At 72.6% G+C, this 88407-nt stretch carries 69 protein-coding genes, 1 pseudogene and 1 riboswitch; of the genes and pseudogenes, 28 read left to right on the forward strand and 42 right to left on the reverse strand.

Going from position 1 to position 88407, the window contains the following annotated elements; genetic code table 11:
• Positions 1 to 1085 precede the first annotated feature (1085 nt).
• The 20 genes and pseudogenes from Afe05nite_RS30655 to Afe05nite_RS30750 all read right to left on the reverse strand — a co-directional run.
• A pseudogene (locus tag Afe05nite_RS30655) lies at positions 1086 to 1266 on the reverse strand (hypothetical protein); the annotation flags it as partial.
• 37 nt (positions 1267 to 1303) lie between these two features.
• On the reverse strand, positions 1304 to 2122 hold the full coding sequence (locus Afe05nite_RS30660; protein WP_203820738.1) for a DivIVA domain-containing protein: 819 nt from the start codon (positions 2120 to 2122) through the stop codon (positions 1304 to 1306).
• A 43-nt stretch (positions 2123 to 2165) separates the two neighbouring features.
• Positions 2166 to 2471, reverse strand: a complete 306-nt coding sequence (locus Afe05nite_RS30665; protein WP_203820739.1) for a YggT family protein — start codon at positions 2469 to 2471, stop codon at positions 2166 to 2168.
• Positions 2472 to 2506: 35 nt separating this feature from the next.
• Positions 2507 to 3211, reverse strand: coding sequence for a cell division protein SepF (locus Afe05nite_RS30670; protein ID WP_203820740.1), 705 nt, complete (start codon positions 3209 to 3211; stop codon positions 2507 to 2509).
• A 249-nt stretch (positions 3212 to 3460) separates the two neighbouring features.
• Positions 3461 to 4213: a YggS family pyridoxal phosphate-dependent enzyme gene (locus tag Afe05nite_RS30675; protein ID WP_203820741.1), complete on the reverse strand. Its 753-nt coding sequence runs from the start codon at positions 4211 to 4213 to the stop codon at positions 3461 to 3463.
• Positions 4176 to 5294, reverse strand: coding sequence for a cell division protein FtsZ (ftsZ, locus tag Afe05nite_RS30680; protein WP_203820742.1), 1119 nt, complete (start codon positions 5292 to 5294; stop codon positions 4176 to 4178). The genes Afe05nite_RS30675 and ftsZ overlap by 38 nt, the downstream gene beginning before the upstream one ends.
• Before the next feature lie 284 nt (positions 5295 to 5578).
• Positions 5579 to 6346: a cell division protein FtsQ/DivIB gene (locus Afe05nite_RS30685; protein WP_239118307.1), complete on the reverse strand. Its 768-nt coding sequence runs from the start codon at positions 6344 to 6346 to the stop codon at positions 5579 to 5581.
• A gap of 6 nt (positions 6347 to 6352) precedes the next feature.
• Entirely contained in the window at positions 6353 to 7774 is a 1422-nt protein-coding gene (murC, locus tag Afe05nite_RS30690; RefSeq protein ID WP_203820743.1) for a UDP-N-acetylmuramate--L-alanine ligase, read from the reverse strand.
• Between the two features lie 49 nt (positions 7775 to 7823).
• Positions 7824 to 8930 (reverse strand): undecaprenyldiphospho-muramoylpentapeptide beta-N-acetylglucosaminyltransferase, encoded by a 1107-nt coding sequence (gene murG, locus Afe05nite_RS30695; protein ID WP_203820744.1) that lies wholly within the window; start codon positions 8928 to 8930, stop codon positions 7824 to 7826.
• Entirely contained in the window at positions 8930 to 10312 is a 1383-nt protein-coding gene (locus Afe05nite_RS30700) for an FtsW/RodA/SpoVE family cell cycle protein (protein WP_203820745.1), read from the reverse strand. Before Afe05nite_RS30700 ends, murG begins: the two co-directional genes overlap by 1 nt.
• A 66-nt stretch (positions 10313 to 10378) precedes the next feature.
• Entirely contained in the window at positions 10379 to 11482 is a 1104-nt protein-coding gene (gene mraY, locus Afe05nite_RS30705; RefSeq protein ID WP_203820746.1) for a phospho-N-acetylmuramoyl-pentapeptide-transferase, read from the reverse strand.
• Positions 11479 to 12927, reverse strand: coding sequence for a UDP-N-acetylmuramoyl-tripeptide--D-alanyl-D-alanine ligase (locus Afe05nite_RS30710; RefSeq protein WP_203820747.1), 1449 nt, complete (start codon positions 12925 to 12927; stop codon positions 11479 to 11481). Before Afe05nite_RS30710 ends, mraY begins: the two co-directional genes overlap by 4 nt.
• The gene (locus tag Afe05nite_RS30715; protein ID WP_203820748.1) at positions 12924 to 14441 is read right to left on the reverse strand and encodes a UDP-N-acetylmuramoyl-L-alanyl-D-glutamate--2,6-diaminopimelate ligase; all 1518 of its coding nucleotides are present in this window, start codon (positions 14439 to 14441) and stop codon (positions 12924 to 12926) included. Before Afe05nite_RS30715 ends, Afe05nite_RS30710 begins: the two co-directional genes overlap by 4 nt.
• Positions 14442 to 14490: 49 nt before the next feature.
• The gene (locus Afe05nite_RS30720) at positions 14491 to 16827 is read right to left on the reverse strand and encodes a peptidoglycan D,D-transpeptidase FtsI family protein (protein ID WP_203820749.1); all 2337 of its coding nucleotides are present in this window, start codon (positions 16825 to 16827) and stop codon (positions 14491 to 14493) included.
• 5 nt (positions 16828 to 16832) lie between these two features.
• A complete protein-coding gene (gene ftsL / locus Afe05nite_RS30725) occupies positions 16833 to 17834 on the reverse strand; it encodes a cell division protein FtsL (RefSeq protein WP_203820750.1) in 1002 nt (333 codons plus the stop codon).
• A complete protein-coding gene (gene rsmH, locus Afe05nite_RS30730; protein ID WP_203820751.1) occupies positions 17831 to 18883 on the reverse strand; it encodes a 16S rRNA (cytosine(1402)-N(4))-methyltransferase RsmH in 1053 nt (350 codons plus the stop codon). Before rsmH ends, ftsL begins: the two co-directional genes overlap by 4 nt.
• 241 nt (positions 18884 to 19124) lie before the next feature.
• Positions 19125 to 19556, reverse strand: coding sequence for a division/cell wall cluster transcriptional repressor MraZ (mraZ, locus tag Afe05nite_RS30735; RefSeq protein ID WP_203820752.1), 432 nt, complete (start codon positions 19554 to 19556; stop codon positions 19125 to 19127).
• Positions 19557 to 20413: 857 nt separating this feature from the next.
• A complete protein-coding gene (locus tag Afe05nite_RS30740; protein ID WP_203820753.1) occupies positions 20414 to 21127 on the reverse strand; it encodes a TVP38/TMEM64 family protein in 714 nt (237 codons plus the stop codon).
• A gap of 55 nt (positions 21128 to 21182) precedes the next feature.
• Positions 21183 to 21893, reverse strand: a complete 711-nt coding sequence (locus Afe05nite_RS30745; protein ID WP_203820754.1) for a type 1 glutamine amidotransferase — start codon at positions 21891 to 21893, stop codon at positions 21183 to 21185.
• A 33-nt stretch (positions 21894 to 21926) separates the two neighbouring features.
• Positions 21927 to 23147 (reverse strand): MurT ligase domain-containing protein, encoded by a 1221-nt coding sequence (locus Afe05nite_RS30750; protein WP_203820799.1) that lies wholly within the window; start codon positions 23145 to 23147, stop codon positions 21927 to 21929.
• Positions 23148 to 23555: 408 nt separating this feature from the next.
• Positions 23556 to 23691: riboswitch (cyclic di-AMP (ydaO/yuaA leader) on the forward strand.
• 6 nt (positions 23692 to 23697) lie between these two features.
• On the opposite strand from Afe05nite_RS30750, the gene Afe05nite_RS30755 reads away from it, so the two are divergent.
• Positions 23698 to 24552: a C40 family peptidase gene (locus Afe05nite_RS30755; protein ID WP_239118308.1), complete on the forward strand. Its 855-nt coding sequence runs from the start codon at positions 23698 to 23700 to the stop codon at positions 24550 to 24552.
• A 53-nt stretch (positions 24553 to 24605) separates the two neighbouring features.
• Here Afe05nite_RS30755 and leuS read toward each other — a convergent pair whose 3' ends face one another.
• On the reverse strand, positions 24606 to 27413 hold the full coding sequence (gene leuS / locus Afe05nite_RS30760) for a leucine--tRNA ligase (protein WP_203820755.1): 2808 nt from the start codon (positions 27411 to 27413) through the stop codon (positions 24606 to 24608).
• A gap of 347 nt (positions 27414 to 27760) precedes the next feature.
• On the reverse strand, positions 27761 to 30613 hold the full coding sequence (locus Afe05nite_RS30765; RefSeq protein ID WP_239118309.1) for a M36 family metallopeptidase: 2853 nt from the start codon (positions 30611 to 30613) through the stop codon (positions 27761 to 27763).
• A gap of 298 nt (positions 30614 to 30911) precedes the next feature.
• Between Afe05nite_RS30765 and Afe05nite_RS30770 the strand changes: the two genes are divergently transcribed.
• Genes Afe05nite_RS30770 through Afe05nite_RS30780 form a run of 3 tightly spaced genes read left to right on the forward strand, consistent with a single transcriptional unit; the run spans position 30912 to position 35709 of the window.
• Positions 30912 to 31961 (forward strand): AAA family ATPase, encoded by a 1050-nt coding sequence (locus tag Afe05nite_RS30770; protein ID WP_203820756.1) that lies wholly within the window; start codon positions 30912 to 30914, stop codon positions 31959 to 31961.
• A gap of 2 nt (positions 31962 to 31963) precedes the next feature.
• Positions 31964 to 33262 (forward strand): DUF58 domain-containing protein, encoded by a 1299-nt coding sequence (locus tag Afe05nite_RS30775; protein ID WP_203820757.1) that lies wholly within the window; start codon positions 31964 to 31966, stop codon positions 33260 to 33262.
• Positions 33259 to 35709, forward strand: coding sequence for a transglutaminase TgpA family protein (locus Afe05nite_RS30780; RefSeq protein ID WP_203820758.1), 2451 nt, complete (start codon positions 33259 to 33261; stop codon positions 35707 to 35709). The genes Afe05nite_RS30775 and Afe05nite_RS30780 overlap by 4 nt, the downstream gene beginning before the upstream one ends.
• Positions 35710 to 35841: 132 nt before the next feature.
• Here Afe05nite_RS30780 and Afe05nite_RS30785 read toward each other — a convergent pair whose 3' ends face one another.
• From Afe05nite_RS30785 to Afe05nite_RS30835, 11 genes are all read right to left on the reverse strand, one after another.
• The gene (locus Afe05nite_RS30785) at positions 35842 to 36342 is read right to left on the reverse strand and encodes a DUF402 domain-containing protein (protein ID WP_203820759.1); all 501 of its coding nucleotides are present in this window, start codon (positions 36340 to 36342) and stop codon (positions 35842 to 35844) included.
• 1166 nt (positions 36343 to 37508) lie between these two features.
• Positions 37509 to 37895 carry an SCO2097 family morphological protein gene (locus Afe05nite_RS30790; RefSeq protein ID WP_203820760.1) on the reverse strand — a complete coding sequence of 129 codons (387 nt, stop codon included), beginning with the start codon at positions 37893 to 37895 and terminating at the stop codon, positions 37509 to 37511.
• Between the two features lie 96 nt (positions 37896 to 37991).
• On the reverse strand, positions 37992 to 39287 hold the full coding sequence (gene dinB / locus Afe05nite_RS30795; protein WP_203820761.1) for a DNA polymerase IV: 1296 nt from the start codon (positions 39285 to 39287) through the stop codon (positions 37992 to 37994).
• A gap of 47 nt (positions 39288 to 39334) precedes the next feature.
• The gene (locus Afe05nite_RS30800; RefSeq protein ID WP_239118310.1) at positions 39335 to 40465 is read right to left on the reverse strand and encodes an alkaline phosphatase family protein; all 1131 of its coding nucleotides are present in this window, start codon (positions 40463 to 40465) and stop codon (positions 39335 to 39337) included.
• Positions 40462 to 41214: a methyltransferase domain-containing protein gene (locus Afe05nite_RS30805; protein ID WP_203820762.1), complete on the reverse strand. Its 753-nt coding sequence runs from the start codon at positions 41212 to 41214 to the stop codon at positions 40462 to 40464. The genes Afe05nite_RS30800 and Afe05nite_RS30805 overlap by 4 nt, the downstream gene beginning before the upstream one ends.
• Positions 41215 to 41264: 50 nt before the next feature.
• On the reverse strand, positions 41265 to 41645 hold the full coding sequence (locus tag Afe05nite_RS30810) for an SSI family serine proteinase inhibitor (RefSeq protein WP_203820763.1): 381 nt from the start codon (positions 41643 to 41645) through the stop codon (positions 41265 to 41267).
• Between the two features lie 49 nt (positions 41646 to 41694).
• Positions 41695 to 45093, reverse strand: coding sequence for an error-prone DNA polymerase (locus Afe05nite_RS30815; RefSeq protein WP_203820764.1), 3399 nt, complete (start codon positions 45091 to 45093; stop codon positions 41695 to 41697).
• A 154-nt stretch (positions 45094 to 45247) separates the two neighbouring features.
• The gene (locus Afe05nite_RS30820) at positions 45248 to 47254 is read right to left on the reverse strand and encodes a Y-family DNA polymerase (protein ID WP_203820765.1); all 2007 of its coding nucleotides are present in this window, start codon (positions 47252 to 47254) and stop codon (positions 45248 to 45250) included.
• 1 nt (position 47255) lies between these two features.
• Positions 47256 to 48095 carry a DnaE2-dependent mutagenesis accessory factor ImuA' gene (gene imuA', locus Afe05nite_RS30825; RefSeq protein ID WP_438869177.1) on the reverse strand — a complete coding sequence of 280 codons (840 nt, stop codon included), beginning with the start codon at positions 48093 to 48095 and terminating at the stop codon, positions 47256 to 47258.
• A 118-nt stretch (positions 48096 to 48213) separates the two neighbouring features.
• Positions 48214 to 48714, reverse strand: coding sequence for an SAV_6107 family HEPN domain-containing protein (locus Afe05nite_RS30830; RefSeq protein ID WP_203820766.1), 501 nt, complete (start codon positions 48712 to 48714; stop codon positions 48214 to 48216).
• Between the two features lie 442 nt (positions 48715 to 49156).
• Positions 49157 to 51103, reverse strand: coding sequence for an APC family permease (locus tag Afe05nite_RS30835; RefSeq protein ID WP_203820767.1), 1947 nt, complete (start codon positions 51101 to 51103; stop codon positions 49157 to 49159).
• A 39-nt stretch (positions 51104 to 51142) separates the two neighbouring features.
• Between Afe05nite_RS30835 and Afe05nite_RS30840 the strand changes: the two genes are divergently transcribed.
• From Afe05nite_RS30840 to Afe05nite_RS30880, 9 genes are read left to right on the forward strand one after another with little or no spacing between them, the layout of a single operon-like run.
• Complete coding sequence (locus tag Afe05nite_RS30840; protein WP_203820768.1) at positions 51143 to 51952, forward strand: SDR family NAD(P)-dependent oxidoreductase; 810 nt, start codon at positions 51143 to 51145, stop codon at positions 51950 to 51952.
• Between the two features lie 7 nt (positions 51953 to 51959).
• Positions 51960 to 52982 carry an aldo/keto reductase gene (locus tag Afe05nite_RS30845; protein ID WP_203820769.1) on the forward strand — a complete coding sequence of 341 codons (1023 nt, stop codon included), beginning with the start codon at positions 51960 to 51962 and terminating at the stop codon, positions 52980 to 52982.
• Between the two features lie 4 nt (positions 52983 to 52986).
• Positions 52987 to 53655 (forward strand): monooxygenase, encoded by a 669-nt coding sequence (locus Afe05nite_RS30850; RefSeq protein ID WP_203820770.1) that lies wholly within the window; start codon positions 52987 to 52989, stop codon positions 53653 to 53655.
• Complete coding sequence (locus Afe05nite_RS30855; RefSeq protein ID WP_203820771.1) at positions 53652 to 54230, forward strand: GNAT family N-acetyltransferase; 579 nt, start codon at positions 53652 to 53654, stop codon at positions 54228 to 54230. Before Afe05nite_RS30850 ends, Afe05nite_RS30855 begins: the two co-directional genes overlap by 4 nt.
• Before the next feature lie 7 nt (positions 54231 to 54237).
• Positions 54238 to 55056 (forward strand): carotenoid biosynthesis protein, encoded by an 819-nt coding sequence (locus Afe05nite_RS30860; RefSeq protein ID WP_203820772.1) that lies wholly within the window; start codon positions 54238 to 54240, stop codon positions 55054 to 55056.
• Positions 55053 to 56306 carry a glycosyltransferase family 2 protein gene (locus Afe05nite_RS30865; protein ID WP_438869180.1) on the forward strand — a complete coding sequence of 418 codons (1254 nt, stop codon included), beginning with the start codon at positions 55053 to 55055 and terminating at the stop codon, positions 56304 to 56306. The genes Afe05nite_RS30860 and Afe05nite_RS30865 overlap by 4 nt, the downstream gene beginning before the upstream one ends.
• 10 nt (positions 56307 to 56316) lie before the next feature.
• Positions 56317 to 57846: a phytoene desaturase family protein gene (locus Afe05nite_RS30870; protein ID WP_203820773.1), complete on the forward strand. Its 1530-nt coding sequence runs from the start codon at positions 56317 to 56319 to the stop codon at positions 57844 to 57846.
• A gap of 23 nt (positions 57847 to 57869) precedes the next feature.
• Positions 57870 to 59588, forward strand: coding sequence for an ABC transporter ATP-binding protein (locus Afe05nite_RS30875; RefSeq protein WP_239118311.1), 1719 nt, complete (start codon positions 57870 to 57872; stop codon positions 59586 to 59588).
• Positions 59581 to 60990 carry an aminotransferase class V-fold PLP-dependent enzyme gene (locus tag Afe05nite_RS30880; protein WP_203820774.1) on the forward strand — a complete coding sequence of 470 codons (1410 nt, stop codon included), beginning with the start codon at positions 59581 to 59583 and terminating at the stop codon, positions 60988 to 60990. Before Afe05nite_RS30875 ends, Afe05nite_RS30880 begins: the two co-directional genes overlap by 8 nt.
• 695 nt (positions 60991 to 61685) lie before the next feature.
• On the opposite strand, the gene Afe05nite_RS30885 is transcribed toward Afe05nite_RS30880, so the two are convergent.
• Positions 61686 to 63413 carry a substrate-binding domain-containing protein gene (locus tag Afe05nite_RS30885; RefSeq protein WP_203820775.1) on the reverse strand — a complete coding sequence of 576 codons (1728 nt, stop codon included), beginning with the start codon at positions 63411 to 63413 and terminating at the stop codon, positions 61686 to 61688.
• A gap of 408 nt (positions 63414 to 63821) precedes the next feature.
• Between Afe05nite_RS30885 and Afe05nite_RS30890 the strand changes: the two genes are divergently transcribed.
• Positions 63822 to 68969, forward strand: coding sequence for a HEAT repeat domain-containing protein (locus tag Afe05nite_RS30890; RefSeq protein WP_203820776.1), 5148 nt, complete (start codon positions 63822 to 63824; stop codon positions 68967 to 68969).
• On the opposite strand, the gene Afe05nite_RS30895 is transcribed toward Afe05nite_RS30890, so the two are convergent.
• The gene (locus tag Afe05nite_RS30895) at positions 68966 to 69889 is read right to left on the reverse strand and encodes a LysR family transcriptional regulator (protein ID WP_203820804.1); all 924 of its coding nucleotides are present in this window, start codon (positions 69887 to 69889) and stop codon (positions 68966 to 68968) included. The genes Afe05nite_RS30890 and Afe05nite_RS30895 overlap by 4 nt on opposite strands.
• Before the next feature lie 72 nt (positions 69890 to 69961).
• On the opposite strand from Afe05nite_RS30895, the gene Afe05nite_RS30900 reads away from it, so the two are divergent.
• The 4 genes from Afe05nite_RS30900 (at position 69962) to Afe05nite_RS30915 (ending at position 74688) form a co-directional block, all read left to right on the forward strand.
• The gene (locus Afe05nite_RS30900; protein WP_275407525.1) at positions 69962 to 70690 is read left to right on the forward strand and encodes a succinate dehydrogenase cytochrome b subunit; all 729 of its coding nucleotides are present in this window, start codon (positions 69962 to 69964) and stop codon (positions 70688 to 70690) included.
• A gap of 5 nt (positions 70691 to 70695) precedes the next feature.
• Complete coding sequence (locus Afe05nite_RS30905; RefSeq protein ID WP_203820778.1) at positions 70696 to 72636, forward strand: fumarate reductase/succinate dehydrogenase flavoprotein subunit; 1941 nt, start codon at positions 70696 to 70698, stop codon at positions 72634 to 72636.
• Positions 72636 to 73385 (forward strand): succinate dehydrogenase/fumarate reductase iron-sulfur subunit, encoded by a 750-nt coding sequence (locus tag Afe05nite_RS30910; protein ID WP_203820779.1) that lies wholly within the window; start codon positions 72636 to 72638, stop codon positions 73383 to 73385. The genes Afe05nite_RS30905 and Afe05nite_RS30910 overlap by 1 nt, the downstream gene beginning before the upstream one ends.
• 433 nt (positions 73386 to 73818) lie before the next feature.
• Positions 73819 to 74688: an SGNH/GDSL hydrolase family protein gene (locus Afe05nite_RS30915; protein ID WP_203820780.1), complete on the forward strand. Its 870-nt coding sequence runs from the start codon at positions 73819 to 73821 to the stop codon at positions 74686 to 74688.
• A gap of 103 nt (positions 74689 to 74791) precedes the next feature.
• Here Afe05nite_RS30915 and Afe05nite_RS30920 read toward each other — a convergent pair whose 3' ends face one another.
• The 3 genes from Afe05nite_RS30920 to Afe05nite_RS30930 form a co-directional block, all read right to left on the reverse strand.
• Entirely contained in the window at positions 74792 to 76072 is a 1281-nt protein-coding gene (locus Afe05nite_RS30920) for an MFS transporter (protein ID WP_203820781.1), read from the reverse strand.
• A gap of 61 nt (positions 76073 to 76133) precedes the next feature.
• Positions 76134 to 76700: a hypothetical protein gene (locus tag Afe05nite_RS30925; RefSeq protein ID WP_203820782.1), complete on the reverse strand. Its 567-nt coding sequence runs from the start codon at positions 76698 to 76700 to the stop codon at positions 76134 to 76136.
• A 19-nt stretch (positions 76701 to 76719) separates the two neighbouring features.
• The gene (locus tag Afe05nite_RS30930) at positions 76720 to 77280 is read right to left on the reverse strand and encodes a CGNR zinc finger domain-containing protein (protein ID WP_203820783.1); all 561 of its coding nucleotides are present in this window, start codon (positions 77278 to 77280) and stop codon (positions 76720 to 76722) included.
• 26 nt (positions 77281 to 77306) lie between these two features.
• Between Afe05nite_RS30930 and Afe05nite_RS30935 the strand changes: the two genes are divergently transcribed.
• Positions 77307 to 78698, forward strand: a complete 1392-nt coding sequence (locus Afe05nite_RS30935; protein ID WP_203820784.1) for an MFS transporter — start codon at positions 77307 to 77309, stop codon at positions 78696 to 78698.
• On the opposite strand, the gene Afe05nite_RS30940 is transcribed toward Afe05nite_RS30935, so the two are convergent.
• From Afe05nite_RS30940 to pknB, 3 genes are read right to left on the reverse strand one after another with little or no spacing between them, the layout of a single operon-like run.
• On the reverse strand, positions 78667 to 79215 hold the full coding sequence (locus Afe05nite_RS30940) for a hypothetical protein (protein ID WP_203820785.1): 549 nt from the start codon (positions 79213 to 79215) through the stop codon (positions 78667 to 78669). The genes Afe05nite_RS30935 and Afe05nite_RS30940 overlap by 32 nt on opposite strands.
• Before the next feature lie 53 nt (positions 79216 to 79268).
• Positions 79269 to 80132, reverse strand: coding sequence for a deoxyribonuclease IV (locus Afe05nite_RS30945; protein WP_203820786.1), 864 nt, complete (start codon positions 80130 to 80132; stop codon positions 79269 to 79271).
• Positions 80123 to 82075 carry a Stk1 family PASTA domain-containing Ser/Thr kinase gene (pknB, locus tag Afe05nite_RS30950; RefSeq protein ID WP_203820787.1) on the reverse strand — a complete coding sequence of 651 codons (1953 nt, stop codon included), beginning with the start codon at positions 82073 to 82075 and terminating at the stop codon, positions 80123 to 80125. Before pknB ends, Afe05nite_RS30945 begins: the two co-directional genes overlap by 10 nt.
• A gap of 175 nt (positions 82076 to 82250) precedes the next feature.
• Between pknB and Afe05nite_RS30955 the strand changes: the two genes are divergently transcribed.
• The 5 genes from Afe05nite_RS30955 to Afe05nite_RS30975 all read left to right on the forward strand — a co-directional run bounded on the left by Afe05nite_RS30955 (position 82251) and on the right by Afe05nite_RS30975 (position 84082).
• The gene (locus Afe05nite_RS30955; RefSeq protein WP_203820788.1) at positions 82251 to 82646 is read left to right on the forward strand and encodes a hypothetical protein; all 396 of its coding nucleotides are present in this window, start codon (positions 82251 to 82253) and stop codon (positions 82644 to 82646) included.
• 21 nt (positions 82647 to 82667) lie between these two features.
• The gene (locus tag Afe05nite_RS30960) at positions 82668 to 82865 is read left to right on the forward strand and encodes a hypothetical protein (RefSeq protein ID WP_203820789.1); all 198 of its coding nucleotides are present in this window, start codon (positions 82668 to 82670) and stop codon (positions 82863 to 82865) included.
• A gap of 89 nt (positions 82866 to 82954) precedes the next feature.
• Positions 82955 to 83305, forward strand: coding sequence for an Rv2175c family DNA-binding protein (locus Afe05nite_RS30965; RefSeq protein ID WP_203820790.1), 351 nt, complete (start codon positions 82955 to 82957; stop codon positions 83303 to 83305).
• 13 nt (positions 83306 to 83318) lie between these two features.
• Positions 83319 to 83675 (forward strand): lycopene cyclase domain-containing protein, encoded by a 357-nt coding sequence (locus tag Afe05nite_RS30970; RefSeq protein WP_203820791.1) that lies wholly within the window; start codon positions 83319 to 83321, stop codon positions 83673 to 83675.
• On the forward strand, positions 83672 to 84082 hold the full coding sequence (locus tag Afe05nite_RS30975; RefSeq protein ID WP_203820792.1) for a lycopene cyclase domain-containing protein: 411 nt from the start codon (positions 83672 to 83674) through the stop codon (positions 84080 to 84082). Before Afe05nite_RS30970 ends, Afe05nite_RS30975 begins: the two co-directional genes overlap by 4 nt.
• On the opposite strand, the gene Afe05nite_RS30980 is transcribed toward Afe05nite_RS30975, so the two are convergent.
• On the reverse strand, positions 84079 to 85146 hold the full coding sequence (locus Afe05nite_RS30980; protein ID WP_203820793.1) for a polyprenyl synthetase family protein: 1068 nt from the start codon (positions 85144 to 85146) through the stop codon (positions 84079 to 84081). The genes Afe05nite_RS30975 and Afe05nite_RS30980 overlap by 4 nt on opposite strands.
• Positions 85147 to 85187: 41 nt before the next feature.
• Between Afe05nite_RS30980 and metF the strand changes: the two genes are divergently transcribed.
• The 4 genes from metF to Afe05nite_RS31000 form a co-directional block, all read left to right on the forward strand.
• A complete protein-coding gene (gene metF / locus Afe05nite_RS30985) occupies positions 85188 to 86126 on the forward strand; it encodes a methylenetetrahydrofolate reductase [NAD(P)H] (protein WP_203820794.1) in 939 nt (312 codons plus the stop codon).
• A 20-nt stretch (positions 86127 to 86146) separates the two neighbouring features.
• Positions 86147 to 86794 (forward strand): CDP-alcohol phosphatidyltransferase family protein, encoded by a 648-nt coding sequence (locus Afe05nite_RS30990; protein WP_203820795.1) that lies wholly within the window; start codon positions 86147 to 86149, stop codon positions 86792 to 86794.
• 68 nt (positions 86795 to 86862) lie between these two features.
• On the forward strand, positions 86863 to 87300 hold the full coding sequence (locus tag Afe05nite_RS30995; protein WP_203820796.1) for an HNH endonuclease: 438 nt from the start codon (positions 86863 to 86865) through the stop codon (positions 87298 to 87300).
• 229 nt (positions 87301 to 87529) lie between these two features.
• A partial coding sequence (locus Afe05nite_RS31000) for a DUF222 domain-containing protein (protein ID WP_203820797.1) occupies positions 87530 to 88407 on the forward strand: 878 nt, incomplete at its 3' end.

Raw genomic sequence — 88407 nt, forward strand, 5'->3', positions numbered from 1 at the left:
AGGCCGGGCCGGTCAAGGCCGGGCCGGTCAAGGCCGGGCCGGTCAAGGCCGGGCCGGTCAAGGCCGGGCCGGTCAAGGCCGGGCCGCGGCCGCCACCAGACGATCGACCGGACGGCACAGGCCGCACGGGCTGAAGCCGAGCTCGACGGCCTCGTTGATCGGGATCGGCTCGCTCAGCTTGCCGACCAGGTGCTGACATTCCGGCACGTGGTAGCGCGGGCGACCGTCGACCACCAGCACCTCGGCATCCATCCGAGCCACCCGGACGGCGTCGCTCGGGCTGACCGTCTGCGGCAGCGGCTCGTCAGCCGGGTCGTCCTCGGCGGGCTCCGCCAGCCCGTCGTCACCCAGCCCGGCGCCGCCCAGCCCGGCGCCGCCCAGCCCGGCGCCGGCCGGGCCGGAGTCGCCCGGACCCGTGTTGCCCGGACCCGTGTTGCCCGGACCCGTGTTGCCCGGTCCGGTGCCGGCCGGGCCCGGGTCGGCGAGCCTCTCGCCGGGCCGGCCCGCGCCGGGGAGGTCGGTCGCGGCCGGTTCGGCGTGCCGCCAGGCGTTCGCACCGGGGTTGTCGCTGCGGGCCGAACCGATCAGGCCGGAGGCCAGGTCGTAGTCGGGCTCGGCACGCTGCTCCGCCCGCCCGTGGCCGGGCTCGGCGCTCACACCGGCGGGACCCGGGTCTCCGGGGGTGCGGCCGAACGCCCGGTCGGCGGGGGTGTGCAGGTCGTCGACGTCGGTGTCGCGGCGGGCATCCGCGGGGCCGGCGGTCATGCCGGCGACGGCGTCGCGGCGCCCGGCGTCGTAGGCCTCGTCGAGATCGTCGGCGTCGAACTGGACGGTTTCGCGCCGGTCCTGCGCCGCGGCGGGGCCGCGGCCGCGCCGTTCGGCCAGGAACTCGGGCTCGGCGGCGAAGACCGGGCCGGCCGGATCGTCGGCGTAAGCGGGATCGGCGGCGAACGGCGGCTCGGCGGCATAGGCGGGATCACCGGCGTAAGCGGGACCGGCGGCGTACGGCGGCTCGGCGGTCGCGGGCCCGGCGGGGAAGGAATCGGCCGGCGCTGCGAACTCGTCCTGGCGAGGAGCGGCCGGCTGGGGTGTCGTCTCGGCGGCGCGGCGGGCGGTGGCGTTCTGGCGCGCGCCGATCACCAGGGCGACCGCGGCCAGCAGACTGGCCACGATCGAACTGATGAGGAAGGTGCTCGATCCGCCGATGAGGCCCAGGACGAGCAACGCCACCGCGACGAGGATGAGCAACAGGCTGGCAACGATCATGGCTCATCCCTCGTCGTGGTAACCGGGGGTGGAAAGGTCAGCGCCCGGACTCGATGGCACCGGTGCGGGTGCCGCCGTAGGAGCCGGCGAGGCCCGCCGCGGCGAGACCGCCGGAGCCGCCGACCGCGCGGGCGGAGTCGGCACGCGTCATCTCGGCCTCGAGACCCTGGCCGCGACCGTCGAGGTCACGCAGCTGGCTCTCCAGGTAGGCCTTGAGTCGAGTGCGGTACTCCCGCTCGAACTGCTTGAGCTCCTCGATGTGCTTCTGCAGCGCCGACCGCTTGGCGTCCAGGCCGCCCATGGCTTCCTGGTGGCGCTGACGGGCGTCACGCTCGAGGGCGTCGGCCTTGGCCCGCGCCTCGCGGGTGACCTCCTCGGCCTTGGAGCGGGCGTCGGAGAGGAGCTTGTCGGCCTCGCGGCGAGCGTCGGACACGTGGTCGTCGGCCGTGCGCTGGGCCATCATCAGCACCCGCAGGGCCTGCTGCTCGCCGTCACCGGTGCCACCACCGGCGGGAGCGCCGACCGGGCCCTGGGCCCGGACCTGCTCCAGCTCGGCCTGCATCTGGCGCGCGGCCTGCTCGGCCTGCGCCTTGTCCCGCTGCACGCGGTCCAGCTGGGCCTTGACGTCGTTGAGCTCGGCGGCGAGACGGGGGTCGGCACCCGAGACGGCTGGCGCGCCACCCCGGCCACCGCGCTCCACCTGGGCGCGCAGCTCGTTGTTCTCCTCGATCAGACGGGCGAGCTCGCGCTCGACCTCGTCAAGGAAGGCGTCGACCTCCTCCTCGTCGTACCCCCGCTTGCCGATCGGGGGTTTCTTGAAGGCCACGTTGTGCACGTCGGCCGGAGTCAGCGGCATCGAAACTCCTCGGGTCAGTTGCGGCCGCGGTGGGGGCTGCTTTCTAGCTGTACGCGTTGATCAGTTTCACGAGCACGAACTCCATGAGCACGAACAGGATAACCAGCAGCACGATGGAAGCCAGGTCCAAGCTCACGTTACCAATGCGCAGCGGTGGGATCACACGCCTCAACGCCTTCAGAGGCGGGTCAGTGACGCTCCACACCGTTTCGAGTGCCGCCGACGCGCCCCTGCCGGGCTGCCACCGCCGTCCGTACTGGAGGACCGCGGACAGGACGAACCTGGCCAGCAGGACCAGGACGAAAAGATAGACCACAAGGTAGAGGATTTGGAACAGGATCGACAGCACGTCTGAGGGTCCCCCAGTCGGGTGAGCTGTGCGGGTCAGCTCTGGTTGAAGAACCCACCCTCAGCGATCTTGGCCTTGTCCTCAGCGGTGACCTGGACATTTGCCGGAGAGAGCAGGAAAACCCGGTTGGTCACGCGCTCGATCGTACCGCGAAGACCGAACGCCAGACCGGCCGCGAAGTCGACCAGACGGCGGGCGTCCCCCTCATCCATCTCGGTGAGATTGATGATGACCGGCACACCGTCGCGGAAGTGCTCACCGATGGTGCGGGCCTCGCGGTAGGTGGTGGGGTGCAGCGTGGTGATCTGGTAACGCTGCTCCTCCTCGACCGGACGGGCCTGCGGCTGCGGCATCGGCGCGGCCGGCTGGGCCAGGGCGAGGTTGTCGCGGGTGGCGTAGCCCATCTGGGCGCCCTCGGCCGACGACGGGCGGGTGATCGAGCGCACCCGGGCGCGATCGGTGGAATCCACCCGATCGTGGTCGTCGAGGTCGGCCCGGGACAGCCGCTCGGAGACCCGGCTGCGCTCGTTGCGGGCGCGCGGAACGGCGCGCTCCTCCTCGTCGGCCTCGTCGTCCTCGTCGATGTCGGCGTAGCGGGAGCTCGAGTAGCGGTCACGGTCGCGGTCACGATCCCGGCCGCCCCGGTAGGACGGCTCGCGGTAGTCGTGGTCGGCGTAGTCGCGGTCGTCCTCCTCCTCGACCAGGCCCAGCCAGACGCCCGCCTTCCGAATCGCGCTCATGCCCCCACCCCATTCCGCATCCGGAAAGTGTCCCGACCTGCCATGTCCCCCACCTTGTCCGCCACTGCCCTGTCCGCCGCCGCGCTGTCCGACATCGCGTTGTCCGACATCACGCTGTCCCCCATTGCCCTGACCGCCACTGCGGCCGCGCCCCCACGGCGCACCGCATCCCCCTGGCGAGCGCCGACCGTCCGATCCGGACCGGCTACGTCAGAACAACACCCATGTAGTTTGCTGCCCGCCGCAAGGCTACCGCAGCGTGTTTCGCATTCCGAGCAAAGAAGTGCCGATCCGGACGTGTGTCGCGCCGTGCCGGACGGCCGCCTCGAGGTCGCCGCTCATGCCCGCGGAGATCGTGGTGGCACCGGGGTGCCGCTCGGCCAGCCCGGCCGAGAGCACGGCCAGCCGCTCGAACGCCCGGTCGGGCTCCCAGTCCCGGGGCGCGACCGCCATCAGACCGCCGAGCAGCAGGGCCGGCGCGGCGGCCACCACGTCGGAGATCCGCCAGAGCTCGTCACCGGCCGCCCCGCCGCGGGCCGGATCGTCGTCGATGCTCACCTGGATCAGCACCTCGAGCGGCGCCGGCCGGTCCACGGCGGCCCGCTCCAGCGCCGTGGCCAGGCGCACCGAGTCCACCGACTCGACCACATCGGCGTACCCGGCGACTGATCTCGCCTTGTTCCGTTGAAGTTGCCCGATGAAGTGCCAGCGCGGGGCGGCCCCGGCCGCGCGCGCCGCCGCGGCCTTGGGCTCCGCCTCCTGGTCGCGGCTCTCCCCGACGTCGGTGACGCCCAGCCCGGCCAGCAGGATGACGTCGCTCGCCGGGTAGGTCTTGGTGACCGCGGTCAGCCGGGCGGCGTCCACCGGCCGGCCGGCCGCCACGCAGGCGCGCGCTATCCGCTCGCGCACCTCGGCGAGGGAGGCGGCGAGCTGATCGCGCCGCGCGACGTCGGTCACCGCGTCCTCAGGAGCCGTTCTTGAGGAAGTCCGGCACGTCCACATCGTCGAAGAGCACCCGGCGCGGCGTCTGCGCCGGCGGGGCCTGCGGCGTGCTGACCACCGGGTTGCTGGCCGGCGGCGGGGTCTGCACCGGCGGGACGACCTTGCGGGCCGGCTCGCTCGGCTTGTAGGACGGGGTGCCGCCGTCGAAGCCGGCCGCGATCACCGTGACCCGGACCTCGTCGCCGAGCGCGTCGTCGATGACCGCGCCGAAGATGATGTTCGCGTCGGGGTGCGCCGCGTCGGTGACCAGCTGCGCCGCGTCGTTGATCTCGAACAGGCCCAGGTCGGAGCCGCCGGCGATGGAGAGCAGCACGCCGCGCGCGCCGTCCATGCTCTGCTCCAGCAGCGGGCTGGAGATGGCCCGCTCGGCCGCCTCGACCGCGCGGTTGTCGCCGCGGGCGCTGCCGATGCCCATCAGGGCGCTGCCGGCGTTGCTCATGACGCTCTTGACGTCGGCGAAGTCCAGGTTGATCAGACCGGGCGTGGTGATCAGGTCGGTGATGCCCTGGACACCGGAGAGCAGCACCTGGTCGGCCTGGCGGAACGCGTCCATCATGCTGATGCCGCGGTCACCGAGGGCGAGGAGCCGGTCGTTCGGGATGACGATCAGGGTGTCGCACTGGTTGCGCAGCTCGTCGATGCCCGTCTCGGCCTGCACCTGGCGGCGCTTGCCCTCGAACGAGAACGGCCGGGTGACCACGCCGATGGTGAGCGCGCCCAGCTTGCGGGCGATGTTGGCGACCACGGGCGCGCCGCCGGTGCCGGTGCCGCCGCCCTCGCCGCACGTCACGAAGACCATGTCGGCGCCCTTGAGCACCTCTTCGATCTCGTCCCGGTGGTCCTCGGCGGCGTTCTTGCCGACCTCGGGCTGGGCACCGGCGCCGAGGCCGCGGGTGAGCTCCCGGCCGACGTCGAGCTTGACGTCGGCGTCACTCATCAGCAGCGCCTGCGCGTCGGTGTTGATCGCGATGAACTCGACTCCCTTGAGCCCCACCTCGATCATGCGGTTCACGGCGTTGACGCCGCCGCCGCCGATACCGACCACCTTGATGACGGCCAGGTAGTTGTGTGGAGGTGTCATCGGGCTCTCAGCCTTCCCTTCGGGGTTGGCGGATGTCGTGGGCCCATGCGGCTCCGGCCCGGAACCGCAGTCGACATCCGCTGCCGTACAAGGGAGGGCGAGGAAACCCTCACCCTCTACTAGAGGCTCAGGGTTATGTCAACCATGCAACCTCTGGAGGCAACGTAAGCGGCGGGCACGCGTCAGCCAAGGACCGGCGCGGCGTGTCGGGGCCCGCTTACGTGGCGAATATCCGACGCGGCCGTAACCTCACGCAAAATACGCTGTTCGTGCCCAGATGTCCGCTATCGAATCGTCGGTACGGTCGGCGCGCTGACGTCGATCTGCTTGTCCGCCTTCGTCAGCAGCACCGTGGCCACCTGACTCTTCAGCGAGCTCTCGGTGTCGTCGCCCCAGAGCACCACGCGGTCCTTGGTGAGCTCCAGCTTGATCTGCGCGGGGGCCGCCGCCGAGACCGCCACCAGTTGCTCGCGCAGGTCGGTGCTGAGCGCGCCGAGCACGGCCAGCGCCGACCTGGTGTTGATGTCGGCCGGGCCGGGCGCCGGGGTGTTCAGCAGCGGCAGGCCGTCCGGCTGCCGGGTCACCTCGCGGAACGGCACGCCGGTCGCGTCGATCAGGGTCAGCTTGCCCGCGGCGGCCGGCACCGCCGCCACCGCGGTGCGCTCGACCACCTCGACGACGAGCGTGGACGGCCAGCTCCGCTTGATCATGACGTGGTCGACCGCGGGCAGGCCGCGCACCCGGCCCTTGACCGCGTCGAGGTCGAGCCGGGCCAGGGGCTCGCGCATCGGCACCGCCGCCGCCTGCTCGACCTGCAGCGGGGTCAGGAACTGGGTGCCGACGACGCGGACCTCGCGGACGCCGAGCACCGGCGTGGCGTACACGATCCAGGCCAGACCGCCGAGCACCAGCGCCACCCCGGCCGCGATCGCCCACGGCAGCAGCGCACGCAGCCGCCGCTGGCGGGCGCGCGCCATGAAACGCCGGGCCGAGGGCGGCACCGCGTCGGTGCCGGCCCGCACCAGCCGCCAGTTACGCCCGCCCCCGCTCACCGCCGGTTACTCCGGCGCTTCCGACGACAACACGGCCAGCAGCTCGTCGCCCATCAGCGAGATCGGCGGCGCGCCCATCGTCACCACCACGTCGCCGGGCCGGCTGCGCCGCAGCACCTCGGCCGGCACGTCCTGCCAGTCGGGCACGAACACCTTGTGCCCGGCCGGCAGGTCGATGGCCGCGGTCAGCGCCACCCCACCCTCGCCCGGCCCGCGCATCTCGCCCGGCCCGAAGACCTCCATGACGATCGTCTCGTCGGCGATCGCCAGCGCCTCGGCCAGCTCGGCCTGCAGGTCGCGGGTGCGGTAGACCCGGTACGGCTGGAAGACCACCAGCAGGCGGCCGTCGCCGGCCACCTCGCGCAGGGTCAGCAGCGCCGCCTTGACGGAGGTGGGGTGGTACGCGTACTCGTCGTAGACCCGCACCCCGGCGGCGATGCCCTTGCGCTCGAAGCGGCGGCGCACCCCCGGGAACGACGCGAGCGCCTCGGCGATCTTGTCGAGCGGCAGGCCCAGGCGCAGGCCGGTGAGCACCGCGGCGGCGCTGTTGAGGCCCATGTGCTTGCCGGGCAGGGCCAGCTTGATCTCACCGAGCGGCTGGCCGTCCAGCTCGGCCGCGTAGCGGACCCCGCTGGTCGACGAGGTGACGTCGGATATCCGCAGGTCGGCGCCCTCGGCCTCGCCGTACGTCCAGACCGTCTTGCCCGCGGCCCGCAGGCCGGCGATGAGCTCGCCGGTGCCGGGGCCGTCCGCGCAGGTCACCACGAAGCCGTCGGCCAGCGAGCCGAACTCCAGGAAGCCGGCCTTGAGACCGTCGAGGTCACCCCAGTTGTTGAGGTGGTCCTCCTCGATGTTCGTGATGATCGCGACGTGCGGCCGGTAGATCAGGAAGGACCGGTCGGACTCGTCGGCCTCGGCCACGAAGTGCGGCCCGGTGCCGTGGTGGCCGTTGGAACCGGCCTCGGAGATCTCCCCGCCGATCACGAACGACGGGTCCTGCCCGGCATGCTGCAGGATCACCGTCATGATCGAGGTGGTGGTGGTCTTGCCGTGGGTGCCGGCCACCGCGATGGTCTGCCGGCCGGTCATCGCCGCGGCCAGGGCCTCGGAGCGGTGCAGGATGCGCAGGCCGAGCCGGCGCGCCTCGACCAGCTCCAGGTGGTCCTGCGGGATGGCGGTGGAGAAGACGACCGTGTCGACACCCTCCAGGTTGGACGCCACGTGCGACATGTGCACGGTGCCGCCGAGCGCGCGCAGCGCCGCCAGGGCGGGCCATTCGCGCAGCTCGCTGCCGGAGACCGGCACGCCGCGGGTGAGCAGCAACCGGGCCAGGCCGGCCATGCCGACCCCGCCGATGCCGATCAGATGAACACTGCCCAGTTCCTCGGCGGTCAGCTTGCCGGCGGGGGTCAACTCCGCGGTGTTCACTGTCCAGTCCCCTTCATCGCGCCGGTGCTCTCCATCGCGCCCATGCCCTTCATCGACTCTGCGCCACCGCTTCCAGGACGAACTCCAGAAGCGCCTCGTCGCCGTCGCGCCGACCGTACTGCGAGGCGGCGTGCCCCATCATCGCGAGCCGGTGGCGGTCACGCGCCAACGGGATGATGTGCTGCTCGATCCACTCGGGGGTCAGCTCGGCGTTGTCGACCAATATGCCGCCACCGGCCTGCACCACCGGTAGGGCATTTCGCTTCTGTTCCTGGTTGCTGTGCGGGTAGGGCACGTAGACGGCCGGGACGCCGAGCGCGGTCGTCTCGGCCACGGTGATCGCGCCGCCGCGGCAGAGCATGAGGTCGGCGGCGGCGTAGCCGAGCTGCATGTCCGACAGGTAGGGCACCACCACGTATGGCACCGGGAGGTCGGTGGGCACGTCGAACGGCTCGTTGCGGCCGCCCTGCACGTGCAGCACCTGGATGCCGGCGTGGGCCAGGCGCTTGGCCGCCGCGGCCACCGCCAGGTTGATCGTGCGGGCCCCGGAGGAACCGCCGGAGACGAACAGCACCGGCAGGTCGGGCCGCAGGCCGAACTGGTAGAGCGCCTGCGGGCGCAGCGCGGCCCGGTCGAGGTGGGTGAGCGCGGTGCGCAGCGGCACGCCGACGACCCGGGCGTCGCGCAGCGACTCGGCCGCCTGCGGCTGGTTGGGGAAGCCGACCGCGATGTTCTTGGTGAACTTCATGCCCATCCGGTTGGCGACGCCCGGCGGCACGTTCACCTCGTGGATGACGATCGGCACGTCCCGGCGCCAGGCCGCGAGGTAGGCCGGGACCGAGACGTAGCCGCCGAAGCCGACGACGACCTCGGCCTGCACCTCCTCGAGGATCTTGCCGGCCGCGTGCGACGACTTGTACATCCGGTCCGGGGTGCGCAGCAGGTTCATGTTCACCGAGCGGGGCAGCTGGAAGGCCGGGATGACCCGCAGGTCGTAACCGGCCGCCGGGATCAGCTCGTTCTCCATGCCCTTGGGGCTGCCCAGGGTGGTGATCCGCACCTGGGGGAAGTGCCTGGTCACGGCGTCCGCGAAGGCGAGCAGCGGATAGATGTGACCGCCGGTGCCTCCTCCGGCGAGCACTACTGACCGCAGCATCACCGTCTCCTTCCGACCCCGCTGCCGGCCGTCGCCCGGCCATCCTTCGGGGCCGGCTGCCGGTGCGGGGGGAGCGGCGGCAGCGGGGCCCATAGTAGGCGTACCCATCTCGACGGCGGACGGGCGTTCAGGGCCTTGGCCGCGTCGGGCTCGGCCCGGGCGAACGAGGCGAGCATGCCGATCGCCGCGAGGATCACCACGAGGGCACTGCCACCAGCGGAGATGAACGGCAGCGGAAGGCCGGTGATGGGCAGCATGCCGGTCACCCCGCCGATGTTGATCACGGCCTGGGCGACCAGCCAGGTGGTGATCGCGGTGGCCGCGAGGCGGCGGAACGGGTCCTGCGAGCGGCGGGCGATCCGGAAACCGGTGTAGGCGAGCACCGAGAACAGGGCCAGCACCACCGCGCAGCCGACCACCCCCAGTTCCTCGGCGACCACCCCGAAGATGAAGTCGTTGTCGGCGTGCGGCAGCCAGTCCCACTTCAGCGCGCCCTTGCCCAGCCCGACCCCGAACCAGCCGCCCTCGAAGATCGCCGAGCGGGCCTGGATGAGCTGGTAGCAGGGGCCGTTGAGGTCGCAGTTCTCGATCGGCTGGAGGAAGTTGGTCAGGCGGGCCAGCCGGTAGTTGTCGGCGTCGGCCGAGCCGGAACCGGCACCGCCGGAGGCGGCGGCGATGAGCAGACCGACACCCGCCAGGCCGAGTACGCCCAGGGCGGCGAACACCCGCAACCGGATCCCGGCCGCCCACAGCAGGCCGACGATCAGGGCCAGCAGCACCAGCATGGTGCCCAGGTCGTTGTAGCCGACCAGCACGAACAACAGGCCGATCACCGGGAACAACGGGCGGGACAGCTCCCGCCAGTGGCCCAGCGCCGGGCCCTTGCGGGCGATCAGGTCGGCACCCCACAGCACCATGCCGAGCTTGGCCAGTTCGGCCGGCTGCAGGACGATCGGGCCCAGGTAGAGCCAGAGCAGTTCGGCGTGGACCGGGCCGAGCCGGGGCTTGTCGAGCACCCCGACCGAGGCCAGCGCGCCGAGCAGGTCGAGGATGCCGAGCAGCACGACCGCGGTGCCGAGGACGTACTTGCCGACGTCGCGCAACGTGCTGGTGGGCAACCGCTGGCAGACCCAGAACGCGAGGAAGCCGAGGACCGCGTACATCGCCTGGTGGGTGACGGCGGTGAAGGCGTTGCCGTTCTTCGCGTACGCCTGCACGCTGGTCGCCGAGAACACCATGGTGAGCCCGATCAGCAGCAGCAGGCCGGAGCTAGCGATCAGCAGGTAGTACGAGGAGAGCGGCCGGGCGAGCAGCCCGTGCACCGCGGGCAGCAGCTGCCGGCTCAAGGACGGGCGTGCCGTCTGTGTTCGGTCGTCCGCCATGGACACATCATCTGCTCCGCGACACGCGAGTCCCCGTCATGACTGTGGCGTGTCGCGGAGAGATCTCTATCCCATTACCGTCAGGAAGTCGGAATAGAACAGTCCCAGCCCGATCGCCACGCAGATGCCGGAGACGATCCAGAACCGGACCACGATGTTGACCTCGCTCCAGCCGGCCAACTCGAAGTGGTGGTGCAACGGCACCATCCGGAAGACACGCCGGCCGGTGGTCCGGAACGACACGATCTGGATCACCCAGGTCACCGTGATGATGACGAAGAGCCCGCCGATGATGATCGCCAGCAGCGTGGTGCGGGTCGCCACCGCGAGGCCGCCGATCAGGCCGCCGAGCCCGAGCGAGCCCGCGTCACCCATGAAGATCCGCGCCGGGGACGTGTTCCACCACAGGAAGCCCACACAGGCGGCGGCCGCCGCGGCCGCGATCATCGAGATCTCCAGCGGATCGCGCACCTGGTAGCAGTAGTCGTTGACCCGGGCGTAGTCGGTGTCGGCGCACCAGTGGCGGTACTGCCAGAAGCCGATCAGCGCGTACGCGCCGAGCACCAGGATCGACGCGCCGGTGGCGAGGCCGTCGAGGCCGTCGGTGAGGTTCACGCCGTTCGACATGGCCGTGACGACGAAGACGAACATCATGACCGAGCCGACCTTGCCGACGTCGAGCCAGTCGATGTCGCGGATGAACGAGATGTGCTCGCTCGCCACGGTCTGGCCGTTGGTGCTGGCCACGTAGAGAGCGGCGACCCCGAACCCGCCGCCGACCAGCGCCTGGCCGAGCAGCTTGCCCTTGGCCGACAGGCCGTCGGAGTTGCGCCGGCGCACCTTCAGGAAGTCGTCGATGAAGCCGACCCCGCCGCAGAAGACGAACAGGCCGAGCAGGACCAGGGCGGTCATGGTCGGCCCCTCCTGCGCGATCTGCCGTTCGGGCAGCGTGGTCAGCGCCACGTGCCCGGCGACGTACGCGAAGACGGTCGCCACGATGAACGCGACGCCGCCCATCGTGGGGGTGCCCTTCTTGCCCAGGTGGGAGGCGGGCCCGATGGTCCGGATCGGCTGACCGGCCTTGAGCGCGGTGAAGACGCGGATCGCCACCGGTGTGCCGAACAGGGAGATGATGAACGCGACCGCGGCCGCGACGATGACTGCCCTCACGGGCGACCCTCACCCTTCTGGGGGCTGAACCGACCGAGTCCGCGACTGCGGGGCTCGCTTCGCTCACCGGTCGCACCGGGACGCAGTCCGTCGACCACGTCCCAGGTGCGGTACCTGGAGCCCTTCACGAGCACGACGTCGCCGGCCCGCAGATCCCCCGTGACGAGGCCGAGGGCGGTGGCCTGGTCCTCGGCGAGGATCGCCGCACCCGTCCAGCCCTCGATCTCGCTCGCCCCGTCCAGGATCGGACGGGCGTTGTCGGCCACCGCGACGAGCCGGTCGACACCGAGCTCGGCCGCGAGCCGGCCGACCTCCACGTGCCCGGACACCTCGTGGTCGCCCAGTTCGGCCATGTAGCCGAGCACCGCGATCCGGCGGCCCGGGGCCGCCATCGCCGCGAGCGCGTGCAGCGCCGCCGCCGTCGAGGACGGGTTGGCGTTGTAGGAGTCGTCGATCACCGTGACACCGTCGGGCCGGGTGAAGACGTCCATCCGGCGCGCCGAGGCGATCCCGACCTCGCCGAGCGCCCCGGCGACATCATCGAGTTCGCGCCCGAGCGAGAGCGCGACAGCCGCCGCGGCGAGGGTGTTCGCGACCTGATGACGCCCCGCCACCTTGAGCCGGACCTCGGCCGCGGAACCGTCGAACCGGATGGTGTACGCCGCCCGCCCGCCCGCGTCCACCACGACGTCCGTGGCGCGGACCGTCGCGCGGTCCGACTCCCCGGTCGTCCAGAGCTGGGCCGTCGTGCGCGAGGCCATCGCCGCCACCAGCGGATCGTCGGCGTTCAGGACCGCGGTGCCGGCCGGCGTCAGCGCCTCGACCAGTTCACCCTTGGCCCGCGCGGTTCCCTCGACCGAACCGAACTCGCCGATGTGCGCGGCCCCGACGTTGAGCACCACGCCGACGTCCGGCCGGGCGATCTCGCACAGGTAGCGGATGTGGCCGACACCTCGCGCGCCCATCTCCAGCACCAGGAACCGGGTCTGCTCGGTCGCCTGCAGCACGGTGTAGGGGAACCCGAGCTCGTTGTTGAGCGACCCGGCCGGCGCGATGGTCGGCCCGAGTCCCGCGAGCAACTGCCCGATGTAGTCCTTGGTGGTGGTCTTGCCGGAGGACCCGGTGAGGCCGACCACGGTCAGGCCGTCGAGCCGCGCGACGACCTCGCGGGCCAGCGCCGCCAGCGCCGCCAGCGGGTCCTCGACGACCACGCCCGGTTCGCCGGTGTCGCGGGTGCTCAGCACCGCGGCGGCCCCGGCCGCGACGGCCCGGCCGGCGAACTCGTGGCCGTCGACGTTCTCCCCTTCGAAGGCGACGAACAGCCCGCCCGGCCCGATGCGCCGCGAGTCGTACTCGACCGGCCCGGACACGACGACCGACAGCGTCGCGTTGACGAGCCGCCCTCCCGTGATCCCGGCGATCTCGTCAAGTGTCATGCGGATCAAGAATGTCCCCCCGCAGCGGCGAGCAGCGCCTCGGCCAGCTCGATCCGGTCGTCGAACGGCAGCATCTCCCCGTTGACCTCCTGACCCCGTTCGTGCCCCTTGCCCAGCAGCGCGATGACGTCACCGGCCCCGGCGAGACGGACCGCCTCGTCGATGGCGGTCCGGCGGCCGGGCATCTCGATGATCTTCGTGGCCGAGCCGGCCTCCTCGGCGCCCGCCCGCACGGCGGCCCGGATCACGGCCGGGTCCTCGGTGCGCGGGTTGTCGTCGGTGACGATCACCAGGTCGGCCCCGCGCGCGGCGGCGGCCCCCATCAGCGGCCGCTTGCCCTTGTCCCGGTCGCCGCCGGCCCCGATCAGGCAGATCACCCGGCCACCGCGGGCGGTAGCCAGTTCGTGCAGGGCGGTGAGGGCGGCGACGATCGCGTCCGGCTTGTGGGCGTAGTCGACCACGCCGAGCACGTCGCCGGGCGCCTCGACCCGCTCCAGCCGGCCCGGCACGCCCGGGCAGGCGGCGATGCCGCGGGCGGCGGTCACCGGGTCGATCCCGGCCGCGGTCAGCGCGGCCAGCGCCAGCAGCGCGTTGGCCACGTTGTGCCGGCCGGGCAGCGACACCCCGGCCTCGACCCGCAGGCCGGCCGGGCCGTGGGCCAGGAACCGCTGCCCGAACGCGGACGGCCGCACCGCCGAGGCCCACCAGGTGGCCTCGGTGTCGCCGGCCGCCGAATAACTGATCGTGGCCGGCTTGAACAGCGGCCGCAGCGCCGGGTCGTCGTGGTTGAGCACCTCGACCCGGCAGCGCCCGTCGAACAGCTTGGCCTTGGCCGCGAAGTAGTCGTCGGCGTCGGTGTGGAAGTCGAGGTGGTCGAGACCGAAGTTGGTGTAGCCGCCGACGGCGAACCCGATCCCGTTGACCCGGCCGACCGCGAGCGCGTGGCTGGAGACCTCCATGACCACGGCGGTCACGTCCTTCTCCGCCGCCGCGGCCAGGATCGCCTGCAGGTCGGTCGCCTCCGGGGTGGTGCGCACGCTGGGCACCACCAGGTCGCCGAGACGCGTCTCGACGGTGCCGACCAGGCCGGTGGTCAGGCCGGCGGCGCGCAGCCCGGACTCGACGAGATAGGCCGTGGAGGTCTTGCCCGCCGTACCCGTGATGCCGATCATCAGCAGCCGGGCCGAGGGATCGCCGTAGACCGCCGCGGAAGCGGCGCCGAGCGCCGCCCGCGGGTCGTCGGTCACCAGGACCGGCAGGCCGGTCGCGAGCGCCGCGTCGCGGCCCGCGGCGTCGGTGAGGACCGCCACCGCCCCCGCCGCCGCGGCGTCCGCCGCGAACTCCGCGCCGTGCCGGTTCGCACCGGCCAGCGCCGCGTAAAGATCACCTTGAAGCACCTCGCGACTGCTGTGCGTGATGCCGGTGACCTCGATGTCTTCACCGCTGAGCGAGGCCGGCAGAAGTGCCGCCAGGCGCGTCAGCCGCAGCGGTGCGACTGTCTCGGGACGTGGAACTGCGGGCACGGCGTCAGACCCTACCCCGTAGTCCGTGGCACACGAAAAACGCCACGGGCTACGGATGGATACGGAATTTCGGAGGCTTCGTCACCGACGGTGGCACCTGGTAGTGGAGCAGGGCAAACGACATCATCTTGCTGAACGCCGGGGCGGCCACGTCACCACCGGTGCCGTGCTGGACCTCGGCCGAGACGGCGATCACGAACCGCGGGTTCTCGGCCGGCGCCATGCCGATGAACGACCCGTAGTTGCTGCTCGTGTACTGACCGTCGATGAGACGCTTGCCGGTGCCGGTCTTACCCGCCACCCGGTAGCCGGCGACGGCCGCCTGGGTGCCGGTGGCGTCCTTGGTGTCGACCACGGCCTCCATCATGGTGCGCAGCTCGGCGGCCACGTTCGGGTCGAGGACCTTGTGCGTCGCCGGGGCGGCGGCCGGGGTGACCTTGCCGCCCTTGCCCGAGATCATCGCCTCGACCAGGTGCGGCTGCACGTAGACGCCGTCGTTGGCGATCGCCGAGTAGCCGGCCGCCATCTGGATCAGCGTGGCGTCCACACTCATCCCGATCGGCACCGAGCCGGACGCCGAACCGCTCCACTCGTCCGGCGTGAGGATCTTGCCGGGCGCCTCGAACAGCACACCCTCGTCGGTGGACTTGCCCAGCCCGAACTTCTGCTGGTAGTCGTACACCTTCTGCTTGCCGAGCTTGTCGGCGATCAGGATGGTGCCCACGTTGGACGACAGCGCGAGGATCCCCGGGATCGTCATCTTGGTGCCCTTGGGCTGGACGTGGCTGTCCTGGAACCGGTAGCCACCACGTTCCAGCGCCGGCCCCACCGTCACCGACGAGTCCGGCGTGATCAGCCCCTCCTGCAGGGCCGCGCCGATCATGAACGCCTTGTGCACCGAACCCGGGTCGGCGACGATCGCGCTGGGCACGTCCTCCCGGTCGGTCGGCGAGTAGTCCTCGGCCTTCGCCGCGTTGTACGTCGGGCAGCTGGCCTGGGCGAGCACCTCACCGGTCTTGACGTCGAGCACCACCGCGCCGGCGATGCTCGCCTTCCACGACGTGGCCTGCTCGCAGAGGATGCGCTGCACCTCGTACTGCAGGTCGGCGTCGATGGTGAGCTGCACCGACGTGCCCGGCTGCGGCTCCACGTACTTCTGGTAACCGCCCGGGATCGGCTTGTTCAGGTCGCCCTTGCCGATCTCGAACTCCTGCTTGCCGGCGGTGCCGCGCAGCAGCGAGTCGTAGCGCGCCTCCAGGCCCTCCAGGCCCGAGTTGTCGGCGCCGGTGAAGCCGATCAGGTTGGCCGCCAGGTCGGCGCCCGGCACGTCCCGCCGCTCGTCCTGCTTGACCACGATGCCGCTGAGGTCCATCGCGGCGATCTTCTCGCCGATCGAGATGTCGACACCCTGCGCCAGGAACTCGAAGCGGGACTGGCCACCACCCGGCCGGGTGTGCTTGGTCATCTTCGGGATCAGCTTCGACTGCGGCACGCCGAGCAGCGGCGACAGGATCGCCGCGGTCTTCGCCGGGTCCTTGACCAGCACCGGGTCGGCGCCCACGTAACGGGCCTCGACGCTGTGCGCGAGCACGGTGCCGTCCCGGTCGAGGATGCTGCCGCGCGGCGCGGGCAGCGTGACCTCGGTGATCCGCTGCTCGCGCAGCTTGATCAGCCGCGCCGCGTCGCCCGGCGACGAGGCCACCTGCAGCACGACCAGGCGCACGCCGATCATCACGAACAGGGAGAGCGCGAGCACGGTGCCGAGCCGCAGGCGGCGTACCGGATTGGCGAGCTTCGGCGGCTCGGCGGCCACCGCACGCACGGCGCGGCTCACCCCGGGCGTTTTTTTCGTACGGGCTTGTTTGGTACGCACGGACAGGGGCGTCCGCGGCGACCGCGCCGGTTTGGCCGGTCCCGCCGCCCGCGACCGCTCACCACCGCGGGTCGTGGTCCGCTCGCGCCGCTGCCGAAGCTCGTCGCGCTCCTCGGCCTCCGGCCGGCGGGCCCGCGGCGGCTCCCTGCGGGCCGGTTCCTTGCGAGCCGGCTCCTTGCCGGTGGGCTCCTTCGTGCGCGGCTCGTCCTTGGGCTCGGCCGGCTCGACGGTGGGCCGGCGCCCCCGCTGCGGGCGACCGCCGTCCAGCACCTGCAGAGCCGGCCGGAACGGGTCGGTGTTACGGCCCGCCCGCGGTGAGCGGGTGCGCTGGTCGCGCTCGGCCATGGTGCGCCCGCGCGGGGTGTACGCCCGCGCGTCGCCGATGCCGAAGCCGCGGCCCCGGGCCTTCTCCCCGGTCTCCTCCGGGCCGGTGTCCCCGGCCGGAAGGTCACGAGACGTACCGCGCCGGGGCTGGTTGCCCCGGCGCGGTGTGTCGTCCTCTCGCGGCGACATGTGGCCTACTGCCCCGTGCCGCTCTGCGTCTGGCCGTTACCCACCGATGCCCCGTTCGCCGTGCCGTCCGCGCCCTGAACCGCCCCGCCCTGAACCGCCCCGGTCTGGCCCGCGCCGGTCTGGCCGTTGGTCGCGCCGTTCGCCTCGCCGTTCTGTGTGGTCGAACCGTTCACCGGCGCCACCTTGCCCGCGCCCGCGTCGCCCACCGGGTTGCCGCCACCCGGCGTCGCGGCGTCCTGCGCGGTGATCGCCGGGCGTCCGTTGGCCGGCGTCAGCACGCCGATGATCTTGCCGTCGGGCAGCCGGAGCTTGGCCGGGTTCTCCGCCTTGACCAGGCCGAGCCGGCGGGCCGCCGCGTCGAGGTTGCCCACCTGGGACGCCTCGATCAACTGGTTCTGCACGTCGGCCTGCTGGTTGTCCAGGATCGCGCCCTGCTTCTGCAGGTCGGCGATCCGGAACGAGTTCTCGTTGGTCTTGGTGTTGATCAGCAGGACGCCGAGCACCCCGACCACCACCACGCCGATCACCGAGGCCACGAACGGCGCCCGCGGTGCGCTGACCGGCACCGGCGGAGCGACCCGCAGCCGGGGCGGCGCCGGCACCTCACCGGTCCGGCGGACCGGATCCACCACCGGCGCGTCGACCCGCAGGGCGGCGGTGCCGTCCACCGGAGCGTCCGGCACCGGGCGCCGACCGGCCGCCGGCACACCCTTGCCCCGGTCGCGGGCGGCCCGCTCCTCGAGGACCTCCTCACGGCGGGTCTTGATGGCCGGCTCCGGGCGACGGCCCTTGCCGCGAACCAGTTCGGCCCGCTCACCGCGTACCTCATCGGCCTTGGTGTCGGCCTTGATGCCGGCCTTCTTGCCGGCCGCCTTGCCGGCGATCCCTGACCGGCGCGTGTCGTCTTTCGCACCGGCCTGGCGACGCGCCCCCCGGGCGTCACCTGCCAGGGCGTCCGCATGATCCGTGACCCGGCCCCCCGGCCGCGGCGCAATGCGCTCGCTCATGCTTTCCCCTCCCCCTCATCGCGTTCCCCCGGGCGTAACCGCCCTTGTCCCCCGTGCGTCGACAGACGGGGCCGTTCGCGTTCGGCACCCGTCGTGTCCCGGTCGATCCGCTCGACCGCGCGTAGCTTCACCGAGGCCGCTCTCGGATTGGCCGCTACTTCCTCGTCCGTCGGCGGCTCCGACCCCCTTGTCAGCAGACGCAGGGTCGGACCGGTTCCCGGCAGTTCGACCGGCAGGTCGATCGGCCCGGTGCTGCGCGTCCTCGCCGTGAGGGCACGCTTGACGATCCGGTCCTCCAAAGATTGGTAGCTCATCACCACAAGGCGGCCTTTCGGCGCCAAGGCGTCCAAAGCGGCCGGTACGGCCGACTCGAGCGCGGCGAGTTCCCCATTTACCTCAATACGTAACGCTTGAAACGTTCTTTTCGCGGGATTTCCACCCGTTCGTCGCGCGGCGGCCGGGATCGACTCCTTGACCAGCTCGGCCAGCCGGGTCGTGGAGGTGATCCGCCCCTTCGCCCGCTCCCGCACGACCGCCGAGACGATCCGGGGGGCGAACTTCTCCTCGCCGTACTGCCGCAGGATCCGGACCAGCTGACCGGGCTCGTAGGAGTTGACGACCTCCTCGGCCGTCATCCCCGACGTCTGGTCCATCCGCATGTCCAGCGGCGCGTCCTGGGCGTACGCGAACCCGCGGTCCGCCTCGTCCAGTTGCAGCGAGGAGACCCCGAGGTCGAACAGGCCACTGTGGAACAGGTCGTATTCCAGGTCGGCGAGCACCTGCGGGAGCTCGTCGTAGACCGCGTGCACGAGATGGGTGCGGGCGCGGAACCTGGCCAGGCGGTGCCGGGCGTGGGCGAGAGCCTCGGTGTCCCGGTCGAGTCCGATGAGGACGGCGTCCGGAAAGCGCTCGAGGACCGCCTCCGCGTGCCCGCCCAGGCCGAGGGTGAAGTCGACGTGCACGGCGCCGGGCCGGTCGAGGGCGGGGGCGAGCAGCTCGAGGCAGCGCTCGAGCAGCACGGGCACATGTGTGCCCCGCAGCTCCCCCATGTCGACCCCCCTACGCACCCCGGCCGTTCCCCAAGTCGTCGCACCGGCCCATCCGGGCGTCCTGCCCGCGTCCGTACCGCCAGATCCCCATCCGCTCGTGCCTGGTGCCGCGGCCCGTTGCCAGCGGACACGCTTCACCGGGCGGGCGCCTGGCACCGGGGAAGAGGTGCCAGGAGCCGGAGCGGCTGGAGATCTCGCGTTACGGCGGCGGCGCCGGCCGGGACCGGTCGGGTGCCACGCCTTACAGCCCGCCGGGCAGCACCCCCTCCTCGATGTCGGCGAACTCGTCTTCGCTCGCCGCGAGGTAGTCGTCCCAGGACTGCTTGTCCCAGATCTCCACCCGGGTGCTCGCCCCGATCACCACGAGCTCGCGGCCGAGAGCCGCGTATTCCCGCAGGTGCGCCGGGATGGTCACCCGTCCTTGCTTGTCCGGGACCTCGTCGTGGGCGCTGGCGAAGAACACCCGGCTGTAGGCACGGGCGGCCTTGTTGGTCACCGGAGCCTCCCGGAGCTGCCCCGCGATGCGCTGGAACTCGGGCATCGGGAACCCGTACAAGCAGCGCTCCTGCCCCTTGGTGATCACGACACCTCCCGCCAGCTCATCTCGGAACTTGGCCGGAAGGATCAGCCGCCCCTTGTCATCGAGGCGTGGGGTATGCGTGCCGAGAAACATCGGCCTTGCACCCCCTGCCCCAGCGGTTCGCGGGCCGCTTGTCAACTCGGGCCGACAGGCCTCCCCGGTCGAGCTCCCCCTTCGGCCCTGCTACTGCGCTCCACTCTACTCCACTTCCCTCCACCCGCAAGCCGATTGAGCACGTCGTTGATTGATCGTCAAGCCCAAAACCCCTGGTCATCGACTTGTCCCCCGAGTGGAGGACATCCCCAAGATCAACGTCGTCCGGTACCCGACATCCCCCGTCCGCCCAGGTACATACCACCGCAAAATGCCCTATTTCTTTCGCGCCGACACCGTGTCAAGCCCGCTTGGGGAGGAAAGTGGAGCCCGTCCGGTGGAGCGAAGTGGGGCCTTTCGTGGGGTCTTTCGCGGGTCTTCGGTGGGGCCGTTCGTGGCCCGGACCGGAGCCGCCCGATCGCCGTTCCACCCCTGACGTGGCCGGCCGGCCGGCCACGAGTCGACTCCGGAGTGGGCGCTCGGACCCCGGCCGCGGCCTTGCGCGAAGGCGTAGATCGGCGCCCGCGCACGGTGCTTTCCAGGCGGGACACCGGGGTTTGCTTGAGGCCGCTTTCCTCGCCGGCCGCCGCACCTACTCCCCCGACGGGGCTGCACCGCTCCAGACGATCTGTCCGCCGTTTTGCCGGAATCAGGGTTTTCGCGGCTGTCAAGGCTGGGGATCGGGCCGGCCGCCGACCCACGCGACAGGCCGCGAGCGGGGCCACGAGCGGGGCGGGGTGGCGGTCAGCGAAATCGGCCTGCTCGAGGATCAGTCACTCGAGATCGCCGGGGTGCGGCCCGGCTCGGGGCCAAGCGGCGGGCGGCCCGCTCGGGGCCGGCGGAAGACGACCCGGGGGTCAGGCCGGGTTCAGGGCGGCCTCGCGCCGGGCGGTGCGCTTCCAGCGCCAGACGATGCCTGTCGTCAGGGTGAAGCCGATCAGGGCGGGGGCCAGGCTCATCGGGTTGAGGCCGTGCGGGTTGGCGACGGCGGCGCCGATCACCGCGTAGCTCACCGCGGACGGGATCGAGGCCAGGGTGGTGCCGAGCAGGTAGCGCTTGCGGCAGACCGAGGTCGTCCCGTACGCGTAGCCGATCAGGCCGAACGGCGCCAGCGGGAGGAAACGCACCAGCAGGACCGCGGACAGGCCCCGGCGGTTGAGCCAGCCGTCGAGGCGGGCGAGGCGGCCGCCGGCGCGGGCGTGCAGGGCACCCCGGCCGGCCCAGCGGCCCGCGTAGTAGGTGGCGACGGCGGCGATCACGGCGGCGGCCAGCGCGGTCAAGGCGCCGGTGGCGGCGCCCAGGAGGGCACCGCAGGCGAGCGTGATGGCGGTACGCGGGACGAGGACCGACAGGAGCAGGCCGCCGACCACGGCGATCGCCACCGGCGCCCCGTGTCCCAGGGCCAGGATCGCGTCACCGATGTCACGCAGCGGGAGCAGCGCCGCGGCGGCGGCCAGGCCGCCCACGACCAGCGCCAGCACTCCCACGCGGACCATGCGGCGCTTCCAGCTCATCGAGGCCGGCAGCGCCGGGGCGGTGCGGGCCGGGACAGCGATCAGGGTGTCGGTCATGCAGGCGTACCGCCCCAACTCATCGTCGGTTCATGATCTGGAAACGTGCGGACCGTCAGGTGCTCGCCGCGGCGAGCCGTTCGCCCCGGAGCCGGTCGGCCCAGGTGTCGTCAACGGGAGAAAGGCTATCCGCGCCGATCGCCCAACGCAGTAGCAGATCGGCTATAGCTGGGTTGCGAGCGAGCGCCGGCCCGTGCGAGTACGTACCGAGGATCTTGCCGTGCCAGGCGCCCTCGGTCTGGTTGTCGTTGCCGATGCCGGCGGTCACCCGGGCCAGCGCGGACACCCCGGGGCCGAGGTGGGTGCGGCCGCCGTGGTTCTCGAAGCCGGTCAGCGGCGGCAGGCCCAGCCGGGGGTCGATGTCGCCGCGCAGTTCCCCGACCGCGCGGGTCTCGCCCCGGTCCGAGTGCAGGTCGAGCAGGCCCAGGCCGGAGCACTTGGCGCCCTTCGCGAAGAAGGAGTGACCGAACAACTGGTAACCGGCGCAGATGGCCAGCACGGCGGCGCCCTGGTTGACGGCGCGGTGCAGGCCGCCGTCGGTGATCAGGCGCTGCGCGGCGAGAGCCTGCGGGCCGTCCTCACCGCCGCCGATCAGGTAGATGTCGGCGCTGGAGGGCATCGGCTGGTCGGAGCGGATCTCGTAGGCCTCGACCGGAATGCCCCGCATCGCGGCCCGCCGGGCCAGGATGAGCATGTTGCCCCGGTCACCGTAGGTGGAGAGCAGGTCGGGGTAGATCCAGACGATGCGCAGGGTGCTTTCACTCATGGTTCGACCTTCTGTTTTCCGCCGCGGGAAGGCTCAGAGGACACGGTCCAACTCCGCTCGGATGTCCTGGAACGCCGTGTAGTTGGCGATCACTTCGAGGCGGCCGGCTGGTACGGCCTGGATCGCCTCGTCGAAACTCATTACGTGCCGGAACGGCACAGCGTTCACTTCGAGACGAACTGCCAGGTCGTAGGCCCGGTCCCCGGTGATCAGCACCGGCCGGTCGCGCAGTGGGGCGAAGTCGACGTCGTACAGCCAGGAGGTGTCCAGGCCGTCGGGGTCGCGGGCGTTGACCGACAGCAGGGTGGGTGCCTGCTCGGCCATGTCGAACGCCTCGAGCCAGCTTGCCGGATTCTTGGCGAGGAGAAGCCGGACATTTCGTCCGTCCCGGTCAACCTGCGCGTAACGGCCGGCCACCGACGCCACCGTGGCGAGCCGCGGGAGGGCCTCTATCGGGCGAACCCCGAACTCGGCCGCGACCGCGAGCGCCGTGGCCGCGTTGCCGAGGTTGACCTGACCGGGCAGCTGCAGCTTGACCAGGTGCCAGTCGCCGCGCGGGTCGAGCACGCCCTCGTCCTCGACGCGCCACTGCGGCGCCGGGCGGCGCAGCGGGCAGCCCGCGCACCACCAGTCGCCGCCGGCGCGCTCGATCGGGTGGCCGCTCTGCGGGCAGACGAACGAGTCGTCGTGCCAGCGCTGGCCGGCACTGAACCAGGTGACGTGGGTGGTGCCCTGGGCGGCCCAGACGACCATCGGGTCGTCGGCGTTGGCGACCACGCGCACGTCCGGGTGCCCGGCGAGGGCGTCGCGCCAGAGCTGCGCCATCATGGCGACCTCCTTGGCCCGGTCGAGCTGGTCGCGGGAGAGGTTGAGCAGGGCGACCACCCGGGGGTTGGTGGCGTCGATCACCCGGGCCAGGTAGTGCTCGTCGACCTCGAGGACCGCGAACGGGGTGCTCCCGGCCCGGGCGAGCGCCGAGGTGTGCCCGGTGGGCATGTTGGCGCCGAAGGAGTTGGTGGCGACCTGGCCCATCACCTCCAGCGCCGCGGCGGCGAGCCGCGTCGTGGTGGTCTTGCCGTTGGTCCCCGACACGAGGGCGACCGCACGACCGTTGGCCAGGTGCGCCAGCAGGTCGGGGTCGATCTTGAGGCCGATCCATCCGCCGATGACCGAGCCGTCGCCGCGTCCCGCGGCCCTGGAGAGCGCTGCTGCGGTCTTCGACACGGAGGTCGCGACCTTGGCCCGCAAGGGCATCTTGCCGTCCGTCACGCCAGCGAGGGTACCGGACTCGGCGATTACGTCGAGTTGCGGAGGGCGGGGAGTCTACTTAACCGTTTCTTACCTGCGAACGGCGGGTTACCGGCATTTTTTGTGTGTTCTAGTTCACCCGTAACCTTCCACTCGGCGTGATCACGGAAGCACGACCGGTGATGGCATTTGTCTAGTGGAGATAACAAAATGGACACCCACCTCCATGTCAAACACGGAGAGTGACGAATTGGCGTCCGGCGACGGATAAAAAATTCGGGTAGCAAGGTTGGGCCGGCTCACGACGAGCCGGCCCGCGAAGATCCGGTTCACGCCGAGCCCTGCCCCGGGCCGATCAACGCGGCCACGAGCACCGCACAAAACTTGGCAAGAGGGGGCAGGGACGGGGGACCCATTTCTGGTCCGCCCCGCCACCACCCGCTCCGGTGGTGGGTAACGGGGCACCTCGGGGTGAAGTCGCGAGAGCGACCGGGCACACCTTCCCGCCCGAACCCGACAGCTAACCTCGCAGGCGTGCCGGAGGGAAAACTTTACCGTGCACGAGAACACCTCGAGCCGGCGTCGACGGCTGTCCGTCGCCACCGGCACTGCCGCGCTCTCCCTGGGTCTCTGCCTCTGCGCAGGGCAGCTCATGGCGCCCACCGCGGCAGCGGCCGCCACCCCCGTGGTGGCGGCGGCCCAGGCCTCCGCCAAGGTCACCCCCGCCGTCAAGACCTCTTCGAGCAGCCTCGGCTTCAAGAAGGGCACCCGGACCCGGGTCACCGCCTACTTCTACAACCCTCGGACGGGCACCCCGGTCACCACCGGCTGGGTCCGCCTGGAGGGCAACCGGGGCGGGAAGTGGACGGCCTGGACGGCCACCAAGATCAGCAGCAAGGGCATCGCCACGCTGTACGCCAAGCCCCTGGCGAACGTCTCGTTCCGTGCGGTCTACCTGGGTGCGGGCAACTACAACGTCAAGTACTCGCAGACCTACCGCTTCACGGTCAAGAAGGCCGGCAGCGGGGGTAGCGCCGGCAGTGCGGTCACCAGCGGCAGCGGCGCGAAGGTCCTCGCCGAGGCCAAGAAGCACACGGGCGCGCTGTACAAGTTCGCCGCGGCGGGGCCGAGCCGTTTCGACTGCTCCGGCTTCACCCAGTACGTGTACAAGAAGGCCGCCGGCAAGAAGCTGCCGCACAAGGCCGACGGTCAGCAGGACTACGGCAAGTCCGTCGCCAAGAGCCAGGCCAGGGTCGGTGACCTGGTCGTGTTCCGGTCCGGTTCGTACGGCTACCACGCCGGCATCTACGCCGGCGGCGGCTACATGTACGACTCGCCGCACACCGGCGCCCGGGTCGGCAAGCACAAGATGTACGGCAGCAACTACGTCGTACGCCGGCTCGTCGCTTAAGCAGAACGGTCGGAAAGGGCGCCGCGCGATCAAGCGCGGCGCCCTTTCGGCGTCTACAGGACCACGCTGACCAGACGCCCGACGACCACGATCACCTTCTTGGGCGTACGCCCCTCGACGACCTCGGCCACCGCGGCCAGCGCGGCCTCGCGTACCGAATCCTCGGAGGCGTCCGGTGCCACCGAGACCCGCCCCCGGACCTTGCCGTTGACCTGCACCGGGTAGGTGACCGACTCGGCCTTCAGCTGCTCCGGGTCGGCGACCGGGAAGGCCGTGTACGCCAGCGAGCCGCTGTGGCCCAGCTTGGCCCACAGCTCCTCGGCCAGGTGCGGCGCGAACGGGGCCGTCATCAGCACCAGCGGCTCGATCGCCTCCCGCGACGCGACCGGCAGCGGGGTCAGCGCGTTCGTCAGCTCGATCAGCTTGGCGATCGCGGTGTTGAACCGCAGCTCGTCCATGTCCTCCCGGACCCCGGCGATGGTGCGGTGCAGGTGTTTGCGGGTCTTCTCGTCGACCGGCGAGTCGACCACCCGGACCGCGCCGCTCTCCTCGTCGACGACCAGGCGCCACACCCGCTGCAGGAAACGCTGCGAGCCGACCACGGCGCGGGTCTCCCACGGCCGCGAGACGTCCAGCGGTCCCATCGCCATCTCGTACACCCGGAACGTGTCGGCGCCGTACTGCTCGCACATCTCGTCCGGGGTGACGACGTTCTTCAGCGACTTGCCCATCTTGCCGTACTCGCGGACGACCCGTTCCTCGCCGTGGTACCACTGGCCGTCGCGCTCCACGACCTCCTCGGCGGGCACGATGACGCCGCGGGTGTCGCGGAACGCGTACGCCTGGATGTAGCCCTGGTTGAACAGCTTGCGGAACGGCTCGAACGAGGAGACGTGACCCAGGTCGTACAGGACCTTGTGCCAGAACCGGGCGTACAGCAGGTGCAGCACGGCGTGCTCGACGCCGCCGACGTACAGGTCGACGCCGCCGGAATCGCCGTCCTTCGCCGGGCCCATCCAGTAGGCCTCGTTCTCCGGGTCGACCAGTTTCGCGGTGTTACGGGGGTCCAGGTAGCGCAGCTCGTACCAGCAGGAGCCGGCCCACTGCGGCATCGTGTTGGTCTCCCGGGTGTACGACTTCCGGCCGTCTCCCAGGTCCAGCTCGACGTTCACCCAGTCCTTCTTGCGCGACAGCGGGGTCTCCGGTTCGCTGTCGGCGTCGTCCGGGTCGAAGGTGCGCGGCGAGAAGTCGTCGACCTCCGGCAGGACGACCGGCAGCATCGAGTCCGGCAGCGCGATCGGCAGGCCGGTCTCGTCGTAGACGATCGGGAACGGCTCACCCCAGTACCGCTGGCGGCTGAACAGCCAGTCGCGCAGCCGGTAGGTGGTGGCGCCCCGGCCGTGGCCGTGCTGCTCCAGCCAGGCGATCATCGCGGCCTTGGCCTCGGCGACCTCCTTGCCGTCCAGCCAGTCGCTGTTGATCGCCGGGCCGTCGCCGGTGAAGGCGCCCTCGAAACCGTCCGGGGCCCGCACCGTACGGATGATCGGCAGCTCGAAGACCTCGGCGAAGGCCCAGTCGCGTTCGTCCTGGGCGGGCACCGCCATGATCGCGCCGGTACCGTAGCCGGCCAGCACGTAGTCGGCGACGAAGACCGGGATGCGCGCGCCGTTCACCGGGTTGGTCGCGTACGCGCCGGTGAAGACGCCGGTCTTCACCTTCGACTCGGTGCGCTCCTCGTCGGTCTTCGCCGCGGCCTCCGTCCGATATGTCCGGACAGCGTCGGCGGGCGTGGCGGCGCCGGCCGTCCACACCGGCCTGGTGCCGTCCGGCCAGGCGTCCGGGACGATCCGGTCGACCAGCTCGTGCTCCGGCGCCAGCACCATGTAGGTCGCGCCGAACAGGGTGTCGGGCCGGGTGGTGAAGACGGTGATCCGCTCGTCGCCGACCGGGAAGTCGACGTGCGCGCCCCGGGAACGGCCGATCCAGTTGCGCTGCATCAGCTTGACCGGTTCCGGCCAGTCCAGGGTGTCCAGGTCCTCGATCAGCCGGTCGCCGTACGCGGTGATCCGCATCATCCACTGCTTCAGGCTGCGCTTGAAGACCGGATAGTTGCCGCGCTCGCTGCGCCCGTCCGGGGTGACCTCCTCGTTGGCCAGCACCGTGCCCAGGCCGGGGCACCAGTTGACCGGGGCCTCGCTCACGTAGGCCAGCCGGTGGTCGTCGATCAGGGCACGCCGCTCGACCGGCGACATCTCGGCCCACGGCTTGACCGGCGTCGGCCGGGTGCCGGCCTCGAACTCGGCGACCAGCGCCGGGATCGGCCGGGCCTTGCGGATCTCCTCGTCGTACCAGGAATCGAAGACCTGCAGGAAGATCCACTGCGTCCAGCGGTAGTACTCCGGGTCGGTGGTGGAGAACGAGCGCCGGTCGTCGTAGGCCAGGCCCAGGCGGGCCAGCTGCTTCTTGTACCGCTCGACGTTGGCGGCCGTCGTCACCGCCGGGTGGGTGCCGGTCTGCACCGCGTACTGCTCGGCGGGCAGGCCGAAGGCGTCGAAGCCCATCGGGTGCAGCACGTTGAAGCCGGCCATCCGCTTGTAGCGGGTGTAACTGTCGGTGCCGATGTACCCGAGCGGGTGACCGACGTGCAGACCCGAACCCGACGGGTACGGGAACATGTCCTGCACGTGCAGCTTGGGCGCGCCGGCCCGGGGGTGCGCCGGGTCGGCCAGCTCGCCCGCCGGGTTGGGCGCGTGGAACGTCCCGTGCTCGGCCCACCACGCCTGCCAGCGCAGCTCGATCTCGTTGGCCAGCGCGGCCGTGTAACGGAAGCGCGGAGTCTCTTGCTCGCTCATGGTCGGCATCACAATCTCAACGGGGTCACTCGGTTTTTTCCCGTTGCGGGTCGGCTCAGATGGGCACAAAAAAGCCCCTCACGCAGGAGGGGTTCGCCGTGCTGTGCCCGGCTCGAAACGGCGTCGGGGCCTTCTAGAGGCAGGGGCAGCACGGCCGGCTAAGAAGCAGGAACTGCCGGACCATGCCAAGCATGATACCGGTCGCCGCGCAAGAGCGGCGACCGGTATCCGCGGAGCCGGCCGGCTCCGCGGGCGATTGCCTTTTGCTCCGATCAGATGACTCGCGGCTCCCAGCACCCGCAAACCGCGCGGGCGAGGGAGCCGCGTGCCGTCCGACCGGCGGCAATCGCTGCTGCTTAGGCAGCGCCTCCGTAGACCGCGAGCTCGGTCGAGTCCTGGAAGACACAACCGGAGGCCGCGGGCGGCTGGCCGGCCGGGCAGAGCCCGGCGTTCTGGCCCTGCGTGGTGAGCATCGTGTAGCGGACGAAAGCGACCCCGGTACCGGTGCCGGCGTTCAGCGCGACCACGGTCGGCGTGACCGTCCCGTTCGGGAACGCGCCGGTGGCCGCCACCGTCCAGGTGGTGCCGTCGGCCGACGTCTCCACCCGGAAGTTACCGGTCGAGGCGGTGGGGTCGTCGCCACAGGTGGCGGACGGGTTGATCACCAGCTGGCTGACGTCGACCTTGCCGGACAGCTTGACGATGGCGTACTGGCCACCGGCGGCGACGTCCGAGCCCCAGCCGGAGAGCTGCGACTGGTCGATCAGCTTGACCGGGCCGCACGCGTACGGCGTGTAGTCCGGGCCGCTGAAGCTGACGATCGAGGCGCCGCCGCTCGACGCCGCCCAGTCCTTGCGGACCGTCCAGTCCTTACGGACCGTGTGCGACGGGATCGACAGCGTGGCGACCTGCTGGTCGTACCCGGCACCGCGGGCGAAGACCTTGGCGTACGTCCCCGGAATGATCCCGGAGATGGTGTACGTGCCGTCCGCGGCCGTGGTGGCCTCGAGGTCACCGGCGAAGCCGGAGGCGTGGCCGCCGAAGCCGACGGTGAGGCCGGAGACCGGGCCGCCCGTGTCGGTGTCGGTGACCTTGCCGGTGAGCGCGCCCTTCGGGGTGTTCGCCGACGGCGGCACCGAGAAGTCCTCGACCGGCTGGGCGTCGTTGCCGTCCAGGGCGGCGGCGAAGTAGCCCATGCCGCGACCGGCGAACACCTTCCAGATGGTCTTGGCCAGCTTGCCGTCGTTGACCACCAGGTCGGCCGCGAGGATCGAGTTGCGCTGGTCCAGGAAGGACGGGTTCTCCGGGGACAGCTCCATCGCCCGGGTCACCAGCGACTCGGCCTGCTTGCTGCCGATCGCCTTGCGCAGGTCCCACAGGGTCTGCGCCCAGATCTCGCCGTCGGCGTGCACCTCCGGGCCACCCCGGTAGATCCGGCCGAAGTCGCCGTAGGTGTAGCCGCCGGGGCCGCTGTTGGCGGTGCCGGGGCAGACCGTGGCGGGCGCGCCGACGGTGCAGTCGAGCGGTTCGCTGCGGATCGTGGTGCCGGCCGTGACGTACTTGCCGACCAGGACGTCGCCGATCGCCGCGGTGTCCTTCTCCAGACCCTCGTTGATCAGGTAGTCCATCGCGTACCAGTCGCTCCAGGCCTCGCCCATCGAGCCGGCCTGGACGTCGCCCAGCGTGGAGTTGCCGTTCGCGTCGACCACGAGCCGGTTGGACAGGCCGTGGGTGTACTCGTGGTAGACGATGTCCGACTCGTCGCCCGAGTTGCCCGCGATGAACAGGTCGTCCGGCAGGAAGAGGTACATCTGCATGACCGGCGGGGTGCCGTCGGGCGGGGTGTTCATGTTGGCGTTGTCGACGTGGTCGGCGTCGGGCAGACCGTCCGCGGTGTTCGCGCCGTCGTCCGACTGGCCCTGCACCGCGTCACCGTCGACGGCCTCGAAGTTGCCGGCCGTCCGGGTGAAGCCGATCGGCTTGGCGAGCAGGTGGTCGTGCCAGGTGCCCAGGAAGTCGTACATCTGGACCGCGTTCTGCTCGCGGTTGACCTGCCACGAGTTCGGCGTGTTCGGGTCCCACGAGCACTTGTACTGCGCCGAGCACTTGCCGCCGACGGTCGCCGAGAAATCGGTGAACGGGTAGGCGAAGCTCTTCTTCGCGGACGGCTTGACCTCTTCGGTGGGGTTCGCCACGTTGTCGTCGTTGACGTCCGAGTAGACGTGCGCGACGTTACCGGCGAGCCACGGCGAGTTGTTCGGCAGCCACTTGCTGAGGTCGACCTTCTTCTGCACGCCGCCCTTGGGCGCGCCCGGGTAGTTCGACCAGGCCAGGCCGGCGTCCGCGTCGACGGTGTTCTGCCGGTAGAGGATCTCGCCGCTGGCCGCGTCGACGACGTGCACGTAGCCCTCGTCGACCGCGACCGTCTGCCAGGCCAGGCGGGGACCGCCGGCGGCCTGGAAGTAGACCAGCTTGGCGTTGCCGCCGTCGGAGAACGTGGTCTTCTTGACGGCACCCGCCTCGGTCTTGGTGACCTTGGCGGCGGAGTTGCCGAACACGTCCTTGACCGCGGCCGCCCGCGCACCGGTCGCGGTGATCTTCGCGGTGCCGGCCGCCGCCGGAACGGTCTGCAGCGGCGAACCGTCGACCTGGACGAGCCGGCCGTCCTTGGTGACGTGCGCCTTCAGTCCGTTGCCGAACACCGGGACGCCCCCGACGGTCTGCACGAAGCTGAGGTGGTGCGTGCCCTCGACGTCGACGTAGTCCTGGCGCAGGGTGAGGTTCGCGAGCGTCGTGGCGTCGAGGCCGAAGACGTCGGAGTGGGCGGCCAGGTAGTCGCGAGCGACCTTCTCGGGCTTCTGCTTGCTCTTGGCGGTCAGGAAACCGTCGAGCCGGGCGACGCGGCGCGGCGTCCCGGTGGACTTGTCCATGTCGACGATGCCCTGGATGCCGAGCGAGTCACGCAGCTTGCTCACCGCGGCGGTGGACGCCTGCGGAACGATCGAGCGGGCCAGTGCGGCGGTCGGCTGGGCGGCCGCGGCGGCGCCGAGGCTCTCCCGGCTGTCGTAGTCGGCGCGCCGCTGGTCCTTCTGCCGTCCGGTCGCCTCGGCGGCGCCCTTGCCCTGGTCCGGTGCCGCCTGGGCGGTGGCCGGCAGCAGGCCGGCGAGCAACAGCACGCCTGCGGTCGCCGCCCCTACCCGCCGGGTCACGGACGGTACGGATAACGGTCTCAAATTCTGCCCCTCTCGGCCGGGCCGCACTGGTGCGGCCCGTCGAGGGCTGACTCTTCATGAAGATCGGGAAATGTAACTAGGCCGATGTCTGATTCTTTACCCATCCGATATGCGTGTCCGGTTGACGATCATCGAACAAGGGCTGCCGACCGCCCTCGGCGGTTTGCTGTGATCGGGCTAACCTGTGGGGACGGGCGCGTGCTGCTCTCTCTTCAGCGGCACTTTCAGCGGCACCGCAGCCGCACCCGCGGCGAGAACGACTTGGAGGAGGCCCGTGACAACCCCGACCTGGGACGAGCCCGGTGGACCGATGACCGGCGAGGACTTCCGCATCGCCACGCAGGCCATCATGCAGAACATCGAGCAGGTCATCGAGGGCAAGAGCGCAACGGTCCGGCTGGCGCTGGCCGTGCTGCTCGCCGAGGGCCATCTGCTGATCGAGGACGTGCCGGGCGTCGGCAAGACCAAGCTTGCCAAGGCGCTCGCCCGCTCCATCGACTGTTCCGTGCGCCGCATCCAGTTCACCCCCGACCTGCTGCCCAGCGACGTGACCGGGGTCAGCGTCTACAACCAGGAGACGCGCGACTTCGAGTTCAAGCCGGGCGCGGTCTTCGCCAACCTGGTGGTCGGTGACGAGATCAACCGGGCCTCGCCCAAGACCCAGTCCGCTCTCCTGGAGTGCATGGAGGAGCGGCAGGTCACGGTCGACGGCACGACCTACGAGCTGCAGGCGCCGTTCATGGTGATCGCGACGCAGAACCCGATCGAGATGGAGGGCACCTACCCGCTGCCCGAGGCGCAGCGCGACCGGTTCACCGCCCGCATCGCGATGGGCTACCCCGACCCGCGCGCCGAGCTCGCCATGCTGACCGGCCACGGCGCCCACGACCCGCTGAACGACCTGCGCGCGGTCGCCGACGCCGCGATCATCCGCCGGTTGATCGCCACGGCCCGTGACGTGCACGCCGCCGAGGCCGTCCAGCAGTACGCGATCGCGCTGGTCACCGCGACCCGGGAGGCCCCGGAGATCCGGCTCGGCGCGTCGCCCCGGTCGACCCTGCAGCTGATCCGCACCGCCAAGGCCGTCGCCGCGCTCGAGGGCCGCGACTACGTCCTGCCCGACGACCTGCAGGCGCTCGCCGTGCCGGTGCTCGCGCACCGCATCATCCCGACCGCCGACGCCCAGCTGAACCGGCGCACCACCGACGCGATCGTGTCCGAGATCGTGCACCGGCTGCCGTTGCCGCACGAGCGCAGCCGCTCCCCGTACGACACCCGACCGTCCGCCGGCGGGGGCACCCAGTACGAGTCGCGGGGGCGCTGATCATGCGAGAGGCCCTGCGGGGACTCACCACGCGCGGCCGATCCTTCCTCGCCGCGGCGGCCGCGGCGGGCATCTCGGCGATCGTCCTGGGCGAGCGCGACCTGCTGCGGGTGGCGGTGCTGCTGGCGGCCCTGCCGCTGCTCGCCGCGGCGTACGTCGGGCGCAGCCGCTACAAGCTGGCCTGCACCCGCTCGCTCGAGCCCGGCCGCGCCCCGGTCGGGTCCAGCGCCCGGGTCGTCCTGCGCCTGCAGAACATGTCCCGGCTGCCCACCGGCACCCTGCTGCTCGAGGACAAGCTGCCGTACGCGCTGGGCAGCCGCCCCCGCGTCGTCCTGGAACGGCTCGGCGCCCACCAGGCCAGCTCCGTCGCCTACACGGTGCGGGCCGACGTGCGGGGCCGCTACCCGATCGGCCCGCTGGTGATCCGGCTGACCGACCCGTTCGGCCTGTGCGAGCTGACCCGCTCCTTCCCGAGCGTCGACCGGCTCACCGTCATCCCGCAGGTGGTCGCGCTGCCCACGGTGCGCCTCGCGGGTGAGTACGCCGGAACCGGCGACAGCCGCGCCCGCTCGGTCGCGGTGCACGGCGAGGACGACGCGGCGACCCGCGAGTACCGCCGCGGCGACGACCTGCGCCGGGTGCACTGGCGCTCGACGGCCCGCACCGGTGAGCTGATGGTGCGCCGCGAGGAGCAGCCCTGGGAGAGCCGGGCCACCGTGGTGCTCGACACCCGGGTCTACGCCCACCGCGGCGAGGGCCCGACGGCCAGCTTCGAGTGGGCGGTGTCGGCCACCGCCAGCATCGCCATGCACCTGCGGCACGCCGGTTACAAGTTGCGCCTGGTCACCGGCTCCGGCATCGACATCGACGCCGCCGAGACCGCCGGTGAGGGCGCCATCCTCGACACCCTCGCCGACGTCAAGCTCTCCCAGAGCGGCGACATCTCGGTGCTCGTCGAGCAGGTCCGCCGCCGCTCCGACGGCGGCCTGGTCATCGGCATCTTCGGCGCGCTGACCGTGGCCGAGGCCGAGCTGCTGACCGGTCTGCGGGGCAACGGCGCCACCTGCATCGGCTTCGCCATCGACAGCACCACCTGGGTGGCGATGGCACCCGGCGAGCGACAGGAGTCCGACCGCGAGCACGCGGCCGCGGCCCTTGCCCTGGTGCACGCCGGCTGGCGGTCGGTGCCGGTCACGCACGGCTCGACCCTGCCCGACCTGTGGCCGGCCGCGGCCCGCGGATCCAGCGGGTTCGCCTGGCGGGCCGCCATGGCCGAGACCGTCGGCGGGGTGATCCGATGACCGGGCGCCGGCGCCTCGGGGTCATCGCGGCCGGGGCCACGCTGCTCGCGGCCGCACCGATCTCGTCCATCTTCGACTCGTGGAACTGGCTGCTGCGCTGCATCCTGGCCGTCGGCCTGGTCGCCGGGGCCGCCCTGCTGTCGCGCACGCTGCGCTTCCCGGTGTGGGCCCAGGCGGTCGTCCAGGTCGTGGTCCTGCTGCTCGTGCTGACCTGGATGTTCCCCAGCGGGCACGAGGTCCTGATCCCGCAGCCGGCCACGTTCACCCACTTCGCCGAGCTGTTCCAGCAGGCCGGGCAGGACGCCCGGTCCTACGGCGTACCGGTGCCCGACCGTGACGGCCTGCTGTTCATCACGGTGCTCGGCGTCGGCTCGGTGGCGATCGTGGTCGACATGCTGACCGTGGTCGCCCGCCGCCCGGCGCTGGCCGGCCTGCCGATGCTGGCGATCTACTCGGTGCCGGTGGCGGTCTACGTCGACAGCGTCCCGGTGCTGCCGTTCATCATCGGCTCGATCGGCTTCATGTGGCTGCTGGTCTCCGACAACGTCGACCGGGTCCGCCGGTTCGGCCGCCGCTTCACCGGCGACGGCCGCGACGTCGACGTCTGGGAGCCGTCCCCGCTCGCCGCGGCCGGTCGCCGGCTCGGGGTGGTCGGGGTGGCCGCGGCGGTGCTGCTGCCGCTCATCGTGCCGACCGTCAGCGGCGGCCTGCTGTCCCAGATCACCCAGAGCGGCAGCGGGCTGGGCCAGGGCGCCGGGGGCAGCGGCGGCGGGGGCCGCATCAACCTGTTCGCCTCGCTGTCCGGCAAGCTCCAGCAGAGCGACACGGAGCAGCTGCTCAAGCTGACCACCACCGAGAAGCAGCCGTTCTACCTGCGCTTCGGGGTGGCCGATCAGCTCACCGCCCAGGGTTTCGGCAACCGCACGCCGGCCGGCAACTCGGTCAACCGCGGCCTGCCCGACCCGCGCGGCGGCACCGCGGGCGGCGACTTCCAGCAGTACCGCGCCCAGATCGAGGTCACCGACGCGCTGCGGCAGAACATGCTGCCGATGTACTCCAACACGGTGCGCATCAGCGACCTCGGCAGCGGCTGGTCCTTCGACCCCAACCAGCAGGTGATCTTCTCCGGCCGCAACACGACAAAGGGCAAGAAATACGACTTCGATTACGTACGGGCGTCCTACACGCCCACCGAGCTGCGCACGGCCGACCCGCTCGGCAAGGACAACCCGGTGCGTACGCAGTTCACCAACACCCCGCCCGACGACGAGGTCAACGCGCTGGTGGACGGCCTGGTCAAGGGCAAGACCACCGAGTACGACAAGATGCGCGCGCTCTACGACTACTTCTCCAAGGACAACGGCTTCAGCTACAGCCTGTCCACCCAGTCGGTGGGCAACGCGTCCGACATCGCCGCCTTCCTGCGTACCAAGGTCGGCTACTGCCAGCAGTACGCCGCCGCGCTCGCCTGGATGGCGCGGGCCGCCGGGATCCCGGCGCGGGTGGCGTTCGGCTTCACCCGCGGCACCCCCGACAACGGCTCGTGGTCGATCACCAACCGCAACGCGCACGCCTGGACCGAGGTCTACTTCCAGGGCTTCGGCTGGATCCCGTTCGACGCCACCCCGGCGGCGAACGTACTCGGCGCGGCCCGCTCCGACTACGCGCCGGACATCGACGCCCCGGTCCCGACGGCCTCGTCGTCGACGGCCACGACGGCGCCCGGTGCGGGTTCCTCGGCGGCGGCCGCCGGTGCCGACGAGGCCGACCGGGGCGGCAACAACCCGGCCGCGACCGGTGGTTTCGACACCGCGACCGACAAGACGTCGTCCACCGCCCTGTGGATCGTCGGCCTCATCGCCCTGCTGATCGCGTTGTTGCTGATCCCGGCGCTGCGCCGGGTGCTGCTGCGCCGCCATCGGCACGCCGCCACCGCCCTCAAGGCCCCGAAGGTCGTCTCGGCCACCGGCGGGGCGGGCGGCGGCCCGCTCGACATCGTGGTGACCCCCGAGGCCGCCCGCGCCCGCGAGGACGCCCACGCCGCCTGGGAAGAACTGCTCGACACGATGATCGACTTCCGGATCCCGGTCGACCCGACCGAGACACCCCGGATCACCGCGCAACGGCTGATCAGCGACGCCACCCTGCTCGAGGAGCCGGCCACCGCGGCCACGCTGCTCGGCACCGCGGAGGAGCGGGCACGGTACGCCCGCCAACCGCTGCAGGGCGGCGAGCTGACCGTGGCCCTGAACCGGGTCCGCAGGGGCCTGGCCCACTCGGCCGGCCGCCGCACCCGCATCCAGGCGGTCCTGCTGCCCCCGTCGGTGCTCCTGCGCTGGCGCCTCGGCCTCGCCGAGGGCTCGACCCGCCTGGTGACCCGCTCCGGCCGCTTGCGAGACACCCTGTCCCGCTTCAGCCCACGCCGCTTGCTCCCCCGAAGCCGCTGACCCACACCCACCGAACGCCACCCCCGCACCCGGGGGTGGCGTTCGTCCTTTCCCTGCCCGACTGCGCCCGCCCCGCCCCGCCCCGCCCCGGCCGCCGGCGGCATCCGCCCGCTTCAGCGGACTCGCTCCGCGTCAGCGGGCGTCGAGGAACCGGGCCAGCCAGGCGTCACCCACCGCCCCGAACGGCTCCTGGCGCCAGCCGATCCGGTCGAGCAACTCGTCCGCCGTGGCGCGGGCCTGATCGATCACCTCCGCCGGATAGCCGTAGAGCACCTGATGCTCCTCGAACTCGTCCTCGTCCAGCAGCCGCACACTGCCGTCCCACAGCCGCACCACGTCAAGGTCGAGATCGACCGCTTCGACCACGCCCTCCTCGCGCACCGGCACACTGGTCACATCGACATACATCGATAGATTTGGATGTGATGGCCCGTTGAACGACGCCACGAAGGCCCCGTCAGCCGGCACCAGCACGATGAAGTCGTAGTCCGCCACCACCGGCTCCTCGAAGCCCCGGCGCATCGACGTGCCCCGCGGGCACCCGTACCACCAGCCGAACCCATCACTGCCCAGCGGCTCGGCCAGAAACCGCCAATGCCGTTTGCCGCCCCACTTCGTGAACCGCAACTCCATCACCGCGCGACCCCCGCTCCGTCAGATGCGCTGTCCAGTCTCCCCCGCATCACCCCGACAGTGGACCGCCCGTCCCTCACCGGATCGCCCTGGCCCAGCGCACAAACGGAACGAAAAACGCGGCGAGTCACAAAGGCGCCGGACCCACCCAGGACCGGAAGCCGCAATCACCCCAGAGACAGCCCTGAGTAATAAAAGCGGGCATATAGCCTTGAAAATCGCGCCAGGTCCGAAGCGGGCAGGTGCGGTCCGGTCACGGGCGCAGCCCAGCCGCGGGGTACAGCCAGTCGCACGCCCCAGCCGATCGCGGGCACAGCCGATCGCAGGCGCAGCCGATCGCAGGCGCAGCCGATCGCAGGCGCAGCCGATCGCGGGCGCAGGCCCAGCCGCGCGAGGCGGCCCCATCATGCGAGAGGGCTCCGCCGCGCAAAGCGGCCCAGTCACCCAAAGCGGCCCCATCACGCAAGACGACCCCGCCACGCAAGGCGGCGAGGTGACCCACCACGTGGCGATGACCCACGAGCCGGCGGCCACGAGGGTGGCGATGGCGGTCTCGGGTCGCGACCCGGTCGCGCGCGACGGTGGCGGCGGTCCCGTTCGCAGTAGCGGCCGTGGCGGCACCGGTCGCAGTCGCGGCCCGGTCGCGCGCGGTCGTGGCGGCGGTCCCGGTCGCACTCGCGGCTCTTGCGACAGTCCCGCTATCGGTCCTGTTCGAGGTCGCGGTCGCGGTTCCGGTCTGTTCGGCGTCCGAGCACGCGGCGCGGTCGCGGTCCGGTGGGGCAGCCGCGCGCCCGGCCGGAGCAGCGGCTACAGCCAAGATCAGCGGTTACGGCCGGGGAAAACGGCGGCGCGACCAAGATCGGCGCATACGGCCCAAGATCGGCGGGCACGGCCGGAACGGCGGCGCGACCAGGATCGGCGGGGCGACCAGGATCGGCGGCGCGACCAGAAACGGCGGGCCGGCCACGAGCGGCGGGCCGGCCACGAGCGGCGGGGCGACCACGAGCGGCGGGCGGTAGCGGTGGTGTTCGGGGCGGGGTGGGGGCGCGGGGTATCGAGAAACGGCGATGGCGGCCCGGGGCCGCCATCTGCCGGTCGCCGGGCCTGGGTGCGGGCGCCGGCGATTTCAGGTGTGGGGCGCGCTCAGGTCGGTGAGCGCGCCTGGGTCAGCGGTGACCCTCCGGGCGCTGGCGCCAACGGTCCTCGAGACGATCGAGGAAGCCCGCCTTGCGCGTCTGCCGGGCGCGGCGGCTTGCTGTGCCGCCCACGGCGTGCAGGTCGGGAGCGTTGCCCTTGCGACGGGACTGCATCGCGAAGGCGGCCGAGCCCAGCATGACCACGAAACCGGCCACACCGAGGAGCGGGCTCTTGCTCACAGCCCCGTAGACGAGAACAGCGAGACCAAGGATGATCGCGAAGGCGGCGACGAGGATTCGGCGCCGTGCGTGGAAACGCGGGTCGCTGGCCCGCACAGCCGAGGCGAACTTGGGGTCCTCGGCAAGCGACCGCTCGATCTGATCGAACAGCCGCTGCTCGTGCTCCGAGAGCGGCACGGCATTCCTCCCCGGGCGCATGCCCGACCCCTGCGGGAGTCGGGGTGAAACAGGTAGGTGGCGCGGGACAGCCGTCGGCTGCCTTACCGAGCAAGTCTACGAGGGGGTTGGCGGCTCGGAAAGCGGGACGACCGTCCGCTGGGGGTGATTTTCGGAGCGGCGCGGATCGGTTCGTCCCAAAAGACTGGCTGGACCGACTCTTGCGCGGCCGAATCGGGCGGCGATGGCGTCGGCCGCGGCCTCCGCCTCGCGCCATCCGCGCTCGGGCTCCCCCAGGCTGAGCTGCCGCGATGTGGTGGCGGCCTCGGTGAGGCCCTCGACTCGCACGCCGATGAGGCGGATGTGGTCGGTCGTGGCCAGGGCTTCGAAAAGTGTCCAGGAAATTTCGAAGATCTCGCGGGCCACATCGGTGCTCGTGGGCACCGTGCGAGATCGATTGACGGTGCGGAAGTCGGCCAGGCGCACCTTGATCGACACCGTGCGGCCCACCTGACCGGCCGCGCGGAGGCGGGCGCCGACCTTGTCGGAGAGGGCGAGCATGCTGCGGCGGAGCACGGCCGGGTCGGCCACGTCGACGTCGAAGGTCATCTCGGCGCCGATCGACTTCTCCACGTGCTCCGGGGTGACCCGGCGGGGGTCGCGGCCCCAGGACAGCTCGTGCAGGTGGGCGGCGGCGGCCTCGCCGACGGCCCGGCGGAGCATGCCGTAGGGCGCGTTGGCCAGCTCGCCGACGGTGGTCAGGCCGAGCCGGCGCAGCGTCTCGGCGGCCCGCTCCCCCACGCCCCACAGCGCGTCGACCGGCAGCGGGTGCAGGAACTCGAGCACCATGGTGGCCGGCACCACGACCATGCCGTCGGGCTTGGCCCGGGTCGAGCCGAGTTTCGCCACGAACTTGGTCGGCGCCACCCCCACCGAACAGGTCAGCCGCTGCTCGGCGTGCATCCGCTCGCGGATCTTGCGGGCGATCTCGGCGGGCCGGCCGAGCAGCCGCTGGGCGCCCGCGACGTCGAGGAACGCCTCGTCCGAGGAGAGCGGCTCGACCAGCGGCGTCATGTCGCGGAAGATCGCCATGACGGCCCGGGACGCCTCCGCGATGGCCGGCCCCTCGACCGGCAGGAAGATCGCATCGGGGCACAGCGAGCGGGCGCGGGCGGTGGGCATGGCGCTGCGCACCCCGAAGCGGCGGGCCTCGTAGCTGGCCGAGCTGACCACTCCGCGCGGCCCGACGCCGCCCACGACCACCGGTTTGCCGCGCAGCTCGGGCCGGGCCCGGACGGCCACCGACGCGAAGAACGCGTCCATGTCGACGTGCAGGATCGTGCAACCCGTGTCATCGGCATCCGGCCCGAAACGCGGGTCACGCCCCCGGGGCACCACCTGGCTACGTCCCACGTCGGCGACCCTAGCCGTACCCCCTGACAAAAACCGGGGACGGACGGTCAGCGGGCGATCAGCAGGGGGACGGTCATCTCGACGGCGGTCAGGGCACCGTGGTAGCCGACCAGCCTGCCGACGATCTCCGGCTCCCAGCCGGTGGCCAGGGCCAGCGCGTGGTCCCGGCAGACCACCACGATCTCACCGATGCGGTCCAGGTGCCCGGCCGGCACCGGGCCGAACCAGCCTTCGGCGACCGCTTCGGCGCGGCCCAGCACGTACGCGGAGTCGCCGTAGACGCCCTTCCAGGCGGCGATCACGTCGGCCTGGGCGCCGGGCTCCGCATAGAGGTAGCGCACCCTTGGCTCGCCCGCCACCGCCGTCACGCCCGCCGACAGCTCGGGGCGGTCGGCCAGGTCGAGACGGCCCTCGAGCGGGATGTTCAGCTGGCCGTGATCGGCCACGACCAGCAGCGCCGACCGGGGTGGCAGGCCGTGCACGAGCCGGTCGAGCAGCACGTCCAGTTCGGCGGCAGCGGCCCGCCACGGCTCCGAGTCGACGCCCGCGACGTGTCCGGCCTTGTCGAGTTCCGGGTGGTATCCGTAGACGATGCCGGGGCCGGCCGACAACGCCGCGAGCATCCCGGCGGCCAGCTCGGCGGCGTCGGCCGCACCCGCGTACCTCGCACCCCGGTACGCGGCGACGCTCAGGCCGCTCCCGTCGTACTCCGGGCGGTTGACGACCGTGACCGGCACGCCCGCCGCGACCGACCGCTCGAAGATCGTCGGCACCGGCTGCCAGCCGAACGGATCGGGCTCGCCGGCCCACTGGATGTGGTTGAGGATCGCCCCGCCGGGCTGCCGCACGGTGAAGCCGAGCACCCCGTGCGCGCCCGGCGGCGCTCCGGTGCCCACCGTGACCAGGCTGACCGGGGTGGTCGACGGGAAACCGGCGGTCAGCGTGCGGGTGCCGAGATCGTTCAGGATCGGCGCCCAGGTCGCCGCGACCGGGACCTGAGCGGCCCCGAGGCCGTCCACCAGCAGCACCGCGACCCGGTCGACGTCGTCCAGGCCGAGGGCGAGGGAGTCGGTCGTGCCCGGCACGCCCAGCACCGCCGCGACGCTCGGCATGAGCTCGGCGAGGCTGCCCGACCCATATGCGGGGCGGACCGTACCGAGCCCCGCGGCGGCGGTCACGACCGCGGGCGGCGGGCGAAGAGGTGCAGCTGGGAGGCGATGTCGCGGAACGGGGGCCGGGCCGCCAGCGCCAGCTCGAGGTCGAGCAGCGCCTGCGGGTCCTCCTCGACGACCGAGGCCGGCAGGAGATCGGTCAGGACGCGTACGCCATGGGTCTCCTCCACCTCGAGCCCCACCGAGCGCAGGAGCGCCCCGGCGGTCTCCGCGTCGTAGCGGCGGCGCAGCGTGTCGCGTGCCCCGGCATGCCCCTCCGGGTCGTCGGCCAGCGCGAACGCCGACCGCAGATGCCCGTTGACGGCCCGGCCGAGCACGGCCGCCGCCCGGCTCGCGACCAGTACGCTCACCGCGCCGCCGGGGCGCAGCGCCGCCGTGACCGCGGCGATGACGTCGGCCGGCTGGTCGACGACCTCGAGCACCGAGTGGCAGAGGATCAGGTCGGCGCTGCCGGGCTCGACGAGACCGGCGAGCGCGTCGCCGTCGCCCTGCACGGCGCGCACCCGCTCGGCCACCCCGGCGTCGGCGGCCCGCCGGGTGAGCGCGGCGAGCGCGTCGGGGCTGGCGTCGACCACGGTGACGCGGTGGCCGGACTGGGCGAGCGGCACGGCGAACCCGCCCGTTCCGCCGCCGACGTCGACGACGGTCAGCTCGCGTCCGTCGTGTCGCTCGAGCTCACGGCGCAGGACCGCCCAGACGGCGGCGGTGCGGGCGGTGACGAGCGGCCGGGTGGTGCGGGTCGATGCGGTTTCCACCCGGGCAGCGTATCGGCCCGCACCACCGGGCACCGGCAACGCCCGCCGGGTCAGAAGTCGAAGAGGTCTCCGGTCGCCCGCCGCATCTCACACATGTTGCCGAACTTGTGACTCCACGTGAGCGCGGTGCCGCGCCACTGTCCGGCGATCTCGGCGGTGACCGGCTGGTAGATCAGGAAGCAGGCGTGGTGCCCCGGCGCGATCCGGTCCGGCCGCCCGGCCACCCGCGCCAGCTCCGCGCAGGCGAGCCCGGGGTGCGGGTGGCCGCCGGCGGGCGGGTCGCATTCGAGCTTGACGACGTCCGCGAAGCCGGCCTCGGCGGTGTAGCTGAGCGTCAGCCTCGTGCTCGCGTACCCGCCCGGATGATCCCGCGGGCCCGGCACGACGAGAACGACGGCCGACGCCGCGAGACCGGCGATGGTGCTGATCATGGTGACTACTCCACTGTCGAAAGGTACGAAAGCGGAGAATACCGACCGGTTACCGGAAGTCGCGGGATGCCGGGGTGACCGGCGGGGTGGCCGCCTCGAGCCGGTCCGCGACCAGGTTGAGCACCCCCTCGGCCTTCTCGAGGCGCCCGCGCACGACGAGCGCCGAACTGGTCCGCGCCACCCGCCGGTAGCGCTGCCACAACCCCGGCGAGCAGGTCACGTTCAACATCCCGGTCTCGTCCTCGAGGTTCACGAACGTCACCCCGCCCGCGGTCGCCGGCCGCTGCCGATGCGTGACGATCCCGCCCACCCGGATCCGGGTGCCCGCCACCACCGCCGGCAGCTGCGAGATCCGCAGCACCCCGAGCCGGTCGAACCCGGCCCGCAGGAACTGCGCCGGATGCGTCTCCGGCGACAACCCGGTCGCCCACACGTCGGCGCGCAGCCGGTCGACCTCGTCCATCCCCGGCAGGGTCGGCGCGTCGGTCCCGGTCACCGTGCCCGGCAGCCGGTCGGGCCGGTCCTGCGCGGCGGCCCCGGCGGCCCACAGCGCCTCCCGGCGCGAAAGCCCGAATCCGGCGAAGGCGTCAGCGGTGGCGAGCGCTTCCAGATGCGCGGTTCCACATCCCGTACGCCGGGAGAGGTCGGCCATGCTCCGATAGGGACCGTTCGTCCGCCGCTCGTCCTCGATGGCCGCGGCCAACTCGGCGCCGATGGTGCGAATGCTCGCCAGCCCCTGCCGGACGACCGGACCGCCGAGCCCCCACGCGTGCGGCGGCTCGTCCTCGGCCGCCTTCACCTTGGTGTCCGGGGTCCGCTCGAGGGTGGCGGCGGCGTCGCTGAGGTTGATGTCCGGCCGGTGCACCCGCACCCCGTGCCGGCGGGCGTCGTCGACCAGCGACTGCGGCGAGTAGAAACCCATCGGCTGGGCGTTGAGCAGCGCCGCGCAGAACGCGGCCGGGTGGTAACGCTTCAGCCAGGCGCTCACATAGACGAGGTACGCGAAACTGATCGCGTGGCTCTCCGGGAAGCCGTAGTTCGCGAACGCGCACAACTTCACGTACAGGTCATCGGCCAGGTCGCCGCCGATCCCCCGCTCCGCCATCCCCTCGTAGAGCCGGGCGCGCATCTCCTCCATCAGCCGCACCGACCGTTTCGAGCCCATCGCCCGGCGCAGCTTGTCCGCCTCCACCGGGGTGAACCCGGCCGAATCCATGGCCAGCTGCATCAACTGCTCCTGGAAGAGCGGCACCCCGAGGGTCTTCTCCAGGGCCCGGGCCATCGTCGGGTGCGGCATCTCCCACTTCTCCAGGCCGTTCTTGCGCCGGATGTACGGGTGCACCGAACCGCCCTGGATCGGACCCGGCCGGATCAGTGCCACCTCGACGACCAGGTCGTAGAACACCCGCGGTTTGAGGCGGGGCAGCGTGGCCATCTGGGCGCGGCTCTCCACCTGGAAGACCCCGACCGAGTCGGCCCGGCACAACATCGCGTAGACGTGTTCGTCGGACGGGCGGATGTTCGTGAAGTCCAGCTTGGACTCGATCATGTCGAACGCGTAGTGCAGCGCCGACAGCATGCCCAGGCCCAGCAGGTCGAACTTGACCAGGTTGATCGCGGCGCAGTCGTCCTTGTCCCACTGGAGCACGGTGCGGCCGGGCATCCGGCCCCACTCGACCGGGCAGACCTCGCTCACCGGCCGGTCGCAGATCACCATGCCGCCGGAGTGGATGCCGAGGTGCCGGGGGAACGTCTGCAACTCGTTGGCGTACGCCACCACCTGGTCCGGGATGTCCTGCACGTCGACGGTGGCGACACTCCCCCACCGGTCGATCTGCTTGCTCCACGCGTCCTGCTGACCCGGGGAGAACGCGAACGCCTTGGCCACGTCCCGGACGGCGGAACGGGGCCGGTAGGAGATGACGTTCGCGACCTGGGCGGTGTGCCGGCGACCGTGCTTCTCGTAGACGTACTGGATGACCTCCTCGCGCCGGTCCGACTCGATGTCGACGTCGATGTCGGGCGGCCCGTCCCGTTCCGGCGCCAGGAAACGCTCGAAGACCAGGTCGTACTCGAAGGCGTCGACATTGGTGATGTAGAGCGCGAAGCAGACCGCCGAGTTCGCCGCCGATCCCCGCCCCTGGCAGTAGATGTCCTTCTCCCGGCAGAACCGGACGATGTCGTAGACGACGAGGAAGTAACCGGGGAAGTCGAGGTCCTCGATCATCCGGAGCTCGTACTCGATCTTCGCGTAGACCTCCGGCATCTCCTCCGGCCGGCCGTACCGTTCCCGGGCGCCGCGCATGGTCAGCTCGCGCAGCCAGCTCATCTCGGTGTGGCCGGTCTCGGGGATCGGGAACGCCGGCAGCTGCGGCGCCACCAGCTGCAGGTCGAAGGCGAGCGCGCCACCCAGCTCGGCGGCGAGCTCGACCACGCCCGGACAGTCCGCGAACCGCCGGGCCATCTCGGCCCCGCTGCGCAGGTGGGCGGTGCCGGCCGCGGGCAGCCAGCCGTCGATCTCGTCGAGGCTGCGCCGGGCCCGGACCGCGGCGAGCGTGGTGGCGAGCCGGCGCCGGGCCGGGACCGCGTAGTGCACGTTGTTGGTGGCGACCGCGCCCAGCCGCCGGCTGCGGGCCAGCTGATAGAGCACGTCGTTGCGGTCACCGTCGTCCGGATGACCGTGATCGGTCAGCTCGACCACCACGTTCTCCGCGCCGAACAGGCCGGTCAGCCGGTCGAGCTCGTGGGCGGCCCGCTCGATCCCGCCGGCGGCGAGCGCCCCCGGCACGATCCCCTTGCGGCAGCCGGTGAGCACCAGCACGTGCCCCCGCAGCGCGGCCGCGATCCGCTCCACCGAGCCGTAGTCCGGCTTGCCCTTCTCCCCGCCCGCGAGCTGCCCCTCGCCGATGGTCCGGCCCAGCGCGGCATACCCGGCCGCGTCCCGGGCCAGCACCAGCAGATGCGGCCCGGCCGGGTCGGGCTCGCCGTTCTGCGGCCTGGTCAGCCCCAGCGACAGCTCCGCCCCGAAGACGGTCGGCAGACGCAGTTTCGCCGCCGCCTCGGCGAACCGGACCACCCCGTAGAACCCGTCGTGGTCGGTGACGGCCAGCCCGGTGAGCCCCAGCCGCGCCGCCTCCTCGGCCAGCTCCTCCGGATGACTGGCCCCGTCGAGGAAGCTGAAGTTGGTGTGACAGTGCAGCTCGGCGTACGGGACGGTGGTCTCCTTCGCCCGTACCACCGCCGGCGCCTCGTAGGGCTGCCGTTTGCGGCTCCAGGCCGGCGAGTCACCGCCGTCCGCGTCCACCGCGAGCGGATCCACCGCGAACGGTTGCCGCGCCTGCTCCCCGATCCGGTGAACGCCCTCCGCCGGCGGCGGTGGCTCGACCGGCCGCCCGGCGAGCGCCTCCGCAAGCTGCGACCAGGACTGCCGCGGGTTATGAAAGCCCACCGCGACCCCCTCGCCCAGCCCTGCCCTGCCCAGCCCTGCCCTGCCCAGCCCTGTCCTGCCCAGACCCGCCGTGCCCAGACCCGCCGTGCCCAGCCCCGCCGTGCCCAGCCCCGCCGTGCCCAGCCCTGTCCTGCTCAGTCATAGCCTGTCCTGCTCAGTCATAGATGGCCTCCACCGTCCAGTGGCCGCCGGCCAGCGCGAGCAGCAGCGCGCGGCCGTCGGCGAGCGACACCTGGAACCGTGCGTGCCGGCGGCTCTCCCCGGCCGCCCACCAGCGTTCGTCCACCGGCCACGGCCCGGCCCAGCCACTGATCTCGATCAGCTCGCCCCGTTCCACCATCAGCGACGCCGGATCGCCGGTCAGTTCCAGGCGCGCGCTGACCCCGACCGGCGTACCGCTCCCGTCGAGCACCACCGCGGCCGGCGGCCGCAGCGGCACCACCGCCGGCGCGGGCCTCGGCAGCCGCCCCGGCCACGGCGGCAGCCCGGCCCCCGGTCCGGCCCCCGGCCGCACTCCCCGCCCGGCCCGCGGCTTGACGTCCGGCTTGATGTCCGGGGCGGCGAGCGACCCGGTTCCCGCATCGGCGACCGAACCGGTGCCGGACGGGCCGGGCATACCGGACGGGCCGGGCACGCCGGACGGGCCGGACGGGCCGGACGGGCCGGGCACCGTGGCGGGTCCGGCCGGCTCGGGGGCCTCCTCCCGGCCGGGGGTGGGCAGGTGGGAGACGGTGGCCAGGCCCGTCCTTCCCGGGGCGGCGGGCGGGCGGCGGGAGGCCAGGTCGATCACGGTGCCTCCGGTCGGGGGTTCGGCCCGGGTCTCGGCCGGCTGCTCGGCGGGAAGCAGCGCCGGGAGCAGCGCCGGGAACGGGAAGAGGGTGGCTTCCTCGCGGGGCTGCAGCGGGGTGGTGAGCACGTCCGGGACGGGATCGCGGTAGGGGGCAGTGGGGCGGTGCGGGGTGCGTTCGTCGCCCCACGGGATGAGCCGGATCTGGTCGTCGGCCGAGCGGCCGCCCGAGGGCACCGGTGTCACCAGGGCCGCCGGGCCCAGCAGGCCCTGCACCCGGCTGAACGCCCGGTGGGCCCGCTCGCGGTCGGCGCCCGCGTCACCCCAGAGGCCCGGCTGCAGCCCGAGGTGGACCAGGACGCCGTCGGGGATCAGGCGCAGGCGCACCAGGCCGGCCGTGGGGCGCGCCGGTGCGCCGCGGCGGGCGCCGGTCAGCCAGCCGTCGAGCTGCCAGCGAACGCGTTCGGCGATGGCCGCCGCGGTGAGGGTGCCGTCGTGCCGCCAGACGCGGTGCAGCTCCTGGCCGTCGGCGGTGACCGCCTCGATGCCCAGCCGGGTGCAGGCCAGGCCGTGCGCGGCCAGGCGTTCGTGCAGGCGTTCGGCGAGGTTGCGGCCGGCGAACGCGGCCACGTCGACCCGGTCGAGCGGCTCGTCGTAGGTGTCGGCCACGTCGAGGTCGGGCGGCGGTTGCCGGACCGCCAGGGGCCGGTGGTCACGGCCGGCGGCGAGCCGGTGGGCGAGCGCCCCGTCGAACCCGAACCGGGTCAGCACGTCCCCCGCCGGCAGGGCCGCGAAGTCGCCGAGCGTCTTGACACCCAGCCGGTGGAGCAGGTCGACCAGTTCGGGCCGGTCGAGCGCGGCGATCGGCAGGCCGGCCAGGAACGCGGCGGTCTCCCCCGGGCCGAGCACCCGTCCCTCGCGGGCGGCGAGTCCCGCCGCGAACACCCCGTCGGCGATCCCCACCTGGCTCTCCACCGCACAGGCCTCGGCGATCTGTTCGACGATCCGTTCGGCGGCGGCCTCCTCACCACCGAAATAGCGGGCCGGGCCGCGGGCCGCGAGCGCACACGCCCCCGGCCGGATCACCTCGACCCCGACCGCGACCGCCTCGACCGCGGCGACGACGGCTTCGAAGGCCCGCGCGTCCCGCCCCGGGTCGTGCTCGACGACGACCAGCCGGGGGCACCGGCTCTGCGCCTCCCGGCGCCGCAGCCCCCGCCGCACGCCCTCCCGCCGCGCCGCCTCCGAGCAGGCGACCACCCGGTTCTCCTTGAGCACCACCACCGGCCCGGCCGCCTCGATCCCGTCGACGATCTCCGCCGCCGTGACCGGCCAGTCCGGGCACCACACCAGCAGGGTCCGCACCTCACCCACGTCACACCGCCGCCCGGAGCCGCGTCCGCGAGGCCGACAGGCCCGCCCGGATGCGCTGGGCGAACTGGCCCGCGGCGGGCGCACCGCCGGCCGACGAGGGGTCGGGGGCGGTGGGCGAGCCGCCGGCCGAGGAGCGGCCGGGGATGGTGGGTGAGTCGGTGGGCAGCGAGGACGGCGGTGGGGGCGGGGGGATGGTGAACGGGCGGATCGTCACGCCCGGCATCCACATCGTGATCTCCTTCGGGCGGGCGGCCGCGCCCCGGCCCCGGGCGAGCACGGTCACCTCGCGGCGGCGCAGGCGGCCCCGGCCCGCGCCGAGGCCCTCCCAGCGGCCCTCGGTCACGCGCAGGGTCACGTCGGCGCCGTTCCACCGGCCGAACGGCACCAGCACGCTGCCCCGCTGGCGGGCCCGGGCGGCCAGGCGGCCGGCGATCGACGCCGACACCGGGCCGGGGACGGCGGTCACCACCACGTCGACCCCGTCGATCAGGGCCGCCACCACGGTGGGCCAGTCGGGGCCGGGGTTGGGCACCAGGGCCAGTCGGTCGAGGACGATGCCGCTCTCCTGGGCGGCCAGCGCGCCCAGCGCCGGCACCCCGACGACGGCGCACCAGGAACCGGCGCGGGACGCCTCGGCGAGCAGCGCGAGCATCAAGGAGGTGCCGCCGCCGGGCGCGGCCCGGCCGGTGGAGACCGAGACGGTGCTGCCCCGGCGCAGCCCGCGACCGGGCAGCAGACCGCTCAGCTCGGGCGCCACCGGCAGCACCCGGTGCACACCCGGCTCGTCGGTCTCCTCCGCTGTCCGGATCAGCTCCGCGAGGGCGGCCGCACCGTTGATCATGCGTCCCGCCATCCTTGCCCCGCTCCGTGTCGCGATGTTCCGGCCCACCCGGGAAACGGGCAGGCGACAGCGCCGCACGGCGCCAGGGGTGTTTCGGTGAAAGCCGGTGAAGCCGCGGTCAGGCGGCAGCCAGCGGGGGCTGGTAGCTCAGGCCCAGCGCCGACTCGACGACCGTGACGAACTGCTCGGCCGCGCGCAACAGGTCGTCGGCCTCCCGGGCGCTCACCACGCGGGGGATGCCGGCCTCGGCGGCGGCGCGCTTGGCGGCGCCCAGCGCGAAATAGCTCGCCCAGTCGCCGAACTCGGGGGCCACCAGCACCAGCAGGGACCACACGCTGGTCACCCGGCTGCGGCGGGTGGGCGCCGCGGGGCGGGCCCGGGCGGCGAGGATCGCGGCGGCCGCACGGAGCGCGGCCAGGTGGGCCGCGGCGTAACGGAGGCCGTCGGGGCGGGTGTGCGCCGCCTCGTCGAGGCCCTGCCGCGCGATCGTCAGCAGCTGGGCCGGGGTGCGGTTGGGCAGCATGTGCGCCGGGACCGTGGGGGCTTCCTGCACGGCCGAGGTCGGCGCGTGCGCCAAGCCGGGGACCTGCATGAGGCCCGGCGCCCTGTTGCTCGCCATAGGTCGTTCTCCTCGCGTGTCGCATCCGACGTGCCTGGTCGAACCGATCGCTGCGGAGGAAGGCGCAGCAGCCGTGCGTGCGAACCGGCCGGATGTGAAGCTTCCCCACACCACACCCGGCCGGACCTCGCCGGCGGGTCCGCCGTCCGCCACCCGGGGGTCGGGGGGTGACGGACGGCGGTCCTGCCTTGTCTCGAAGGCGCCGGGCCCGCGAATGCCCGGAGCCTCACGTGCGGCACTTCGCGGGTGCCGCACCCGGGAGCCACGCCGCGAAACGCCGCTCCCGGAGCCGGAACGGAGGTCCGGACCGAGATCTCTCGAGCTCGGCCGTTCGAACATCCGTTCTAACTAAGAAAGAGACTAGCACTGGCGTACGACAAAAACGCAACCTCTGCTCTCGGCACCCGCCGGGATCAGCCCGCAGGCCGGCCGGAGAGTGCGGTCAGACACCGCCGACGTGGATCACCGGGCGGCGCTCGATGTCCGGCTCGGTCTTGCGGATGATCTCGCGTACCACCGGCGCGGTGTCCCCCCGGCCGAGCAGCAGGTAGCGGAACAGGTGGACGAGCGGGCTGCCCTCGGCCCAGGCGAAGTAGCAGTGCGGCCGCACCCCGGTGGCGTCCCGCAGGGCCAGCAGCACGGCGGCGATCGCGTTCGGCGCGGCGGCACTGCGCACGCGCAGCACCCGGTGCCCGCCGACCTGCGCCCCGTGCACCTCGAGCACCCCGCTGAACTGCGACGGGTCGGCCACCTCGACCTCGAGGAAGAGGATGTCGTTGCGGCCGGGCACCGGGTTCATCCGGCGCTGCTCGTCCTCCTTGTGGGTGTACTCCGCCGACTCGCCGGTCTCCCGCCGGTTCGCGACGATGTCCAGCTCGCCGTCGTTGGCGAGGGAGTCGGCGATGTACTGCCGGGCGGCGGGGTCGAACTCGATCCGCTCGGCCCGCAGCTCGGTGGTGCGGCTCACCCGGGAGATCAGCGACACCAGGATGATCCCGCCGACGAAGACGGCCGAGATGGCGATCCCGTCCGGCTTCTCGATGATGTTGTCGCCGAGCGCGTACAGAAGGACGAGGCTGAGGATCGCGAAGCCGCCGGCGGCGCCGCGTCGCCCGGCCCGCCACGCGGAGATCGTGACCGCGACGGCGCCCGACACCATCATCGCCAGGATGCCTGTCGCATAGGCCCCGGCCTGGGCGTTGACGTCGGCGCGGAAGGCGATGGTGATGCCGATGCCGAGCCCGGTGTAGACGATCACGACGGGCCGGACGGCCCGGCCCCACTCCGGCGCCATGCCGTAACCGGGCAGGTAGCGCGGCACGATGTTGATCAGTCCGGCCATCGCGGAGGCACCCGCGAACCAGAGGATCAGGATGCTGCTGATGTCGTAGGCCGTACCGAAGATCTCGCCGAGCTCGGCATGCGCGAGGTAGGCCAGGGCGCGCCCGTTCGCCTCGCCGCCCGGCTGGAACTCCTCCTTCGGGATGAGCACGGTGGTGACGAAGGAGGTGGCGACGAGGTAGACGCTCATGATCAGCGCGGCCGTGGTGAGCAGCTTGCGGGTGTTCCGGATGCGCTCGGCCGGCGAGGACGCCTTGATCAGCGGCATCATGCTGACCCCGGTCTCGAAGCCGGACAGGCCGAGGACCAGGGCCGGGAAGGCCAGGATGGACGGTCCGATGAAGTTCCCGGTCGAGGTGAGCTGATCGATCCAGCGGGACAGCGCGTCCGGCGTGGTGAAGACGTCGACCAGGCCGACCACCGTGATCACCGCGTTGAGCACCAGGAAGATCGCGACGAGCGGGATCGCCACCCCGACGGCCTCGCTGAAGCCGAGCAGAAAGACGAAGCCCAGGATCAACAGCAGGATCACGGTGATGAGTACGGCGTGACCGTGCAGGAAATCCGGCAGAACCGGGTTCTCCGCCATGTGGACCGTCGCGTCGGCCGCCGACAGGGTGATCGTGATGATCCACGAGGTGCACACGAACCCGAGCAGGACAAGCACGAACAGCTTGCCCCGCCAGAACGGCAGCAGGTGTTCGAGCATCGCCACCGAGCCCTGGCCGTGCGGGCTCTCCTGGGCCACCCGCCGGTACATCGGCAGCATGCCGAACAGGGTCAGCGCCACGATCAGCAGCGTCGCCAGCGGGGACAGCGCCCCGGCCGCGAGCGCCGCGATGGCCGGCAGGTAGGACAGTGTGGAGAAGTAGTCGACCCCGGTCAGGCACATCACCTTCCACCAGGGTTGCTCGTGGTCGGTCGGCGGCGCCTCGGGGCCGACCGGCTGCACCCGGTGGGCGAGCAGCCAGCGACTCAGGGGGTGGCCGGGGGCCCGCGGAGCCACCGGGCTGTCCACCACCGCGGGCACATCGATCTCGGTGCTCATCGGCTCCCCGATCGTGAGTTCAGATGCCAAGATTCAGCAATGGACCGGACTGTAGTAATCACGGGCGCCAGCTCCGGCGTCGGTTTGGCCGCGGCGGAGCAACTGGCCGCGCAGGGCGATCAGGTGGTCGTCGTCGGCCGCGACCCGCAGCGGCTGGCCGCCGCCGTCGCGAAGGTACGGCAAGCGGGCAACGGGCGCGAGCCGGGCCGGTTCCGCGCCGACTTCGAGTCGTTCCAGCAGGTACGCGACCTGGCCACGTACCTGCTCGAGACGTACCCGAGGATCGACGTGCTGGCCAACAACGCGGGCGGCATGATCGCGAACTACCGCCGCACCGCCGACGGCTACGAGGCCACCGTCCAGGGCAACCACCTCGGCCCGTTCCTGCTGACCAACCTGCTGCGGGAACGGCTCGCGGGGGGCCGGATCGTGAACACCGCCTCGGACGCGCACCGCTCCGGGCGACCGGATCCCGACAACTTCGCCGGGAACGGGAAATACCGCAGCTTCCAGACGTACGGCGCGGCCAAGTCGGCGAACATCCTCTTCGCGTCGGAGGCGGCCCGCCGCTGGCCGGACATCACCAGCGTGTCGTTCCACCCGGGCGTGGTCCGCACCAACTTCGGCGACGGCACCCTGACCAGGCTCTTCTACCGGTACGCGCCGTTGCTGGTGACCCCGGAGAAGGCCGGCGCGCTGCTCGTGCGGCTGGCCACGATCCCGGCGAAGGGCCTGGTCGACGGCGGCTACTACGTGGGCCACGACCCGAAGAAGCCGGCCTCGTACGCCGCCGACCCGGCCGCCGCGGCGAGATTATGGGCGGCGAGCGAGGCCGCTGTAGGGATATAAGAGGGCGATGAGATATCGGACTCTCGGCCCGAGCGGGCTACGCGTGTCGGAATTGATCCTCGGGGCGATGACCTTCGGCGAGCACGGCGGGGTCGGTGCCCCGATCGAGGAGTGCCGGCGCATCCTGGACGCGTACGCACAGGCCGGTGGCAACACCGTGGACACCGCGATCAACTACCGCGACGGGCAGAGCGAGCAGATCCTCGGCGAGTTGCTGGCCGGCCGGCGCGAGTCGTTCGTGCTGTCCAGCAAGTACACCGCGACCCGTGATCCGCAGGACGCGAACGCCGGCGGCAACGCCCGCAAGAACCTGCGGGCCTCCCTCGAGACCAGCCTGCGCCGGTTGCGCACCGACTACCTCGACATCTACTGGGTGCACGTCTGGGACAAGCACACGCCCATCGAGGAGACGATGCGGGCGCTCGACGACGCCGTACGCGCCGGAAAGGTCCTTTATGTAGGGATCTCCGACGCGCCGGCCTGGGTGATCGCTCGCGGCCAGACCCTCGCCGAACTGCGGGGCTGGTCGCCGTTCACGGCTCTGCAGATGCCGTACAACGTGATCGATCGCGACATCGAGCGCGAGTTGCTCCCGATGGCCGAGTCCCTCGGCCTGGCCGTGACCGCGTGGAGCCCGCTCGCCGGCGGCATCCTCTCCGGTAAGTACACCGCCGCTGAACACACCGCCGCGCCGGCCGGGTCGCCGACCCGGCTCGACCCGGCGTCGCTCGACGAGCGCCAGCTCGCGGCGGCCGCCGCGGTGCAGCGGGTCGCCGACGAGATCGGCGCCACCCCGTCGCAGGTCGCGATCGCCTGGACGGCCGCCCGCTCACCGGCGATCGTGCCGATCGTCGGCGCGCGCTCGCTCACCCAGCTCCGCGACAATCTCGGCGCGCTCGACGTGACGCTCACCGCCGCGCAGGTCGACGCGCTGGCCGGCGCCACCGACTTCAAGCTGGGCTTCCCGCACGACTTCGTGAACGGGATCGCGCCCTGGGTCTTCGGCAAGGGACTGGTCGGTAAAGAATAGGGCGATGCCGGTGACACTGCACGTCTGGCGGGTGCCGAGGCGGAGGATCGGCGCGGCCATGCTGCGCATGGCCTTCGCCCGGCGCAAGCGCGACGGGGTCGAGTTCGCGAAGTTCCTGGGTACGGGTACGGGGGTGGGCTTCGGCCCGTCGGATGCCGATCTGACCCGGTACGCGGCATTGGTCGTGAGTTCCGGCCCGGTCGAGTTCCCGGCCTGGGACAGCATCGCCGTGGCCAAGGCGACGATCGCCCTGACCCCGCTCGCCAGCCGCGGGACGTGGTCCGGCAGGACCCCGTTCGGTGCGCCGGCCCCGGCCCGGTCCGACGGCATGGTGCTGGCCCTCACCCGCGCCCGGCTGCGCCCCGCGAAGGCGCTGACGTTCTGGCGGGCGATCCCCCCGGTGGCCCGGGAACTCGCCGCCGCACCCGGACTTCTCGCCCGTTTCGGCATCGGCGAGGCGCCCCTCGGCTGGCAGGGCACGGTCAGCGTGTGGCGTGATGCGGCGGAGCTGACCGGCTTCGCGTACCGTCAGCCGGAGCATCGTGCGGTGATCGCACAGACCCCGGCCGCCCGCTGGTACGCCGAGGAGTTGTTCGCCCGGTTCGCGGTGGACCGCATCAGCGGTGACCGGGCCGTGCTGGGGTGGCTGGAAGAGGGGCAGATCGAGGTATGAGGCTCGTTGCGTGGCAGCCGGACGACCTGCTCCGCCGGCTGGACGACGTGGTCACGGTCTACGGCGAGGCGATGGGCTACCGCCAGGAGCTGCTGCAGACCCGGCGCGGCTACATCGGCGCCCACGTCCGCCGCCCCGGCTTCCGCGCCGTCGCCACCCTCACCACCGACGGCCGGCTCGCCGGCTTCGGGTACGGCTACACCTCCGGTCCCGGTCAGTGGTGGCACGACCAGGTCCGCTCGGCCCTCGACGAACCGTCCCGCGAACAGTGGCTGGCCGACTGCTTCGAGGTGGTCGAGCTGCACGTCCGCCCGGTGGCCCAGGGCCACGGGGTCGGCGCCCGCCAGCTGCGCGCGCTGCTCGCCATGGCCGACGGCCGGACGGTGCTGCTGAGCACCCCCGAGGCCGACGAGCAGAAGTCCCGGGCCTGGCGGCTGTACCGCCGTTTCGGCTTCGTCGACGTGCTCCGCCACTTCCTGTTCCCCGGCGACGAGCGCGCGTTCGCCATCCTGGGCCGCGCGTTGCCCCTGGTGGAACGCCCCGCCGAGAACGCACCCGGCATAGTCGGCATCTGACGATCTCATGCGCACCCGCCTGCCCTGGGCGCTGCTGGCCGTCCTGGTGCTGGCCCAGATCTGCTACCCGCTGACCACCGGCGACACCCGGGCCGCCCTGACCGTGGCCACCGTCGTGCTCGGCTATGCCATGTCGGTCACGCACGCCGCCCTGACCCGCGGCCCGCGGGGCGCCGGCGCGCTGATCGCCACGGCCACGGTGGGTGGTTTCGCGGTGGAGGCGATCGGCGTCGCGACCGGCTTCCCCTTCGGCACCTACGACTATTCCGGCGAACTCGGCCCGAAGCTCCTCGACGTCCCCCTGATCATCCCGCTGGCCTGGACCTGGATGGCGTGGCCGGCCTGGATCGCCGCGACCCGGGCGACCGGGCGCCCGGCCGCCCGGATCGCCCTGGCCGCCCTGGGCCTGGCCGCGTGGGACCTCTTCCTCGACCCGCAGATGGTCGCCGAGGGTTACTGGCGGTGGCACTCCCCCACCCCCGCCCTACCCGGCGTGCCCGGCATCCCGATCGGCAACTACCTGGGCTGGCTGGGCTTCGCCCTGCTGCTGATGCTGGCCCTGGCCACCCGCGTCAAGACCCCCGCCAAGGGGGACGCGCCGATCCTCGCCCTCTGGTTCTGGACGTACGCCTCCTCGGTGCTCGCCCACGCCGTCTTCCTGCACCTCCCCGCGTCCGCCGCCTGGGGTGGCGCCACGATGGGCCTGGCCGTCCTCCCGGTAGCCATCCACCTGCTCAGATCCCGCACCCGCACCGCCCAGCCCAGCACCCCCGGCCGTGGCGGCACCGCGCCGAGCGCGGCCGGTCCGCCCGAGGCCGGCCGATGATCTCGCCCTCCTGGCTGATCCTGCTCCCCTGGCTGGCCCTCACCGCCCACACCGCCGTCAACGCGACCCTCCTGCGCCGCCTCCCCAAATCCACTGAACCCGACATATACGATATGGTGGATGAATCGCCCGGCGATGTGCCGCCGCCCGGCGCCGGCGAACGGTCCGGCGTAAGCGAACAGTCCGGCTGGGGCGAACAGTCCGGCCGGGGCGAACAGTCCGGCGGGGCCGACCGGTCCGGCTCGCTCGTCACCGAGCGGATCGCGGTGCTTCTTCCGCTGCGCAACGAGGCGGACCGGGTGCGGCCCTGCCTCGAGGCCCTGCTGGCCCAGCGGGGCGTCGCCGACCTCACGATCCACGTCCTCGACGACGGCTCCACCGACGGGACCGCCGAGGTGGTGCGGGAGATCGCCGGCGACCGGGTCCGGCTGATCACCGGGGCGGACCTGCCGCCCGGCTGGCTCGGCAAGCCCTACGCCTGTCATCAACTCGCCCAAGCGGCGGGAAACGCGGACATCTTGTCCTTCGTGGACGCCGATGTCGTCCTCGAACCGGATGCGCTGGCCCGCGCCGCGACACTCCTGCGGCGGATCGGCGTGACGCTGCTCTCGCCGTACCCGGGAATTGTCGGCGCCGGGGCCCTCGTCCAACCGCTCCTGCAATGGTCCTGGCTGACGTTCTTGCCGCTGCGCGCGATGGAGCGCTCCCCGCGCCCGTCGCTGGCCGCCGCCGGCGGCCAGTGGCTGATCGTCGACGCGGAGGGTTACCGCAGGTCGGGCGGGCATGCCGGGGTGCGCACCGAGATCCTCGAGGACATCGAGCTGGCCCGCGCGGTCAAGCGCTCCGGCGGCCGGATCGCGCTGGCCGACGGGTCGCCCGCGGCGACCTGCCGGATGTACGACTCCTGGCACGATCTGACGAACGGCTACACCAAATCGCTGTGGGCGAGCTTCGGCTCCCCGGTCGCCGCCGGCTTCGTCGTGGTCCTTCTCCTTCTGCTGTACGCGCTCCCGCCCGCGGCCGCGCTGGGCTTGGCCGTGACCGGCGCGCACGTCGGAGCGCTCCTTGCGTTGTGCGCCTACCTGCTGGGCGTGCTGGGCCGGGTCGTGGCCGCGGCCGCCACCGGCACGAAGCCCTGGCCGTCGGCCCTGGCCCACCCGATCGCGATCGTCGTGTTCGCCTGGCTGATCGCCCGCTCCTTCCGCCTGCGCCACCGGGGCCGCCTGTTCTGGCGGGGCCGTCGACTATGAGGAGACAGGCATGAGCCGGGTCGTCGTCATCGGAGCCGGGGTCGGCGGGCTCGCCGCCGCCATCCGGCTGGCCGCCGCCGGGCACGACGTCGAGGTGCACGAGCGGGGCCCGGCCGTCGGCGGCAAGCTGGCCGTCCACGAACGCGACGGCTTCCGCTTCGACACCGGGCCGAGCCTGCTCACCCTGCCGCAGGTCTTCGAGGATCTCGGCCTGCGGCTGCCCGACCCGCGGCCCCTCGACCCGGTGGTCCGGCACTTCTTCGCGGACGGCACGGTGCTCGACTCGTCGGCCGACCACGAGACCTTCCTCGACCGGATCGCCGATGCCCTGGGGGCCGGTTCCGCCGCCGACTGGAACCGCTTCTGGCACCGGGCCGAACGGATCTGGCGCGCCTCCTGGCGTTCGGTGCTGCGGCGCCCGGTCACCCCGGGCTCGCTGGCCGCCCTCTCGTGGCGGGTCGACGACCTGCGGGCCATCGCCCCCGGCCGGACCCTGCGCGACCTGAGCCTGCACTACCTGCGCGACCCCCGGATGCGCATGCTGCTGGACCGCTACGCCACCTACACCGGCGCCGACCCGCGCCGCGCCCCCGCCGCGCTGGCCGCCATCCCCTACGCCGAACTGCATTTCGGCGGCTGGTACCTGCCCGGCGGCCTCGGCACGATCGGCACCGCGATGGCGGACCGGTGCGCCGAACTGGGCGTCCGGATCTTCACCGGCTCCGAGGTGACAGCCGTCGAAACCTCCGCCGGCCGGGCCACCGGCATCCGCGTCACGCCCGGCCCCCGCGTGCCGCCCGGCCCCCGCGTGCCGCCCGGCCCCGACCCCGACCCCGGCTCGGCACCGCGCCCCGGCCTGCCTTTCGACCGGATAAATGCGGATATCGTGGTGTCCAACGTGGATGCGCTGACGCTCTACCGCGATCTGCTTCCCACCCCGTCCCGGCTGGGGCGGCTCACCGATCGCAGCCTCGCCGGGTTCGTCATGTTGCTGGCGGTGCGGGGCGAGACGCCGGAACTCGCCCACCACAACGTCTTCTTCCCCGACTACTACGAGGCCGAGTTCGGCGCGATCTTCGGCTCGGCCGCGAAACGGGCCGCCCTGCCCGACGATCCGACCGTCTTCGTCACCCGGGCCGAGGACGCCACGGTGCATCCGCCCGGCACCGAGGCGTGGTTCGTCCTCGTCAACGCGCCTCGGCACGGCACCGCCTGGTCGGCTGTCGACTGGCGGCGGCCGGGGCTGGCCGACGCGTACGGCAAGCATGTCCTCGAGGTTCTCGCCCGGCGTGGGGTCGACGTCCGGGATCGGGTGATCTTCGCGGAGACCCGCACGCCCGCCGACCTGGCCGACGCGGCGGCGGCGCCCGGTGGGGCGATCTACGGCACGGCCGGCGGGCTGATGCGGCCGCCCAACCGGGGGCCGGTCCGGGATCTGTTCCTGGTCGGCGGGTCGGTGCATCCGGGCGGTGGGCTGCCGATGGTCACCCTGTCGGCGAAGATCGCGGCCGATCAGATCGGCAGACATCCAAGGCGTTGAGTACGGCGGGTACGGTGGCGGCTGTGCCGATTGTGGACGATCCGCGCGCCGTTCTCCGCCCTGGCCTGCCGATCGAGGCCGTCGCCCTCGGCCGGGTGGCCCGGGGCGGCCGGCGCCTGCTCGACGACGTGACCCTGGACGTGCGGCCCGGTCAGCTGGTGGCGATCATCGGGGCCAGCGGGGCGGGCAAGACCACCCTGCTGGAGACCCTCGCCGGGGTGCGCCGGCCGTCGACCGGATCGGTCCGGCACGGCGGGCGGCCGGCGCCCGACCCGGCGATCGGCTACGTGCCGCAGGACGACATCATCCACCAGCAGCTCCCGCTGGAGCGCACCCTGCGGTACGCGGCCCGGCTGCGCCTGCCGGCCGGCACCTCCCCGGCCGAGGTGGCGGCGCGGGTGACCGAGGTGCTCGGCGTGCTGGGTCTGACCGGGCGGGCCGGCACCCGGGTGGCAAGTCTGAGCGGCGGCGAACGGAAACGGGCGAGCATCGCGGTCGAACTCCTCGCCCGGCCGCGCGCCCTGTTCCTCGACGAGCCCACGTCCGGCCTCGACCCGGCCACCGCCGCTGAACTGCTGACGTTCCTGCGCGGCCGCGCCACCGACGGCGTCCCGGTCGTCCTGACCACGCACAACCCGGCCGACGTCGACCGCTGCGACACCCTGGTGGTGCTGGCACCGGGCGGTCGCCTGGTGTTCGCCGGCCCGCCGGCGCACGCCCCGGCCCACTTCGGCGCCGACGACGTCGCCGGCGTCTACGGCCGGCTGGACGACGCGCCCGCTTGGCGCAGATCCACATCGGACTTCTCACCCGTCCAGCCCACCACGCCCAGCGAGCCGGCCCCACCACCGGCTGAGCCGCCGGCCGGGCCGGCCGTTGCGCCGCCGGCCGGGGCGCCGGCCGCACCCACGGTGGGGTCGGCGCGGCCGGGCCGGGTTGCCCAGGCCGTTCTGCTGACCAGGCGCAACTTCGACATCCTGGGGGCCGACAAGCTCACCCTCGCGATCCTGATCGGCTCACCGCTGGTGATCCTGGCGATGTTCCTCATGCTGTTCCGGGCCGGCGCGTTCGACCCGGCCCGGCCCGATCCGCCCACCACCGTCATGATCCTTTTCTGGGTCGCGTTCGGCGTGTTCTTCTTCGGGCTCACCTACGGCCTGCTGCAGATCTGCGCCGAACTGCCGATCGTGCGCCGGGAGGTCTTCGCCGGCCTGCGCCCGGGCCCCTACCTGGCGGCCAAGGTCGCCCTGCTGCTGCCCCCGCTGGCGCTGGTCGACCTGCTGCTCCTGGCCGTGCTCCGGGCCCTGGACCGGCTGCCCACGATGACCGCCGGGCTCTACCTGACCGCCCTGCTCGCCTCGGCCTGCGCGCTGGCGCTGGGCCTGCTCTGCTCGGCGAGCGTCTCCGACGTCGCCCAGGCCACCCTGCTCCTGCCGATGCTGTGCTTCCCGCAGGTGCTGTTCGTCGGCGCGATCCTCCCGGTCCCGGCGATGGCCCCGGTCGGCCGCGCGGTCAGCTACACGATGTCGAACCGCTGGTCGTTCGAGGCGCTCGGCCACCAGGCGGGCCTGCCGGAGCTCTGGCGTCGCGGCGAACTGGGCCCGCCGCTGCTGGCCTCCTACGGCGCCAGCTTCGCCCGCGAACCCTGGCAGAACTGGCTGATCCTCGGCGGCATCACCCTGCTCTTCCTGGCCGCTACGGTCCTGGTGCTGCGCGTACGCTGCGGGCGCCGCCGTGGCTGAGGCGGAGTTCCTCGAGCGCTACCCGGCCTACCGCCACACCGGGCGGCTCGACGAGCTGCGCGCCCGCGAGTACGCCCACCTCGACCGCCACGGCGAGGTCTACCTGGATTACACCGGCGCCGGGGTGTACGCGAAAGCCCAGCTCCGGGCCCATCAGGAGCGCCTGGAGTCGCGGGCGTTCGGCAACCCGCACTCGGCCAACCCGTCGTCGGCGGCCTCGACCGAGCTGGTCGACTCGGCCCGGCAGGCGGTCCTGCGGTTCCTCAACGCCGACCCCGACGAGTACGCGGTGATCTTCACGGCCAACGCGTCGGGCGCGTGCCGGCTGGTCGGCGAGGCCTACCCGTTCCGCCGGGGTCGCGAGCTGGTGATGACGTACGACAATCACAACTCGGTGAACGGCATCCGCGAGTTCGCCCGGCGCGGGGGCAGCCGGCGCCGCTACCTCCCGCTGACCCTGCCCGACCTGCGGATCACCGAGGACGCCGTCGACCGTGGCCTGCGCCGGTCGGGACTGTTCGCGTTCCCGGCCCAGAGCAACTTCACCGGCGTCCAGCATCCGCTCGACTGGGTCGGCAGAGCCCGGGACGCCGGTTACGACGTACTCCTCGATGTGGCCGCCTTCCTCCCCGCCAACCCGCTCGACCTGCGGTCCGTCAAACCCGACTTCGTCCCGATCAGCTGGTACAAGGTCCTCGGCTACCCCACCGGCGTCGGCAGCCTGGTCGCCCGCAAGGACGCCCTGCGCAAGCTGCGGCGGCCGTGGTTCGCCGGCGGCACGATCGCCGCGGCCAGCGTCGGCACCGAATGGCACCGGCTCGCCCCCGACGAGACCGCGTTCGAGGACGGCACCCTCAACTTCCTGCACATCCCGGACGTCGAGTTCGGCCTGTCCTGGCTGACCGGCATCGGCCCGGCCCTGATCCGGGCTCGGGTACGCGCGCTGACCGGCTGGTTGCTGGACCGCCTGGCCGCCCTCCGGCACAGCAACGGCCGCCCGATGTGCCACGTCTACGGCCCCCGGGATCTTCGAGACCGCGGCGGTACGGTCGCCTTCAACCTGCTCGACCCGGACGGCCGCCTCGTCGACGAACGCCTGGTCGCCACCGAAGCGGCCGCCGCCGGCCTGTCCCTGCGCACCGGTTGCTTCTGCAATCCCGGCGCGGGCGAGGGCGCCTTCGACATCGGCCGCCCCCAGCTACGCGGCTCCACCCGCTGGGGCCTCCGCACGATCGACGCATACCTCGACGCCATCGGCCTGCCCACCGGCGGCGCGATCCGCGTCTCCTTCGGTGTCGTCTCCACCTTCAGCGACGTCGAACGCCTGCTCGACTTCCTGGCCACCACCTACCGCGACCGCGCCCCGGAGACGACCGCCCTCTCCCCCCGACTGCGCTGCTGACAGCAGACAACCCGCGCCGCTCCTTCCCGCCCCCGAACGCCGCATCCGACATCAAGCCGCTCGGCCGCCTTCTGGCCGGCACTCAGCGCCGCACAATCAGCGCAACTTCCCTGAAAAGGGGCCTCCGAAGCACTCCGACGCCGGAGGAAGAAGGAGCCCGAAGGGTGCCGGACCCGCCTCCCTCGCGACGACGGGCCGCGATTACGGTCCGCCTCCCACCAAGCGGACCTCACCTCCAAGAGGTGGACTGCCGTCCCGCATGCCGACCGCTCCCCCACCCAAGCGCCGAGCCATCCCGAGCCAAGTCGCGACTTTGCCCGAAATAACCGCATTGTCCACATGCTCCAGCCACTCGACTGCCTTCTCGCCGCCGCCCGAAGGCCGGCACCAGCGCACCTTCCTCGAAGAAGGGGCCTCCAGGGGCACCGACACCGGACCCCGCGCAACGAGGAGTCGATCGACCATGGACGCCAAGGCCGGAGCTCAGCAGAAAGCCGAGCGTCCATGAGGTGGACCGGCGTTCCCACATCGTGCCCGCACCGCGCACAGCCGCACCACGCACAGCCGCACCGCGGCACCGCGCACAGCCGCGGGCCGGGCGGCGGGCGCGGGGCGGGCCGGCGGGGCGGCGGAGGGCAGGGGCGGCGGGCCGGCGGGGCGGCGGGCCGGCGGGCGCGGGGGCGGGGCTGTGCGCGCTACGAAGGTGGGGGTGAGTGGGCGGCCAGGAAGGCCTTGGCCATGGCGGAGGCCAGGTCGGCCGGGTCCTTGGCGGCGATCGCTTTGCCGCCGGTGGCCTTGGCGATGTCGTTGAGGGTGGCCATGTCGGCGTCGGGGCCGAAGCCGACGCCGATGACGGGGACGGCGCGGTTGGGGTCGCTTTCCTTGGCGAGGCGGGTGAGGAAAGTCTTCTTCGGCATCGCGTACTTCGATTCGGCGTCGGCGCCGTCGCTGAGCAGGATGATCATGGTGATGGTCTGGGGCCGGACGCGCGGTCTCATGGTGGCGCGGGCGTCCAGGACGGTCTGGAAGAGGGGGGTGCCGGCCTGGTCGGGGGCGGTGTAGCCGGTGATGGCGCGGGCCAGCGCGTCGCGCCGGGTGGCGGCGCCCAGGGTGCCGGTGATCGGCCCGAACGGCACGACCTCGGCGTGCGGCGGGCTCGCCGGGGTGGGCGTGTTGAACGTCCACATGCCGATGCTGGTCTCGTCGCCGAACAGTTGGGCGGCGGCCAGCCCGGACCGGCGCAGCAGCCCGGCCTTGGTGGTCGCCTTGCCGGTCTTGTCGGTGGCCGGCTTGTTCATCGAGCCGGACGAGTCGATCAGCAGCAGCACCTGGAACGCGAACGCGCGGTACTGCGCCCACTGCAGCGCCGGGTCGAGCAGCTTCTCCGAGGCGGGCGGCACCTCGAGCGCCTGGGGCATCGAGTAGCTCCGGAAGCCGGCGTCGGTGACGGCCGGCATGGTGATCGCCGCGCGCAGCCGCTCGGCCAGGTCCGGGTGCTTCGTGGAGGTCGACACCGCGAACGGGTAGTCGGCCTCGATCAGCCCGTCGGACGGGTAGGAGCCCTTGAGCGGAACCGCGTTGCCGCCCCGCTGGTACATGGTGAGCTGCTGTTCGGTGATCGGGAAGACGCCGACGTCCTCGGCCACGGCGCCGGCGTCGGTCTGCCCGGCGACCCGGCGCAGCAGCTCGGCCGGGTCGGCCGAGGCGTCCTTGAGCCGGCTGCGCAGGGTCAGCGCGCGCAGCTGGGCGATGCCGGAGTCGGGCGTGCTGCGCGCCATGGCCGACTGGACGGCGTAGACGGCGAGCATGCCGACGCTGGAGTGCAGCGGGTCGGGCATGGTGACGGCCGGGATCTCGTGGCCCGCGACCCCGGTCATCAGCCGCAGCCAGGTGGTCCGGTCACCGTTGGCGTATTTCGAGGCCACCGCCGCCGGCGCGGCCAGGACGACGGGGCTGCGGGCGATCGGCGGACCGTCCACCCGGTACGCGTTGACGCTGCCGACGAGAGCGATCCGCAACCACACACTGCTGGACGGGATCCACACGTCGGGCTGCTGGGGCGAGCTCGCCGTGACGGCCGGTTCCTGCGCGGTCACCGAGATCGGCCCGCAGCCGCCGCCGGGGCTCAGGCCCCGGGCCGCCTCCCGCACGACCGGCGCGATCTCCGGGGCGGCGACGACGCGCAGCAGCGTCTCGGAGCACGGCTCGGTGACGGCGGCCTCGGTGGCGGTGGTGGGGCCGGTGGAGTTCTGCGCGAACAGCCACCAGGTGGTGCCGGCGCCCACCACGAGCGCGAGCACGACGGCGGCGGCGAGCAGCACCCGGGTCGCGAAACTGGCGGGCGGCCCGATGTCCTCGTGGTCATGGCCGGGAGCGACCGAAAGATCATGGTGCGGCGAATCACGCCACAGTGGATCGGACATGACACCGCCTCCCAAGATCGGTTATGTGGGGTCGATTTCCGAACGCGGGCCGAATAGTAGCGGCGAACGCACTCCTGGCAACAGGGAAACTCGAAGATGGCCGTTCGCACCAGACGAACCGCCAGGTCAGCGCGCCGCATCGCGCGATTCGGCTCTCCCGGCGACCGGAATCGGCCATTCCCTGGAGCATTTATCGATCACTACGTCGGGTGACTATTGACGACGACTACGCACCGTCGCGAAAGGACACGGAGCAGCGGTGCCCATTCGAGAATCCCGTGGCCGGTGTCGTCAAGATCGGAATATCGCGAACGCGCTCGGTAGCCTTTTGTCGCCGGCCCCGCGACGCATCGTCAGCGCGGGACGGCGGAAGGCAGACATAGCCGGTTGTCGGTATCGTGCCGAGTCGTGACCCGCCCCGTTCTGATCGCCCACGCGCCCGGCGACGAGGGGTGGGCCGAGCGGCTGGCCGTCCCGATCGTCGCGGCCGGCTACCGCGTGGTGCACGGCGGCACGATCCTGGTCGGCGAGAACGTCATCACCGAGGCCAACCGGGTGCTCGCGGCCGGCGCCCCGGTGGTCCTGTGCGGCACGATCCAGGCGATGGGCACCGGCTGGGCGTACGGGATGATCAACGCCGCCCGGGCGCTGAACCCGGAGGTCCGCGTCTACGGCGTGGCCGTCGAGCGGGGCGCCTATCTCGTACCGCTCACCCTCGACGGTGCGGTCGCCGAGTTCTGGCGGGACCCGCAGGCCGCCCTCGCCGCGGTGGTGACCGCCCTGCGCAGCCACTATCCGCCGCCCGCGGCCCCGGTCGCGGCACTGGCGTCGGGGCGCAGCGCCGCCGCCGAGCGCCGCTTCCGCGACCTGCTGCTGGACAGCTGCGACATCATCGACCTGGACAACCTGCCGGCCGACCGGCGCCTCGCGACCCAGGAACTGATGCTGCGCAACCTGTTCCTGCCTCTGGCCGTACGGGTGGAGAGCGGCGCCGACCCGGAGCGGGTGCTGGAGGCGATCGAGCATCGGCGGGTCACCGGCGGACGACCGGCTCCGGGCGACGCCGAACAACGCGAGCCACCCGGCTCGCGGCTGGCGTCGAACCGCCGGCTGGTCGTGCTCGGCGACCCCGGTTCGGGCAAGACCACGCTGCTGCGCTGGATGGCCACCGCGTACCTGCTGCGGCTGCGGGGCGATCCCTACTGGCCCGAGCTTCCCGGGGTCGGCACGCTGCCCGACGCGGACTGGCTGCCGGTCCTCGTCCGCTGCCGGGACCTGGGGCCGGAGCAGGTCGACGGGACGCTCGACGACGTACTCCGGCATGTGCTGCGCCGGGCCGAGCTGACCCCGGCCGAGATCGAGGCGATGCACGCCGAGCTCGCCGAACGGCTCGACGCCGGCACCGTCCTGCTGCTCGTCGACGGCCTCGACGAGATCGGTGATCCGCGGGCCCGCGCCCGCTTCGCCGACCTGCTGGAACGGGTCAGCCGGGCCCGGCCGCCGGTGCCGATCGTGGTGACCAGCCGGATCGTCGGTTACCGCGAGATGGGCCGGCGCGTCGGCCGCGGCTTCGAGCACGTCACCATCGCCGATCTGGACGCCCCGGCCAAGGACGACTTCCTGCGCCGCTGGTGCGAGGTCACCGAGCCGGCCGAGCGGTGGCGCGCCGCCGCCGACGAGCTGATCAACGACATCCACCGCACCGACCGGATCGAGCGGCTCACCGGCAACCCGCTGCTGCTCACCACCCTCGCCCTGGTCAAGCGCAGCATCGGCAGGCTGCCCGACCACCGTGCCGACCTCTACGCCCAGGCCGTGCAGGTGCTGCTGACCTGGCGGCCCGAGGTGGACGAGCCGATCTTCCCGCGGGAGACCGAGCCGCAACTTCAATACCTCGCCTACGCGATGTCCGACCGGGGCGTGCAGCAGCTCACCGAGGACGAGGTGCTCGAACTGCTCGACCGGATGCGCGCCGAATATCCGCAGCTGCGCGCGATCCACCAGCACGACCCGGCCGAGTTCCTGCGGCTGCTGGAACAGCGCACCGGCATCCTGGTGCAGACCGGGCACGTCCGCTCGGCCGGCCGGCTGGTGCCGCTGTTCGAGTTCCGGCACCTGACCTTCCAGGAATACCTGACCGCGCAGGCCCTGGTGCAGGCCCACTTCCCGGGCCGCGCCGCGGAGGATCTGGCCGCCCGGATCGGCCGGCTGACGCCCCGGGTGAACACCGGCGACGACGCCGCCGACAGCTGGCAGGAAGCGATCCGGCTGTGCGTGACGATGTGCCACGGCGACGACGTCGACCGGGTGCTCGAGGCGGTGCTCGAACGGCACCCGACGCTTGCCGCGCGCTGCCTGCTCGACGAACCGGACGCGGGTGCCACCGTGGTCGCCGACATCCTCGGCACGCTGGCCGCGGCCCTGCCCGAGGACGGCGCCTCGGCCGCCGCCGCCTACCGGCTCGCCTCCACCGCGTGGGCCGGCGACCTGATCGGGCATCTGCTGCACGAGCTGCGGTCACGCGGCCCGCGGGCGGTGTCGACGCTGGGCCGGTTCATCGGCGACGTCCTCGTGCAGCGGCACGCCGACCGCCGCGAGGAGCCGACCGCCGAGTCGTTCCTCGCCGACCTGGCCGCCGACGACGACCGGGCGGTGACCGCGGCGCTCGCGTTCGAGGCGGCCGAGCTGCCCACCGAGGGGCCCGGCAGCGCGCCCGTCCGGGCCCTGCTCGACCTGCTGGAGCGGCCCGACCCGCTGGCCGCCGCGGTGGCCGCGTGGACGCTGCTGCGCATCCAGCAGTCGGCCGACGACGGCTGGTGGCGCGACGCCGACGTCGACCGCATGATCGCCGCCGCCCCGGCCGGCGACACCACCACCCGGCTGTCGCTGATCGAGGTGGTCGGGCCGCGCCGGTGGCCGGCGGCGGTCGCCGCACTCGCCGGGGCGGCCGCCGACCCCGACCCGGTCGACCAGGTCAAGGCGCTGCTGCTGCTCGGCCGCTCGGGCCAGGAGGCGGCGGCCGGGCTGCTGGCCCGCGCCCTGCGCAGCGACGTCCCGTCGGTGCGGGTGGCGGGCGCCGCCGGTCTCGGCGAGCTGCGCTCCTCCAGCGCCGCGACGGAACTGCTGACCCGGTTGTCCGACCGGGACGCCGAGGTGCGCGCGGCGGCCGCCGAGGCGCTCGGCGAACTCGGTGAGAGCAGCGCGACCGAGCTGCTGATCGCGGCCATGACCGACCCGGAGAACTGGGTGCGCTACCGGGTCGCCCGGGCCCTCGGCAAGATCGGTGACACCGCCGCGGTCGGCCCGCTGCTGGCCGCGCTGGGCCTGCGCCCCGAGGGGGAGCTGCGCTGGTACCTGATCGACGCGCTGGCCGAGCTGGGTGACGGCCGGCCGGTCCCGGAACTGATGGCGGCGGTGGAGGCGATGGGCGACAGCGCGTTCTGGCCGCTGTTCGCGCTCGGCACCCTGGGCGACCGCCGGGCCCGGGACGTGGTGCGCCGGCACCTGGCCGGTGAGCGGCCGGCGCCGTGGGCCGTGCGGGTGCTCGGCGAGCTGACCGGTGCCGACCCGGCCGACCGGGCCGCCATCGAGGCCGCCGCCGGGTCGGCCAACCCCGACCTGCGCGAGAAGGCGGCCGACGCGCTGCAGGCGACCGGCGACGACGCCGCCCTCGACCGGCTGCTCGCGCTGGCCACCGACCCGGCCGAGGAGGTACGCGCGCAGACCGCCCGGGTGCTCGACGTCTTCGAGACCGGCCGGACCGCGGACGCCCTGGTCGCGCTGGCCGCCGACGACAGCGGCAAGGTGCGCGCCCGCGCCGTCGCCGCGCTGGGTCACCTGCGGCTGGACAGCGGCTTCGACGCGATCGCGGGGGCGGTCACCGACCCCGACCCGCAGGTACGCCGGGCGGCCGTGGCCGCGCTCGGCCACCTCGCCGACGACCGGGCGCGGGACCTGCTGCTGGCCGCCGCCCGCGACGAGACCGCCGCGATGCGGGCCGAGGCCGCGACCGCCCTCGACGAGGCCCGCGGTCGGCCGGTGCGGCCCGCCCTGCTGCGCCTGGCCGCCGACCGTGACCCGGACGTACGCTCCCGGGCCCTGGAGTCGCTCGGCGCGTTCGGCGGCGCCGGGGTGCGGCCGATGCTCACCGAGGCGCTGCGCTCGCCCGACGCGGCGGTCCGGGTGCGGGCCGCGACCGGTCTCGGGCTGCTGCTCGACGACGCCGCCGTCGACGACCTGGCGCGCCTGCTCGACGACCCGCAGCCGGCGGTCCGGCAGGCGGCCGCCGAGTCGCTCGGCGACCTCGACTCCGCGCGGGCGGCCGAGGTGCTGATCCCGCACGCCGCCGACCCGGCCCCGGGGGTCCGGCGGGAGATCGCCATCGCCCTCGACCACGGCGGCGCCGAGGTGGCGCGGCCCACCCTGCGTACCCTCCTGAACGACTCGCACCCGCAGGTCCGCGCGGCCGCGGCCGAGGCGATGGTGGTGCTCGGCCCGGCCGAGCGCCTCGAGCTGCTGCGCCCGCTGCTCGCCCACCCGCACCCGGACGTGCGGCGCAGCACGGTCTGGGCGCTCGACGACGAGCTCGCGGTCGGCGATCTGCTGCCGCTGCTCGACGACCCGCACAAGGACGTGCAGACGGCGGCGGTGTGGACGCTCGGCCTGATCGGCGACCCGGTGGCGGTGCCCCGCCTGCGCGGCCTGCTCGCCGGCCGCGGGATCGACGGCGACCAGCGCGCCATCACCGTCGAGGCGCTGTCCCGCCTGGCCGGCCCGGACGTCCTGGCGATGCTGGACACCGCCCTGCGTGACCCGTCGCCGGCGGTCCGGTTCACCGCGATCGCCGCGCTCCGGCACGCCGGCGACGGCACGTGGGGGCCGCGCCTGCGGGCGGCGCTCACCGATCCGGAGGCCCCGGTGCGGGCCGAGGCCGCCCGGTCCCTCGCCGGCCTGGGCGACCTCGACGCCGCCGGCCCGCTGATCGACCTGCTGCGCACCGACCCCTCGCCCCGCGTGCGCGGCCACGCGGCGGGCGCCCTCTACCGCCTGGGCGCCGGCCTCGCCGACCCCGCCGGAGCCACCCGGGCGGCGCTGGCGGCGGCCTCGGGGGACCCGCGCTACTCGGTACGGCAGATCGCGGCGCTGGGGCTGGCCGCCCTCGGTGAGCGCGGGCCGCTCGACGCGCTCCGGGAACGGGTCGCGGAGGGCAACGCGGACAGCCGGCGGGCGCTGATCGGCGTGCTCGCGGCGGCCGGGGACGAGCGGGCGCGGCGGCTGCTGCGGATCGGGCTCGCGTCGCCGTCGTGGCGGGTGCGGCAGTTGTGGACGACGGCGTTCACCAGTGCGCTGCCCGACCAGTTCGAGCGTGACCTGCTCACCGAGCACCGCAGCGGCGCCCAGTCGGATCTGGATCCGGCCCAGGTGATCGACCGGCGCCGGATCGACCGGATGGCCCGCGTCCTGAGGCGGACCCCCGATCAGATCCACGCGGCCTACCTGCGCATCGCCGGGCGGATCCCGTTGCGGGTGAGCGGAGCGCGCACGGTCGAAGGCTAGAGCGGGCGTACGCCGGAGGGCAGTTCCTCCGTGGCCACGTGCGCCAGCAACGTCGTCCGCAAGGCCGCCGCGGCATGGGGAAGCACGGACCGTTTGCGATGCGCCAGAGCTATCGTCCGGCGCATGCCGGGCGGCGCCAGCGGCGTCGACCGCAGCAGCGGGCGGTTGGCGAGCACCATGCTCGGCACCAGCGCCACGCCCAGCCCGGCCTCGACGAACGCGAGCACCGCGTCCATCTCGCCGCCCTCGACCGCGAACTTCGGGGTGAACCCGGCCTGCCGGCAGGCCTCGAGGGTGACGCCGCGGATGTCGTAGCCGGCCCGGAACATCACCAGGGGCGTGTGTTCCAGCTCGGACAGCGCGATCCGGTCGTTCGCGGTGGGCGGCGGCCGGTCGTGGGCGGAGGCCACCACCAGGCTCTCCCGCAGCACCGGCGTGGCCACCAGCGCCGGGTCGACGCCCTGGTCGGGCTGCACGATCAGGGCCAGGTCGAGGGTGTGCGCGGACAGGTTCTCGATGAGGTCCTGGGAGCTGCCCTCGTTGACGTACAGCTGGATGTCGGGGTGCTGGGAGCGGAACGTTCGCAGCACCTCGGGCACCAGTGATGAGCAGAGGCTGGGGGTCGCGCCGAGGCGTACGTCGCCGCGGCGCAGGCCGACGATGTCCTGCACCGCCTCGCGGGCGGCGTCGGCGTCGGCGACCATGCGCTGCGCCATCGGCAGCAGCGTCTCGCCGGCGACGGTGAGCGCGACGTCGCCGCGCACGCGTTCGAAGAGCGGCGCGCCGAGGCTCTGTTCGAGCGTGTGAATCTGCTTACTCAAAGTGGGCTGGGAAACGCCCAGACCGTCCGCCGCTTGGGTGAAATGTCGTGTTTCGACCACTGCTAAGAAGTATCGGAGCTGTTGCAACTGCACGTCGATAGCCTATCGCTATCAACAGTGACCCGATCATGCATTGGACGAATGAGCCAGGGCCTTTCTACCGTCACAGTTGTGGCGGTAGACACGAGAACTCCCAAGGTGGCGGCAGCAGCCGCGACCCCGGCGCGCACCAGCAAGCGGACCTCGTCCGTCCTGCTCAAGATACTCATGGCGGGGACCGGCATCCTGCTGGTCCTCTTCCTGTTCGCGCACATGATCGGCAACCTGAAGATCTTCTTCGGCGAGGAGACCTTCGACCACTACGGACACTGGTTGCGGACCATCGGGTCGCCGGCCCTGCCCGACGAGTGGTTCCTGTGGATCCAGCGGGGCGGCCTCACGCTCGCGATCGTCGCGCACATCGTGGCGGCGACGATCCTGGCCCGCCGGGCCCGCGCGGCCCGCCCGGTCAGGTACGCGCACCGGCCCAAGGTGCAGGCCGGCTATGCGGCGCGGACGATGCGCTGGGGTGGCGTGATCGTCCTGCTCTTCATCGTCTACCACATCCTCGACCTGACGACCCTGACGCTGAACCCGAACGCGGAGTCCGGCAAGCCGTACGCGAACATCGTCGCCGACTTCGCCCCCGGCCGCTGGTACGTGACGCTGTTCTACGCGATCTCGATCATCGCGGTCGGCCTGCACCTGCGGCACGGCATCTGGAGCGCGGCCCGCACGCTGGGCCAGCAGACCGCCCGCGGACAGCGGATCGGCCAGGGCATCGCGCTGCTGCTCAGCCTCGTCCTGGTGGTCGGCTACCTCGCGGTGCCGTTCGCGGTCCTGACCGGATTGGTGGATTGATTCTGATGAACGACTTCTGGCAGGACGGCGAAGGCATCGCCGACACCGCGGCACCGGACGGGCCGATCGAGACCCGCTGGGAGCGCCGCAAGTTCACCGCCAAGCTGGTCAACCCGGCCAACCGCCGCAAGCTGACGGTGATCGTGGTCGGCACCGGGCTGGCCGGCGGTTCCGCCGCGGCGACGCTCGCCGAGGCCGGCTACCACGTCAAGTCCTACTGCTACCAGGACACCCCGCGCCGGGCACACTCGATCGCGGCGCAGGGCGGCATCAACGCGGCGAAGAACTACCGCAACGACGGCGACTCGATCTACCGGCTGTTCTACGACACCGTCAAGGGCGGCGACTTCCGCGCCCGCGAGTCGAACGTGTACCGCCTGGCCAGCGTCTCGGTGAACATCATCGACCAGTGCGTGGCCCAGGGCGTGCCGTTCGCCCGCGAGTACGGTGGCCTGCTCGACAACCGCTCGTTCGGCGGCACCCAGGTGTCCCGCACGTTCTACGCCCGCGGCCAGACCGGTCAGCAGCTGCTGCTCGGCGCCTACCAGGCGATGGAACGGCAGATCGGCCTCGGCACCATCGAGATGAACGCCCGGCACGAGATGCTCGAGCTGATCGTGGTCGAGGGCAAGGCCCGCGGCATCGTCGTGCGCGACATGGTGACCGGCGAGATCACCACCGAGATGGCCGACGCGGTCGTGCTCGCCTCCGGCGGCTACGGCAACGTCTTCTTCCTCTCCACCAACGCCAAGGGCTGCAACGTCACCGCGTCGTGGCGGGCGCACCGCAAGGGCGCGCTGTTCGCGAACCCCTGCTACACCCAGATCCACCCCACCTGCATTCCCGAGTCGGGTACGCACCAGAGCAAGCTCACCCTGATGAGCGAGTCGCTGCGCAACGACGGCCGGGTGTGGGTCCCGCTCGCCGCCGGGGACGCCCGCAAGCCGGGTGACATCCCCGAGGCCGAACGCGACTACTACCTCGAGCGGATCTACCCGTCCTTCGGCAACCTGGTGCCGCGCGACATCGCGTCCCGGGCCGCCAAGAACGTCTGCGACGAGGGCCGCGGCGTCGGACCCGGCGGGCTCGGCGTCTACCTGGACTTCGCCGACGCGATCGGCCGGCTCGGGCAGAAGGCGGTCGAGGCCAAGTACGGCAACCTCTTCGAGATGTACGAGCGGATCACCGGCGAGAACCCGTACGAGACGCCGATGCGCATCTACCCCGCCGTGCACTACACGATGGGTGGCCTGTGGGTCGACTACGACCTGCAGTCGACGATCCCCGGCCTGTTCGTGGTGGGCGAGGCCAACTTCTCCGACCACGGCGCCAACCGGCTCGGCGCGTCCGCGCTGATGCAGGGCCTCGGCGACGGCTACTTCGTGCTCCCGACGACGCTCGGCAACTACCTGGCGGCGGGGCCGTTCGCCACCGTGCCGCAGGACCACGAGGCCGTGGTCGAGGCGCGCCGGGCGGTCGAGGACCGCATCTCCCGGTTCCTGTCGATCGACGGCGACCGGACCGTCGACTCCTTCCACCGCGAGCTCGGCCACATCATGTGGGAGTACTGCGGCATGGAGCGCACCGAGGAGGGCCTCACCAAGGCCATCGGCCTGATCCGCTCGTTGCGTGACGAGTTCTGGCAGCGGGTCAAGGTGCCCGGCACCGGTGAGCAGCTCAACCAGAACCTGGAGAAGGCCGGCCGGGTCGCCGACTTCTTCGAACTGGGCGAACTGATGTGCATCGACGCGCTGCACCGCCGGGAGTCCTGCGGCGGCCACTTCCGCGCCGAGTCGCAGTCCGAGGACGGCGAGGCGCTGCGCCACGACGACGAGTTCAGCTACGTCGCGGCCTGGGAGTACTTCGGCGCCGACCGCAAGCCCACCCTCCACAAGGAACAGCTCGAATTCGAGTACGTCCACCCCAGCACCCGGAGCTACAAGTAATGGACATCCAGGTACGCGTGTGGCGCCAGTCCGACTCGTCCGACAAGGGCCGGATGGTGACCTACGACGTCAAGGACATCTCCCCCGACGCCTCGTTCCTGGAGATGCTCGACGTCCTGAACGAGAAGCTGATCCTCGACGGTGCCGACCCGGTCGCGTTCGACCACGACTGCCGGGAAGGCATCTGCGGCATGTGCAGCATGGTCATCGACGGTGTGGCGCACGGCCCCCAGCGGGCCACCACGACCTGCCAGCTGCACATGCGGCACTTCAAGGACGGCGACGTGATCGACGTCGAGCCGTGGCGCGCCGCCGCCTTCCCGGTCATCAAGGACCTCGTCGTCGACCGCAGCGCCTTCGACCGGATCATCCAGGCCGGCGGCTACATCACCGCCCCGACCGGCGCCGCCCCCGAGGCGCACGCCACCCCGGTCCCGAAGAAGGACGCCGACCTCGCCTTCGAGGCCGCCACCTGCATCGCGTGCGGCGCCTGCGTGGCGGCCTGCCCGAACGGCTCGTCGATGCTGTTCACCGCCGCGAAGGTCGCCCACCTCGGCCTGATGCCGCAGGGCCAGCCCGAACGCGACACCCGCGTCATCGACATGCTGCAGGCCCAGGACGACGCCGGCTTCGGCGGCTGCACCAACATGGGCGAGTGCGCCGAGGTGTGCCCCAAGGGCATCCCGCTGAACCTGATCGGCCGCCTGAACAGCGACTACCGCAAGGCGTTGCGCAACAGCGCCAGGTGATCTCCGGTCCGGGCACAACGGCGTGCCCGGCCCGGCCTCAGCGCCCCGCCGCCACCGGCGATCAAAAGCTGCTCGAGACGTACGAGGCGGAGCGCCTGCCGGTGGCGGCCGAGGTGCTCGGCGTCGGCACCCGCCGGCACCGGCGGCACGTCGCCGGCGACCAGGACGCGATGCGCCGCTGTCCGGCGGCCGGCGCGTCTTCGACCTGCTGCGCGGTCCACACGCGACACTGCTCGCCTTCGACTGGACCGGGCCGCTGCCGTTCGGACCCGCGCACCGGATCTCCGAGCAAACCGCGAAAGACGCTTATGACGTACGCGAACCGGCCCTGTTCCTGGTTCGCCCGGACAACTACATCGGGTGCGTGACGACCGGCCCGGCCGACATCACCTCGTACCGCGCCCGGATCGGCAGGTGACTCGTTGATCAACCCGTGAGATCAGCCACCGCCGCCCGGGTCCTCCTCCCGTCCCTCGTCCGGGCCCTCGTCCCGGCCCTCGCCGTGGTTCTCGGCCCGGCCCTGGCTGGGGTCCTCGCCGGGGTCCTCGCGGCGACCCTCGTCGGTGCACCGGCCCGGGCCGGCGACCGGCAGGGCTCGCCGCGCTACGTGAGCCTCGGCGACTCGTACTCGGCCGGGGTCGGCAGTGGTGGCAGCGAGAGCGGCGGACGTTGCCGGCGCAACACCAACGCCTACCCGGCGCGGTGGGCGAAAGCCCACTCGGGCTACGACGCGGTGCTCGGCGCCTGCTCCGGCGCCGACGTGGCGGCCGTGCGGCTCACCCAGCTGGCCGCCCTGACCAGGGACACGACGCTGGTCACGCTGACCGCGGGCGGCAACGACATCGGTTTCGCCCGCACCATGACCGGCTGCGTCCTCGACCCGCGCACCTCCGCCTGCGTGGCCCGCACGCACACGGCCACGAGGCAGGCGCGCGAGGTGCTGCCCGACCGGTTGCGACAGCTCTACGCGGCGATCCGCGACCGCTCCCCGAAGGCCGACGTGCTGGTGCTCGGCTACCCCCGGTTCTTCCGCTCCGCGCGGGCCGGCTGCCGCTTCCTCAACGGCACCGAACGAGCGTCCATCAACGACACCATCGACGTCCTCAACGCCGTGCTCCGCGAGCGAGCAACCGCCGCGGGCTTCCACTTCGTCGAGGTGACCAGCCGTTTCACCGGCCACGGCTTGTGCGCCGGCACGCCGTGGCTGCACGGCGTCACCTTCCCCACCGACAACTCCTTCCACCCGACAGACGCCGGCCAGCGCGACGGCTACCTGCCCGCGATGACCGCCGCCGCCCCGTGACGATCGCCTGATCCGCCCGCCCGCCCGCCCGCTGAGCGGGCGGGAACCGCCCGCCCATGCGCAGCCCTCGCCCCGGTGCGGCCCTCGTCTCAGCGCGGCCCGTTCAGCCAGCGCGGCCCGGTCGTCCGAGTGCGGCCGGCTCGCTCGGCTCGGCCGGCTCGCTCGGCTCGGCGGCTTTCGGGGTGGCGGGTTTCGGGGTGGCTCGGCGGCGAGTCAGAGCAACCGTCGCGGCCAGCAGGGCCAAGGTACCGGCGGTCAGCAGAGGCGCCTGCCGTCCGAAGTGGAGTGTTGCCGAGCCGAGCGGGATGGCGATCGCCACCGGGCCGAACATGACAGTGGTCGACGTGGCACCGACGCGGCCCAGCAGGTGATCGGGGGTCCGCGTCTGCACCGCGGTCACGCCGGCGATCAGCGCCCATACCAGTCCGACGCCGGCCAGCACGCTGCCGACCAGCATCGACGGCCACCAGGGCAGGGACCACGCCAGGCAGCCGGCCGCGAAGACGGCCGAACCCACCGCGGCGACGACCGGCGGGCCGACACGCGTCAGCAACCGTCCCGCCAGGAGGCCGCTGACGATCGAGCCGGCGCCCTGGGCGGTCGACAGAAACCCGAGGTGGGTGGCCGGCCGGTGCAGCCCCTGCACCACCTGGGCGAGCACCCCGGCGTTGGTCAGCCCGGACAGCCCGATCGCCCCCGCCGCCACCAGCACCGGCAGCCGCACAGCCGGATCGCCGAACAGCGCGCGCAACCCGGCACGGATCTCCCCACCCGGCGCCCCTCGTCCCGCCCCGGAAACCACGCCGCCGGACGTCGGGCGGGGGTCGGACGCGCCCGGCCGGAGCTTGAGCAGCGTGTAGCAAGCGGCCGTGAGCAGTGGGGTCGCGGCGGCCAGCAGGATCACCGGGCGGGGGCCGGCCAGGGCGTACAGGGCGGCGCCGGCGAGTGGGGCGACCAGCTTCATGCCCTCCTGGGCGCTCGTCCGCCAGCCGTTGACGTCACCGAGGCGGGACGGGGGCAGGGCGGACGGCAGGATCGCGGTCTCGCCCGCGTCGACCAGGACGTAGCTCAGGCCCCGGGCCAGCAGCACCGCGTAGATCAGCCCGGCCTCGCGGGGCGTGTCGACGGCCAGCAGGGTCAGCACGACGGCGGCCAGGAGCAGGTCGGTCCAGATCATCAGGGGGCGGCGCGGCAGCCGGTCGACCAGGGCGCCCAGCCACGGGGCGCCGAGGGTGGGCGCGTAGACGCACAGGCCGGTCAGGGCGGCGACGCCGGGCGACCCGGTGAGGTCGAGGACCCAGATGCCGGCGGCGAGGGTCAGCGCGGTGCTGCCGAAGCCGGAGAACAGCGAGATCAGCACGAACAGCGTCGCGTTTCGTCGCACGCGCGGGCCTCCCCGACGGTTGAGCGGTAGGCTCAATCCTCGGGAGTTGAGTGGCTCTATGTCAACTCTTTGGCCAGACGGCTTCACTGGCGGCGGCTTCGGCGGCGGCGGCTTCGGCGGCGGCGGCTTCGGCGGCTTCGGCGGCTTCGGCGGCGGCGGCGGCGGCGGCTTCGGTGGCGGAGCGGAGCCGTTCGACGGCCTGCCGGGTCGGGGTCGGCAACGGCACCCCGGCCAGATCGCCGAGCACGGCGTCGACCAGGGCGAACAGACCACCTCCCGGCGCCTCGGGGGCAGCCTCCAGGGTTTCCCGCACGAGCACCGCCCGGACGAAACGCTTGTCCCAGCGCCGGTCGGCGCCGATCCGGCGGTGCAGCTCCACGGCCGCCGCGCGCACGGCGGCGAGCTTTTCCCCGTACGCCTCATCGAGCTCCCGGCGCACCGGCCGCACCGCCGCGACCAACCGCAATCGTCGCTGCTCGGCGGCTTGCCGGCTGGTCAGGCCGAGCACCGCCGCGAGCTCCGCCCAGGTGGCGCCCGCGCGTCGCGCCCGGTCGATCAGCTCGAGCTCCTCGGCGTCGAGGCGGGCGCGCCGCTCGCGGATGGTCCGAAGTTCACTCAGGTCGACCACGCGCCGAGCCTAGCACTTGTCAACGTTTCGTTGACAAGTGAGGGTGAGCCGACCGGTCTCCGCCGGTCGACGCGCGGCTGCGGTGGCGGCGGACCGCGTCGCGGTTGGCGCAGCGGATGGCGCAGTAACGCTGCCGGCCGGTGCGGGAGGTGTCGGCGAAGACGGCGGCGCATCCGGTGACCGCGCAGCGCCGCAGCCGGTGCATGCCCCGGCCGCTCAGGTGCATGGCGGTTCCGACGGCGATCAGCGCGGTCAGCACCTCGCCGAGCGGGCGCCCGTCGTCGCGGTAGTGCAGATGCCAGCCGCCGGCATGGTCGGTGAGCCGTGGGTAGGCGGCGGCGCCGGCCAGCATCCGGTTGAGCCGGGCGGCGCGCTCGTGCTCGTCGCTCGCGTCGACGATCTTCTCCCAGGCGTCCAGTGTGGTCGCGAGCCGGTCGAGGTCGGCGGCGCCGACCGCCGTCTGTACGACCAGGCCCGCCGCCCCGCAGCGCTCGGCCAGCTCGGCGGCGGTGCTCGGGCGTCGGTTCGCCAGGTCGGCGGCCAGGTTCACCGGGTCGGCGCCGTAAGGGTTGATGTGCACAAGACCATTACAGCAGGCTGGGTCCCATGCGCTGGATCATCCTTGCGGTCGCCACGTTCACCCAGGCCGCCGCCGCCTTCTTCGCCCAGGGCATCGGCGCCCTCGGCGTACACCTGCAGCAGGACCTCGGCATCGGCACCGCCCAGCTGGGCCTGCTGACCTCGGCCGTCCAGTTCGTCCCACTGCTCGGCCTGCTGATCGCCGGCGAACTGCTCGACCGCTTCGACGAACGCTGGGTGGTGGGCGCCGGGGCCACGATCGTCGGCGTCGCCCTGCTCACCGGCGTACCTCTGCTCACCGGCACGACCGGCACCGGTTTCCCCGCCCTGCTCGCCGTCCTGCTCGTGGTGGGCGCCGGATACAGCACCGCCCAGCCGGGCGGCAGCAAATCGGTGGCGGCCTGGTTCGACGCGTCCCGGCGCGGCACCGCGATGGGCATCCGCCAGGCGGGCCTGCCCCTGGGCGCCGCCCTGGCCTCGGCCACGCTCCCGGCGGTGGGCGCCGTGCACGGCTTGCCGGCAACCCTCGCGGTCGGCGGCGCGGTCGCCCTGACCGGAGCGGCGGCGTTCGTCCTGCTCTACCGGCGCCCACCGGCGCACCCCAGCGCCGAAACCGCGCCGCCTCCGCCCGCCGGAGCCGACGAGGACGCGCCGCCCGCTGCCGCCGGAGCCGGCGAAGACGCGCCGGCCGCGCCCCCCGCGGGCCGGAGCGTGCCACTCGCGGCGGGCGGGCCAGGGGCGGCGGGTTCCAGGCTTGCCCTGCTTCGTGTGCCGGCCGCGCGCGCCGCTCTGCTGTGCGGGGTGTGTCTGATCTCGGTGCAGGTCGGGATCGGGCTGCTGACCGTGCTGCATCTGCACGAGGTGGCGGCGATGCCGGCCGGGCGGGCGGCGCTCGTCCTCGTGCTGGCGCAGGGCGCGGGCGTGGCGGGCCGGATCGTGCTCGCGATGGTCAGTGACCGGGCGCGGACGGCGCGGCAGAGCGTGGTCACCGCGAGCCTGGTCGCGGTTCTCGTGGCGCTTATGCTGCTGCTCACTCCGGCGGGCGGGGAACCGGTGGCGGCGGCGGTGATCTTCGGGTGGCTCGGCTTCTTCGGCATCGGCTGGTACGGCCCGTGGGTCGCGCTGGTCACCGAGGCCGCGCCGGCCGGGCGAACGGGTTTCGCGCTGGGTCTGGCGATGTCGGTCAACCAGGTGGCGATCGTCGCGATGCCCCCGCTGCTCGGCCTGCTCCACGACGTCACCGGCGGCTTCACCGCGTCCTGGGGCCTGCTCGCCGTGCTGACCGGCGCCGCGCTCGCCTACGTGGGGCCCGGCCAGGTGCGGAAAGGCCACGAAAGAGCCGGCAGCGAAAGAGCCGGCAGGGGGAAAGCCGGCAGCGGAGGAGACCTCAGGGCGCGACCAGCTGCGTCACGAACGTGATCGGCGCTCCCGACGCGGGCACGACGCGGACCAGGACCGGGGTGCGGCGGCCGGCGATCAGCGTGGCGGCCGCGATGGCCTGGCCGCCGGCCACCGGCTGCACGGCGACCGGCTCGGCGCCGTCGAGGCGGACGGACCATTCGCGTACGGGCCGGTCGACGCACAGGTGCAACAGCGTGCCGCCGGGGCGGGCGGGTTCGGCGCGTACCAGCAGTTCCAGCCCGGCGGCGTGGGCGGCGACCGACGTACGCCTCGGACATGAGCCCTGGTCGCCGGGAGGCCGGACGTACACGCCGGTCAGCAGGAGTGTCGCCGCGGCGCCGAGCGCGGCGGTGGCGGCGGCGAAGCCGAGTTTGCCGCGCCACAGCCCTCGCCTCGGCGGGGCGGCGGACCGGGCCGGCATCAGCACCACGCCGCCACCCACGCCGTGCCGCACGGTGAGCGCACCCGCGGGGACAGCGCCGCGCCGGCGGGACGCCCGGCAGTGCGGGGCGCCGGCCCGTTCGTCAGATCTCACGACGAGATGGTCGCTGCCGGCGGCCGTGCGGTTCCCAAGGCCGTGCGGTTCGCTCAGCGGAGGGACTTGAGCAGAGCGATGTCGGCCGCGTGGCCCTCGTGGTCGACCGTGGGGGTCTCGACGATCACCGGCACCCCGGCGATGGCCGGGTGGGTCATCAGCTCGGCGAACGCCGCCTCGCCGATGTGGCCCCGGCCGATCGTCTCGTGCCGGTCGCGGGTCGAGCCGCACTCGTCCTTCGAGTCGTTGGCATGGATCAGCATCACCCGGTCGGCGCCCACCGTGCCGATCAGCGCGTCCAGCGTCGCGGTCATGCCGCCCGGCGTGGCCAGGTCGTGACCGGCAGCCCAGGCGTGGCAGGTGTCGAAGCAGACGCCGAGCCACGGGTGCTGCTCGGCGGCCGCCAGGTAGGGACCGAGGTCCTGCACCTTGGAGGCCAGGCTGCGACCACCGCCCGCGCTCGGCTCGACCAGAAGTTTCGGCAGCCCGCGGGCGGCGGCGTCGTCGAGCAGCGGCATCAGCGCCTCGTGCAGCTGGTGCATCGCCTTGGCGTCGTGCTCCGGGTCGACCGAGCTGCCGGCGTGGTAGACGACCGCCGACGCGCCGATCGCCCGGCCGCGGTCCAGCGCGTGTGCGAGGGTGGCGATCGAGCGCTCCACCGTCATCCCGGTCGGGGAGCCGAGGTTGACCAGCAGCGACGCGTGGACGTAAGCGGGCAGGTCACGTTCGCCGATCCCGTCGCGGAACAGCGTGTCCTGCTTCGGGTCGCCGGGTGGCAGCGCCCATCCGCGGGAGTTCGAGACGTACACCTGAAGCGTCTCCGACCCCGCGGCGTCGACGTACGGCAGGGCCGCCTTGGCCAGCCCGCCGGCCGTCCTGGTGTGCGACCCGATGCGGCGCGCCGGGTCTAGAAGCACGCCACGACCACCTCGGTCTGCGGCGGGACCTGGGTGTTGCCACCCGGGTTCTGCTGGCGCACGAAACCGTTCTGGTTGAAGCCCTCGATGCGGACCCGCAGATTGAGACCCTGCAGTGTCTGCGCGGCCTGCTGGCACGGCTGGTTGTTGAGGTCGGGCACGGTGACCAGCGGCGGGCCCTTGCTCACGTCCAGGGTGACCTCGGCGTCCTTGGCCGCGCCGGTGCCCGGCTTGGGGGTCTGCGCGAGGACCGTGTCGGCCGGCTGGTCGGAGTCCTTGTACCGCTCGGCCGCGTTCAGGCCCAGCGCCTGCAACTGGCTGCGGGCGTCGTTGATGTTCTTGCCGACGAGGTCGGGCACGCTGATCGGGGCCTTGCCCTTGCTGACCACCAGGGTGACCGTGTCGCCGCGCTTGAGAACGGTGCCCACCGCCGGGCTGGTGGAGACCACCGCGCCCTCGGCGACGAGGTCGCTGTACTGCGGCGTCCCCACCTTGACCTGCAGGCCGTCCTGCTCCAGCTCGGCCTTGGCGGCGGCCAGTTCGGTGCCGCCCAGGTCCGGCACGCGGAAGCGCTCCGGGCCCAGCGACAGGGTCAGGGTGATCCGGCCGCCGTTGACGATCCGGGCGTCCGGCGCCGGGTTCTGGCTGACCACGGTGTCCTTCGGGACGGTCTCGCTGTAGGCGCCGTCGCCGTAGAACAGCTCGAAGTTGTTCTGCCGGGCGAACAGGTCGGCCTGCGCCTTCGTCATGTTGACCAGGCCGGGGGCCTCGGTGTAGCGGCCGAGGGTCACCCACCAGGTGCTGCCGATGACGACCAGGGCCATCACGGCGATGGCGGCGCTCAGCAGGATGCGGCGGCGGTCGAACCGGCCGCCGCCGGACAGCCGGGTGTCCCCACGGCGGTAGGTCTGCGGGCTGCGGCTCTGCTCCGGCAGGCGGGCCCAGGTGGGCCGGGCCGAACCGGGCCGGTCCGCGACGGCGGTCAACATCGCGGTCGCGTCGGCGGCGCCGGGCGCGGGCCGCGACTGCGGCACCTGGCGCAGCAGCGCCGTCTCGGCACTGGCCGCGCCCAGGTCGTCGCGCACCGACTGGACCTCGGCGAGCATCGCGCCGGCGTCGGTGGGGCGGGCGCCGGCGTCGCGGCGGGTGGCCCGCGCGACCAGGTCGTCGAGCGACCGGGGGACGCTGCTGACGATCCTCGACGGGGCCGGGACGTCGTGGTCGACGTGCTGCCACGCGACCTCGACCGGGTCGTCGCCGTCGAACGGGACCCGGCCGGTGAGCATCTCGTAGAGCACGATGCCGGCCGAGTAGACGTCGGTGCGGGCGTCGGCGTGACCGTCGGTGACCAGCTCCGGCGCCACGTAGGCGACGGTGGCCATCAGCTGGCCGGACTCGTCGACGCTGCTCGCCTCGATGGCCCGGGCCAGACCGAAGTCGGCCACCTTGACCACGGCGTCGACGAGGTTGCCGGCGCCGCCGCTGGGCGACTCGGCGACCAGCACGTTCTCCGGCTTGACGTCGCGGTGCACCAGCCCGGCCCGGTGGGCGGCGGCGATCGCGGCGAGCATCTGCTCGAGGATCGCGCAGGCCTCGTTCGGGTTGAGACGGCGGCGCTGGATGAGCACGTCCCGCAGGGTGTGACCCTGCACGTACTCCATGACCAGGTAGGGCAGGCCCTGGTGGCGGCCCTGGTCGTAGACGGCCACGACGTTGGGGTGGGTGAGCCGGGCGATCGTCTTCGCCTCGTCGGTGAACCGGTCCACGAAGTGGACGTTCGTCGCCTGCGAAGGATGAATGATCTTCAAGGCGACAGTGCGCTCGAGGCGCTGGTCGGTGGCCGTGTAGACGGTCGCCATGCCACCACGGGCCACCCGACCGGTGATCCGGTAGCGGCCGTCAATCGTCGTGCCGATCAACGTGTCGGCGACTGTGGTGTCCATCGGCGTGAAGTGTATGTGTCTTTCCGGGGCGGGCAGACCAGGATGTCACAGCTGAGTCCAAACGGGTACGCGCGCGGTCCGGACCGGTCTTGTCTGCCCCTTAAGGGAGCATTAACGGCGCCGGTACCAGCGCCGGAATTGCCAGTATTCATGCGGTTCTGCGAGGTCGGCCGGTGTGGCCGACGTCTCGCCGGGCGAGGCGGACGGGCCCCGCGTGGCCGCTCCGGCCGGGGCCACCGAGCCGGACGAATCGGGCGCCGTGGGCGTCGGCACGGGCGGCCCGCCGCACGCACAGGGAGATTCGGGCGATCCGGTGGTCCGAATCGGACTCGCGTTCTCCGACACGCCGGTGGACCGCGAACCGGTGGGCGCCGGGGTGGGTGCGGCCGGTGCCGGCGTGCGGCCGACTTCCCCGGTACGCGGCGGGACCGGCACCCTCGGCGCGCGCCCCGGCCCGATCCCGGCTCTCGGCGGGAGAACCCTCGTCACCGCCGGCCGCGGCGGGAACGTGTCGGCGGCCGCCGGCGTCTCGGTCAGCAGCGACCCGAGCCCGTTGACCACCCCGAGATAGGCCGTGGTCGACCCGAGCACCGTGAGCAGCCCCAACCCGGTCACCGCCAGGGCCCGCCGGGACCGCCCGGACCGCCGGCGAACCGCCCCCGCCGACGCCGGCCGCCACCCCCGGCTCAGCGACCCGCCCACCTCCGAACCGCCGAACGTGTTCATCCCGGTCGACGTGACGTCCGGCCCGCCCGGCGAGGGCGGCACCGGCCCGCGCCCCATGTCGTAACGCACCGAGCGCCACGCTCCGGACAGCTCGGCTCGGACTCTGCGCCACAGGCTCATCGCGTTCGTTCTCCGATCTGGCACCCTGTAGGAGTGAGCGATTCCGTAACCGCCGCGCCGGCCGCCTGGGTGAACCTCCCGGACGTGGCCGAGAAACTCGGCGTGTCGATAAGCAAGGTGCACCAGATGATCCGGGACGGGCATCTGCTCGCCGCCAAGCACGACGGGATCCGCCAGGTCCCCGCCGAGCTCGTGGCCAACAGCACCGTCCTCAAACACCTCCCCGGCATCCTCAACTTGCTGCGCGACGCCGGGTACAACGACGAAGAGGCCCTGCGGTGGCTCTACCAGCCCGACCCGGGACTGGACGGCAACGCCGCGCTCGGCCTGGGCGGCGACCGGGCGCGCGAGGTGAAGCGGCGGGCGCAGGCCCTCGGCTTCTGATGCGCGGCCTCTAGTGCGCCACCTCAGCTACCTGCTGGTCCTGGCGGGGTGCTTCGGCGCGGCGATCTGGCTCGAGCCGATCCTGCGGGTGAACGTGCTCCGCCGGTGGCGGCGGCTGCTGCTCACCGTCGTACCGGTGGTGCTCGTCTTCGTGCTGTGGGACCTGGCGGCGATCGCCGCCGGTCACTGGCACTTCGACCCGGCCCAGACCACCGGCGTCGTGTTCCCCGGCGGCCTGCCGCTCGACGAGGTGCTGTTCTTCGTGGTGGTGCCGGTCTGCGCGATCCTCGGCTTCGAGGCGGTGCGGGCGGTCCTGCGCCGGCCGGCCGGCGACGAACCGGCCGGCGACGGATCGGCCGGTGGCGGGTGAGCTACACGGCGGCCGCGCTTCTGGGCGCCCTGGTCGCGGTCCTTCTCGACCTTTTCGTCCTGAAGGTGCAGCTGGTGCGCCGGGCTGTGTTCTGGGCCACCTACCCGATCATCATCACCTTCCAGCTGCTGTCCAACGGCTTCCTGACCGGCCGGAACATCGTGATGTACGACCCCGGCGCGATCCTCGGCCTGCGTATCGCGTACGCCCCGGTCGAGGATCTGATCTTCGGTTTCGCCCTTGTCCTGCTCACCCTGGACCTGTGGGTGTGGTGGGGGCGGCGCGGCGTGCAACGCACGCCCGCCGCCGGCGACGGCAGCAGACTGCTGAGCCGGATCAACGCCGGCAAGATCAAGGCCGGCCAGAACAAGACCGGCAAGATCAAGACCGGCAAGATCAAGCGCTAGACGGTACGGCGGGTGGCGGCGTCCGCGAGCGCCCGCAGCACCGTCCGGGCCTCGTCGTCGATCCCGGCCGCGGCCAGCGCCGACAGGGACGCCGTCATCAGCTCGTCGATGCGCTGCTCGGTGGCGGCCAGGGCACCGCTGTCCCGGATCAGTGCCCGCAGCCGCTCCACCCCCTCGTCGGTGAGCGACGGATCGCCCAGGCCCTTGTCCAGTTCCGCCCACGCCCCGTCGTCGAGCGCCCCGAACGCCGCCGCGATCAGGTAGGTCCGTTTGCCCTCGCGCAGGTCGTCGCCGGCCGGCTTACCGGTGCGCGACGGGTCGCCGAACACTCCCAGCACGTCGTCCCGCAGCTGGAACGCCTCACCCAGCGGAAGCCCGAACGCCGTGTACGCCGCCGACACCGCAGCCGGCGCGCCGGCGATGGCCGCCCCCAGCAGCAACGGCCGCTCGACCGTGTACTTCGCGGCCTTGAACCGGGCCACCTTGCCGGCCCGCTCCAGCGACGTGTCCGCGGTGGCCTGGGTGAGCACGTCGAGGTACTGGCCGACGGTCACCTCCGTACGCATCTCGTCGAAGACCGGCCGCGCCCGGGCCAACTCCTGCGGGCCCAGCCCCGAGGTGTGCAGCATCTCGTCCGACCAGACCAGGGTGAGGTCGCCGAGCAGCACCGCCGCCGACTCGCCGAACAGGCCGCCGGGCCCCCGCCAGGCGGCCTGGCGGTGCATCTTCTCGAACCGGCGGTGCATGGACGGCTCGCCGCGGCGGGTGTCGGACCGGTCCATCAGGTCGTCGTGGATGAGCGCGCTCGCCTGCACCAGCTCCAGCGCCGCGACCGCCGCCACCGCCGCGTCCCCGTCGACGCCGCCCGCCCCGCGGTAGCCCCAGTAGGCGAACGCCGGCCGCAGCCGCTTGCCGCCGCCCAGCACGAACGCCTCGAGCGCGTCGGACACCTCGGCCAGCGCCGGATCGATGCCGCTCAGCCGGGCTCGCTGCTCGCCGAGGAACGCGCCGAGCGCCTTGTCGACCCGCGATCGCAAGCCGGCCACTTCTACGGGGGAGGTCACGGGCCCAAGTTATCGGACGCCGAGCCGGTAGAGTTCTCGGTGTGGCTCTCGGTCTTCCCTCACGTCTTCCCGGCACACCGGCGATCGGTGAGCTGATCCGCGCCGGGTCGGGCCCCGGCGGCGCGCCGACGTTCTCGTTCGAGTTCTTCCCGCCCAAGACACCCGAGGGCGAAACGCTGTTGTGGCAGGCCATCCGCGAGCTGGAGTCGCTGCAGCCGAGCTTCGTCTCGATCACCTACGGCGCCGGCGGCACCACTCGCGACACGACCGTCGCGGTGACCGAGCGGGTCGCCACCGAGACCACTCTGCTGCCGATGGCGCACCTGACCGCGGTCAACCACTCGGTCGCCGAGCTGCGCAACGTGATCGGCCGGCTGGCCGGGGCGGGCATCCGCAACGTGCTCGCGGTGCGCGGCGACCCGCCCGGCGACCCGATGGGCGAGTGGGTCCGGCATCCGGAGGGCGTGCTCTACGCCGAGGACCTGGTGCGCCTGGTGAAGGAGTCGGGCGACTTCAGCGTGGGCGTGGCCGCCTTCCCCTACAAGCACCCGCGGTCGTCGGACATCGAGAGCGACACCGCCAATTTCGTACGGAAATGTCAGGCCGGCGCCGATTTCGCGATCACGCAGATGTTCTTCGACGCCGACGAGTACCTCCGGCTGCGCGACCGGGTGGCGGCGGCGAGCTGCCCGACCCCGATCGTGCCCGGTGTCATGCCGGTCACCCGGATGGCCACGATCGAGCGGTCCAGCCAGCTGTCCGGGGCGCCGTTCCCGCCGAAGCTGCTCGAGCGCTTCGAGCGGATCGCCGGCGACGAGGCGGCGGTGCGCGCACTCGGCATCGAGGTGTGCGCCGAGATGTGCGCCAAACTGCTCGACGAGGGCGTGCCCGGCATCCACTTCATCACCCTGAACCGCTCGACCGCGACGCGTGAGGTGTGGCAGCTGGTCGCCCCGGCGTCGGCCGCCGCGGCCGCCTGACCCCGGTCCTGGAGCCGACCATGCGCTGGGAGGAGTACACCGCGGCCTGGTCCCGGCTGCACGGCGGCTTCGACCCGGCCACGGCCACCCCCGTCGTCCGGGGTTGGGTGCGCACGGCGTACGCCATCGGGTCCTTCCTCGGCCGTAAGCGCATCGGGCCGTCGGCCGTGACCACCGCGGGGTTGATCCTGTGCCTCGCCGTCCCGGCGGTGGTGAGCCTGGGACGCTGGGGCACGCTCGCCGGAGCCGTGGTGGTGCTGCTCGCGGCGCTCGCCGACTCGCTCGACGGCGCCGTCGCGGTGATCACCGGCAAGGCGAGCCGGCTCGGCTACGTCTACGACTCGGTGGCCGACCGGATCGGCGAGGGGACCTGGCTGCTGGCGTTCTGGCTGGCCGGGGCGCCCGGCCTGGTGGTGGCGGCGGCGGGCGCGGTGAGCTGGCTCCAGGAGTACGCCCGGGCCCGCGCGACGGCGGCCGGGATGAGCGAGATCGGCGTCGTCACCGTCGCCGAGCGCCCCACCCGGGTGATCCTGACCATCTTCGGGCTGCTCCTCGGCGCCCTGTACGAGTGGTTGATCACGCCGGTGGTGATCGTCTGGATCGCTCTCTCCGTGGTCGGTCTGGCCCAGCTCACGGTGGCCGTGCGACGCGCCCTCGGAGATCGTTAATCGGTTGTCCTCCGTGGACCGCTTTTCTACCGTGTGGTCATCGCTCAGTCACGGGGGAGGTGGCCACGATGAGCGCGGTACTTGTCCTCAACGCCGACTGCGGGCCCCTGCAACGGGTCAGCCTCCGGCACGCCGTCCGCATGCTGTTCCGGCAGGTGGCCGTCGTGCACGAGGCCGAGCCCGACCGGCGCATCGGGGTCTACCCGATGCCCACCGTCGTGCGGCTCGTCAGCTACGTGGTGACCCGCTGGCGGCACAGCCGCGGACCGGCGTGGTCCCGGGCCGGCGTGCTCACCCGCGACCACCGCACGTGCGCCTACTGCGGGGCCGGCGCCTCCACCATCGACCACGTGCTGCCCCGCTCGCGCGGCGGCGCCAACGAATGGACCAACACGGTGGCGGCCTGCGGCCGCTGCAACAGCCGCAAAGGCGACCGTACGCCCGCCGAGGCGCGGATGCCGCTGCGAGTCCGGCCGCTCGCACCCACCTGGGCGACCCTGGCCTGACCTCCTGATCGACGACCGGCGGGCTGGCACGGGGGCAGGTCCGCCGGTCGTCCCTTGTCGGCACGGGCCTGGGCCTGAGCCTGGCCTTGGGCACGGGCCTGGCCTTGGGCACGGGCCCGGCCTGGCCTTGGGCCTGGGCGCCGGGCCGGTGCCGGGCGAGTTCGTGGGACCGGGGTCCGAGGGACCAGGGTCCGATGACATGGCCTTCGCGCGGTGCCAACCTATGCGGGTGTTGGACGAACTGGCTCAGATCCGCGACCTGCTCGCCAAGTGCGACGCGCCGCTGTGGTCCCGCTCCGACGCCGAGGTGGCGTCCGGACTGGAGACCGGCTGGGCGTGCGTGCAGCAGGCTCTCGCGGTCACCGCGCGCCTCGTCCACGAAGCCGAGAACCGGGGCATTCCGCACGACGAGGCCCAGTCCAGCACGCCCGTGTGGCTTCGGCAGCGCCTGCGCGCGAGCATCCGGGAAGCCAAGCAGCTGACCGAGCTCGGCCAGGCCCTCGACCGCTCCCCCGCGCTCGCCACCGCCATCTCCGACGGCACCCTCTCCGCCGAACAGGCGCGCACCATCGCGGCCTCGATCGCCGCCCTGCCCGACGACACCGGCGACGACAGGACCACGGCGGCCGAGGCCGCTCTCATCTCGTACGCCAAGGAATTCGACCCGGTCCTGCTCGCCCGGCTCGGCGCCCGCATCCTCGCCCACGTCGACCCCGAGGCCGCCGACCGGCACGACGCCGAGGCGCTGGCGCGCCAGGAGGCACGCGCCCACCGGGACCGCGGCTTCACGATGAGCCCGACCGGTGACGGTCGCGTACGCCTGTCGGGATGGCTCCCCGACGCCGCGGCCGCGATCGTCAACGCCGCTGTCGACCCGCTGTCCCGGCCGGCCCGCGACGACACCGGCGACCCCGCACTCACCCGCACGCCCACCCAGCGCCGGGCCGACGCCCTGGTCGACATCTGCAACCGGGCGATGCGCGGCGGCGGCGACCTGCCGAGCGCCAACGGCGACCCGGCCCAGGTGGTCGTCACGATCCCACTCGACACGTTGCGGTCCACGCCCGCCGGCCCTGCCGGCCCTGCCGACCCTGCCGACCCTGCCGA

It is taken from the genome of Paractinoplanes ferrugineus (assembly GCF_016862195.1).
GTDB classification, from domain to species: domain Bacteria; phylum Actinomycetota; class Actinomycetes; order Mycobacteriales; family Micromonosporaceae; genus Actinoplanes; species Actinoplanes ferrugineus.

Coding starts and splice junctions, on each gene's coding strand:
- Afe05nite_RS30660 (WP_203820738.1), bottom strand. CDS start 2,122: ATGCCGCTGACTCCGGCCGACGTGCACAACGTGGCCTTCAAGAAACCC.
- Afe05nite_RS30670 (WP_203820740.1), bottom strand. CDS start 3,211: ATGAGCGCGATTCGGAAGGCGGGCGTCTGGCTGGGCCTGGTCGAGGAG.
- Afe05nite_RS30675 (WP_203820741.1), bottom strand. CDS start 4,213: ATGTGGACGTGCCGGACTTCCTCAAGAACGGCTCCTGAGGACGCGGTG.
- ftsZ (WP_203820742.1), bottom strand. CDS start 5,294: ATGACACCTCCACACAACTACCTGGCCGTCATCAAGGTGGTCGGTATC.
- murG (WP_203820744.1), bottom strand. CDS start 8,930: ATGCTGCGGTCAGTAGTGCTCGCCGGAGGAGGCACCGGCGGTCACATC.
- Afe05nite_RS30700 (WP_203820745.1), bottom strand. CDS start 10,312: ATGGCGGACGACCGAACACAGACGGCACGCCCGTCCTTGAGCCGGCAG.
- Afe05nite_RS30720 (WP_203820749.1), bottom strand. CDS start 16,827: ATGTCGCCGCGAGAGGACGACACACCGCGCCGGGGCAACCAGCCCCGG.
- ftsL (WP_203820750.1), bottom strand. CDS start 17,834: ATGAGCGAGCGCATTGCGCCGCGGCCGGGGGGCCGGGTCACGGATCAT.
- rsmH (WP_203820751.1), bottom strand. CDS start 18,883: ATGGGGGAGCTGCGGGGCACACATGTGCCCGTGCTGCTCGAGCGCTGC.
- mraZ (WP_203820752.1), bottom strand. CDS start 19,556: ATGTTTCTCGGCACGCATACCCCACGCCTCGATGACAAGGGGCGGCTG.
- Afe05nite_RS30740 (WP_203820753.1), bottom strand. CDS start 21,127: ATGACCGACACCCTGATCGCTGTCCCGGCCCGCACCGCCCCGGCGCTG.
- Afe05nite_RS30745 (WP_203820754.1), bottom strand. CDS start 21,893: ATGAGTGAAAGCACCCTGCGCATCGTCTGGATCTACCCCGACCTGCTC.
- Afe05nite_RS30750 (WP_203820799.1), bottom strand. CDS start 23,147: ATGCCCTTGCGGGCCAAGGTCGCGACCTCCGTGTCGAAGACCGCAGCA.
- leuS (WP_203820755.1), bottom strand. CDS start 27,413: ATGCCGACCATGAGCGAGCAAGAGACTCCGCGCTTCCGTTACACGGCC.
- Afe05nite_RS30775 (WP_203820757.1), top strand. CDS start 31,964: ATGCGAGAGGCCCTGCGGGGACTCACCACGCGCGGCCGATCCTTCCTC.
- Afe05nite_RS30780 (WP_203820758.1), top strand. CDS start 33,259: ATGACCGGGCGCCGGCGCCTCGGGGTCATCGCGGCCGGGGCCACGCTG.
- Afe05nite_RS30785 (WP_203820759.1), bottom strand. CDS start 36,342: ATGGAGTTGCGGTTCACGAAGTGGGGCGGCAAACGGCATTGGCGGTTT.
- Afe05nite_RS30810 (WP_203820763.1), bottom strand. CDS start 41,645: ATGATCAGCACCATCGCCGGTCTCGCGGCGTCGGCCGTCGTTCTCGTC.
- imuA' (WP_438869177.1), bottom strand. CDS start 48,095: ATGATCAACGGTGCGGCCGCCCTCGCGGAGCTGATCCGGACAGCGGAG.
- Afe05nite_RS30830 (WP_203820766.1), bottom strand. CDS start 48,714: ATGGCGAGCAACAGGGCGCCGGGCCTCATGCAGGTCCCCGGCTTGGCG.
- Afe05nite_RS30835 (WP_203820767.1), bottom strand. CDS start 51,103: ATGAGCACCGAGATCGATGTGCCCGCGGTGGTGGACAGCCCGGTGGCT.
- Afe05nite_RS30840 (WP_203820768.1), top strand. CDS start 51,143: ATGGACCGGACTGTAGTAATCACGGGCGCCAGCTCCGGCGTCGGTTTG.
- Afe05nite_RS30845 (WP_203820769.1), top strand. CDS start 51,960: ATGAGATATCGGACTCTCGGCCCGAGCGGGCTACGCGTGTCGGAATTG.
- Afe05nite_RS30850 (WP_203820770.1), top strand. CDS start 52,987: ATGCCGGTGACACTGCACGTCTGGCGGGTGCCGAGGCGGAGGATCGGC.
- Afe05nite_RS30855 (WP_203820771.1), top strand. CDS start 53,652: ATGAGGCTCGTTGCGTGGCAGCCGGACGACCTGCTCCGCCGGCTGGAC.
- Afe05nite_RS30860 (WP_203820772.1), top strand. CDS start 54,238: ATGCGCACCCGCCTGCCCTGGGCGCTGCTGGCCGTCCTGGTGCTGGCC.
- Afe05nite_RS30865 (WP_438869180.1), top strand. CDS start 55,053: ATGATCTCGCCCTCCTGGCTGATCCTGCTCCCCTGGCTGGCCCTCACC.
- Afe05nite_RS30870 (WP_203820773.1), top strand. CDS start 56,317: ATGAGCCGGGTCGTCGTCATCGGAGCCGGGGTCGGCGGGCTCGCCGCC.
- Afe05nite_RS30885 (WP_203820775.1), bottom strand. CDS start 63,413: ATGTCCGATCCACTGTGGCGTGATTCGCCGCACCATGATCTTTCGGTC.
- Afe05nite_RS30905 (WP_203820778.1), top strand. CDS start 70,696: ATGAACGACTTCTGGCAGGACGGCGAAGGCATCGCCGACACCGCGGCA.
- Afe05nite_RS30910 (WP_203820779.1), top strand. CDS start 72,636: ATGGACATCCAGGTACGCGTGTGGCGCCAGTCCGACTCGTCCGACAAG.
- Afe05nite_RS30935 (WP_203820784.1), top strand. CDS start 77,307: ATGCGCTGGATCATCCTTGCGGTCGCCACGTTCACCCAGGCCGCCGCC.
- pknB (WP_203820787.1), bottom strand. CDS start 82,075: ATGGACACCACAGTCGCCGACACGTTGATCGGCACGACGATTGACGGC.
- Afe05nite_RS30990 (WP_203820795.1), top strand. CDS start 86,147: ATGCGCTGGGAGGAGTACACCGCGGCCTGGTCCCGGCTGCACGGCGGC.
- Afe05nite_RS30995 (WP_203820796.1), top strand. CDS start 86,863: ATGAGCGCGGTACTTGTCCTCAACGCCGACTGCGGGCCCCTGCAACGG.